Source organism: Kribbella sp. NPDC006257, assembly GCF_040613535.1.
Classification (GTDB): Bacteria; Actinomycetota; Actinomycetes; order Propionibacteriales; family Kribbellaceae; genus Kribbella.
In genome coordinates this window covers 1-107,371 of sequence record NZ_JBEXSJ010000025.1, presented here as the reverse complement: position 1 = coordinate 107,371, position 107,371 = coordinate 1, and the positions used below count along the sequence as shown (strand labels likewise).

General features: G+C 67.7%; 110 protein-coding genes and 1 pseudogene. 60 read left to right on the top strand and 51 right to left on the bottom strand.

Annotated features, from left to right (window positions below; genetic code table 11):
- Both ABZ004_RS27375 and ABZ004_RS27370 read right to left on the bottom strand, forming a co-directional pair.
- On the bottom strand, positions 1-466 hold a 466-nt coding region (locus ABZ004_RS27375; RefSeq protein ID WP_355683924.1), incomplete at its 3' end, for a PfkB family carbohydrate kinase.
- Between the two features lie 120 nt (positions 467-586).
- Positions 587-1,225, bottom strand: a complete 639-nt coding sequence (locus ABZ004_RS27370; protein WP_355683923.1) for an SIS domain-containing protein — start codon at positions 1,223-1,225, stop codon at positions 587-589.
- A gap of 228 nt (positions 1,226-1,453) precedes the next feature.
- On the opposite strand from ABZ004_RS27370, the gene ABZ004_RS27365 reads away from it, so the two are divergent.
- The 4 genes from ABZ004_RS27365 to ABZ004_RS27350 are packed head-to-tail and all read left to right on the top strand — an operon-like array spanning position 1,454 to position 6,684.
- A complete protein-coding gene (locus ABZ004_RS27365) occupies positions 1,454-2,815 on the top strand; it encodes a sugar ABC transporter substrate-binding protein (RefSeq protein WP_355683922.1) in 1,362 nt (453 codons plus the stop codon).
- Entirely contained in the window at positions 2,815-3,771 is a 957-nt protein-coding gene (locus tag ABZ004_RS27360) for a sugar ABC transporter permease (RefSeq protein WP_355683921.1), read from the top strand. Before ABZ004_RS27365 ends, ABZ004_RS27360 begins: the two co-directional genes overlap by 1 nt.
- Positions 3,772-3,793: 22 nt before the next feature.
- Positions 3,794-4,558 carry a carbohydrate ABC transporter permease gene (locus ABZ004_RS27355; protein ID WP_355683939.1) on the top strand — a complete coding sequence of 255 codons (765 nt, stop codon included), beginning with the start codon at positions 3,794-3,796 and terminating at the stop codon, positions 4,556-4,558.
- 11 nt (positions 4,559-4,569) lie between these two features.
- The gene (locus ABZ004_RS27350; protein WP_355683920.1) at positions 4,570-6,684 is read left to right on the top strand and encodes a DUF4185 domain-containing protein; all 2,115 of its coding nucleotides are present in this window, start codon (positions 4,570-4,572) and stop codon (positions 6,682-6,684) included.
- Here ABZ004_RS27350 and ABZ004_RS27345 read toward each other — a convergent pair.
- Positions 6,657-7,127, bottom strand: coding sequence for a carboxymuconolactone decarboxylase family protein (locus ABZ004_RS27345; protein ID WP_355683919.1), 471 nt, complete (start codon positions 7,125-7,127; stop codon positions 6,657-6,659). The two genes, ABZ004_RS27350 and ABZ004_RS27345, sit on opposite strands and share 28 nt — an antisense overlap.
- A gap of 160 nt (positions 7,128-7,287) precedes the next feature.
- Here ABZ004_RS27345 and ABZ004_RS27340 point away from each other — a divergent pair, with 160 nt between their 5' ends.
- Positions 7,288-8,151 carry an RNA polymerase sigma-70 factor gene (locus ABZ004_RS27340; protein WP_355683918.1) on the top strand — a complete coding sequence of 288 codons (864 nt, stop codon included), beginning with the start codon at positions 7,288-7,290 and terminating at the stop codon, positions 8,149-8,151.
- A gap of 130 nt (positions 8,152-8,281) precedes the next feature.
- Here the strand turns inward: ABZ004_RS27340 and ABZ004_RS27335 are convergent, their stop codons facing one another.
- Positions 8,282-8,938, bottom strand: coding sequence for a maleylpyruvate isomerase family mycothiol-dependent enzyme (locus ABZ004_RS27335; RefSeq protein ID WP_355683917.1), 657 nt, complete (start codon positions 8,936-8,938; stop codon positions 8,282-8,284).
- 62 nt (positions 8,939-9,000) lie between these two features.
- On the opposite strand from ABZ004_RS27335, the gene ABZ004_RS27330 reads away from it, so the two are divergent.
- The 11 genes and pseudogenes from ABZ004_RS27330 (at position 9,001) to ABZ004_RS27280 (ending at position 20,283) form a co-directional block, all read left to right on the top strand.
- Positions 9,001-9,594: an ABATE domain-containing protein gene (locus ABZ004_RS27330; RefSeq protein WP_355683916.1), complete on the top strand. Its 594-nt coding sequence runs from the start codon at positions 9,001-9,003 to the stop codon at positions 9,592-9,594.
- Between the two features lie 126 nt (positions 9,595-9,720).
- Positions 9,721-11,007, top strand: a complete 1,287-nt coding sequence (locus tag ABZ004_RS27325) for a glycerophosphodiester phosphodiesterase family protein (RefSeq protein WP_355683915.1) — start codon at positions 9,721-9,723, stop codon at positions 11,005-11,007.
- A gap of 148 nt (positions 11,008-11,155) precedes the next feature.
- Positions 11,156-12,913: a DUF222 domain-containing protein gene (locus tag ABZ004_RS27320; protein WP_355683914.1), complete on the top strand. Its 1,758-nt coding sequence runs from the start codon at positions 11,156-11,158 to the stop codon at positions 12,911-12,913.
- A gap of 401 nt (positions 12,914-13,314) precedes the next feature.
- A pseudogene (locus tag ABZ004_RS27315) lies at positions 13,315-13,547 on the top strand (LLM class flavin-dependent oxidoreductase); the annotation flags it as partial.
- On the top strand, positions 13,524-14,264 hold the full coding sequence (locus tag ABZ004_RS27310; RefSeq protein WP_355683940.1) for a hypothetical protein: 741 nt from the start codon (positions 13,524-13,526) through the stop codon (positions 14,262-14,264). The pseudogene ABZ004_RS27315 and the gene ABZ004_RS27310, both read left to right, overlap by 24 nt.
- Before the next feature lie 254 nt (positions 14,265-14,518).
- A complete protein-coding gene (locus ABZ004_RS27305; protein ID WP_355683913.1) occupies positions 14,519-15,223 on the top strand; it encodes a VOC family protein in 705 nt (234 codons plus the stop codon).
- Complete coding sequence (gene dapE, locus ABZ004_RS27300; protein ID WP_355683912.1) at positions 15,210-16,274, top strand: succinyl-diaminopimelate desuccinylase; 1,065 nt, start codon at positions 15,210-15,212, stop codon at positions 16,272-16,274. The genes ABZ004_RS27305 and dapE overlap by 14 nt, the downstream gene beginning before the upstream one ends.
- 72 nt (positions 16,275-16,346) lie before the next feature.
- Complete coding sequence (locus tag ABZ004_RS27295) at positions 16,347-17,213, top strand: TIGR00730 family Rossman fold protein (protein ID WP_355683911.1); 867 nt, start codon at positions 16,347-16,349, stop codon at positions 17,211-17,213.
- Between the two features lie 99 nt (positions 17,214-17,312).
- On the top strand, positions 17,313-19,274 hold the full coding sequence (locus ABZ004_RS27290) for a DivIVA domain-containing protein (RefSeq protein ID WP_355683938.1): 1,962 nt from the start codon (positions 17,313-17,315) through the stop codon (positions 19,272-19,274).
- Complete coding sequence (locus ABZ004_RS27285; protein WP_355683910.1) at positions 19,274-19,726, top strand: SRPBCC family protein; 453 nt, start codon at positions 19,274-19,276, stop codon at positions 19,724-19,726. The genes ABZ004_RS27290 and ABZ004_RS27285 overlap by 1 nt, the downstream gene beginning before the upstream one ends.
- On the top strand, positions 19,723-20,283 hold the full coding sequence (locus ABZ004_RS27280; RefSeq protein WP_355683909.1) for a DNA-3-methyladenine glycosylase I: 561 nt from the start codon (positions 19,723-19,725) through the stop codon (positions 20,281-20,283). The genes ABZ004_RS27285 and ABZ004_RS27280 overlap by 4 nt, the downstream gene beginning before the upstream one ends.
- Before the next feature lie 185 nt (positions 20,284-20,468).
- On the opposite strand, the gene ABZ004_RS27275 is transcribed toward ABZ004_RS27280, so the two are convergent.
- Both ABZ004_RS27275 and ABZ004_RS27270 read right to left on the bottom strand, forming a co-directional pair.
- On the bottom strand, positions 20,469-21,260 hold the full coding sequence (locus ABZ004_RS27275) for an enoyl-CoA hydratase-related protein (RefSeq protein ID WP_355683908.1): 792 nt from the start codon (positions 21,258-21,260) through the stop codon (positions 20,469-20,471).
- Positions 21,261-21,291: 31 nt separating this feature from the next.
- Positions 21,292-22,089, bottom strand: coding sequence for a PaaX family transcriptional regulator C-terminal domain-containing protein (locus ABZ004_RS27270; protein WP_355683907.1), 798 nt, complete (start codon positions 22,087-22,089; stop codon positions 21,292-21,294).
- A gap of 179 nt (positions 22,090-22,268) precedes the next feature.
- On the opposite strand from ABZ004_RS27270, the gene ABZ004_RS27265 reads away from it, so the two are divergent.
- Both ABZ004_RS27265 and ABZ004_RS27260 read left to right on the top strand, forming a co-directional pair.
- Positions 22,269-22,436, top strand: a complete 168-nt coding sequence (locus tag ABZ004_RS27265; RefSeq protein ID WP_012923066.1) for a DUF3117 domain-containing protein — start codon at positions 22,269-22,271, stop codon at positions 22,434-22,436.
- Positions 22,437-22,592: 156 nt separating this feature from the next.
- Entirely contained in the window at positions 22,593-24,110 is a 1,518-nt protein-coding gene (locus ABZ004_RS27260) for a leucyl aminopeptidase family protein (RefSeq protein ID WP_355683906.1), read from the top strand.
- A 1-nt stretch (position 24,111) separates the two neighbouring features.
- Here ABZ004_RS27260 and glgA read toward each other — a convergent pair whose 3' ends face one another.
- The gene (glgA, locus tag ABZ004_RS27255; protein ID WP_355683905.1) at positions 24,112-25,266 is read right to left on the bottom strand and encodes a glycogen synthase; all 1,155 of its coding nucleotides are present in this window, start codon (positions 25,264-25,266) and stop codon (positions 24,112-24,114) included.
- An 89-nt stretch (positions 25,267-25,355) separates the two neighbouring features.
- Positions 25,356-25,892, bottom strand: a complete 537-nt coding sequence (locus ABZ004_RS27250) for a GNAT family N-acetyltransferase (protein WP_355683904.1) — start codon at positions 25,890-25,892, stop codon at positions 25,356-25,358.
- A gap of 64 nt (positions 25,893-25,956) precedes the next feature.
- On the opposite strand from ABZ004_RS27250, the gene glgC reads away from it, so the two are divergent.
- The 10 genes from glgC (at position 25,957) to ABZ004_RS27200 (ending at position 35,952) form a co-directional block, all read left to right on the top strand.
- Positions 25,957-27,183, top strand: a complete 1,227-nt coding sequence (gene glgC, locus ABZ004_RS27245) for a glucose-1-phosphate adenylyltransferase (RefSeq protein ID WP_355683903.1) — start codon at positions 25,957-25,959, stop codon at positions 27,181-27,183.
- Entirely contained in the window at positions 27,180-28,508 is a 1,329-nt protein-coding gene (gene kynU / locus ABZ004_RS27240; protein WP_355683902.1) for a kynureninase, read from the top strand. The genes glgC and kynU overlap by 4 nt, the downstream gene beginning before the upstream one ends.
- Positions 28,509-28,518: 10 nt before the next feature.
- Positions 28,519-29,829 carry an NAD(P)/FAD-dependent oxidoreductase gene (locus tag ABZ004_RS27235; RefSeq protein WP_355683901.1) on the top strand — a complete coding sequence of 437 codons (1,311 nt, stop codon included), beginning with the start codon at positions 28,519-28,521 and terminating at the stop codon, positions 29,827-29,829.
- A gap of 53 nt (positions 29,830-29,882) precedes the next feature.
- Complete coding sequence (locus tag ABZ004_RS27230; RefSeq protein WP_355683900.1) at positions 29,883-31,331, top strand: 2-hydroxymuconic semialdehyde dehydrogenase; 1,449 nt, start codon at positions 29,883-29,885, stop codon at positions 31,329-31,331.
- Positions 31,332-31,961: 630 nt separating this feature from the next.
- Positions 31,962-32,393: a RidA family protein gene (locus ABZ004_RS27225; protein ID WP_355683899.1), complete on the top strand. Its 432-nt coding sequence runs from the start codon at positions 31,962-31,964 to the stop codon at positions 32,391-32,393.
- Complete coding sequence (locus ABZ004_RS27220; RefSeq protein ID WP_355683898.1) at positions 32,393-32,914, top strand: 3-hydroxyanthranilate 3,4-dioxygenase; 522 nt, start codon at positions 32,393-32,395, stop codon at positions 32,912-32,914. The genes ABZ004_RS27225 and ABZ004_RS27220 overlap by 1 nt, the downstream gene beginning before the upstream one ends.
- A complete protein-coding gene (locus ABZ004_RS27215) occupies positions 32,911-33,060 on the top strand; it encodes a hypothetical protein (protein ID WP_355683897.1) in 150 nt (49 codons plus the stop codon). The genes ABZ004_RS27220 and ABZ004_RS27215 overlap by 4 nt, the downstream gene beginning before the upstream one ends.
- Positions 33,045-34,061, top strand: coding sequence for an amidohydrolase family protein (locus ABZ004_RS27210; RefSeq protein WP_355683896.1), 1,017 nt, complete (start codon positions 33,045-33,047; stop codon positions 34,059-34,061). Before ABZ004_RS27215 ends, ABZ004_RS27210 begins: the two co-directional genes overlap by 16 nt.
- Positions 34,062-34,072: 11 nt before the next feature.
- Positions 34,073-34,795, top strand: coding sequence for an alpha/beta hydrolase (locus ABZ004_RS27205; RefSeq protein ID WP_355683895.1), 723 nt, complete (start codon positions 34,073-34,075; stop codon positions 34,793-34,795).
- Complete coding sequence (locus tag ABZ004_RS27200) at positions 34,792-35,952, top strand: aminotransferase class I/II-fold pyridoxal phosphate-dependent enzyme (RefSeq protein WP_355683894.1); 1,161 nt, start codon at positions 34,792-34,794, stop codon at positions 35,950-35,952. The genes ABZ004_RS27205 and ABZ004_RS27200 overlap by 4 nt, the downstream gene beginning before the upstream one ends.
- On the opposite strand, the gene ABZ004_RS27195 is transcribed toward ABZ004_RS27200, so the two are convergent.
- The 3 genes from ABZ004_RS27195 to ABZ004_RS27185 all read right to left on the bottom strand — a co-directional run bounded on the left by ABZ004_RS27195 (position 35,936) and on the right by ABZ004_RS27185 (position 38,254).
- Positions 35,936-36,595: a hypothetical protein gene (locus ABZ004_RS27195; RefSeq protein WP_355683893.1), complete on the bottom strand. Its 660-nt coding sequence runs from the start codon at positions 36,593-36,595 to the stop codon at positions 35,936-35,938. The two genes, ABZ004_RS27200 and ABZ004_RS27195, sit on opposite strands and share 17 nt — an antisense overlap.
- A 61-nt stretch (positions 36,596-36,656) precedes the next feature.
- On the bottom strand, positions 36,657-37,379 hold the full coding sequence (locus tag ABZ004_RS27190) for an O-methyltransferase (RefSeq protein WP_355683892.1): 723 nt from the start codon (positions 37,377-37,379) through the stop codon (positions 36,657-36,659).
- A 92-nt stretch (positions 37,380-37,471) separates the two neighbouring features.
- A complete protein-coding gene (locus ABZ004_RS27185; protein ID WP_355683891.1) occupies positions 37,472-38,254 on the bottom strand; it encodes a DeoR/GlpR family DNA-binding transcription regulator in 783 nt (260 codons plus the stop codon).
- A 107-nt stretch (positions 38,255-38,361) separates the two neighbouring features.
- Between ABZ004_RS27185 and ABZ004_RS27180 the strand changes: the two genes are divergently transcribed.
- A complete protein-coding gene (locus tag ABZ004_RS27180) occupies positions 38,362-39,261 on the top strand; it encodes an SIS domain-containing protein (RefSeq protein ID WP_355683890.1) in 900 nt (299 codons plus the stop codon).
- Here the strand turns inward: ABZ004_RS27180 and ABZ004_RS27175 are convergent.
- Positions 39,258-40,460, bottom strand: coding sequence for an MFS transporter (locus ABZ004_RS27175; RefSeq protein WP_355683889.1), 1,203 nt, complete (start codon positions 40,458-40,460; stop codon positions 39,258-39,260). The two genes, ABZ004_RS27180 and ABZ004_RS27175, sit on opposite strands and share 4 nt — an antisense overlap.
- A gap of 67 nt (positions 40,461-40,527) precedes the next feature.
- Between ABZ004_RS27175 and ABZ004_RS27170 the strand changes: the two genes are divergently transcribed.
- From ABZ004_RS27170 to ABZ004_RS27140, 7 genes are all read left to right on the top strand, one after another.
- Entirely contained in the window at positions 40,528-41,094 is a 567-nt protein-coding gene (locus tag ABZ004_RS27170) for a CGNR zinc finger domain-containing protein (protein WP_355683888.1), read from the top strand.
- A 45-nt stretch (positions 41,095-41,139) separates the two neighbouring features.
- Positions 41,140-41,361 carry a biotin/lipoyl-binding carrier protein gene (locus ABZ004_RS27165; protein ID WP_355683887.1) on the top strand — a complete coding sequence of 74 codons (222 nt, stop codon included), beginning with the start codon at positions 41,140-41,142 and terminating at the stop codon, positions 41,359-41,361.
- A gap of 322 nt (positions 41,362-41,683) precedes the next feature.
- Positions 41,684-42,358 carry an RNA polymerase sigma factor SigE gene (gene sigE, locus ABZ004_RS27160; RefSeq protein ID WP_355683886.1) on the top strand — a complete coding sequence of 225 codons (675 nt, stop codon included), beginning with the start codon at positions 41,684-41,686 and terminating at the stop codon, positions 42,356-42,358.
- A complete protein-coding gene (locus ABZ004_RS27155) occupies positions 42,355-42,963 on the top strand; it encodes a zf-HC2 domain-containing protein (RefSeq protein ID WP_355683885.1) in 609 nt (202 codons plus the stop codon). Before sigE ends, ABZ004_RS27155 begins: the two co-directional genes overlap by 4 nt.
- A 3-nt stretch (positions 42,964-42,966) precedes the next feature.
- A complete protein-coding gene (locus ABZ004_RS27150) occupies positions 42,967-44,028 on the top strand; it encodes a transcriptional regulator (protein ID WP_355683884.1) in 1,062 nt (353 codons plus the stop codon).
- 61 nt (positions 44,029-44,089) lie between these two features.
- On the top strand, positions 44,090-45,532 hold the full coding sequence (locus ABZ004_RS27145) for a trypsin-like peptidase domain-containing protein (RefSeq protein WP_355683883.1): 1,443 nt from the start codon (positions 44,090-44,092) through the stop codon (positions 45,530-45,532).
- 97 nt (positions 45,533-45,629) lie between these two features.
- A complete protein-coding gene (locus ABZ004_RS27140) occupies positions 45,630-45,971 on the top strand; it encodes a sec-independent translocase (protein WP_355683882.1) in 342 nt (113 codons plus the stop codon).
- Here the strand turns inward: ABZ004_RS27140 and ABZ004_RS27135 are convergent.
- The 9 genes from ABZ004_RS27135 to ABZ004_RS27095 form a co-directional block, all read right to left on the bottom strand.
- The gene (locus tag ABZ004_RS27135) at positions 45,968-46,732 is read right to left on the bottom strand and encodes an SRPBCC domain-containing protein (RefSeq protein ID WP_355683881.1); all 765 of its coding nucleotides are present in this window, start codon (positions 46,730-46,732) and stop codon (positions 45,968-45,970) included. The two genes, ABZ004_RS27140 and ABZ004_RS27135, sit on opposite strands and share 4 nt — an antisense overlap.
- 22 nt (positions 46,733-46,754) lie before the next feature.
- Positions 46,755-47,087 carry a metalloregulator ArsR/SmtB family transcription factor gene (locus ABZ004_RS27130; protein WP_355683880.1) on the bottom strand — a complete coding sequence of 111 codons (333 nt, stop codon included), beginning with the start codon at positions 47,085-47,087 and terminating at the stop codon, positions 46,755-46,757.
- A 37-nt stretch (positions 47,088-47,124) separates the two neighbouring features.
- On the bottom strand, positions 47,125-48,213 hold the full coding sequence (locus tag ABZ004_RS27125) for a GNAT family protein (RefSeq protein WP_355683879.1): 1,089 nt from the start codon (positions 48,211-48,213) through the stop codon (positions 47,125-47,127).
- Positions 48,214-48,240: 27 nt separating this feature from the next.
- Positions 48,241-49,386, bottom strand: coding sequence for an Mrp/NBP35 family ATP-binding protein (locus ABZ004_RS27120; RefSeq protein ID WP_355683878.1), 1,146 nt, complete (start codon positions 49,384-49,386; stop codon positions 48,241-48,243).
- A 633-nt stretch (positions 49,387-50,019) separates the two neighbouring features.
- Positions 50,020-50,583 (bottom strand): hypothetical protein, encoded by a 564-nt coding sequence (locus ABZ004_RS27115; protein WP_355683877.1) that lies wholly within the window; start codon positions 50,581-50,583, stop codon positions 50,020-50,022.
- Between the two features lie 4 nt (positions 50,584-50,587).
- A complete protein-coding gene (gene htpX, locus ABZ004_RS27110) occupies positions 50,588-51,490 on the bottom strand; it encodes a zinc metalloprotease HtpX (protein WP_355683876.1) in 903 nt (300 codons plus the stop codon).
- A 45-nt stretch (positions 51,491-51,535) separates the two neighbouring features.
- Positions 51,536-52,069: a DUF1003 domain-containing protein gene (locus ABZ004_RS27105; RefSeq protein WP_355683875.1), complete on the bottom strand. Its 534-nt coding sequence runs from the start codon at positions 52,067-52,069 to the stop codon at positions 51,536-51,538.
- Entirely contained in the window at positions 52,059-53,321 is a 1,263-nt protein-coding gene (locus ABZ004_RS27100) for a CBS domain-containing protein (protein ID WP_355683874.1), read from the bottom strand. The genes ABZ004_RS27105 and ABZ004_RS27100 overlap by 11 nt, the downstream gene beginning before the upstream one ends.
- Positions 53,322-53,472: 151 nt before the next feature.
- Positions 53,473-54,000 (bottom strand): hypothetical protein, encoded by a 528-nt coding sequence (locus ABZ004_RS27095; RefSeq protein WP_355683873.1) that lies wholly within the window; start codon positions 53,998-54,000, stop codon positions 53,473-53,475.
- Between the two features lie 128 nt (positions 54,001-54,128).
- Here ABZ004_RS27095 and ABZ004_RS27090 point away from each other — a divergent pair, with 128 nt between their 5' ends.
- Positions 54,129-55,106, top strand: a complete 978-nt coding sequence (locus ABZ004_RS27090) for a CoA ester lyase (RefSeq protein ID WP_355683872.1) — start codon at positions 54,129-54,131, stop codon at positions 55,104-55,106.
- Positions 55,107-55,130: 24 nt separating this feature from the next.
- On the opposite strand, the gene ABZ004_RS27085 is transcribed toward ABZ004_RS27090, so the two are convergent.
- The 4 genes from ABZ004_RS27085 to ABZ004_RS27070 form a co-directional block, all read right to left on the bottom strand.
- Positions 55,131-55,367: a VOC family protein gene (locus tag ABZ004_RS27085; RefSeq protein WP_355683871.1), complete on the bottom strand. Its 237-nt coding sequence runs from the start codon at positions 55,365-55,367 to the stop codon at positions 55,131-55,133.
- Positions 55,368-55,426: 59 nt separating this feature from the next.
- Entirely contained in the window at positions 55,427-56,098 is a 672-nt protein-coding gene (locus ABZ004_RS27080; protein WP_355683870.1) for a peptidylprolyl isomerase, read from the bottom strand.
- A 55-nt stretch (positions 56,099-56,153) separates the two neighbouring features.
- Entirely contained in the window at positions 56,154-56,546 is a 393-nt protein-coding gene (locus tag ABZ004_RS27075) for a hypothetical protein (RefSeq protein ID WP_355683869.1), read from the bottom strand.
- A gap of 96 nt (positions 56,547-56,642) precedes the next feature.
- Positions 56,643-57,617, bottom strand: a complete 975-nt coding sequence (locus tag ABZ004_RS27070) for a winged helix-turn-helix domain-containing protein (RefSeq protein WP_355683868.1) — start codon at positions 57,615-57,617, stop codon at positions 56,643-56,645.
- Positions 57,618-57,833: 216 nt separating this feature from the next.
- On the opposite strand from ABZ004_RS27070, the gene ABZ004_RS27065 reads away from it, so the two are divergent.
- Positions 57,834-59,291: a serine/threonine-protein kinase gene (locus ABZ004_RS27065; protein WP_355683867.1), complete on the top strand. Its 1,458-nt coding sequence runs from the start codon at positions 57,834-57,836 to the stop codon at positions 59,289-59,291.
- Between the two features lie 111 nt (positions 59,292-59,402).
- On the top strand, positions 59,403-60,623 hold the full coding sequence (locus tag ABZ004_RS27060; protein ID WP_355683866.1) for an acyl-CoA dehydrogenase family protein: 1,221 nt from the start codon (positions 59,403-59,405) through the stop codon (positions 60,621-60,623).
- A 6-nt stretch (positions 60,624-60,629) separates the two neighbouring features.
- Here ABZ004_RS27060 and ABZ004_RS27055 read toward each other — a convergent pair whose 3' ends face one another.
- The 3 genes from ABZ004_RS27055 to ABZ004_RS27045 all read right to left on the bottom strand — a co-directional run bounded on the left by ABZ004_RS27055 (position 60,630) and on the right by ABZ004_RS27045 (position 64,049).
- Positions 60,630-61,613 (bottom strand): winged helix-turn-helix domain-containing protein, encoded by a 984-nt coding sequence (locus tag ABZ004_RS27055; protein WP_355683865.1) that lies wholly within the window; start codon positions 61,611-61,613, stop codon positions 60,630-60,632.
- Positions 61,614-61,721: 108 nt separating this feature from the next.
- Positions 61,722-62,735, bottom strand: coding sequence for a helix-turn-helix domain-containing protein (locus ABZ004_RS27050; RefSeq protein ID WP_355683864.1), 1,014 nt, complete (start codon positions 62,733-62,735; stop codon positions 61,722-61,724).
- A gap of 207 nt (positions 62,736-62,942) precedes the next feature.
- On the bottom strand, positions 62,943-64,049 hold the full coding sequence (locus ABZ004_RS27045) for a magnesium and cobalt transport protein CorA (RefSeq protein ID WP_355683863.1): 1,107 nt from the start codon (positions 64,047-64,049) through the stop codon (positions 62,943-62,945).
- Between the two features lie 75 nt (positions 64,050-64,124).
- Here ABZ004_RS27045 and ABZ004_RS27040 point away from each other — a divergent pair, with 75 nt between their 5' ends.
- Positions 64,125-64,640 (top strand): phage holin family protein, encoded by a 516-nt coding sequence (locus tag ABZ004_RS27040; RefSeq protein ID WP_355683862.1) that lies wholly within the window; start codon positions 64,125-64,127, stop codon positions 64,638-64,640.
- A 14-nt stretch (positions 64,641-64,654) separates the two neighbouring features.
- Here the strand turns inward: ABZ004_RS27040 and ABZ004_RS27035 are convergent, their stop codons facing one another.
- Complete coding sequence (locus ABZ004_RS27035) at positions 64,655-66,010, bottom strand: BTAD domain-containing putative transcriptional regulator (RefSeq protein WP_355683861.1); 1,356 nt, start codon at positions 66,008-66,010, stop codon at positions 64,655-64,657.
- A complete protein-coding gene (locus tag ABZ004_RS27030; protein WP_355683860.1) occupies positions 65,967-67,013 on the bottom strand; it encodes a helix-turn-helix domain-containing protein in 1,047 nt (348 codons plus the stop codon). Before ABZ004_RS27030 ends, ABZ004_RS27035 begins: the two co-directional genes overlap by 44 nt.
- A 197-nt stretch (positions 67,014-67,210) precedes the next feature.
- Between ABZ004_RS27030 and ABZ004_RS27025 the strand changes: the two genes are divergently transcribed.
- Complete coding sequence (locus ABZ004_RS27025) at positions 67,211-67,729, top strand: MaoC family dehydratase (protein WP_355683859.1); 519 nt, start codon at positions 67,211-67,213, stop codon at positions 67,727-67,729.
- Between the two features lie 50 nt (positions 67,730-67,779).
- Here ABZ004_RS27025 and ABZ004_RS27020 read toward each other — a convergent pair whose 3' ends face one another.
- From ABZ004_RS27020 to ABZ004_RS27005, 4 genes are read right to left on the bottom strand one after another with little or no spacing between them, the layout of a single operon-like run.
- Positions 67,780-69,060, bottom strand: a complete 1,281-nt coding sequence (locus tag ABZ004_RS27020) for an alpha-L-fucosidase (protein WP_355683858.1) — start codon at positions 69,058-69,060, stop codon at positions 67,780-67,782.
- A 30-nt stretch (positions 69,061-69,090) separates the two neighbouring features.
- Positions 69,091-69,939 carry a carbohydrate ABC transporter permease gene (locus tag ABZ004_RS27015; protein ID WP_355683857.1) on the bottom strand — a complete coding sequence of 283 codons (849 nt, stop codon included), beginning with the start codon at positions 69,937-69,939 and terminating at the stop codon, positions 69,091-69,093.
- Complete coding sequence (locus ABZ004_RS27010) at positions 69,929-70,864, bottom strand: sugar ABC transporter permease (protein ID WP_355683856.1); 936 nt, start codon at positions 70,862-70,864, stop codon at positions 69,929-69,931. The genes ABZ004_RS27015 and ABZ004_RS27010 overlap by 11 nt, the downstream gene beginning before the upstream one ends.
- Entirely contained in the window at positions 70,864-72,123 is a 1,260-nt protein-coding gene (locus ABZ004_RS27005) for a sugar ABC transporter substrate-binding protein (protein ID WP_355683855.1), read from the bottom strand. Before ABZ004_RS27005 ends, ABZ004_RS27010 begins: the two co-directional genes overlap by 1 nt.
- Before the next feature lie 140 nt (positions 72,124-72,263).
- Here ABZ004_RS27005 and ABZ004_RS27000 point away from each other — a divergent pair, with 140 nt between their 5' ends.
- Positions 72,264-73,025 (top strand): FadR/GntR family transcriptional regulator, encoded by a 762-nt coding sequence (locus tag ABZ004_RS27000; protein ID WP_355683854.1) that lies wholly within the window; start codon positions 72,264-72,266, stop codon positions 73,023-73,025.
- Here ABZ004_RS27000 and ABZ004_RS26995 read toward each other — a convergent pair.
- The 6 genes from ABZ004_RS26995 to ABZ004_RS26970 all read right to left on the bottom strand — a co-directional run bounded on the left by ABZ004_RS26995 (position 72,931) and on the right by ABZ004_RS26970 (position 80,721).
- Positions 72,931-74,892, bottom strand: coding sequence for a xylan 1,4-beta-xylosidase (locus ABZ004_RS26995; RefSeq protein ID WP_355683853.1), 1,962 nt, complete (start codon positions 74,890-74,892; stop codon positions 72,931-72,933). The two genes, ABZ004_RS27000 and ABZ004_RS26995, sit on opposite strands and share 95 nt — an antisense overlap.
- Positions 74,893-74,980: 88 nt before the next feature.
- Positions 74,981-76,588, bottom strand: coding sequence for a glucoamylase family protein (locus tag ABZ004_RS26990; protein WP_355683852.1), 1,608 nt, complete (start codon positions 76,586-76,588; stop codon positions 74,981-74,983).
- A gap of 22 nt (positions 76,589-76,610) precedes the next feature.
- Entirely contained in the window at positions 76,611-77,420 is an 810-nt protein-coding gene (locus ABZ004_RS26985; RefSeq protein WP_355683851.1) for a carbohydrate ABC transporter permease, read from the bottom strand.
- Positions 77,420-78,376 carry a sugar ABC transporter permease gene (locus tag ABZ004_RS26980; protein ID WP_355683850.1) on the bottom strand — a complete coding sequence of 319 codons (957 nt, stop codon included), beginning with the start codon at positions 78,374-78,376 and terminating at the stop codon, positions 77,420-77,422. Before ABZ004_RS26980 ends, ABZ004_RS26985 begins: the two co-directional genes overlap by 1 nt.
- A 6-nt stretch (positions 78,377-78,382) precedes the next feature.
- Positions 78,383-79,675 (bottom strand): sugar ABC transporter substrate-binding protein, encoded by a 1,293-nt coding sequence (locus ABZ004_RS26975; protein ID WP_355683849.1) that lies wholly within the window; start codon positions 79,673-79,675, stop codon positions 78,383-78,385.
- Between the two features lie 11 nt (positions 79,676-79,686).
- Positions 79,687-80,721: a LacI family DNA-binding transcriptional regulator gene (locus ABZ004_RS26970; protein ID WP_355683848.1), complete on the bottom strand. Its 1,035-nt coding sequence runs from the start codon at positions 80,719-80,721 to the stop codon at positions 79,687-79,689.
- A 267-nt stretch (positions 80,722-80,988) separates the two neighbouring features.
- Between ABZ004_RS26970 and ABZ004_RS26965 the strand changes: the two genes are divergently transcribed.
- Positions 80,989-81,576, top strand: a complete 588-nt coding sequence (locus ABZ004_RS26965) for a histidine phosphatase family protein (protein WP_355683847.1) — start codon at positions 80,989-80,991, stop codon at positions 81,574-81,576.
- A gap of 178 nt (positions 81,577-81,754) precedes the next feature.
- Here the strand turns inward: ABZ004_RS26965 and ABZ004_RS26960 are convergent, their stop codons facing one another.
- Complete coding sequence (locus ABZ004_RS26960) at positions 81,755-82,321, bottom strand: TetR/AcrR family transcriptional regulator (protein ID WP_355683846.1); 567 nt, start codon at positions 82,319-82,321, stop codon at positions 81,755-81,757.
- Between the two features lie 88 nt (positions 82,322-82,409).
- Between ABZ004_RS26960 and ABZ004_RS26955 the strand changes: the two genes are divergently transcribed.
- On the top strand, positions 82,410-82,850 hold the full coding sequence (locus ABZ004_RS26955; protein ID WP_355683845.1) for a DUF4267 domain-containing protein: 441 nt from the start codon (positions 82,410-82,412) through the stop codon (positions 82,848-82,850).
- Positions 82,851-83,037: 187 nt separating this feature from the next.
- Here the strand turns inward: ABZ004_RS26955 and ABZ004_RS26950 are convergent, their stop codons facing one another.
- The gene (locus ABZ004_RS26950; RefSeq protein ID WP_355683844.1) at positions 83,038-83,442 is read right to left on the bottom strand and encodes an NUDIX domain-containing protein; all 405 of its coding nucleotides are present in this window, start codon (positions 83,440-83,442) and stop codon (positions 83,038-83,040) included.
- Positions 83,443-83,522: 80 nt separating this feature from the next.
- On the opposite strand from ABZ004_RS26950, the gene ABZ004_RS26945 reads away from it, so the two are divergent.
- The 10 genes from ABZ004_RS26945 (at position 83,523) to ABZ004_RS26900 (ending at position 92,201) form a co-directional block, all read left to right on the top strand.
- Entirely contained in the window at positions 83,523-84,404 is an 882-nt protein-coding gene (locus ABZ004_RS26945) for a PHP domain-containing protein (protein ID WP_355683843.1), read from the top strand.
- Positions 84,401-85,018: a MarC family protein gene (locus tag ABZ004_RS26940; RefSeq protein WP_355683842.1), complete on the top strand. Its 618-nt coding sequence runs from the start codon at positions 84,401-84,403 to the stop codon at positions 85,016-85,018. The genes ABZ004_RS26945 and ABZ004_RS26940 overlap by 4 nt, the downstream gene beginning before the upstream one ends.
- Complete coding sequence (locus ABZ004_RS26935) at positions 85,008-85,967, top strand: PD-(D/E)XK nuclease family protein (protein WP_355683841.1); 960 nt, start codon at positions 85,008-85,010, stop codon at positions 85,965-85,967. The genes ABZ004_RS26940 and ABZ004_RS26935 overlap by 11 nt, the downstream gene beginning before the upstream one ends.
- 152 nt (positions 85,968-86,119) lie before the next feature.
- The gene (locus ABZ004_RS26930) at positions 86,120-86,962 is read left to right on the top strand and encodes an alpha/beta hydrolase (RefSeq protein ID WP_355683840.1); all 843 of its coding nucleotides are present in this window, start codon (positions 86,120-86,122) and stop codon (positions 86,960-86,962) included.
- The gene (locus ABZ004_RS26925) at positions 86,962-87,801 is read left to right on the top strand and encodes an alpha/beta hydrolase (RefSeq protein ID WP_355683839.1); all 840 of its coding nucleotides are present in this window, start codon (positions 86,962-86,964) and stop codon (positions 87,799-87,801) included. The genes ABZ004_RS26930 and ABZ004_RS26925 overlap by 1 nt, the downstream gene beginning before the upstream one ends.
- A 174-nt stretch (positions 87,802-87,975) precedes the next feature.
- Positions 87,976-88,773, top strand: coding sequence for an ABC-2 family transporter protein (locus ABZ004_RS26920; protein ID WP_355683838.1), 798 nt, complete (start codon positions 87,976-87,978; stop codon positions 88,771-88,773).
- Positions 88,766-89,581 (top strand): ABC transporter permease, encoded by an 816-nt coding sequence (locus ABZ004_RS26915; protein ID WP_355683837.1) that lies wholly within the window; start codon positions 88,766-88,768, stop codon positions 89,579-89,581. The genes ABZ004_RS26920 and ABZ004_RS26915 overlap by 8 nt, the downstream gene beginning before the upstream one ends.
- A 2-nt stretch (positions 89,582-89,583) precedes the next feature.
- Entirely contained in the window at positions 89,584-90,549 is a 966-nt protein-coding gene (locus ABZ004_RS26910) for an ATP-binding cassette domain-containing protein (protein WP_355683836.1), read from the top strand.
- A gap of 81 nt (positions 90,550-90,630) precedes the next feature.
- Positions 90,631-91,137 carry an RNA polymerase sigma factor gene (locus ABZ004_RS26905; RefSeq protein WP_355683835.1) on the top strand — a complete coding sequence of 169 codons (507 nt, stop codon included), beginning with the start codon at positions 90,631-90,633 and terminating at the stop codon, positions 91,135-91,137.
- Positions 91,134-92,201, top strand: coding sequence for a hypothetical protein (locus ABZ004_RS26900; protein ID WP_355683834.1), 1,068 nt, complete (start codon positions 91,134-91,136; stop codon positions 92,199-92,201). The genes ABZ004_RS26905 and ABZ004_RS26900 overlap by 4 nt, the downstream gene beginning before the upstream one ends.
- 12 nt (positions 92,202-92,213) lie before the next feature.
- Here the strand turns inward: ABZ004_RS26900 and ABZ004_RS26895 are convergent, their stop codons facing one another.
- Entirely contained in the window at positions 92,214-93,233 is a 1,020-nt protein-coding gene (locus ABZ004_RS26895) for a helix-turn-helix domain-containing protein (protein WP_355683833.1), read from the bottom strand.
- Positions 93,234-93,393: 160 nt separating this feature from the next.
- Positions 93,394-94,251, bottom strand: coding sequence for an alpha/beta hydrolase (locus tag ABZ004_RS26890; RefSeq protein WP_355683832.1), 858 nt, complete (start codon positions 94,249-94,251; stop codon positions 93,394-93,396).
- 118 nt (positions 94,252-94,369) lie between these two features.
- On the opposite strand from ABZ004_RS26890, the gene ABZ004_RS26885 reads away from it, so the two are divergent.
- Positions 94,370-95,128 (top strand): AAA family ATPase, encoded by a 759-nt coding sequence (locus tag ABZ004_RS26885; protein ID WP_355683831.1) that lies wholly within the window; start codon positions 94,370-94,372, stop codon positions 95,126-95,128.
- A gap of 89 nt (positions 95,129-95,217) precedes the next feature.
- Here ABZ004_RS26885 and ABZ004_RS26880 read toward each other — a convergent pair whose 3' ends face one another.
- Both ABZ004_RS26880 and ABZ004_RS26875 read right to left on the bottom strand, forming a co-directional pair.
- The gene (locus ABZ004_RS26880) at positions 95,218-96,168 is read right to left on the bottom strand and encodes a DUF4349 domain-containing protein (protein WP_355683830.1); all 951 of its coding nucleotides are present in this window, start codon (positions 96,166-96,168) and stop codon (positions 95,218-95,220) included.
- A gap of 116 nt (positions 96,169-96,284) precedes the next feature.
- Positions 96,285-98,264 carry a DEAD/DEAH box helicase gene (locus tag ABZ004_RS26875; protein WP_355683829.1) on the bottom strand — a complete coding sequence of 660 codons (1,980 nt, stop codon included), beginning with the start codon at positions 98,262-98,264 and terminating at the stop codon, positions 96,285-96,287.
- A 325-nt stretch (positions 98,265-98,589) separates the two neighbouring features.
- On the opposite strand from ABZ004_RS26875, the gene ABZ004_RS26870 reads away from it, so the two are divergent.
- From ABZ004_RS26870 to ABZ004_RS26860, 3 genes are all read left to right on the top strand, one after another.
- Positions 98,590-99,273 carry a ferritin-like fold-containing protein gene (locus ABZ004_RS26870; RefSeq protein ID WP_355683828.1) on the top strand — a complete coding sequence of 228 codons (684 nt, stop codon included), beginning with the start codon at positions 98,590-98,592 and terminating at the stop codon, positions 99,271-99,273.
- Between the two features lie 127 nt (positions 99,274-99,400).
- On the top strand, positions 99,401-100,039 hold the full coding sequence (locus ABZ004_RS26865) for a nucleotidyltransferase domain-containing protein (RefSeq protein ID WP_355683827.1): 639 nt from the start codon (positions 99,401-99,403) through the stop codon (positions 100,037-100,039).
- Positions 100,039-100,449 (top strand): hypothetical protein, encoded by a 411-nt coding sequence (locus ABZ004_RS26860; protein WP_355683826.1) that lies wholly within the window; start codon positions 100,039-100,041, stop codon positions 100,447-100,449. The genes ABZ004_RS26865 and ABZ004_RS26860 overlap by 1 nt, the downstream gene beginning before the upstream one ends.
- 67 nt (positions 100,450-100,516) lie before the next feature.
- Here the strand turns inward: ABZ004_RS26860 and ABZ004_RS26855 are convergent, their stop codons facing one another.
- From ABZ004_RS26855 to ligD, 5 genes are all read right to left on the bottom strand, one after another.
- A complete protein-coding gene (locus tag ABZ004_RS26855; protein WP_355683825.1) occupies positions 100,517-100,795 on the bottom strand; it encodes a GlsB/YeaQ/YmgE family stress response membrane protein in 279 nt (92 codons plus the stop codon).
- A gap of 227 nt (positions 100,796-101,022) precedes the next feature.
- On the bottom strand, positions 101,023-101,250 hold the full coding sequence (locus ABZ004_RS26850) for a DUF3107 domain-containing protein (protein ID WP_112244045.1): 228 nt from the start codon (positions 101,248-101,250) through the stop codon (positions 101,023-101,025).
- Between the two features lie 147 nt (positions 101,251-101,397).
- A complete protein-coding gene (locus ABZ004_RS26845) occupies positions 101,398-102,027 on the bottom strand; it encodes a TetR/AcrR family transcriptional regulator (RefSeq protein ID WP_355683824.1) in 630 nt (209 codons plus the stop codon).
- A gap of 64 nt (positions 102,028-102,091) precedes the next feature.
- Positions 102,092-102,298 (bottom strand): hypothetical protein, encoded by a 207-nt coding sequence (locus tag ABZ004_RS26840; RefSeq protein WP_355683823.1) that lies wholly within the window; start codon positions 102,296-102,298, stop codon positions 102,092-102,094.
- Positions 102,299-102,349: 51 nt separating this feature from the next.
- Positions 102,350-103,270 (bottom strand): non-homologous end-joining DNA ligase, encoded by a 921-nt coding sequence (gene ligD / locus ABZ004_RS26835; protein ID WP_355683822.1) that lies wholly within the window; start codon positions 103,268-103,270, stop codon positions 102,350-102,352.
- Between the two features lie 41 nt (positions 103,271-103,311).
- Here ligD and ABZ004_RS26830 point away from each other — a divergent pair, with 41 nt between their 5' ends.
- Both ABZ004_RS26830 and ABZ004_RS26825 read left to right on the top strand, forming a co-directional pair.
- Positions 103,312-104,259, top strand: coding sequence for an alpha/beta hydrolase (locus tag ABZ004_RS26830; RefSeq protein ID WP_355683821.1), 948 nt, complete (start codon positions 103,312-103,314; stop codon positions 104,257-104,259).
- Between the two features lie 241 nt (positions 104,260-104,500).
- Positions 104,501-107,263, top strand: coding sequence for a Calx-beta domain-containing protein (locus ABZ004_RS26825; protein ID WP_355683820.1), 2,763 nt, complete (start codon positions 104,501-104,503; stop codon positions 107,261-107,263).
- Positions 107,264-107,371: the final 108 nt, after the last annotated feature.

Here is a 107,371-nt window from a genome sequence, read left to right as displayed (position 1 = left end):
CCAGCGGGAGGGCAGCCCGGCTCGCCTCGACCGGGAGTTCGAGCTGCACACTCAGTACTGCGCTCGCCGCGAGCACCTCGCCCGCCGCCTCGACGTCAGCCGGTGTGATCGCCGCGTTCGCCCGCGACACGATGATGATCGAGTTCCCACCGTCGGGCAGCACCAGCGGCAACCCCACCCCGGTACCAAGCTCCGGATGCCGCATCACCCACGCGGTGTCGACCCCGTCGCCCTTCAACAGCTCCAGAAACTCATCGCCGTACCGGTCGTCCCCGATCGTCCCCACGATCGCCGTCCGAGCCCCCATCCGAGCCGCCGCGACCGCCTGATTGACGCCCTTACCGCCAAGAAACTCCGCAAACCCAGTCCCGTGCAAAGTCTCCCCAGGCAACGGCCGCCGCTCAGCCGACGCCACCAGATCCTTCATGAACGACCCCAGAACACACACGTCGTATCGCAAGGTCATGGGGCCCCCGGTCCTGGACTGAGGAGTGGAGGGAGCGAAGCGACCGGAGGGAGGAGGGAAGGGCGGGAGCTTAGCCCCATGACCCGCCGAGCCGGAGGCGAGGCAGAAAGCACGTCGTACCTATTCATGGGTGTCCCCGCGGAGTTTGCGGCCTAGGGATCCGGAGGGGTGGAACTGGGCGAAGTCGTGATGGGTGAACTCGCGCAGTACGACGAGGGCGCAGGCGAGCGCGTCGCCCATCACCAGGGCCGCGGTCGTCGAGGCGGTAGGGGCCAGGTTCAACGGATCCGCCTCGCGCAACACCATCGTGTCGAGCGTGTACGTCGCCAGCTTGGCCAGCGTGGAGTCCTCGGCGCCGGTCATCGCGATCACCGGGATGTCCCGATCGGCGAGCATCCGGGCGAACGCGCAGACCTCGGCCGTCTCGCCCGATGCGGACAAGGCGAGCACCAGATCGCGTGCGGTGACCGCACCCGAGTCGCCGTGCAAGGCATCACCGGCATGGATGAAGGTCGCCGGCGTACCGGTGCTCGCCAAGGTCGCCGCGATCTTCCGCCCGACCAGACCCGACTTGCCGAGCCCGGTGACGACCAGGTGCCCTTCACAGGCGGCGACCGCAGTCAGGACGTCGAGGAACACGCCGTCGAGGCGACCCGCGAGCGCCGACACCGCGGCCGCCTCGGTCTCGATCGCAGTCCGCGCCGCCGCCAGCCCGCGGGTGACCAGATCCCGCGGCAGCTCGCCCGCCCGGTTCGGCATCCTCGCCCCGCTTCCGCTGAAGGAGTCAGAAATCGATTTCCAGAGAGTAGGCAACCGCGCGACACAGTGTCAACGCCTGCAGCCCCGCTCGAAGACCGCAAAACAAGGCGATCTACCAAAGCCAGGCAAAGTCAGGCGGTCGGACCTCTTGACCGATCCGGACCGTGATCGTAATTTGTGAGAAATCGATTGCCCAACCTGGACGCTCGAATTCCCCTGGAGTCTGCGATGCCCGCATCATCCTTCCCTGCAAGGCCGCTCAGCCGGCGTACTGTCCTGCGCGGCGGCCTCGGCGCACTCGCTGCCTCTGCGGTCGGGGGGCCGCTGCTGACCGCGTGCGGCGGTGACGACACCGGCGGCGGTGGCAAGGAGCTGTCGTTCTGGAACTTCTACGGACCGGCCGACGACGCCAACCCGCAGAGCAAGTGGTTCGTGTCGCTGGTCGAGCAGTGGAACGCCAACAACGACGCCAAGGTGAAGCTGCGCTACATCGCGGGCAAGGACTACCTCAGCGGGACGACCTTGCAGACCGCGTTCCAGTCCGGCCAGGGTCCGGACATCTTCTTGATCAGCCCCGGCGACTTCCTGCGCTACTACAACGGCGGGGTGCTGCAGGACCTCTCGTCGGCCCTCACCGCGGAGTCCAAGGCGGATTACCTCCCCGGACTGCTCGAGGCCCGAAGCGTCGACGGCAAGGTGTACGGGCTGCCGATGGAGATCGAGCCACTCGCCTTGTACTACAGCGAAACCGCGTTCGAGAAGGCCGGCCTCTCGGAGGCCGACCTGCCGAAGACCTGGGACCAGACGCTGGCCGTGGCCGACAAGCTCACCGGCAAGGACCGGTACGGCGTGATGTTCGAGACGCTGCCCGGTTACTACCAGAACTTCACCTGGTACCCGTTCCTCTGGCAGGGCGACGGTACGCCGATCAAGGACGGCAAGGTCGCCTTCGATTCACCGGCCGCCGTTCAGGCGCTCAAGTTCTGGCAGGACACGGTGAAGAACAAGCTCGCTCCCCGCAAGGCGCTCGGCGACGGCGGTGGCGACGTCGTGTCCAACCTCGGTTCGGGCGCGGCCGCGATGCAGCAGAGCGGGATCTGGGCTGTCTCCGATATGCGCACCAAGGCGAAGAACTTCAAGTACGGGATCATCCCGCACCCGACACCCGACGGCGGAAAACCGGCGACCGACCTCGGTGGCTGGGCCTTCGTCGCCAATGCCAAGGGCAAGAATCCGGAGGCCGCGGCGAAGTTCATCACCTGGGCGCTCGGCTCGACCGATGCCGAAGGGATCGAGCGGCAGCGGCAATGGAACACGGTCGTCAAGACGAACGTGCCGCCGCGGAAGTCGGTGCAGCAGGCCGCGGATGCCAAGGGCGCCTTCGCTGCCGGCGTACTGAAGAAGTTCGTCAGTGAGATCGCGCCGACCGGCAAGCCGGAGCCGCGGTTCCCACCCGAGGTGTATCAGCCGATCTCCGACGCGATCCAGGCCTGCCAGTTGAACGCCGCCGATCCCGGCAAGGCGGCGGCCGATGCGGCGGCCCGGATCGACACCTTCCTGAAGACCTACCAGGGCGCGCCCATCAGCTGATGGTGACCACGACAGCGCCCCCGAGTCCGCCCGCCGCGGTCACCAGGCCGCGGCGGGTCAAGACCTCGATGACCAAGAAGCGCCGCGAGGCTCTGGCGGCGTACGCGTTCCTGGCTCCCGACGTGCTCGGCTTACTGATCTTTGTCGCGGTGCCGATGGTGCTCGCCTTCGGCGTCGCGTTCTTCAAGGTCGACGGGTTCGGCAATTACCAGTACGTCGGGTTGGCCAATTACAAGCTGATGGGCAACGACGACCAGCTCTGGGCGTCGTTGCGAATCACCGGGATCTATGTGATCTCCTTCGTGCCGCTGGCCTTCGTGGTCAGCTTCGCGCTGGCGATGCTGGTCCGGAACCATTTCAAGGGCATCGCCTGGGTCCGGGCCGCGTTCTTCCTCCCGAACGTGGTCAGCCTGGTCGTTGTCGGCCTGATCTGGCAGTTCCTCCTGGTGGACAAGCGTGGCGCGCTGTCGAAGCTGCTCGCGCCACTCGGGCTCGGCGACGTGTCCTTCCTCGGTACGCCGTCACTTGCCCTGGGCACCTATGTGGTGATCAGCGTCTGGTTCCTGATGGGCTACCAGATGCTGGTCTTCCTGGCCGGCCTGAAGGACGTGCCGAAGGAACTCGAGGACGCGGCCGAGATCGACGGCGCGAGCGCGTGGCAGCGGTTCCGGTACGTGATCTGGCCGCTACTCCGGCCGACCAGCTTCTTCGTGGTGATCAACTCGACGATCGGCGCGGTCACCGGCCTGCAGGCCTTCGACTTGGTTTATGTGCTGACGAAAGGGGGTCCGGCGCGCGCGACCAGCACGGTCGTGCTCTACATCTACGAACAGGCCTTCACCTTCAACAACATGGGGTACGCCGCGGCGCTCACCACCGTCGTCGTCGCGATCCTCGTCGTCTGCACCGGGCTGATGTTCGCCTTCACCCGAGGGGGTCGTTTCGATGCGGACTAGGTTTTTTCCGGTCTTGGCTCATGTGTTGGCGATCGTCGCGGTCGCGCCACTGGTGTGGATCCTGATCAGTGCGCTGAAGCCGGCCGAGGACGTGTTCTCCTTCGGCTGGCCGTCGACCTGGACGTTCGACAACCTGCAGTACGTGCTGCTGAAGATCCCGATGCCGCGGTTCCTGTTGAACAGCGCACTGGTGTCGGTGGTGGTTACTGTGCTGGCGCTGTTCTTCCACTCGATGGCTGCCTATGCGTTGGCGCGGCTGCGATTCCCGGGCCGTGGGATTCTCTTCTCCGGCATCATGTCGACGCTGCTCGTCTCGCTGCCGGTGATCCTGGTGCCGTTGTTCTTGGTGGCGAAGCAACTCGGTCTGCTGGACAGCTACGCGGGTCTGATCGTGCCGAGCATCTTCAACGCCTTCGGCATCTTCCTGCTCCGGCAGTACTACCTGAACATCCCACGCGAACTCGAAGAGGCCGCCGACCTGGACGGCTGCGGCTACTGGCGCCGGTACTGGAGCGTCATCCTTCCGCTCAGCCGGCCGATGCTCGCTGCCCTGTCCGTGCTGTTCTTCCTGGCGAACTGGAACGCGTTCCTCTGGCCGCTGACCATCACCCGGAACCCGGACCTGCGGGTGATCCAGCTCGGCATCTCCGGCATGCAGGGGCAGTACGCCTCGGCCTGGAACCTCATTCTCGCCGCCGCGGTGATCGCGGCGATCCCCACCGTCGTGGTCTTCGTGGCCGGCCAGAAGCGCCTGGTCGATGCGATGAAGACCACCGGCCTGAAGTGAAGGACGCGCTCGTGAAGCATGGAGCACTGCTCGCAGTACTGCCGCTCGTCTTCGGCTCAGCCGCTCTGCTCACCTCGTCGTCGGGGTCAGCTGTGAATGGGCTCGCCGCCCCACTCTCGTCCTCGGGATCTGGCGCAGGCGGGTTCGCGGCCCCAGCCTCGTCCTCGGCCTCCTCCTCGGCGAGCACCTTCGTCGGCACCACGACGGTCGAGACCAAGGGGATACCGAGCGCGAGTGACGGCGACCTCTGGCCGTCCTGCTGGGCAGGCAACGGCAACCTCTACACGGCCAACGGCGACGGCAAGGGCTTCAGTCTGGACGGCGACTTCGCCGATGTCGCCGTCAGCGAGGTCCGCGGCGACGTCGGCAACCTCTCCGGTACGACGGTCGCCCGCGGCGAGCAGGTGGGCCCGGTCTGGAGCGGCGCCGGGTACAACCGCAAGCCGACCGGGATGGTCTGCGTCGGCGACACCTTGTACTTAGCCGTGCAGGATCTCGCGCTCGACTTCAACGACGTACCGGCGGCCACGATCGTGAAATCGACCGATCACGGCCGCACCTGGACCTGGGACCGGCGCAAGCCGATGTTCGCCGATCACATCTTCACCACGATCTGGTTCGCCGACTTCGGCAAAGGTGGCCCGGACGGCTACGTCTATGCCTATGGGCTGGACGGAAACTGGCGGGACTCCTTCGACGACACGGTCGCGGATCCGCAGAGTGTCTTCCTGGCGCGGGTGCCGAAGACGAAGGTTCAGGATCGCGGCGCCTGGGAATTCTTTGCCGGCGACGGTGGTAAACCGTCCTGGTCGCACAAGCTGAAGGACCGGCGACCGGTGCTGACGGATCAGCGCCGTCTCTACCCGCAGACCTACGGCACGAACGCGAGCAACCTGAGCGTGATCAGCCAAGGCGGCGTCACCTATCTGCCCCAGCAGAAGCGCTATGTCTACACGTCATGGACCGAGTACACCTTCGAGTTCTACGAGTCGCCGACGCCGTGGGGACCGTGGAAGCATTTCCTGAGCAAGGACTTCAGCGGGTACCCATGGACGACTTCGAAGTACGGCGGGTACGGCGTGACGATCCCGTCCAAGTTCCTCGAGCCCGACGGTCGCACGATGTATCTCCAGGCGAACGTCTGTCCCTGCGGCGGCGGTGGCATCGGTACCTCGGTCTACAACTTCAACCTGCGGAAGATGGTGCTCACTCCTTCGTCGAACGCGCCGGCCACGGACGTCCCGGGTGATACGAACCTCGCCGCCCCGTCGACCGGTGTGGTCGCGATCTCGAAATCCTCGCACTCGGGCAGCCTCGCGTTGCTGAACGACGGGGCGACTACGGGGAGCGAGAACGACTTCGACGACGAGGTGAAGGGGGCTTCGTGGTGGGGGTACACCTGGCCGGCGAAACACAAAGTGAACCGGGTCGACTTCACGTCCGGCGCGGTCTCCGCCCAGGGCGGGTACTTCACCGGCCGGCCGCGAGTGCAGGTGAAGCAGGACGGTGCCTGGGTCGAGGTCGGATCCCAGTCGGTGGAGCCCGCTTACCCGGGCGAGGCGACGGCGGGTGCCAACACGACGTACCGGCTGACTTTTCCTGCTGTCGAGACTGATGGCGTCCGGGTGATCGGGCTGCCGGGTGGGACGCGCAGCTTCACGTCGATCGCCGAACTGGCCGTCCGGTACGCCGTGCAGCTGGCCGACGGTGGCTTCGAGGCGACCGGGAGCGGGAAGCCTGCCTGGGTCTTCGAAGGAACCGCCGCGAACGGGGTCGATCGCGGACTCGGATTCGCCCACTCCGGAGCGAACAACGGCTGGATCCGGACTTCGGGCACTGGTTGGAGCGCGCTGACTCAACTGATCCCGGTGGAGCCCGGCACCACTTACAAATTCACGTCTTGGATCAACGCTTCAGCGGCGCTTCCGGCCGGTGCCGGCCGCTTCGGCGTACGGGCTGGTTCCCAGGTGTTGGGTGAGGAGAGTTACGGCGCTTCGAGTGGGTATGTCCGGCACGAGGTGACGGTCACCGTGCCTCCCGGCGTACAGGCGATCACTCTGTACGCCGGGTTCACAGCTCCTGGTGCGGACACCTTTATTCAGGTCGATGACTTTGCCGTGGCCTGATACGAGCCGCCCTGGGTGCGGGTGATCACGCCGAGCCGGTTGGCGGCGTTGATCATCGCGACCAGGTAGACCAGGGCGGCGCTCTGCTCTTCGTCGTAGTGCTTGCGGACGTGGGCCCAGGTCTCGTCGGAGACACCGGTGGCGAGCCGGGTGCCTTCCTCGGCGAGGGTGAGCGCGGCACGCTCCGCGTCGGTGAACACGGTCGTCTCGCGCCAGGCGGCGACCAGGTTGATCCGGAGCGGAGTCTCGCCCGCGGCCGCGGCGTCCTTGGTGTGGAAGTCGAGACAGTAGCCGCAGCCGTTGAGCTGGCTGGCGCGGATCATCACCAGGTCCTGGACGGATTGCGGAAGTGACGACTGCTGGATCACTTGGCTGACACCGGCGAACCGTTTGCCGGCCTTGGCGGAGAACTCGTTGGTCTGCAGGTTCAAACGGGGTTCCATGGTCTGGTCCTCACTCGTGGCGTCAATGGTGACCAGGGGATGCTGGCGGGCCGCTGCGTGTGACGGGACTGCTGGTGTGACGTGCGCCACCGGGCGGTGATGTCACACGGTGGCGCTGGGCGGCGTCCTGTGGGGTGATTTGATCGAGCCAGGAGGTCCCGTGTCTGCCACTGAGATATTCGTTGCCCACCGCAACCTGCTGTTCACCGTCGCGTACGAGATGCTCGGGTCGGCGGCGGACGCGGAGGACGTGCTGCAGGAGACGTGGCTGCGCTGGGCGGCCGTGGACCTCGGCGAGGTGGAACATCAGCGGGCCTACCTGGTCCGGATCACCACCCGGCTGGCGCTGACCCGATTGCGGACGCTGCGCCGGCGCAAGGAGTCGTACGTCGGGCCGTGGTTGCCCGAGCCGTTGCTGACTACTCCTGACGTCGCCGAGAACGTCGAACTGGCCGAGAGCGTCTCGATGGCGATGCTGCTGGTGCTGGAGACGCTCGGTCCGACCGAACGAGCGGTCTTCGTACTGCGGGATGTCTTCGGACTCGAGTACGACGAGATCGCGGCCGCCGTCGACCGGAATCCGGCGGCGGTCCGCCAGATCGCGCATCGGGCCCGCGGTCATGTCGCCGCCCGCCGGCCACGCCAGGTCGTTTCGCCGGCCGAGACCCGGGACGCGTTGGGCGCCTTCCAGCGAGCCGTCGAAACCGGAGACCTGCAAGGCCTGCTGGACATCCTCGCCCCGGACGTCATCCTGCTGACCGACGGCGGAGGTGTCGTCCAGGCTGCTCTTGAACCGGTCGAGGGTGCCGAACGCGTGGCCGGCATTCTGAGCCGGATCACCGCCGCCGTCTCCCTGCGTCCGGCCGAGATCAACGGCTACCCGGCGCTCCTGGTCCATTTCGACGACGAACTCAGCGCCGTGCTGGCGATCCAGCTCGAGAACGGCCGCATCACCGGCCTGTACGCCGTACGCAACCCCGAGAAACTGTCCCGGATCACCCAGCAAACACCGGTCACCCGCTGAGCCGCGCTCGGAGCCAGTCGGTGAGCCGCGTTGAGAGCTGGTGGGTAGGCCGCCTTCAGGTCAGTCGGTGAGCCGGGTCCGGGCCCGGAGTTGGTGAGCCGGGTCCGAGCCCGGGAGGTCGTGAGCCGGGTCAGGGCCAGGGGTTGAGGTTTGGGAGGGCGCCGGTGATCGGGCCCTGCGGTTCGCGGCCTGCCATCCAGGCGGTCAGGTCCGTCAGGGCACCGGTGAGGATGCGCGGTTCGCCGGCGCCTGCCTCCCACTCGGCGTCGGGTGCGCGCAGGATCAGCCGCAGGTTCTCCGGTGTCCTCGGTCGCAGGAACTCCAGCAGATGCAGGCAGAACTCCTTCGACCAGTCGTCGCTCGTCGGCTCCAGGCCGAGATCTATGGTGTGGATCTCCAGTTCCCGCCAGCCGGTGTAGACCGAGGCGGCGAGATTGCTGTCCCGATGCCGGATCGGCCGATCCCAGTCGTCGACCTCGCTCCACGCGGCGAGCAGCCCGGCGGTCGCTGTCCGGACGTGCTGCTTGAGTTCGCCGGCCGGGCGGCCGGCTCCGCTCTCGATGGCGGCGTTCCGGGCCGGCGGGCCGCCGTCGTACATGTCGACCAGCCGCCCGGCGAGTGCTTCGTCGACCTGCCGGGTCATCGCTTCGCTGAAGTTCGCGATGTGGGTGAGTACGTGACCGCGGGACCAGCCCGGTAACCGCGACGGTGCTCGAACGGTTGCCTCGTCGACTTCTTCCAGGACTTGGTTCAGCCGCTGGACCGATGACGTCACGTCAGGGTTCACGGCAGCACCCTAGAGCGCCGGCTCACATGGGATCAACCTGGTTTGCCATTAGACTCAGCAGCATGCTGGCCTTCAATCTCGCGGCGACGATCCGCCATGACGGGCAGGGTGGGGTTGCGGATCTGCTGGCGACGGATGCCGGACTGGGCTCCTGGCTGGAAGAGAACGGCCCGTTGGCGTCCGTAGTACTGGGGCATTCTTTGGATGCTTCCGCGTTAGCTGTGAACGAGATTTTGCGGCAGGCGCTGACCGGCGTGCGGCGGGCGGTGCGTTCGCTGTTTGCTCGGGCGGTCAGCCCGGCGCCACCAAGTCGCGCGGATGCCAATCAGTTGCTGGAAGTCGAGGCTGCGTTGGCCGTGCTGAACAAGGCGGCCGACAAATTGGGGACGGCTCACCTCGTCTGGCCGTCGGATGGGGCGCCAGCGAGTCGTTGGTCGGGGCGATCGACGGATCCGGCGGCGCTGCTGGTCGGTGCTGTCGGGAGGTCGGGGATCGACTTTCTGCTCGGGCCGGATCGAGTGCGGCTGCGGGCGTGTCCGGCGGCTCGGTGTGTGAAGTACTTCCTGCAGGACGATCCGCGGCAGACCTGGTGCTCGCCGTCGTGCGGAAATCGCGAGCGGGTGAACAGGCACTATCAACGCAAACACAGCACGTAACCTGCCCGGCGCGAAGGGTTAGGGCAACAGTCACAAGCGGGTCCCCCGGCCGATGCCGGGGCGCTACCGGTCCGAGGAAACGTCGATCGTGAGCCTTTCTCGAACCGCCTAGAGGTAGGACCCGCCATGACATTTCGCCGTTCGTGGACCGGTCTGACCGGTCTGATCCTGCTCACTGCCTCCTTGGTTGCCATCGGCAACCTTGCTCGCGCCGAGGCCGTGCCGCCTTGTCCCACTGGCATCGCCCATCGGGGCAACGCTGCCGGTGCTCCCGAGAACAGCCTTAATGCCTTCAGAGCAAGCTTTGCCGCGGGGGCGACCTGGGTCGAGTCCGACGTCCAGTTCACCTCCGACTCGGTGCCGGTCATCATGCACGACGTGACCGTCGACCGGATGACGAACGGGACCGGCTCGATCGCCGGTATGACGGCCGCCCGGTTCTCCGCGCTGACCTTCGCCGACGGTCAGCACCCGCCGACCCTCGATCAGTTGCTCGCCGTCGTCACCGCCGCCTCGAACCGACACCTCCTGCTGGAGATCAAGCCGACCGGGCTGGGTGCGGCGCGAGAGCAGATCCTGCTCAACAAACTGCGTGGACTCGAATCGCGAGTGCACCTGATGGCTTTCGCGGCACCGTTCCCCGCCGTACAGCACCTCAAGACCGCAGACCCAGCGCTGACCACCAACATCCTCGGCTACGACCCGATCCTCCCGCCCCCGACCGGGATCGTCAGCGAGAACCTCGAGTACACCTACCTGACCGCGGCCCGGGTCAGCGACCTGCACTACCGGGGCCAGCAGGTGAAGGCGTGGACCGTCAACGACGCCACCAACTGGGCCCGCCTGCGCCAGTGGGGCGTCGATGCGATCATCACCAACAAAATCACCGAATACCTCCAATGGGCAGCGACCACTTGCCCATCCTCGACACCACCGGTCAGCCACGAATACGTAACCAACAAGAGCATCGAGGCAGACCTCACCGGCTGGACTGGACTCTGGTCGGCGAACTCGGCGACCACACGAGTCTCCGGCGGGTACGACGGCAGCTATGCGATCCGATCGGTCAACAACTCGTCCTCCGCTGCCCAGCACGGATTCACCAGTAGCCCGGAGACATTGGACGGTACGGCGAACGCCACCGCCGCCGGAAAGACCTACACCGCTAGCGTCTGGGTCAAACCCGACGTCCCCGGCCAGAAGCTGAACCTCTACGTCCGCGAACGAAACGCCAGCGGAACGACGGTCGGCTCCAAGACTGCAGTCCTCACCACAGTCGCCGGCTGGCAACAGCTCATCACCACGTACGCCGCTGTTGCCTCTAGCAATCGAATCAGCCTGACCGTCTGGTCCAGCAGCTCTGCCGCCACCAAGGGCTTCACCGCCGACTCGCTGAGCTTCACCACACCCTGATAGTCGCTCTTCTCGAAGGCGCTGCCGTTGTCCACAATCTGTACGTTGTTGTGGACAACTTGGCTGGATCTTGATGCACGTCAATCCCCTTAAAAATAAGGGAATTCTCATTGGAAAACTGTCGGTGGCGGGGTCTACTGTTGTCGGCATGGACCTCTTGGAGGCGCCGCGTCCGGCGTACATGTTGAGTGGCGAGGAAGCACTCGCCACTCTCGACGCGCTGCACGCCGAGATGTCGGTCCTGCAGACCTACCGCCTGGAAGTCCTGGCCCGTCTGGACGAAACGGGTCACACCAAGGAAATCAGCGGCCAAACCACCGCCGGGTTCGTCGCGTCGAGACACCGCCTCAACCCACCCGAAACCCAACGCGACCTCAAACTAGCCTTGGCGCTGCCCAAGTACCCGGCCGTGTCTGCCGCCCTGCCCGACGTCTACGCCCCACCCGGCCCCGACCCGGCGGTCCAGTACGCCGACCCTTCCGCCGACGTCACCGACGACACCGGCGAACCCCTGCCCGCTGACACCTTGCCGGCTGAAGTCGTGGCGGGGGATGAGTTGCCGGTGTTGCTGCACCCGAGTCAGGCCGAAGCGATCGTGGCTGCGTTGGAGGCGGTCCCGGCCGCGGCGATGGTGCCTGTGGAGGACTTGCAGGCCGCCGAGGACCAGATGGTGAAAGCGGCCCGGAACCTGTCCCCGTGGGACCTGAAGAAACTCGGCAAACGAGTCCGTGACGTTCTGGACACCGACGGCTCGGAGCCGGCCGAGGACGCCGCCCGGCAGCGTGAAGCGCTGCGGATCACGAACGCGGATCATGGCGTGAAGTTCTCCGGGTTCTTGGCTGCGGAGAATGCTGCACTGTTCAAGACGTCGATCGAGGCAGGCGCGAAGCCCCGCCCGGCCCTCGACGGTGAACGCGACCCCCGCACCCTCGAGAAGCGCCAAGCCGACGCCCTGTCCGATGTTCTGTCGGTCGCTGCGGCGGCGGGTGAGCTCCCCGGCCACGGCGGGATCAAGCCCCACATCACCATCACCATCGACTACGACGAGTTGAAGAACAAAGGTCGTGACGCCACCGGCGACCTTCACTTCGGTGACCGCCTGTCGGCCGCCGCGGTGCGCCGGCTGGCCTGCGACGCCGAAGTCATCCCGGTCGTCCTCGGGTCGGAATCCGAACCATTGGATGTCGGCCGTGGCCAGCGGTACGTCACCAAAGCGATGTGGCGTGTCCTGGCCCGCCGCGACAAAGGCTGCGTCGTGTGCGGCATGCCACCCCGGTACTCCCACGCCCACCACATCATCCACTGGATCGACGGCGGCCCGACGTCGGTCGAGAATCTCGTGTTCCTGTGCGGTGTTCATCACACCGCCGTTCACCACGGCCACTACACAATCACCATCACCAAGGGCAAGGTCCACGTCACCAGACCGTCTTGGGCCGACCCACCCCGCAGTACCGGCCGCCGGGCCTGGTTCACCACCTTCCGCCCGCCGGGAACCGGCGCCTCCCGTCTCGCCCGGACCACCGCCACCGCCACCGCCACCGGCCCTGCCGCCACCGCCACCGGCCCTGCGGGGGTCGGCAGCTCCTTGCCCGCCTGGGCCGCAACTCCCGGGTCGGTCACGACCACAGCCCGCCCTGCCGGGGCCCGAGCCTCCGTCCCCGCGTGGGCAGCAGCACCCGGAACGAGCGGCGCATCGCCTGCCAGACCAGGCGAAACCTCGCGCGGCGAACCGGGAGCGAATAGTTTCGGACCCCATGATGATGCGTTCTGGGGCGAAGGTGCTCCCGACCACACACTCCGCCCGGTCCGCGCCTTCCCGCTGGTCACCGACCCACCACCGCTGACAACGCTCAAGCCTGCCGACTTCAACCCTTGGGGCCCCGAAACCCACGACACCGGCTAACGGCCCCGGCAGGCCCGGCCGCCCCGGCCCGGGAGCAGCAGATCGCGTTCACCAGGCCCCGCATCACCGACCGCGAACTCGGTGTCGCGCTCTCCGCGCGCCCTTCAAGGGCGGGGGATTCGGTGTCGCGTTCGCTGTGCCCGGCTTCGTGGAAGTGGGGACCTCGGTGCCGCGTTCAGTACGCCTGGCTTCGTGGAAGTGAGGGATTCGGTGTCGCGTTCGCTGTGCCCGGCTTCGTGGAAGTGAGGGATTCGGTGTCGCGTTCAGTACGCCTGGCTTCGTGGAAGTGAGGGATTCGGTGTCGCGTTCAGTACGCCTGGCTTCGTGGAAGTGAGGGATTCGGTGTCGCGTTCAGTACGCCCGGCTCCATGCATGCGGGGAATCGGTGTCGCGTTCACCACGGTGTACCCCCGTTCGTCTGGCACGGTTCGATCCGCAGCCCGGAGATCGCCGAGTAGGCCGCGTACTACGGTGACGGGTTCTTCCACAACAACATCTTCTGGCCGGCCGATCACACGGCCCGGCTGGTGAACTACTACCGCCAGCGCTTCGAGCACTACGGGCACGGCGCGGCGGACCAGGCGATCGTCGGGCGCGGCGGTCCGTTTTCATGCGGAAAGCGGCGTGGGATGCGCACACGCTGACGGATGGGCGGTTCGACTTGGGAATCGGGACCGGGCGTCCGACGGCGGCGAAGTTTGCGGCTGAGCTGGGGTTGCCTTGGGGAACGGCACAGGAGCGTCGCGAGCAGCTCATCGAGACGCTGGATCAGCTGGCCAAGCTGGATGGCGAACGGCGTACGCCGATCATGCTCGCCGCCGCGGGACACAAGGCGCTGGCGGCGGCGCGCGCGAACATCGTGTCGATCGCGAAGCCGGCGACGGCGCCGCGCGAGGAGGTCGCCACGCTCGCTCGGGAGCAGCGGGAGCAGCGGGAGCAGCGGGAGCAGCGGGAGCTGGCGGCGTCGCGGGCGGACGACATCGAGTTGGCGATGAACCTGTTCGCGGCCGGCAACGGCGAGCTGCAGGTCTGGACGAAGCAGGCAACCGGGATCGACGCGGAGGAGCTGGCGAAGAGCGATTCGCTGATGTTGCTGCCGGTGTCGTGGTTCCCGACGCTGCGGGAGGTACTGCAGCCGACGGGGTCGGTCCGGTTGTCTTGGATGGACCGTTGCCGCCTTCCCCTCAAGGGGCGCATCGCCTACCGCCGCTGTCCTGCCCATTCACTCGCTCGCGTCCGGCGGCGGCTGCCTACGGCTCATGACATTCCCATGACCCATGCCCCTGGCGTGGGTGATGGGCGCACTGGGGGGCATTCGCGGGTGAGTGGGGGCGTGGTGGGTGAGCGGTAACACCCGTCGACACTCTGCTGCCGGGTTCACTGAAGAATTCCGTCCCATCACGTCGAATCTTGCCTGCCCCGGCGTGTGCCTCGACGGAGCTGTGTGACGGCTACCAGACCCGCCCGGCATGCGATGGCTGGGGCAGCTTCTTCAGTCCCTGGCGAGTGTCCAGATCAACCGGCCCGAAGATGAGTAGGTAGGTCGGATGGGGACTGTGGGGCTGGAATGGGTGGGTGGGGGATTGGGCGCACTAGCCTTGGGGGATGGGTGTTGCGAGGTTCAAGGACCTGTGTGTGGATGTGACGTGTCCTAGTGCGATGACGTCTTTCTGGGGACGAGTGCTCGGGTTGACGTCGCCGGCGGACAATCCGGCGGTGCTGGTGGGGGACCGGCCGGAGAAGACGGTGTGGATCAATCAGGTTCCGGAGCCGCGGACGGTGAAGCAGCGGGTGCATCTGGACGTGCACACCGGGTCGATCGGGGAACTGGAGAAGCTCGGCGCGGTGGTGCGGAGTCCGATCAGCGACGAGCAGCCGTGGACCGTCCTGGAGGATCCCGAGGGTGGTGAGTTCTGCGGGTTCGAGCGGGACAGCGTACCGGCGTACCGGCTGATGGAGTTGGTCGTCGACTCGGTTGACCCGGAGGCGCAGGCGCGGTGGTGGGCGGGGCTGGTGGGTGGTGAGGCCAAGCATCGGCCCGGCGAGCCGTATTACTGGCTGGAGGAGGTTCCCGGGCTGCCGTTCCCGTACTGGGTCTTCGTTCCCGTGCCCGAGCCTAAGACGGTCAAGAACCGGATCCACTGGGACGTCACCGCGGACGAGCTGCAGCCCGTGCTGGACGCGGGTGCGACACTGCTGCGGCCCAAGGATGACGAGATCGGCTGGTGGGTCTGCGCCGATCCCGAGGGCAACGAGTTCTGTGTGTTCCTGCCACCCGCTGCCGCCGAGGAGACCGATGACCAAGCTTGATCTCACCCAGTCCGGACCGGACCTGACCGAGTCGCTGGTCGACATCTCGTCGGTCAGCGGGTCCGAACAGGAACTGGCCGACGCGGTCGAGGTCGCCCTCTCGGCGTACCCGCAGCTGACCGTCAGCCGGCACGGGAACACGGTCGTCGCCCGGACCGGACTCGGGCGCGCCGAGCGGATCGTGATCGCCGGGCACCTCGACACCGTGCCGCTGAACGACAACCTGCCGGCGCGGCGCGCGGACGGGCTGATCCACGGGCTCGGTGCGTGCGACATGAAGGGTGGGGTCGCGGTCGGGCTCCGGCTCGCGGCGACCCTGACTGAGCCGATCCGCGATGTCACCTATGTGTTTTACGACTGCGAGGAGATCGAGGCCGAGCGGAACGGGCTGTTCAAGCTCTCCCAGTCTTCGCCGGAGTTGCTGCAGGGCGTGTTCGCGGTGGTGATGGAGCCGTCGAACGCCGTCGTCGAGGCCGGCTGCCAGGGGACGATGCGGGCGGAGATCACGACTCGCGGTGAGCGGGCGCACTCGGCCCGCTCGTGGATGGGGCAGAACGCGATCCATGCGGCCGGTGAGGTGCTGGCGCGGCTGGCGGCGTACGAGCCACGGCGGGTGCTGATCGACGGGCTCGAGTACCGCGAGGGGCTGAACGCGGTCGGGATCAGCGGTGGGGTCGCGGGCAACGTCGTACCGGATCTGTGCACGGTCGTGGTCAACTACCGGTTCGCGCCGAGCCGGTCGGAGGCGGAGGCCGAGGCGCATGTCCGGGAGGTGTTCGCAGGGTTCGAGGTGGTGGTGACGGACTCGGCGCCGGGTGGGTTGCCTGGGCTGGAGCGTCCGGCGGCGGCTGCTTTCTTGAAGGTTGTCGGTGGTGAGCCGCAGCCGAAGTTCGGGTGGACCGACGTCGCCCGGTTCACGCTGCTCGGCGTACCGGCGGTGAATTACGGGCCTGGCGACCCGCTGCTGGCGCACAAGCAGGAGGAGTACGTGCCGGAGGCGGAGATCGAGCAGTGTGAACAGCGGTTGAGAAGCTGGTTGACAGCGGAATAGTTATGGCTTGCCGCTCGGCGTGACCTGCCCGTACTGCGGGTCTGTGGTGGCCCTCCGCACTAATCTTGGGGTATGGCAGAACCATCGATCCACCCGGACCGCCCGCAGTCGCAGCAGCGCGGGCCCGTGGTGATGCGGCGTAACCAGGTGCAGCACTCGACGTCGGAGCAGCGCCTGCTGGACAGCCGCGGACCGTCCGACTGGGTGCACACCGACCCCTGGCGGGTGCTGCGGATCCAGTCGGAATTCATCGAGGGCTTCGGCATGCTCGCCGAGCTCGGGGCTGCCATCAGTGTCTTCGGGTCGGCGCGGACCAGTCCGGACGACCCGATGTACGCGGCCGCCGAGCGGTTCGGGCGGAAGCTGGTCGAGGCCGGGTACGCGGTGATCACCGGCGGTGGGCCGGGCGTGATGGAGGCGGCGAACAAGGGCGCCTCCGAGGCCGGCGGCGTGTCGGTCGGGCTCGGCATCGAGCTGCCGTTCGAGAGTGGGCTGAACGAGTGGGTCGACATCGGGATGAACTTCCGGTACTTCTTCACCCGCAAGACGATGTTCGTGAAGTACGCCCAGGGGTTCGTGGTGATGCCGGGCGGGTTCGGCACGCTGGACGAGCTGTTCGAGGCGTTGACGCTGGCGCAGACGCGCAAGGTGACGTCGTTCCCGGTGGTGCTGTTCGGTACGTCGTACTGGAGCGGGCTGGTCGACTGGCTGCGCGAGACGATGCTTGCCGACGGCAAGATCTCCACGGCCGACCTGGAGATGTTCATCGTCACCGACGACGAGGACGAGGCGATCAGCTACATCGTCAAGTCGGGTGAGCTGGCCGATGCCGCCGCGGCCGCGGCGGCATCGGCGGCGGCGCGCGACGTCGCCGAAGTGGACAGCCCCGAGGCGCGCGAGCGGCGCGAGGCGCACCGGCTGGGTTCGGACGGGCAGTGAAACCCCGCAGCGTCGGACGGACCGGTGAGGTTCGGACGGCCGGGAAACCCGGAGCGATTGTGCGGTGAGGTACCGCGGCATGGCACGATCGGTCCCGTGATGTGGTTCTTTGCGCTGATTGTCGTGGTCCTCATCGGGGCCGTCGCCGTGGTCGCCTCCGGGCGCTGGGGCGCTATGAGTACGGCGTACGACGATCGGCCGGACATGTCGGTACCGGCCCGGCAAGCGCTCACCTCGGACGACATCGAGACGGCGCGCTTCGGCGTCGGCCTGCGCGGCTACCGGATGGACGAGGTCGACACGCTGCTCGAACGGGTCGCCCGCGAGGTCGCCGAGCGCGACCGCCGGATCGCCGACCTCGAGCGAGCCGTCACCCCCATCATGCACGGCCCCGAGGGCGCCGGCTTCGCCTCCCGGCACACCTACGACCCCGCCGACTTCGACGACACCGGCTACCAACTCCCCATCCTCGTCGGCGGCGACTTCCCACCAGACACCACGACCCCCGAAGCACCTGTGGCCGATCCTTCCGCGACCCACCACCCTGTCGCCGAGGCACCCGAAGCAGAGCCGACCGCCGACCCTTCCGCGGCACACCCTGTCGCCGAGGCACCCGCAGCAGAGCCACTCGCCGAGGATTTCGCGACCCACCCTGTCGCCGAGGCACCCGAAGCAGAGCCACTCGCCGAGGATTTCGCGACCCAGCCTGCCGCTGAGGCACCCGGGACAGAGCCGCTCGCCGAGGCATCCGCGGGACAGCCCGTCACCGAGGCACCTGTGGTCCAGCCTGTCGCAGAGCCCGAGACTCAGGTGGTCGCTGAGGCACCCGGGGACGAGCCGGTCGCCGAGGGTTTCTGGGCACAGCCTGTCGCCGAGGCGCCCGCGACCCAGCCTGTCGCCGACGGGTCCGCGGTACAGCCGGGTTCCGCGGCATCTGGGGGACTGTCTGTCGCGGAGTCTGAAGCCCAGCAGGGCGCCCAGCCCGAGCCTTCAGCCGATTCCGAAGCGCAGCAGGCAGCCCCGCCCGACGCCCCACAGGCAGCCCATGGTGAAGCGACGCAGCCGTTCCAGCCGGAGGCGCAGCAGCCGTTCCAGTCGGAGGCGCAGCAGGCGTTCCCGCCGGCAGCAGTGCAGCCGGCTCAGACTGGCCCGCAGGTAGCAGCCGACACCCCGATTCAGCAGAGCGTCACGCCCGAGCCAGCCCGCCCTGCCCAGCCTTCAGCCGAGTCCCAGCCTCCAGTCGAGTCTCCAGCGGAGCAGGCCGCCCAACCGCAAGTAGCAGAGCCCGCTTCGCCAATCGCAGGCGCCCAGGGTCTGGCAGGAGGAGGGTCCTCCGCACTGGAGGTGCCACTTCCGCCGGTGCCGCCGGAGCCCACGCTGCACCCACAGAGTTCAGCCGAATCGCAGTCCTGGTTCGAGGAGACACCACCCACCGCACCCGCAGAGCAGCCGCCGGCCGCGCAGCAAGAGCAGCCGGCAGCACAGCAGCCCGACGCGCCGCAGGTCGGCGAGCAGTCGGGGTGGACCACCTGGCAGCGCCCTGAGGGGCAGGAGCAAGCAGCTGCGGAGCAAGGTGGGACGGGGCAAGGCGGGGCGGCGCAGTCTGCGGCCGGTCAGCCTGAGTCGGGTTTGGGTACGTGGCAGCGCCCCGAGCCGGAGCAGCAGTCAGGTGCGGAGCAAGCTGCGGTAGAGCAGTCCGGGGCGGAGCACGCTGGCGTGGAGCAAGCCGCGGGACTTCCTGGCGTCGAGGAAACCCAGGGGCAGCCTAGGGGCGGGCAACCCGCGGGGGAGACCCAGGCGGGGCAGCCCGGGGTGGGCGAAGCTGCGGGGCAGGCTCAGGCGGGGCAGGGCGTCGTACGGGGGCAGGTGCAGGGGCAGTTGTGGGCTGATCCGGGCGCGGCGGGGGTGCAGTCGGCCAACGGGTGGCAGGACTTGCCTGGGGAGCGGGAGAACGGGGTGGTGGGCGAGCAGAGTGGGCTGGGCGAGGAGCTGACTGATCAGGCTCCTCGGGGGCGGCATAGTGCGGCTCCCGATACGGGTGCCTTTCAGCGTCCGAGCTGATGACTGACAGCGGGTCTTGTCATGCGGAGGCCTCGGTGCGGTTGCCGATGGCGCCGGAGGACGCTTGGGATCTGGTGATGGACTGGGAGCGGCAGTCGCGGTGGATGCTGTTCACCCGCGTCTGGGCGACCGGGAACGACGGCCGGGGCGTCGGCGGCGGAGTCGCGGCGCGAACTTCTGTCGGTGGCTTGGGGTTCACTGACGACATGGTCATCACGCACTGGGATCCGCCGCGCGAATGCACGGTGAAACACCTCGGCAAGATCGTGCGGGGAACGGGGACGTTCGCCGTCCGGCCCGCGCCCGGCGGCGCCAGCACCTTCGTCTGGTCCGAGGACGTCACGCCACCGTTCGGCCGGCTGGGGCGACTCGCCTGGCCGGTGGTGCGGCCCGGGTTCGAGTTGATGATGCGGATCTCGTTCAACCGGCTGACGAAGGAACTCGCACGATGACGGTCACAGGTCCGGATGGTCAGCCCCGCTGCGGCTGGGCGACCTCGGCTCCGGAGTACGTCGAATATCACGACACCGAGTGGGGCAAGGAGATCCGCGACGACCACGGGTTGTTCGAGCGGATGACGCTGGAAGGGTTCCAGTCCGGGTTGTCCTGGATCACGATCCTGCGCAAACGGGAGAACTTCCGGAAGGCGTTCGACCAGTTCGATCCGCAGAAGATCGCGGCGTACGGGACGGACGACTTCGACCGGTTGATGGCCGATGCCGGGATCGTCCGCAATCGCCTGAAGATCAACGCGACGATCGCCAACGCCCGCGCCCTGCTGGAGCTTCAGGAGGGCGAGCTCACCGACCTCCTCTGGTCGTTCCAGCCCGAGAACCGCCCGGCCCCCAAAACCTTCGACGAGGTCCCCGCCACCACGCCCGAATCCGTCGCGATGTCCAAAGCCCTTAAAAAGAAGGGCTTCGTCTTCGTAGGCCCCACCACCGCCTACGCCCTCATGCAGGCCACCGGAATCGTCAACGACCACCTAGCCGACTGCATCGCCCGCTGAAGCCCCCGCCAGCACCCGGCGATCGACGTGAAGAGGCGGCCCAGCCCTCCGTGTGCCGCTTAACCCCCTGCTATAGCAGGGGGTGAAGCACGCAAAGGGGAGTGAACCCCACGCAACGAGATGCAGGTCAGCGAGAGCGGCGTCGCGAGTGCGGCGTCGGGGGGCGGGGGCAGCGGAGTCGGGGGTTATTTGCCGTGGAAGGTGGGGCGCTCTTTCGCGACGAAGGAGGCTACGGCGTTTTTGTGGTCTTCGGTGTCGCCGGTGAGGCGCATCTTGGTGGCTTCGAAGGCGAGGGATTCGGCCAGGGTGTGGGTGGCTGAGTAGGCGATCGACTGGCGGACCGAGGCGTAGGCGACGGTGGGGCCGTTGGCGAGTTTGGTGGCCAGCTCGCCCACGACACTCGCGAGCTCGTGGGCAGGGACGACCTTGGTGGCCAGGCCGAGGTCCAGGGCCTCCGCGGCCGGGATGGTGCGCGGGAAGTAGAGGAGTTCGGTCGCGCGCGCCTGGCCGATCAGCCGGGGGAGGGTCCACGAGATCCCGGTGTCGCAGGACAGCGCGATGCCGGTGAACGCCAGGTTGAAGCCGGCCGTGTCGGCGACGATCCGGAAGTCCGCGGCGAACGCCATCGACGCGCCGGCGCCCGCGGCGACGCCGTTCAGGGCGGCGATCACCGGCTTCGGCATCTCGGCGATGGCCAGCGCGATCGGCGTGTAGTGGTCCGGCACCGTGCTCCAGAGCGCGGCCGTGTCGTTGGCCTCCAGCAGCGTGATGTGCTCCTTCAGGTCCTGCCCGACGCAGAACGCGCGACCGGTCCCGGTCAGGACGACAGCCCGTACGCCGGTGTCCTCGGCCGCGGCCTGCAGGGTGTCCCGGAGGGCGACCTTGGTGGCGATGTCGAGCGAGTTCATCGCTTCCGGCCGGTTCAGGGTGATCGTGGCGATGCCCTCGGACACGTCGTACAGGACGGAGTCACTCATCGTGCCTAGCTCCCAACAGTCGGTGAGATTTTCAGTGAACGGTCAGGCAGTTGTCCACGAAACGCCCGGCCGCGTGGCCCAGCCGATTCGCGTGGAAATCGAAGAATGCGGCCGCCCGGGCACCGGCCCAGTCGTCCGGCAGGAGCTCGGCCGGCAGGCCCGGATCGAGGAACAGGAACTTGCGCCACTCGTGCACCAGGTGGGAGCGGACCGCGAACGCCTGCTCGTCGGTCGCGTCCGGCCCGGCGCTCTCGGCCAGCGCCTTCGCCTCGTTCAGCCAGTTGTCGTACGACGCGCCGAGCTCGTCGAGTTTCCAGACCCGCCGGGCGAACTCGACCGCGTCGTCCTCGACCGGTGCCCGGAAGCGGTCCGCCGGGATTCCCTCGACGCCGAGAATCTGGTCCACCTCGCTGTCGTTGCGCAGTCCGACCCAGGCCGCATCGGACAGCGGAGCCCAACCCAGGAAGGCGAGTTGGCTCGCCAGCTGTTCGCGGCGGCGGGCGTTCGGGACCTCGTGCAAGATGCTCAGATGCCACGTGCGGTCCCACTCGCTACGGCCGTCGCCACCGGCCTCGGTGCGGTAGATCCGGGCCGCGGCGTCGTCGAGGCGGCGACGCGCCCGGGTGGTCAATGCGTAACCGGGCTGACCGTCGATCCGGACCGGCTCCAGCCAGCCCTGCCGGACCATCCGGGAGACGGCGGTCCGGACGGCCGGTGGATGGACTCCCAGCGGCGCGAGCAGCCGGACCAGGGCGGCCACCGGGGCGCGCGCACCACGCGCGCGCAGGTGGTCGCCGTACAGGTCGAAGAGCGCTGAACGGGCGTGCACGAGACCTGAGTCTGCCGTATGGTGCACGGCTCTGGCCTGACTTCGGGGATAATGGGTCGCGATACACACTGCGATACGCGCCGACGGCGCATCACCGCACGGCGCCGGCGACGGTCCACCGTGTGGTGTCGTCGCTCAAGACCGAAGAGGGCAAGATCCATGAGGGAAGGGGTGCGCGCATGGCGGCGATGAAGCCGCGGACGGGCGATGGTCCGCTCGAGGTCACCAAGGAGGGCCGCGGGATCGTGATGCGGGTCCCGCTCGAGGGCGGCGGTCGTTTGGTCGTCGAACTGAACGCCGATGAGGCGACCGAGCTCGGGAACGCGCTGAAGGCCGTTGTCGGCTGAGCCGACTCTCCGGGGTGCATCTGCACGAGCGCACCCGCGACAACTCCAACGACCCCGGTGGGTGCTTTCCGGCACCGGCCGGGGTCGTTACGGTTGGCCCAGAATCAGCCCAGCGTGAATCAGTCCGTTCTGTGATCGAACAGTGAGGTCGTCGAAGTGGCTCGCCGAAGTGCACGCACCGTGTTCCCGACCCTGCCGGCCGTCGTCTGGCAGCCCGGGCTCCCCGTCCATGGAGCCCGCAGTTGGGTGATCCTGGTCGGTGAAGCGGGCCTGCCCGCCGCCGCGAAGGAGGCCGGGGAGCGTCTCGGCGTCGACCTCGACCGGCTGCTGGAGGTCCAGGAGGAGTCCGGTTTCAGCCGCTCCGCCGGTACGACGGCCGCGTACCCGCTGCTCACCGGTGAGGTGGCCGAGGTGCTGCTGGTCGGTGCCGGCGCGGGCACCCCGAGAGACCTGCGACACGCCGGAGCCGCGATCGCACGCTTCGGCCGCGGCAAGGACGAGCTCACCACGGTCGTTGCCGAGGGCATCGAGGACGCGGGGCTGCAGGCGTTCGCCGAAGGTGTCGTGCTCGGGTCGTTCACGTTCAGCCGCAAGACCGTCGACACCGGTAAACCGGTGGCCGGCCGGATCGAGGTGACCGACGGCACCGAGGAGGACCGCGACATCGCGGTCGAACGCGGCCTGGTGATCGGCCGCACCGGCTGGCTGGCGCGCGAGTTCGCCACCACCCCCTCGAACGAGAAGGACCCGGCCTGGATGGCCGCCCGCGCGACGGAGCTGGCCGCCGAGACCGGCCTGGACGTGACTGTCTGGGACGAGAAGAAGCTGGCGGCCGACGGCTTCGGCGGAATCCTTGCGGTCGGCAAGGGCTCCACCCGGCCGCCGCGGTTCATCCGGCTCGACTACACCCCGGCCGGCGCGACCGACGACACGCCGTACGTCGTCCTGGTCGGCAAGGGCATCACCTACGACACCGGCGGCCTGTCGCTGAAGCCACGCGAGGGCATGGTGTCGATGAAGCGGGACATGACCGGCGGTGGTTCGGTGATCGCGACCATGTCGGCGCTGAAGGAGCTCGGCGCGAAGGTCCGCGTCACCGGGCTGATCTGCTCGGCCGAGAACATGCCGTCCGGTACGGCGTACCGGCCGGACGACGTGATCCGGCACTACGGCGGCCGGACGACCGAGGTGAAGAACACCGATGCCGAAGGGCGTCTGGTGCTTGCCGACGGACTCGCGTACGCCGTCCAGGAGCTCGCGCCGGACGTCATCGTCGACATCGCGACGCTGACCGGCGCGATCAAGGTGTCGCTCGGCTCGATGCTGTACGGCGGGTTGTTCGCCACCGACGACGCGCTCGCGGACAACCTCGCCGATGCGGGTGAGGCGTCCGGCGAGCGACTCTGGCGGATGCCGCTGCCGGCCGAGTACACCGAGCTGATCTCGACCCCGATCGCGGATTCGGTGAACTCCTCGAAGGGACCGGGGTCGATCACGGCCGCGCTGTTCCTCAAGGCGTTCGCGGGCGACGTGCCGTGGGCGCACCTGGACCTGTCCAGCATCGCCGAGTCCCCGGCCGACGCCCTCGAATACACCACCGGCGCCACCGGAGCCGGCGCCCGCCTGCTCACCACCTGGCTCACCAGCGACACCCCCACCGCCGGCATCGGCTGACCTACAGCAGCGACTGGTAAAGCTCTACGGTTTTGTTGGCGACGGCGTCCCAGCCGAAGTCGGCGATGGCGCGGGCGCGGCCGGCCTTGCCCATGGCTTCGGCCTTCGCGGGGTCGGCGACCAGGGCGTTGATGCCTTCGGCGAGCTCGCGTTCGAAGGTCGCGATGTCGTTCTCGTCATAGCCGACCAGCGTGCCGGTCACGCCGTCGACGACGACGTCAGGAATGCCGCCGACCGCGCTGGCGACGACGGCCGTCTCGCACGCCATCGCTTCCAGGTTGACGATGCCCAGCGGCTCGTAGACCGACGGGCAGCAGAACGCGAGCGCGTGCGTGAGAACCTGCCGGACCTCTTCACGCGGCAGCATCTCCGAGACGATGAACACACCGTCGCGGCTGGTCCGCAGCTCGTCGACCAGCGCGTCGGTCTCGGCCTTCAGCTCGGGAGTGTCGGCGGCGCCGGCGAGTAGCACGAGCTGCACCGACGGGTCCAGCTGCAGTCCGGCGCGGAGCAGGTGCGGGACGCCCTTCTGCCGGGTGATCCGGCCGACGAACGTCACGTACGGCCGGTTCAGATCGACGCCGAGCCGCTCGAGCACGTTCGTCGAGTGGTCCGGGTGGTAGAAGTCCGAGTCGATCCCGTTCGTGATGATGTGCACCTTGGCCGGGTCGATCGCCGGGTAGCTGGCGAGGATGTCATCGCGGGTAGCGTGGCTCACCGCGACAACCGCATCAGCAGCCTCGTACGCCGTACGCTCGGCCCAGCTCGACAAGCGGTAGCCGCCGCCGAGCTGCTCCGCCTTCCACGGCCGCAGCGGCTCCAATGAGTGCGCGGTGACCACGTGCGGTACGCCGTACAGGAGCTTCGCCCAGTGGCCGGCCATGTTCGCGTACCAGGTGTGGGAGTGCACGACCTCGGCCGACTCGACGCCGGCGGTCATCGTCAGGTCGGTGGAGAGGATCCGCAGGGCCGCGTTCGCGTGCGGCATCCGCGGGTCGTCCTCGGAGTGCGCGATCGCGCCCAGCCGTGGTTCGCCCATGCAGTGCACTTCGACGTCGAGCAGCCGGCGCAGCTCGCGCACCAGAAAGTCCACGTGCACCCCCGCCCCGCCGTACACGTCGGGTGGGAACTCACGTGTCAGTATCGCGACCTTCATGCTGCTGACCATAAAGCATTGGCAAAGCGAGGGCTGGCCGCCGCGGGGCGGCTGAGATCAGGGAAGGCGGAAGGTGTGGGGCGCCGTCCTCAGCTGACGTGGGTGGGGACCCAGAAGCGGAGTTTGCCGTGGCGTTCGTCTTCGAGTTCACCGCCGGCGGACTCGATGACGCGGCGGGAGGCATAGTTGTCGACGTCGCAGGTGACCAGGGCGGTGTCGATGCCGAGCCGGGCCGCCCAGGGGAGTGACTCGGTCAGCATCCGGGTCGCGTAGCCCTTGCGCTGGGCCGAGGGGCGGACGACGTAGCCGATGTGTCCGCCGAGTTCGTACAGCGCCGGAGTGAGGCTGTGCCGGATCGCGAGGCGGCCGAGCCACTCGTCGGCTTCGACGTACCAGAGCATCGTCTGGTGCACCAGATCCGGCGGCATCTCGGTCTCCGGCAGCGCCTCGGACCGGGCCGCCTCGACGAAGGCGGCGAACTCGCCCGGATCCTCCAGCTCCTCGCGGCTCCACTCCCGCCACGGCCCGCGCGCGCCCATCCACCGCTCTTCCGCCGGCCCCAACTCGTCCCATGCGTCGAGGAAGGAACGGTGAACGGCAGTAGTCGGTACGACGAGTTCGGGCATGGTCACAGTGTCCGACACTCGCAAGCGTCTTATGCAAAGCCCCGACCGAAGCTAAGGTGCGGACATGGCGAAGGCACCGAAGATCCTGGGAATCGTGCTGGCCGGCGGCGAGGGGAAGCGGCTGATGCCGCTGACGGCGGACCGGGCCAAACCGGCAGTGCCGTTCGGCGGGAGTTATCGCCTGATCGACTTCGTGCTGTCCAACCTGGTCAACGCGGGCATCCGCAGCTTGTGCGTACTCACGCAGTACAAGTCGCACTCGCTCGACCGGCACGTCACGATCACCTGGCGGATGTCGACGTTCCTGGGCAACTACGTCACCTGTGTGCCGGCCCAGCAGCGACTCGGCCCGCAGTGGTACCAGGGCAGTGCCGACGCGATCTACCAGTCGATGAATCTCATCAACGACGCAAAGCCCGACATCATCGTTGTGTTCGGCGCGGACCACGTGTACCGGATGGACGCCTCCCAGATGGTGCAGGCGCACATCGAGCGCGGCAACGGGGTGACCGTGGCCGGCATCCGGGTGCCGCGCGCCGAGGCGTCGGAGTTCGGCGTGATCAAGACCGCCGACGACGGGCACGCGATCGCGGAGTTCCTGGAGAAGCCGGCCGATCCACCGGGCCTGCCGGACTCCCCGGACGAGACGTTCGCCTCGATGGGTAACTACGTGTTCAGCGCCGACGTCCTGGTCGAGGCGCTCAAGAAGGACGCGGCCAACCCCGCCTCCCGGCACGACATGGGCGGCGACATCGTCCCGATGCTGGTTGCCGAGGGCAAGGCCGGCGTCTACGACTTCAAGGACAACGACGTACCGGGGGCGCTCGACCGGGACCGCTCGTACTGGCGCGACGTCGGTTCACTCGACTCGTACCACGAGGCGCACATGGACCTGGTCTCGATCCAGCCGGTCTTCAACCTCTACAACTCCGACTGGCCGATCTTCACCTCGCACCCGCAGCTGCCGGGCGCGAAGTTCACCGACAACGCGACCGTCGGTGAGTCGATCGTCTGCGCAGGCTCCATCATCAGCGGCGCGACCGTGGACCACTCGGTGATCGGCGCGAACGTGATCGTGCTGGCCGGCGCGAAGATCGAACGCGCGGTGATCATGGACAACTGCAAGATCGGCGCGAACGTCGTGCTCAAGAACGTGATCCTGGACAAGAACATCGAGCTCCCGGACAACACCGAGATCGGTGTCGATCCGGATCACGACCGCGAGCGCGGGTTCACCGTGTCCAAGGGCGGTGTCACGGTGCTCGGCAAGGGCCAGGTCATCAAGCCGTGACCGAGCTAGGGCCGCAACCGGCTGTCGAAGGCGTGGAGATCGGCTCCGAGGCCGAGTCGTACACGCTGGACAAGGCCGACCCCGGTCACCGGGACCTGTTCGACATCCCGCCGGTCGACGACGGGTACTACCCGGACGTCGCCTACTTCGCGGGCAACTCCCTCGGGCTTCGACCCAAGGCGACGCGCAGCGAGCTTCTCGAGGACCTCGACTCGTGGGCGGCGCTGGGTGTCGAGGGGCATCTCGAAGCGACGCGTCCCTGGCTCCCGTACCACGAGCTGCTCACCGGGCCGGCCGCTCGCCTCGTCGGCGCCTTGCCCAGCGAGACCGTGATCATGAATTCCCTCACGGTCAACCTGCATCTGCTGATGGTGTCGTTCTACCGCCCGACCGTGGACCGCTTCCGGATCGTGATCGAGGACTCGGCCTTCCCGTCCGACAGCTACGCCGTCCGGTCGCAGGCCCGCTTCCACGGCTTCGATCCCGACGACGCCGTCGTACGACTGAAGCCACGGGACGGTGAAGACTGCCTCCGTACGACGGATGTCCTCGCGCGCCTGACTCCGGATGTGGCCCTGGTCCTGCTCGGTGGGGTCAACTACCTGACCGGCCAGCTGATGGACATTCCGGCGATCACCGCAGCCGGTCACGAAGCTGGAGCGGTCGTCGGCTGGGATCTCGCGCACGCGGCCGGGAACGTGCCGTTGTCGCTGCACGAGTGGGACGTGGATTTCGCGGCCTGGTGTTCGTACAAGTACCTCAACTCCGGGCCGGGTGCGCTCGCCGGTGCCTTCGTGCACGAGCGGCATCTCGGCTCGACGGAGCTGCAGCGGTTCGAAGGTTGGTGGAGCACGGATGCGGCGACCCGGTTCGAGATGACGCCGGAGTCGAGGCCGCCCGCGTCGGCCGATGCCTGGCAGGTGTCGAACCCGCCGATCTTCTCGATGAGCCCGGTGCGGACGTCGCTGGAGCTGTTCGACAAGGTCGGCATCGGCGTACTCCGGGAACGCAGCATCCGGCTCACGGCGTACCTGGAACGCCTGCTCGCCGAATTCCTTCCCGGTCGCCCGTTGCAGCTGATCACGCCGAGCGATCCGGCTGAACGCGGTGCGCAACTCTCATTGCGCATCGGCGGAGACCGTACGGCGGGGGAGCTCGCCAAGGTGCTCCGATTCGAGTTCGGGGTGATCGCCGACGCGCGGGAGCCCGACGTACTGCGGCTTGCCCCTGTTCCGCTGTACTCGCTGTATCACGACTGCTGGCGGGCCGCTCGAGCGCTGGCCGAAGCCGTTCCGGAGGTCTCAGGATCTCCGGAGACCTCATGACGGAGTGTGGATGACTGAGCGTGTCGCCATTGTCGGAGCTGGGCTGACCGGGTCGCTGCTGGCCTGCTTCCTGGCGCGGCGGGGGTTGCCGGTGGCCCTGTACGAACGGCGCCCGGATCCGCGGGTGGCGCAGGTGGAGCGCGGGCGGTCGATCAACCTGGCGATCTCCGAGCGCGGGCTGGATGCGTTACGGCGGATCGGGCTGGTCGACGAGGTGATGCGCGACGCGTTGCCGATGAAGGGCCGGATGATCCACCCGGTTGAGGGTCCGCTGGACTTTCATCAGTACAGCGCTTCCGGTGAACGCGCGATCAACTCGATCAGTCGGGGTGTGCTCAACAACGCGTTGCTGGATGCGGCTGCGGCGGCGCCTGGGGTGGAGGTGTTCTTCGAGCATCGGCTGGTGGAGCTCGATTCGCAGGCCGGGTCGATGATCTTCGCGACTCCTACCGGCAAGGTGGAGGCGCGGGCGGACGTCGTACTGGGTGCTGATGGCGCTGGGTCCGCAGTACGGGGGCAGTTGCTGGCCGAGGGTGCCGTGGGGGAGGACGTCGACTTCTTGGATTACGGGTACAAGGAGTTGAGCATCCCTGCTGTGGACGGGGAGTTCGCGCTGGATCCGGGGGCGCTGCATATCTGGCCGCGGGGGACGTCGATGATGATCGCGTTGCCTAATCCGGATCGGTCGTTCACCTGCACGTTGTTCCGGCCGACCGGGTCGTTCGACGCGTTGTCGGATGCCGGGGCGATCGAGGCGCACTTCCGGTCGGAGTACCCGGATCTGTTGCCGTTGGCCCCTTCGTTGGTGGACGACTATCAGCACAATCCTGTCGGGGTGCTGGGGACCGTGCATACGTCGCCGTGGCAGGCGCATGGGCGGACTGCGCTGATCGGCGATGCGGCGCACGCGATCGTGCCGTTCTACGGGCAGGGCGCGAACTGTGCGTTCGAGGATGTGGTCGAGTTGGATCGCTGCCTGGACGACACCGCGGGGACGTGGGCGCGCGCGTTGCCACTCTTCGAGCACCGGCGGCGGGAGAACACCGAGGCGATCGCCGAGATGGCGCTGGCCAACTTCGTCGAGATGCGCGACAAGGTCGCCTCGCCGGTCTTCCGCCTCGGCAAACGCATCGAGCACGCACTCGAACGAGCCCTCCCCGGCCGCTACGTCTCCCGTTACGAACTAGTCTCCTTCTCCACCACCCCGTACGCCGAGGTTAGAGCCCGAGTCCACCGCCAACACCAGGCGCTGGCTGCCGGAGTGTTGTTAGGTGCGGCGGTCCTCGGAATCGCGGGCCGAATTGCCAGGAGAAGAAGATGACCTCGCTTTGGCGACCTGAACTGTTGACCGGGCAACCCAGTGAAGCAGGGCTGTTGCGGAACTTTGTGGGTGGGGAGTTCGTCAGCGGCGGCTCGACGTTTGCCAAGCTCTCGCCGGTGACGGGGGAGAAGATTTTTGATGTGTGTGAAGCCGATGAGGCGATTGTGGATGCGGCAGTGGGGGCTGCTCGGGCTGCGTTGACGGGGCCTTGGGGGCGGATGGGGGAGCAGGAGCGGGCGGGGGTGTTGCGGCGGGTTGCCGATGAGTTGGAGCGGCGGTTCGACGACCTGATCGCGGCAGAGGTCGGCGACACCGGCAAGTCGATCAGCCAGGCGCGGACGCTCGACATCCCGCGAGGAGCGGCCAACTTCCGGGCGTTTGCCGACTTCGCGACCACCACGCCGACCGAGTCGTATCCGATGGTGTTGCCCGACGGACGGCGCGCGTTGAATTACGCCGTACGGAAGCCTGCTGGTGTGGTGGCGATCATCGTGCCCTGGAATCTTCCGCTGCTGCTGCTCACCTGGAAGGTCGCCCCGGCGCTTGCCTGCGGCAACGCGGTCGTCGTCAAACCCTCCGAGGAGACGCCGTCCTCGGCGACCGTACTCGCCGAGGTGATGGCCGCGGCCGGCGTACCGGACGGTGTCTTCAACCTCGTGCACGGCTTCGGCCCGTCGTCGGCGGGGGAGTTCCTGACCAAGCATCCCGGCGTCGACGCGATCACGTTCACCGGCGAATCGTCCACCGGCAGCGCGATCGCGAAGGCCGCGGCCGACGGCGTAAAGGCCGTCTCCTTCGAACTCGGCGGCAAGAACGCGGGCCTCGTCTTCGCCGACGCCGACCTGGACGCAGCCGTCGAGGGATCGATCCGCTCGACCTTCACCAACGGCGGCCAGGTCTGCCTGTGCACCGAACGCCTCTACGTGCAACGGCCCGTCTTCGAAGAGTTCTCCGAGCGACTGGCCAAGCGCGCTAGCGAACTCACCTTCGGCTGGCCCGCCGACGAAGCAACGATGAACATGCCGCTGATCTCCAAACAGCACCGCGACAAGGTCCTCGGGTACTACGAGCTCGCGCGCTCCGAAGGTGGCACGGTGCTCGCGGGTGGCGGCGTACCGTCGTTCGGCGATGCCCGCGACGGTGGTTGCTATGTGCAGCCGACCGTCGTCACCGGCCTGCCCGCGGACGCCCGCACCAACACCGAGGAGATCTTCGGCCCGATCTGCCACATCGCCCCCTTCGACACCGAAGAGGAGGCGTTCGCCCTGGCCAACAACAGCCGCTACGGTCTCGCCGCGACCGTCTGGACCCGCGACGTCGGCCGCGCCCACCGGGCCGGCATCGCCCTCGACGTCGGCATCGTCTGGGTCAACACCTGGTTCCTCCGCGACCTCCGCACCCCCTTCGGCGGCATGAAGCTCTCCGGCCTCGGCCGCGAAGGCGGCACCCACTCCTTCCACTTCTACTCAGAGTTGACGAACGTCTGCGTTGAACTCTCATGAACCCAACCCGACAGGTTCCTGCGTCAGTGAGATTGGCGTCTAGGTGGCTGGTGTGAGACGAGGTGCTGCTCGGCAAGGCCCGCCCAGCCGATCCGCCCGACCTCGGCTCCGTCCGGAACCACTCACACTCACGCCCAGGCCCACCGACCGTATCGACCTGCCGTCGGAGGTCACACTTACCGGCTCGACTCGCTGTGCTCTTTCGACCTACCGGCCCGACTCACCGTCACCCCTCGACATACCGGCCCGACTCACCGTATTTCGACGAAAAAGTCGGCGAGTCGAACCGGGTGGTTGACTCGAACCGGCGAGTCGATCCGGCAAGTCGCGCGGGGTTCGGCGAGTCGAGCCGGGAGGTGTGGTGAGGAGCGCGAATCGAGCCGGTCGGCGCACAGAGACCGCCGAGGGCGGGATGTGGAAATCGGCCGGATTCACCGTGCAGCACGTTGCTGGACGCAGAGCGGCAGATTGCGCCCCAAAGCAGCGGCAAGGTGCACAAGACGGCTGGAGCGCTGCACCATCTCCTGGTCGTCTGAGGCGACGCGCCGGAGACTTGGCCGTGACGGCTGCAGGGTCTGAGTGCGTGGCGACGGGTGGTGGGCTGACCGGGCCTGATGGAGGATGTTGAGCATGAGTGGCGCGAAGGTGGTGGCGGGGAAGGCTGTGCCGCGGGGGAAGTTTCCGCATGTGAAGGTCGCGAACGGGTTCGCGTATGTCTCGGGGACCTCGTCGCGGCGGGCCGACAACACGATCGCGGGGGCTTCGGTCGACGAGTTCGGCACCACCACGCTGGACATCCGGGAGCAGACGCGGGCGGTGATCGAGAACATCCGGGACATCCTCGCCTCCGTCGGCGCCGGGCTGGAGGATGTGGTCAACCTGACGTCGTACCTGGTCAGCATGAACGACTTCGGCGGCTACAACGAGGTGTACGCGGAGTACTTCGACGAGACCGGACCGGCCCGTACGACGGTCGCCGTGCACCAGCTTCCGCATCCACAACTACTCATCGAGATTCAGGCTGTCGCGGCGATCCCGCAAGACACTGGAGAGGTGAAGTGATGGTCAACTTGAAGTCGACGAACTTTCCCGGCTGGATCGAGGAGAACAAGCACCTGCTGAAGCCGCCGGTCGGCAACAAGCAGATGTTCCCGACCGGCGACGACTTCATCACGATGGTGGTCGGCGGGCCGAACTCGCGCAACGACTTCCACGTCGATCCGTACGAGGAGTTCTTCTACCAGATCAAGGGCACCATGCACGTCGACGTGATGACCGACGACGGGCCGGCCCGGGTCGACATCAACGAGGGCGAGATGTGGGTGCTGCCACGGAACATGCCGCACTCGCCGCAGCGCGACGCGGACTCGATCGGCCTGGTGATCGAGCGGGTCCGCGAACAGGGCACGCTGGAGAAGTTCCGTTGGTACTGCGCGAACTGCAACGGCATCGTGCACGAGGTCGAGCTGCAGGTGAACGACATCGTCGAAGACCTGCCGCCGGTCTTCAAGGCCTTCTACGACAGCGAAGAAGCCCGCACCTGCCCCACCTGCGGCACCCTCCACCCAGGCAAGGCCGGATGATCCCGTACTACGGGGTGGGCGGCACGTACTGCGCGATGGCGGGCCGCCTGCGCGAGGTGCTGAGCAGCTCGCCGTACTGCGCGGTGGCCGGTCGCCTGCGCGGGGTGCCGAGCCTCTCGCCGTACGCCGGATGGCCGGTCACGTGACGAACCCGGTCGTCGACGTCCACACTCACCTTGTCCCCAAGGGATGGCCCGATCTCGCCGTCGCCTGTGGTGGGGGTGATTGGCCGTGGTTGCGGATCGACTCCGAGCGGGCGGCGATGATCATGGTCGGGGAGACGGAGTTCCGGCCGATCGGTCCGCAGACCTGGGATCCGGCGATCCGGCGTACAGATATGGATGCCGACGGCATCGATCTCCAAGTGGTCTCGCCGACCCCGGTCTTCTTCGCCTACGAGCGGCCCGCCGACCAGGCGATCAAGGTCTCCAGGATCTTCAACGACCTGACCCTGGAGACGCTTGCCGGGGACAACAGGTTGATCCCGTTCTGCCAGGTGCCGCTGCAGGACCCGGACGCCGCCTGCGCCGAACTCGACCGCTGTCTCGCGGCCGGTCACCAAGGCGTCGAGATCGGTAACCACGTCGGCGATCGCGACCTCGACGACGCCGGGATCGTTGCCTTCCTCAAGCATTGTGCCGAGGTCGGCGCGCCGGTTCTCGTGCATCCGTGGGACATGCCCGGCGGTCCGCGGCTGAACCGCTGGATGGCGCGCTGGCTGACCGGAATGCCCGGCGAGACGCATTTGTCGCTGCTGGCAATGATCCTGGGCGGCGCGTTCGACCAACTGCCCGAGTCGCTGCGGATCTGCTTCGCCCACGGTGGTGGGAGTTTCGCGTTCTGGCTCGGGCGCGTCGAGAACGCCTGGCAGCGCCGCGGCGACGTCGTCCGCGGCAAGTCCGAACACTCGCCGAGCCACTACCTGAACAGGTTTTTCGTCGATACGGTGGTGTTCGAAGAGCCTGCCTTGCGGCTGCTGGTCGATACTCTGGGAGAAGACCAACTGATTCTCGGCAGTGATTACCCTTATCCGCTGGGCGAACGGCCGGTCGGTGAAGTGGTTCGGAAGGCCGGCTTCCTGTCCGACGGACAGCAACAGAAACTGCTGTCCACAAACGCACACCGTTACCTGGGCAGACCTCACTAAGGAGGTCCGAAGTGAGCGAGAACCGTTCCGTGCTGTCCCGCGAGGCGCGGGAGCCCGACAAACTGCTCCGGTACGGCGATCATCCGGACCAGGTGATGGACGTCTGGGAGGCCAAGTCGTACCGGCCGCTGGTGGTGTTCATCCATGGCGGGTTCTGGCGCCCGGAATACGACCGGACGCACGCCCGGCCGCTCGGTGAAGCGCTTGCCGACGAGGGGTGGCCGGTGGCTTCGCTGGAGTACAGGAGGGAGCCGGGGCAGCCTGATCTGACAACCAGCGACGTGCGGACGGCGCTGGATCGGTTGCCGGATCTGCTGGATGTGCACGCCGGATTCGTGTTGATCGGGCATTCGGCGGGCGGGCACCTGGCGTTGTGGGCCGCGGCGACGTTGAACCCGGTGCGGTTGCGGGGGACGGTCGCGCTGGCTCCGGTGGCGGATCTGTTGCTGGCGGATCGGCTGGGGCTGGACGACGGCGCAGTACAGGATTTCGTCGGGAGCGGCGTACGCAACGATCTCGATCCGGTGCATCTGCCGGCGCCGATCATGCCGGTGTCGATGGTGCATGGGACGGCCGATCTGCGAGTGCCGATCACAGTCGCTGAGTCTTATTTGAACGCGCATCCGACTGCTCGGTTGGTGCGCATCGAAGGAGCTGGGCACTACGAGGTGATCGATCCGCTGACCGAGGCGTGGCATCTGGTGACGGCGGAGCTGACGAGGTTTTCCGGGTGACCTTCGACCCGTACGCCGTGATGGCGGGCGATCCGTGGTCTGCGGGCAACCCCGACGGGTATATCGACCTCGGTACGGCGGAGAACCGGCTCGTCTTCGATCTCCTCGAACCGAAGCTCACCGCGCCTCGCCGGGTGACGGCCGAGGACACCTGGTACCAGGATCGGGCGGGCTCTCTCTCATTGCGCGTGGAGCTGGCGCGGTTCCTGACCGGGTTGCAGAAGTCCGAGGTGGACCCGGCTGACCTCGTGGTTCTGGCGGGCGCCGGTCCTGCTCTGGAAATCCTTGCGTTCGCGCTCTGCGACCCGGGTGACGGCATCGTCGTACCGGCTCCGTATTTCGCCGGTGTGGACTTCGCCTTCTCGGCCCGGGCCGGAGCGGAGATCGTCCCGGCCTGGCCTGAACTAAGCCTTGAACTAACCGCTGACAGCGTAGAGCGGGCGATCGTCGAGGCGGACCGCCCGGTGCGGGCCGTCGCGTTGGTGTCGCCGAACAACCCGCTCGGACAGACCTACGACGAGACGACGCTGCGGGCGGTGGGTGAGGTGACGGCGAGACACGGGCTGCACCTCATCGCGGACGAGATCTACGCAGGATCCGTGTATTCCGGGGACTTCGTGAGCACCACCCGGCTGGTCTCGTCGGTGCTTCCGGCGGACCGGCTGCACGTGGTCTGGGGATTCGCGAAGGACTTCGGGCTGAGCGGGTTCCGGGTCGGCGTACTCCAGACCCGCAATCCCGAGATCCGGGCGATCGCCGAACGCCTCGGTCGCCTGGCGAACCCCTCGAGCGACACCCAGGCCGTACTCCGTGATCTGCTCGCCGACACGGAGTGGACCGAAGCGTTCCTGGCCGAATCCCGGATTCGCCTGGCGACGGCGTACCGGCGTACGACGGAAGCTCTCGACGCGGCCGGCATCCCCTACCTCCCAGCCACCGCCGGCCTGTTCCTCTACCTCGACCTCCGCGGCTTCCTCCCAGAACCAACCTTCGAAGCCGAACGCACCCTAGCCACCCGCATCTTCACCGAAGCCCGCCTCCACCTCGCCCCAGGCGCCGCCTTCCACACCCCCCTCCCCGGCTACTACCGCCTCTGCTTCGCCACGGACCCGGCCGCGGTGAGCACAGCCATCGCGCGACTCAGCGCACGGTTGTGAGCACCATCCACCGCAGCCGCGCCTCGATCGTCTTGAAGTCGTAGTCCTGAGCAACGTCCGGCGCCCCTTCGTCGATCGGGACCTGGACACCACCCTGCGGGCACGAAAAGTCGTCGGTGATGTCACCGGCGACTGTGAACGTGCTCAGCAGCCGACCGGTTCTGGTCTCGTACACGCGGAACAGATGGGTCGCCGGATAGACCTTGCTGGTGCCGAAGTCCCAACGGCAGGTGGCGATCGGTTTGGTACCGGTCTGGCGCAGGCCGGTCTTGCAGACGGACAGCTGGGATCCCGTGGAGTTGTCTTCACCCGGCTTACCCACCGGCGCCCGCCAGGCCGCCGGAAGGTAGTAGCTCTTGAAAGGCTCGGTGTAGAGCTTGCGGTCGAACTTCGCAAACCCAGCGGCAACAAGATGCGGCCCCTTGCCCTTGTACGGCGGTGCGTCGGGATTCGGCATCGGCGGATCCACCGTGCATGGATGACCGCCCATCGCACTGGGGCTGACAGACGGAGCCGAGCTGGGCCCCGACGATGCCGTAGTGCCCGCACTCGGCGACTCGGATGCCTCCGGCTTGTCCCCCGAGCACCCGGCCATCCCAGCTAGCAACCCGATCAGCAGCACCCCAACGGCCCGGCTACCCATACTGCGACCTTACCGACGCCGGCCGGTCGACCACCCAGGCATGGCCGGATGCTGTCAGGGCTCAGGGGAAGCGTTTGGCGGCGGTCAGGAGGCCGTCGGAGACGGGGAGGAGGGCGGAGACGAGGTTGTCGTCGTCCCGGATGGCGCGGATGACGTCGCGGATGGCGGTGGTGTCGGGGTCGCGGTGGGCGGGGTCGGCGACCCGGCCGTGGCCGAGGGCGCTGGCGAAGGCGACGACGCCGCCGGGGCGGAGCAGGCGCAGGGCCTCGTGCAGGTACGCCGTGTACTCGCGCTTGTCGGCGTCGCAGAAGACCAGGTCGTAGTGGCCGTCGGTGAGCCGGGTGACGACGTCGAGCGCGGAGCCCGCGATCAGCCGGAACCGGTTGGACGGTACGCCGGCGTCCAGGAAGGTCTTGCGGGCCAGCCGCTGGTTCTCGGCGTCGATGTCGACCGTCGTCAGGGTGCCGTCCGGGCGCATCCCGCGGAGCAGTGCCAGGCCGGAGACGCCGGTCCCGGTGCCGATCTCCACCACTGCTTTGGCACCCACCGCGGCCGCGAGCAGGCTCAGCGCGGAGGCGGCGCCGGGACCGATCGGGAACACGCCGCTGTCCGCGGCGCTCGCCCGTGCACCGGTGACGACCTCGTTCTCACCGGTGTAGTCCTCGGCGTAGGCCCAGGACGTGGGGTCGATGCCCGTGGCGATGATGCCCTCCCTGATCGGTGTCGCTGCTGACCCGAAGCCTAGCGTCCCCGGGTCCCGGTTCAGCGTCTCCCGCGCAGGCATTGCGCACTCTTGCTCGTAACTTCGGCGGTTGAGCAGATATGATCTTCCTCGACAGGCAAAGTTGACCCGTCAGGAGAGGGAGGTGCGGGGTGTCAGGACCGGATGACGTCGATCCCGGCTTCCTTGAAGACGGCCAGCTGGGACTCGTCGGCCTGCGCGTCGGTGACGAGCGTGTCGATCTCGGTCAGCTCGCAGATCCGGGCGAACGCGCGCTGGCCGAGCTTGGACGAGTCGGCCACCACGACCACCTTGGCGGCCCGGCTGACGATCAGCTGGTTGATGTTCGCCTCGCCCTCGTGGTGGGCGGTGGCACCGGTCTCGTCGATCCCGTCGACGCCGATGAAGGCGATGTCCAGCGACAGGTCGGCCAGGATCCGGTGCGACAGCGGGCCGATCATCTCGTACGACTGCGGCCGGGCCACGCCGCCGGTCAGCACCATCTTGACGTGCGGCCGGACGATCAGCTCGTTGGCGATGTTCAGTGCGTTGGTGACGAGCGTGAAGGCCGGCTCGCCGTGCTCGGCGGACAGCTCCGGCCGGGTCGCCAGCGTGCGCGCCACCTCGGAGATGGTGGTGCCGCCGTTCATCCCGATCACCATGCCGCGCCGGACCAGAGTGGCCGCGGCCTGCGCAATGCGCTGCTTCTCCGACGCGAAACGCGCAGTCTTGTAGCGCAGCGGAAGGTCGTAGGAGACCGCGTTGGCGACGGCGCCGCCGCGGGTCCGGGTGAGCAGCTGCTGCTTGCCGAGGTGGTCGAGATCGCGCCGGATCGTCGCCGCCGAGACGTGCAACTGCTCGGCGAGCTCGTCGACATCGATGGCGCCCTTTTCCGCGAGCGACTCGAGCAACGTGTTCAGCCGTTCATAACGCTTCACCCGGGGGTCCTCCTCAAACAGCACACAATCGGTCAGCCGGACGGCTGCCGGTTGGCACCATTCGATCACGTTCGAGCAGTTTCGACCATTACAAGTCCGGAGAAGACATGACAGATACGTCATTTGTGCGCGATACGCCGTATGTGAGTACCGAAATCGCCACCCAGCCGGTTCTCTGGCGGCAGGTCGCGGACGGTTACGCGCAGTACGGTGACGCGTTGCCCAAGCCCGGACAGCGGGTTGCCGCCGTCGGCTGCGGCACCTCGTGGTTCATGGCGATGGCGTACGCAGCATTGCGCGAAGACCTCGGCCTGGGCGAGACCGACGCGTTCGCCGGCTCGGAGTTCCCGGCCGGGCGCTCGTACGACGCGGTGGTGGTGATCAGCCGCTCGGGGACGACCACCGAGATCCTCGACCTGGTCCGTACCACCGATCTGCCGACGATCGCGATCACCGCGACCCAGGGCTCGCCGATCGTGGAGCTGGCCGACCACACGATCATGCTCGACTTCGCCGACGAGCAGTCCGTCGTACAGACCCGGTTCGCCACCACGACGCTGGCGCTGCTGCGCGCGTCGCTCGGCGAGGACCTGTCGAAGGCGGCCGCCGATGCCGAGAAGGCGCTGACGTACGACGTGGACGACCTGGCGAAACTGGAGCAGGTCACGTACGTCGGGACGCGGTGGACCGTCGGACTCGCGCACGAGGCCGGTCTGAAGCAGCGCGAGGCGGCGTCGGCGTGGACCGAGGCGTACCCGGCGATGGACTACCGGCACGGCCCGATCGCGATCGCCCAGCCCGGCCGCGGCGTGTGGATCTTCGGCGAGGCCCCGGCCGGTCTGCTCGACGACGTGGCGGCCACCGGCGCCACGATCGTGCACCACCCGGACCTCGACCCGATGGCGTCCCTGGTGGTCGCCCAGCGGGTCGCCGTCGCCAAGTCCCTCGCGCTCGGCCTCAACCCGGACCAGCCGCGCAGCCTCAGCCGCTCGGTCATCCTTGACTAGGAGCTGGCAACTGCTGCGGGATGACTGCGGCTGAGCAGACCGAGCCCCGAAGCAGCGATCAAGCCAGCTGCTACGAGTAGGAGGGCGGCGTGGGTGCCGACGACAGGCACCAGTACGCCGCCCGCTGCTTGACCAATGGCGGCAGTGCCTACCCGGAGGCTGGCTGCTGTGGTGCTGACGCGGCCCTGCAGCTCTAGTGGGCTGTACTGCTGACGCGCGGCGAACATGGCCGGAAGCATCGGACCTTCGACGAGGCCGGTGGCTAGCGCGAGCACCAAGAGGACCACGAGACTGCCGGCGAGCGTCCACGACGCCATGGCCAGGCCGTACGCGGCCACGGCGGCGATCACGACCAACTCAGGACGCCAACGGCTCTGCCAGCGCCCGAGCAGTACGGCGGTCGTGACGCTGCCGATCTCGAGTGCTGTCCACAGGTACCCGGCTGCAGCTCGCGATGCGCCCAGGGACTGCATGTGCAGCGGCAGTGTGATCAGGAGGAAGCCTGTCGCTCCCATGACGGCTGTGGAGGTCAGGGTCGATGCGCGGAGCCGAGGACTGCGGGCCAGATGCGACAGGCCGCCGAGGACCGAGGCAAGCAACGGCTGACGGTCCTTCGGTGCGACAGCCGGTGGCAGTGCGGGCAGCCGGCTGATGACGAGAATGCTGGTGATCGCAGTGACCACGATGACAGCACCTGCCGCTTCGACGGACACTGCTGCCGCGATGGTGGCCGCAGCTGCCGGGCCTGCGATGGTCGCCGCGCCGAAGCTGGCCGCCTCCAACGAGTTGGCGCCCGCCAGGAGCGGTTGCGGTACGAGACTCGGGAGCATGCTGGTGAAACCGCCGCTCACCAGCGGCAGCGTCGTACCGGCTACGGCGGCCAGTGCCGGGGTGATCCAGTGCGGTCCGTGTCCGGTGACGGCTAGCAGGCCTAGCATCACCGCGGCGACGAGGACTTGGTTCAGTGCGATCGCCGCACGGCGGTGATGGGTGCGGTCGAGCCATGCACCGAGCAGGGGACCTGTCGCGATCGCCGGAAGCGCGTAGGCCGCTCCGGTCAGCCCCGCGAGTCCAGGGCTGTCTGTGCGCTCCAGGACGAGCAGGACGATCGTGAACACGACCATCTCGGCGCCGAGGCGCGCGAGCGTCGCGGCTCCGTAGTACGCGGCCATACCTTTGGTGGAGAGCAGCTCGTGCATCGAGATTCTCCGTAACGCATAGATGGTTGTTACGCGTTACGCTAGCAAAGGCGTTACGATCGGTCGAGTGGAAAGCTTGCAGACCCCGGACCGGCTGATCCAGCTGGCCGTCGACCTGGTCAACACCCGCACGATGGACCCGGAGCAACTGACCTCGACTACAGCGCTGAGCCGGTTCCTGCTGGAGCACGGTGAGCCCACCGCCGAGGTCGACGAAGCGGATCTCGCAGCGGTCAAGGCTGTTCGCGAGCGATTGCGGCCGGTCTTCCATGCCGAGCCGGGCGAAGCGGCCCGGATCCTCAACGCACTGCTCGCCGAGTACGCCGTACGGCCGTATCTGTCGGATCATGACGGCGCGTCCTGGCATCTGCATGTCGCGAAGCCCGGGGCGAGCTGGGCCGAATGGCTCGCCGCCGGTACTGCGCTCGGCCTGGCCGGATTCGCCGCCGGGCACGGGTTCCAGGCGATCGATACCTGCGCTGCGCCCGACTGCGAGCGGGTCTTCGTCAACCCGGCCGAACGCCGGCCGCGCCGGTTCTGCACCCCGACGTGCTCCAGCCGGACCCGCGTCGCGTCGTACCGCGCTCGGCAATCTCACCCGAACGCTAGGCAATCTCTCAGGAAACAGTTCTAGGATCCTCGGAGATCCGGAGTTCTCCGGGCGGAGGAGGAGCGGCGCGTGAGTCACACCGTGGTGGCAGAGCTGGTGGCGAACGTCCAGACGATCATCGCCAAGGCCGGGGACACGGTGGGTCCGGAGGACACCCTCGTCATCCTCGAGTCGATGAAGATGGAGATCCCGGTGCTGGCCGAAGTGGCCGGCACCATCCTCGAGCTGAAGGTCTCCGAGGGCGAAGTCGTCCGCGACGGCGACCCGATCGCCGTGATCGAAGAGAACTAGCGGTGTGTCTCGTGGACAGCTTGGCACCGGCGGCGCCCAGGCGGGCACCTCGCGGCGGCGGAGGAAAGGGCACGATGGAAAAGCATCGAGCCCTGTCCTCCGCCTTGCGATGCACCCACCTGGACACCGCCGGCACTCAAGCTCTCCACGAGACACACCGCTGGCGTTCAACCGAAATGGCCGCTCATACGTCTTGTACTACGAGGAACACCGCGGGGCCGGGGAACTTCCCGGTTGCGGGGGCCGTTGACTCGTCGTACTGGCATCCCAGGGTCCGACCAGGGTGTACCCGACGTGCGAAGAGGACGGTGAACGCGGCACCATGGTGTTCTCACTCGTTGCCGAGCGGACCCAGGGAGGTGTTGTCGTGAAGCCGATCGACACCTCCGTGGCGCCGGCTCCCCAGCCCCAGCCCGTGGTCGAGACGCTGCCCTCCTGGGACGAGATCGTCCGGACGCACTCCGCCCGCGTGTACCGGCTGGCCTACCGGCTGACCGGTAACAAGCACGACGCCGAGGACCTGACCCAGGAAGTGTTCGTCCGGGTCTTCCGCTCGCTGTCGTCGTACACACCGGGCACGTTCGAGGGCTGGCTCTACCGGATCACCACCAACCTCTTCCTGGACGGCGCCCGCCGCCGGCAGCGGATCCGTTTCGACGGGCTGCCGGACGACGCGCACGACCGGCTGCCGTCCAAGGGCTCGGGCCCGGCCGAGAAGCTGGACTCCGACCTGTTCGACCACGATGTGCAGGGCGCACTGGACGCGCTGCCGGAGGACTTCCGGGCAGCCGTCGTGCTCTGCGACATCGAGGGCATGACGTACGACGAGATCGCCGATGTGCTGGACGTGAAGCTGGGGACCGTCCGGAGCCGGATCCACCGAGGCCGTTCGATGCTGCGCAAACACCTCGAGCACCGCGCGCCTCGCGAAGGTCAGACCCGTGTCAGTGGCCCGTCCGCCGACGGACCGTCACTCGCCGGAGGTGACGACCGGTGACGCTGCAACATCCCCTGGACAAGCTGAGCGCCGTCGTGGACGGCGAGCTGGACCACGACTCGCGGGACAAGGTCCTGAGTCACCTGGTCAGCTGTGAGACCTGCCGTAGTGAGGTCGACGCCCAGCGTCGGCTCAAGGGGCGCCTGGCCGCAGCCGCTCCGATGGAGCCGTCCAGCGACCTGATGCAGCGACTGCTGGGTGTGCCGTCGTTCTCGACCGAGCCGCGCGAAGAGGTGCGGCCGGTGGTGACGCCGGTGGTCTCCCTGTTCCCGCAGCGCTCGGCGTTCCCGGCTGCCCGCACCGGTGCGACCCGGCCGGGCTCCCGAGTCAGCCGCGCCCGCCGGCGTACCGGCGTACTGGGTGCGGCCGGTTCTGCTGCCGCAGTGGCTTCACTGCTCGGTACTGCGTTCGTGCTCGGCGACCCGGCGCGCACCGAGCGGCCGCCGGTGCTGCAGCCGCCAGTGGCGAGCTTCTCGGCCGACCATGCCGCTGCGACCAACGGCACGCCGTTCACCGACCCGGTCGCCATGCTGAACTCCTTCAACGGGACGGGGTACGCAGGGCTGAGCCCGACGCTCCAGCCGGTGGCCCTCGCGGGACGCTGAGCAGTGAGCCTCTCCCGGCTCGCCGTCCTGGTCAGCACCGCACTGATCGGCTTCGGCCTGCCTATGCCCGCAGCCGTCGCCGCACCGCGTGAAGACTCACCGACCGCGGTCAACTGGCTGGAACGCGCTGCCGCTGCACCCGACAACGTGTCGTACCACGGCACGCAGATCATCACCTCCTGGGGACCGGCCGGGGCGAGCTCGGCGATGCTCGACATCGTCCATGCGGCCTCGCAGGGGTCGGAGATCTCAGTAGTCGGCTCTGGTTCCTCACCAGGCGCGAAGGCGTTCGTGCAGCGAGCCAGTCACACAGTGGGGCCCACTGTGGATGGTGGGCCGCTAGCGCTGCTCAAAGCGACGTACGAGCTGACCTACAAGTGCTGCACGGACACCATCGGGCGGTCCGCAGTACTGGTTGAAGCGCTGCGTGGTGACAAGACACTGGCGGCGCGCTTCTGGATCGACAAGGCGACCGGCTTGCTCCTGCAGCGGCAGTTGTTCAGCCCGGACGGCAAGACGATGGTCCGGGCGACTGTGTTCACCGATCTGGAGATCGAGGACTCCGAGTTCCTCGGGCACCTGCCGCCGATGGCTCCAAGTGGGGTTGAGGCGATTGGGATGAGCAAAGTCGACAGCCTTCGGTCCGAGGGGTGGACGTGCGCCGCGTCGCTTCCGTCCGACCTGCAGTTGTACGACGTACATCAGGACACCTCGTCGAAGTCGCTGCAGTTCTCGTACTCCGACGGGTTGTTCAACGTCTCGCTGTTCGAGCAGCGCGGAGAGCTGGATCCTGCTGCACTGGTTGGCTACACAGCGATCAAGACGGACGAGGGGGCACAGGTCTACCAGCGCTACGGGATGCCGTCGTACGCGATGTGGTCGTCCAACGGGATCGTGTACACGCTGGTCGGGGATCTGCCGTACGACCAGTTGACTCGGGTGGTCGCGGCCTTCCCGCATCAGCCGCCACCTACTGTGACGGCGGTCGAACGGATGGGTACCGGACTGGCCAAAATGGCGAAGTGGCTCACGCCGATGGGTGCGCTCTCCTGGAAGCTGGGATAATCAATTCTGGGAGTACCTACCGGAACCCCGACCGAACCAACCACGACGTGAGGCGGCCACCGTGAACTGGGATGACGCCGAACCGACAGTCCGTACGCCGATCGACCCGGCCGACCCGGAACCCACCCGCGTCCTGCCCCCCGAACGGCCGACCGCGGGCCCTGTCGTACCCCCCACCCCACCCACCAGTACGCCGGCGCCCGCTTCTTCTGGTGCTCCTCTGCCGAGTCCGGGAGGCAGTGCGCCGTATCGGCAGGCGCCGGCTCGGTCGGTGACTCAGCGGAGCTTCGGGCGGCCGGAGCCGCTGGAGAGTGGCGGGTTCCGCCCGGCGTACCAGGGACAGGCCTGGCCGACCCGGCAACCGACGTACACCCCGCCTCCGCCGCTCGACTGGCACCAGCAGCAGGCCCGGGCGTACACCCCGGCGCCGCCGCCGAAGGGCAACCGCACCATCCTGATCGCCGCCATCGTCGCGCTGATCGTCGGCCTGATCGCCGGCACCGGCGCCGCGGTGACCGTCGTCGCGCTGGACAACAACGGCCCGATCGACGACCCGAGTGGCCCCGCGATCGGCGTCGGCACCGACCCGAAGATCCGCACCGGCTCCGTCTCGGCGGTCGCGGCGACGCTGCTGCCGAGCGTCGTCCAGCTGAATGTCGAGGGCGAGGACAACTCGGCCGCCACCGGCTCCGGGTTCGCGATCGACACCGCCGGACACATTCTCACCAACAACCACGTCGTCGCGGCCGCCGCGAAGGGCGGCTCGATCCAGGTGGTGACGCAGAGCGGCAAGACGGCGACCGCCCGGCTCGTCGGCCGCTCCCCGGCGTACGACCTGGCCGTGGTCCAGGTGAACGGGCTGGACGCGCCGTCGGTGCAGTTCGGCCAGTCGGAGCAGGCGATCGTCGGGCAGGACGTCGTCGCGATCGGTTCGCCGCTCGGGCTCGCCGGGACGGTCACTTCCGGGATCGTCTCGGCGAAGAACCGTCCGGTCACGGCCGGCGGCGAGGGCGAGATCTCGTACATCAGCGCGTTGCAGACCGACGCGGCGATCAACCCGGGCAACTCGGGCGGGCCGCTGGTCGACATGAACGCGAAGGTGATCGGGATCAACTCGGCGATCGCGACCGTTCGTGGTGCCGAGGAAGGCCAAAGCGGGAGTATCGGGCTGGGCTTCGCGATCCCGATCGACCAGGCACGGCGTACTGCGCAGCAGCTGATCGAGTCCGGGAAGGCGTTCTACCCGGTGATCGGCGCGAACGTGGACATGAACTTCGAGGGCGGCGCGCGGGTCACCGACGTGACCGCCGCCTCGCCCGCGTCCCGGGTCGGGCTGCGGACCGGCGATGTGATCACCAAGATCAACAGCCAGGCGGTGGACAGCGCGGAAGCCCTGATCGTGGCGATCCGCACCCATCGCCCCGGCGAGACCGTCCGGCTGGAGTTCGAACGCGGCGGCAAACCCCGCCAGGTCACCGTCACCCTGGGCCAGCAGACGGGCTGACCTGGGAGCGGCGTACGGGCTGGGCCGGGGGACGGGCTGACCGGGTGCGGGCTACGCTGTCCGCGGTGCATCTGTCGGTAGTGGGAGAGGTGGGGACATGTTCGGCGTGGGGCCACTCGAGCTCGTCGTGATCGCGATCGTCGCCGTGCTCGTCTTCGGCCCTGACCGGCTGCCGGAGTTCGCCCGGACGGCGGGCCGGCTGCTGCGGCAGGTCCGGCAGATGGTCAACAACGCGCAGAACGATCTCCGCAACGAGCTCGGCCCGGAGTTCGCCGACCTGGATGTCCGCGATCTCAACCCGCGCAGCTTCGTCCGCAAGCACCTGCTCGAGGGCATGGACGACGACGACTTCGACAAGCCCGTCTCGTCCATGGACCTGGCCACCCCCGAGCGCCTCCCGGCCGGCCAACGAGCCCCCTACGACCCCGAGTCGACCTAACCTCCGGCCAGCTGCACGTGCCAGGGCTGTACTCGCACCTGCAGTAGACCCCGTACTACGGATTGGTCGTCCTCGTGCGCCATCCGCACGTACGTCGCCGCGTCGGCAGGCTCCGGGACCTGGATGACCGTCATGCCAGTAGCCATCCCCGGCAGATCGATCGGACCTGCGGCGACCAGCACCCCTTCCTTCTCCAGCCGCTGCAGGAACGCGACATGCTCGGCGAAGTCAGGCTGGGCAAAGATCGATTCACCATCAGGCAACGCCGGCCCCTCGGTGTGGAGCAGCGCTAGCCAGAGGGGACCTTCGCCTCGTAGTACGGGAGTTTCGCCTGAGGCGAGATCCGCGTAACCCGCCAGCACGTGCGGCCAGCCGCGGTTGTACTCCGCGCGCGCAGCAACCGGATCGGTGAAGCGCTCCCAGCCCCGATGTTCGAGCGTGACGAGCACCTGATCGCCAGGCAGTTCGGCGAACGTCACCTCGACCTCGCTCGCCTTCGCCGGATCCGACCCGGGATGCCAGGTGATCCTGAGCCGGCTCGGCGGATCCCAGTCGAGCACCTCGCCCCACACCGCCTCGTCGCCCTCCGGCCCGCGTTCGACCAGCCGCTCCCCGGCGAAGGCAACGGTGGCGTCTTTGCCGTACACGCTGTGCACCCCCATCGGCCACCAAGCCCCGACCTCGGCGGTAAACACCTCGAACGCCGAAGCAGCCGCACCCCGAACCACCACCTGCCGCCGAATCGGCACCAACTCACCCATCAGCAGACTCCTTCTCCTGGTCCTACTCCTCGCCGACCTGACCTTCTTTTTCCGCAACCCGGTCGGCGAACGCAGCCAGAGTTTGATCCCAGGCCCCGACCAGCCACTGCTGCAGAGTGGTAAAACCCTCGGGCGCCAGCGCGTACAAATTGCGCGTCCCGACACTCTGATGCACGACCAGCCCAGCGCCCTCCAGCACCCGCAGATGCTTGCTCACCCCCGGCCGCCCCACCGGCAGCTCCTCTGCCAACTCACCGACCGGCATCGCCCCACGCCGCAACCGCTCGACGATCTGCCGCCGGGTCCGATCACCCAACGCGTCGAGCACCTCATCAACCGCCACTTGGTTACTCATCAGCAACCGTTACTCTAGAGCAACCATTCCGCGAACGCTAGAGGTCACTCGCGAGAAGGTCGTAGGTCACTCGATCGTCCTGGTGGGTCGCGAGACGGAAGGCTTCGCGCTCGCTGCCGACGTACCGGAAGCCGGCCGACTCCGCGACCTTGCGGGCAGCCTTGTTGGTCGCTGCCGTCCGGATCACCAGCCGAGTACCGCCAAAACCACCTTCGCTCGACGCCCCGAAGTACCAGCTAGTCATGCACCGGAGGGCTTCGTTCATCACACCGCGGCCCTGGGCGTCGGGGTGCATCCAGTAGCCGAGTTCGCCGTCACCGTCGCCGCCAAGGTTGAACAGCGTCAGATTGCCGAGCCCGAGATCGGTCGACACGTCCGCGACGCACCAGTTGAGTCGCCGGCCCGCGGCGGCCTGCTCGTCCATGTCCGTCAACCACCAGCGAGCGTCGTCGGCGGTGAACGGTTGCGGGATGAACGGCAGGAAGTGCGCGGTCGCGTGGTTGGTCCGCGCGGCGCTGATCCGGTCGGCCTCGTCGTCCCGCCACATCCGCAACCTGACCCGCGCCGTCTCAAGCACCGGAACCTCCAACCACCGTTGCCGCGCTTCACGCCGATCGCCAGGCAGGATCCATCCGGTCCAGGCATCCGTACGCCGCCCAGCCACCTCCGCCAACCCAGGAATCATCGGCCCCGACCGGAACCCGCAAGCCCAAGCAACCCGCCGAGACGGCCAGTTCCCCACGGCAGCCCACCAATGGATGACGCGGAACCCGCACTCCTCGAATCCGAACGCCAACGCCAACCGCACCGCCCGCGCGGCAACTCCTGCACCACGAGCCCACCGGGCCAATCCGTAGTGCACACTCGCGTTGCCCATCGCATCAGGAACCAGCCCGACCGACCCGGCGTACCGGCCTTGGTACTCGATCACGAACACGAGTTGCGTGCCCGCTGCCCAAGCCTCGGCGATGCCGAAGCCCATCCAGTTCCGCGCATCATCGGCACCGAACGAACCCCCCGGCTCCTCGGTATACCGCTCAACAGCACCAGGCAGATCGGTGTCGAGAGGCGCCCGCAGGCTCACCACACCATCGCTCAGAACGGGAGTTTCGGCGGGAAAGGTCACCCGCCGAAGTCAACACCAAGGAACCGGTCAGCGGCCGACGGGGGAGAGGCCTAGTTGGCGGCCGAGGAGGCCTCGGGGTTTGCCGCCTAGGCGGGTGGCGATCTGGTCGAGGACCTGGGCGGCCGGGGTTTCGGGGTTGGCCATCGCGAGCGGCTGGCCGTTGTCGCCGCCGCTGCGGAGGCGTTCGTCGAGCGGGACCTCGCCAAGCAGCGGGATCTCGTAGCCGAGCCGCTTCGACAGCGTCTCCGCGACCCGGGCGCCGCCGCCGGAACCGAAGATCTCGATCCGGTGCTCGGGACCACAGTGCGGGCAGGGCAGGAACGACATGTTCTCGATCACGCCGGCCACCCGCTGGTGCACCATCTGCGCCATCGTCCCGGCGCGTTCGGCGACCTCGGCCGCGGCCTCCTGCGGCGTCGTCACCACGATCACCTCGGCCGACGTGAGCCGCTGGCCGACCGAGATCGCGATGTCACCGGTGCCGGGCGGCAGGTCGAGGAGCAGTACGTCGAGGTCGCCCCAGTACACGTCGGCGAGCATCTGCACCAGCGCGCGGTCCAGGATCGGCCCGCGCCAGGCGACCACCTGGTCGCGCTTGGGCTTCAGCATGCCGATCGAGATCACCTTCACGCCGTGCGCGGGCACCGGCATGATCATGTCGTCGACCGCGGTCGGCCGCTCGTCCGCGACGCCGAACATCGCCGGGATCGAGTGCCCGTAGATGTCGGCATCCAGTACGCCGACCGACAACCCCTTGGCCGCCATCGCGACCGCCAGGTTCACCGTCACCGACGACTTGCCGACGCCACCCTTGCCGGACGCGATCGCGAACACCTTGGTCAGGGAGTCGGCCCGCGCGAACGGGATCTCCTTCTCGGCCACCCCGCCGCGCAGTTGCGTCTGCAGCGCGGCGCGTTGCTCGGTCGACATCACCCCGAGGTCGATCTCCACCCCGGTGACACCGGCCAGGGCGCTCACCGCGGCGGTCGTGTCCCGCCGCAAGGTGTCCTTCATCGGGCAGCCCGCGACGGTCAGCAGGATCCGCACCGCGACCACGCCGTCCTCGCGGACGACGACCGACTCGACCATTCCGAGCTCGGTGATCGGTTTCTTGATCTCCGGATCCATCACGGAACCGAGCGCAACCGTCACCTGATCAGCAGTAAGACCCATACACCCAGGCTACGTGCTCCCCGTCTACCCCCGAACCGCAGTCCACTGTGAGCTACGCCCGGCAAGGCAACCCTTAGCAACGCCCGTACTGCGAGTGCCGGGCCGACTGGCTCCTGAGCCTGGCAATAGTTCCTCCGAGGTCTCCGCGCACCTCAAGCGTCGCGATCGGAACCATCCGGCCTCGATCGGCAGAAGCCCAGTCGTCTCCTCCGACGGCAACTCTCCTCTCCGCCCCCGGCAGGTGCCTGGTGATTGGGGAGTGGAACCCGCCCGGAATGGGCAGCAGTGCTCCCCATGACGCCCTGGAGATAGGGAGGTGCAGCCCGGTTGCTGGCGATTCGCGGGCGGAAGGAGAAGGAGGCCCGATGATCGGCCGGGTCGTTTGGATGCCCAGAGCGGGGTCCTGTCCGCCTTGACCAGCAGGCTGCTGCCGATCCACCCGAGACGCTATCGCGCTCGCGATATCTGAACCCGTTGTCCGTTGGTGGCTTAGGTTCGAGAGGCCTACACGCACAACATTTTGTCGCAATTTGTTACCTACCAGCCAATGTTTATCCACGAAATGTTGGCTGGAGGCCTGGATTTATCCATGAATGTTGCCTGCGAGGAGACTTGTCCAGGGCGTCTGACGTCCTAGAGTCCGGGGGCTCCGTAGATGGGGAACCAGCGGGAGAGGTCTGGTTCGAAGTTGAGGTCGGGGCCGATGACGGACTTGATCTGGAGTTCGGTGGCGTTGTCGCGGCGGTCGGTGCCGACGGGGACGAACGGGTACCAGGAGCCGCGTTTGTAGAGGTAGACCAGGCCGAGCGACTGGGTGCCGTTGGTGAAGGAGACCAGCGTGCAGAGCAGGGCGTTGCCGAAGCCGGCGTCGACGAGGGACGTGTTGACCGCGTGCAGGTCGGTCACCAGGCCTTCGAGGTCGTCGGGGGAGGTTTCGCGGACCAACCAGGTGAAGCCGTACGAGTCCGTCGTACTGGTGAATTTGCCGTTGTCGAGCGCGAGGAGTTTGTCGACCTCTTCGCGCATCGTCGAGAAGCCGCCGCCTTCGGCTGCTTTGAAGCAGACCGAACCACTCCCGGTCGCGCGGTAGCCTGCCGCCGTCTGCAAGGTGATCGCGGCCGAGGGTAGCGAGAACAGCTGATCGAGATTCGGCGGGACGGCTTTGCTCCGGCCGAGGAGGATATCGAGGAGACCCATAGACCTAAGCTTGCTCGCCCAGTTCGCGGGACAGCACACCGAGCCGGTCGAGGCGTGTCTCGAGCGGCGGGTGGGTGGAGAACAGCGACGAGAGGCTCACGCCCTTGCCGGAGATGGCGGGGGCGAAGAAGAACGCGTTGAAGGCCTCCGCCTGGCGCAGGTCGCGCGACGGTATCCGGGCGATCTCCCCGCTGATCTTGGTGAGCGCCGAAGCCAGCGCCGACGGTCGGCCGGTGAGCATTGCACCGGCCCGGTCCGCGGCGAGTTCCCGATAGCGGGACAGCGCTCGCGTGAGCAGGAACGAGATCGCGTAGACAACGGCCGAGACCGCCACGATGGTCAGCACGATCACCGCGGTGTTCTGATCCCGCCCCCGGCCGCCCATGCCGCTGTACAGCCCGAAGCGCGTGATCAACCCGGCCAGCACACCGAGGAACGAAGCGATCGTCATCACGGCCACGTCGCGGTGTGCCACGTGCGACAGCTCATGCGCGAGCACACCTTCGAGCTCGTCGGCGTCCAGCCGCCGCATGATCCCGGTCGTCACGCAGACGACAGCCTTGTTGGGATTGCGCCCGGTCGCGAACGCGTTCGGCAGGTCCACATCGGCGATCGCAACGCGCGGCTTCGGCATGTCGGCCAGCGCGCACAGCCGGTCGATCGCGCCGTGCAGTTGCGGCGCTTCCTCCGGCGTGACGATCCGCCCGCGCATCGCATACAGCGCGATCCGGTCGGAGAACCAGTACTGCGCGAACAGCATCCCAGCCGCGATCACGACGGCCAGTACGGCGCTGCTCGTCAACGCGATCAGTGCCGCGACGAACGCTACGTACAGCAGCCCCAGCAGAAAGCTGGTCACCACCATCCGGCTGGTCAGCCCACGATCGGGCCTGAAACGAGTCTTCATCCGCCGCCCTCCTTGCTAGCAACCGTAGCGCGGCGGCAAAGACGCTCAGACCCGGTCGTCCTCGCGGTCCTTGTGGTCCAGTTCGGCTAGCAGGGTGCGGAGTTCGGAGCGGAGGAAGTCCCGGGTCGCGACCTCGCCGATGGACATCCGGAGCGCTGCCATCTCGCGCGCCAGGAACTCCATGTCGGCGCGGCTGCGGGCGTCGACGTCGCGGTCGCGTTCGTACTGGACCCGGTCGCGGGCCTCCTGGCGGTTCTGGGCGAGCAGGATCAGCGGAGCGGCGTACGACGCCTGCAGGCTGAGCGCCAGGGTCAGGAAGATGAATGGGTACTGGTCCCAGCGCAGATGCTCCGGCGCGAAGATGTTCCAGCCGACCCAGAGCAGGATCGTCGCGGTCATGTAGACCAGGAACTGGCCGGTGCCGAGGAACCGGGCGATCCGTTCCGACATCCGGCCGAACGCGTCCGCGTCGTACGCGCGCCGCCGGACGATCGTGCGCCGGAGTTCGCGCGGGATGTCCAGCCGGTCGGCGGTCCGGATCAGCCGGCGGTCGTCGGAACTACGGTCGTCACGCGCCATGGTGATCCACCTCCTGCGGTGAGGATTCGCGCCAGTCTTCGGGGAGCAGATGGTCGAGGACGTCGTCAACGGTGACCGCGCCGAGCAGCCGGCCCTCGTCGTCGAGGACGGGCGCCGCGACCAGGTTGTAGGTCGCCAGGTACTTGCTCACGGCATGCAAACTGTCGTCCGCCCGGAGCCCGTCGAGATCGGTGTCGAGGGCAACGGATACCAGCGCCGACGGGGGTTCGCGGAGCAGTCGCTGGATGTGCGCGATCCCGATGAACCGGCCGGTCGGGGTCTCCAGCGGCGGCCTGCAGACATAGATCATCGCGGCCAGCGCCGGGCTCAACTCGGCATTACGAACGTGTGCCAACGCGTCGGCGATCGTCGCGTCGGCGGGCAGAATCACCGGCTCCGACGTCATCAAGCCGCCCGCCGTCCGCTCCTCGTACGTCAGCAGCCGCCGGACATCCTCAGCCTCATCGGGTTCCATCAACGTCAGCAACCGCTCGGCCGTCTCGGTCGGCAACTCCGCGATCAGGTCGGCCGCATCATCCGGTGACATCTCCTCCAGCACGTCCGCCGCCCGCTCGGTATCCAGGCCGGCCAGGATCTCCACCTGGTCATCCTCGGGCAGTTCCTCCAGTACGTCGGCCAACCGCTCGTCATCCAATGCCGAAGCGATCTCCTTGCGCCGCTTGGGCGACAGGTCATGCAGGATCCCCGCCAGGTCGGCCGGTTTCATCGACTCGAACGCCGCCAGGATGTGGGTCGCGCCCTGCCCTTCCTCGGCCTGCCCGAGATCGCTGACGTCCGCCCAGTCCAGCACGTGCGACTGTCCACGCCGCCGGAATCGCTTCGCGCCCTCGGTGACAGCGACCTTGGTCAGCACCCAGTCGCGGGTCCGCCACTGCTCCATCGCCAGGTCGAACACGACCGCCGATGCGCCGGTCTCGCGGATGACGACGGTCCGGTCGAGGAGCTCACCGAGCACCAGTACTTCGGTCGCCCGCTGCTCGAAGCGCCGCATGTTCACCAGACCGGTGGTGATCACGTGACCGGCATCGACCGAGGTGACCCGGGTCATCGGCAGGAAGATCCGCCGCCGGGTGAACACCTCGACCACCAGCCCGAGCACCCGCGGCGGCTGGTGACCCTGTCTGAGCATCACGACGACATCGCGAACCTTGCCGACCTGGTCCCCGTTCGGGTCGTACACCGGGAGACCGGCCAGCCGGGCGATGTAGACGCGCGAAGGAGAGCCGCTCATCCGCGTCCTCGCTTCGCTGCGGGCGCGGCTGAGCGGACCGCCGCACTGTGCCGATTGATGAACTCGCTCCGCTCGTCCATGCTCGAAGGCTAACCGCCCGTACGACGCTCACCCGCACGCCGCAGCGGGATCCGGGTAAATCGCGCTCCGGTCAGGTCAATTTGGGGCGCCGCTTCGAGCGCCGGTGGAACGTGATCGGGCGCTTGCCTCGGGTCGTCGCCGGGCTGCCCGCGGGAGTCTCCAGCCTCGACCGGTCGTCCCATTGCCCTGCCGACTCACTGACCGGGCCCGTCGGCTCCAGGACGAGCAGGTCGGCCTCGGTCTTCCACCGATCGAGCTGCGTCTCCAGCCCGGCCGCATTGAGCCGCTCGGTCCGGAGCACCTGGGCAGCGGCCGTCCACTCGTCACTGCCCGGCTCCAACCGGCGTACGGACGCCTTCCACGCAGCCAACCGGTTCGTCGCGGGCTTCGCCGGTACGACGACGTCGGCCGTCCCCGCCTCGGCCAGGCCCGGCAGGGGTTGCTCGGCACTCCCGGAGCGGTCCGCGAGTACGACGTACGAGCCGTCGACCGTGGCGAACCAGGCCGGCATCGGCCGCCCGCCGCCCCAGGACAGCCAGACGAGCCCGGCCTTCTTCATCACCCCAGCGATCTCCGCCACAGCCTCGTCACTCGTCACAAACCTCAGCCTGTCACAACCAGGTGAGGCGGGACACGGACGGCGCGTGAGGGAGGTCACCGCATGGGCGCGACGATTCGCCGTACGCTGCGGGTGACCGACGGGTAACCGAGGCAAGGGATGCGGCGATGGCTGACGAGACGAGTACCGGCAAGGCCTTCCGGAGCAGGCGGTCCTGCCTGGCGACACCCGGGTCCAACCCGCGGTTCCTGGAGAAGGCGAAGGGGCTGGACGCCGACCAGGTGTTCCTCGACCTGGAGGACTCGGTCGCGCCGATCGCCAAGGTGGACGCCCGGAAGAACATCGTCGCGGCGCTGAACGAAGGCGGCTGGGGTACGAAGACGCGGGTGGTCCGGGTAAACGACTGGACCACCGAGTGGACCTATGCCGACGTGATCGAGGTCGTCTCCGGCGCCGGCGCGAATCTCGACTGCATCATGCTGCCGAAGGTGCAGACCGCCGAGCAGGTGGTCGCGCTCGACCTCCTGTTGACCCAGCTGGAGAAGGTGCACGGGCTCGAGGTCGGCCGGCTCGGGATCGAGGCGCAGATCGAGAACGCGCTCGGGCTGACCAACGTCAACGCGATCGCCGCCGCCTCGCCGCGGGTCGAGACGATCATCTTCGGCCCGGCCGATTTCATGGCTTCGATCAACATGAAGTCTTTGGTGGTAGGGGAGCAGCCGCCCGGGTACGACGTGGGCGACGCTTACCACTACATCCTGATGCAGATCCTGATGGCGGCGCGCGCCTACGGCAAGCAGGCGATCGACGGCCCCTACCTGCAGATCAAGGAACTCGACGGGTTCCGGCGGGTCGCGGGTCGCTCCGCAGCGCTCGGCTTCGACGGCAAGTGGGTCCTGCACCCGGACCAGATCGCGGCCGCCAACGAGGTGTACTCGCCGCGCCAGGAGGACTACGACCACTCCGAGAACATCCTCGACGCCTACGACCACTACACCTCGGCCGCCGGCGGCGCCCGCGGCGCAGTCATGCTCGGGGACGAGATGATCGACGAGGCCTCCCGCAAGATGGCACTCGTCATCTCCGCCAAGGGCCGGGCCGCCGGCATGACCCGCACCGACGTCTGGCAACCGCCCGCCGACTGACGTCGCCCGGACCCCGGGCCTCGCTCAGCCCGCGGGTGGCACCTGGGACATCAGGGCGAGCAGGTGGCCGTCGGGGTCGGGAAAGAAGGCCATCCATTCTTCGACACCTGAATCATGCTTGTGAATAAGCTGTGGAGCCGCCTCGAAGCTGACGCCGCGGGCGGTGAGCTCGTCGTACGCCGTCCGGATGTCGTCGACGCGGAAGTAGAGGATCGACGGTTTTCCCGGCTCGCTTCTGGCGCTGAGGAACAGCTGCCACATCCTCACGCTAGCCCTGTGGCGCCGGAATTACCCTTCCCCGGCACAAGACGAGGAGCCGGTCAGCCGAGGGTGAAGACCTTGAGGAGGCGGATCGGGCGGACCGGCGGGCCGTCCTGGTCGGGGTCGGCGATGCCTGCCTTGACCATCCGGTCGAAGGCGGACATGCCGAAGATGACATGGCCGAGGACGGTGTAGTCCGGCGGGATGTTCGCGAACGAGTGCACGACGAAGAACTCGCTCCCGTTGGTGCCCGGACCTTGGTTGCCCATAGCAACGGTGCCGCGCGGGTAGGTCTCCTTGCCGGTCACCTCGTCGGGGAACTTGTACCCCGGCCCGCCTTCCTCCTGGCGGTAGATGTCACCGCATTGCAGGACGCCGAGCCGCGCCGAGTTCGTCAACCGGAAGCACTGGGTGAAGTCGTAGAACTTGCTCGTCGTCAGATGCACGAAATTGGAGACGCCGCACGGCGCGTTCGCCCGGTCCATCCGGACCACGAACGGCCCGTAGTTCGTCACGAAGTACACGTCGACGGTGCCCTTCGCCAGCGCCGTCGCCGGCGGCACGGTGACCGGCTTGGCAGCTGGATTCTCCGGCGTCGGCGTGAACTGGCACTGAACGGTCGGCGGCTGGTGTCCATCCCGTACTGCGGGCGCCGCCGCCGCGGTGGTCGTGGTCAGCGTCGCGGCGACCAGGGTGGCCGCGATCAGGGCAGGGATCGTTGGTCGCTTCATGCCAGGACATTAGCGGCGCGTGACACCGTTGTCACCGGATTCTCGACCACGGATGTCAGCAGTCCTCGAGGCCGTCGATGCGGTTCGTCGCGTTCTCGACGTAGTAGCTGGCCATCCAGCCGTAGATGCCGTTCGGGGTCGAGACCCAGAGCCAGTAGGGGTTACCGCCGACAACGGTTCCGGTGCCGTTCTGGCAGAAGACCTTGACGACGCTCCAGGAGTTGACATGGTCGATCACTCGCGGACAGTTGCCCGGACCTGGGTACAGATCGCATTCTTCGCTGGAGTCCGCGCGGACCGACACATTGTCCGCCCAGACGCCGTAGAAGCCGGCGCCATGACCTGCTGCGGCAGCCTGCGGCGCACCGGCGGTGACGAAGGTGATTCCGGCGATCAGCAGTCCGGTGGCTGCGGCGGAGGCTCGGCGGACGAACCGGGACATGGTCATGTGAGATTCCCCCTTGGTGATGACCGTCGCACGGTGCGACGGCGCAGGACGAAGATGCCAAGGGGTTGCGACAGCGCCAAGCTTTTCAATGGTGCCTTAAGTCCCGGTTCCGTTGAGCAGGTCCTCGCCGAGGGTGGTCAGTTCGTGGAGGACCGCGGTGCCGGTCCTGCGCGTGGTGATCAGCCCGGCGCCACGGAGTACGGCGGTCTGCTGGCTGGCTGCGGGCAGCGAGACCTTGCAGAGCTGGGCGACCTCGCTGGTGGTCTTGCCGTTGCCGATCACAGCCAGCGCCTCTGCTCTGGTGCGGCCCAGCAGCGCGGCCAGTGAGCCGGCCGTGCGGGTCTCGCCCTGGTGGAGCTCACCGGGTGCCGGACGAGTCGGGAACACCAGCACCGGCGGCAGGTTGCCGTCACGGAGCTTCGTCGGCGCCTGCCAGCAGAAGAACGACGGCTGGAGCCGCAGGCCGCGGCCGTCGAGGTACACATCGGTATCGACGAAGTCGAGGATCTGCAGCACCGGCGCCTGCCAGCGGACCCGCGGATGCAGGTTCGCCAGCAGGTGCTCGACGCCGTGGTGAACCATCGACTCGACCCGGATCGCCCGGTCGGCGTTGACCTGCCGCCGGATCGACGGCCAGTACGGCGCGATCGCGGTGTCGTGGTACGCCCGGACGTCGGCACCCAACTGCTTCATCGCCCCCGATTCCCCGGTGGCCAGGGCCTTCGTCCAGGCGGTCGCGGGTCGCCGGGTCATCAAGTAGTCGACCTGGTTCAGCACTGTCGTCCGCTCGGTCGAGACCAGCGTGTCCAGGGCCTCGTCGAGGTTGTCATGCGCCTTCGCCGGCGTCAGGAAGTCCGGCGAGTAGCCCCTGGCCGGAGCCAGCTCCACCAGGCGTCGCAGGTGCTGGCGGGGCGCCGGCTGGGTCACCTGGCGGCGCCACTTGCCGTAGACCAGCTCTGCTCCGCTGTCCTGCAGCAGGTGCAGGCTGAGCAGCACCTCCCAGAGCGGATCCGGCTCGGTCGCGAGCGTCGTACGGATCAGGTCCTGGGCAGTGAAGTGGATGCGAAGCATCGGTGAGCCTCCGAATGCGGCCGGTGGGCGTTCCTGAGCGCAGACGTGTCCCCATGGATGTCATGGGGTCATTGCAGACGGTAGCCGCTGACAGGGCCACCAGCGGCCCGGACCTCAGAGAGAGCTGAAGGAATCGGCTGTGAACTCGCTCTCGGCGGTGGTGACGCCTAAGGTGATGCGGTCCGGCCGAGGTTGATGCGTTGTGGGGTGTTGGTTGTGAACGGCGAGGTACTCGCAGGGCGGTACCGACTGCTGACGTTGCTGGGGCACGGTGGCGCAGGCGAGGTCTGGCAGGCCGAGGACGAGGTACTGGCCCGGCCGGTCGCAGTGAAGCTGTTGCGGCGGCTGGACGGCGACCTGATGGATGCCACTGAGCGGTTCCGCACAGAAGCACAGTCCGCTGCGCGCCTGCTTCACCCGAACGTGGTCGCCACCTACGACGTCGGTACTGCGGACGGCCAGGTGTTCCTGGTGATGGAGCTGGTCAACGGGCCCGACCTGGCAAAACTCCTGCGCAGCGGCGGTCTCCCACCGGTTCAGCAGGTCGCCGACATCGCAGTACAGGGTGCACGGGCTCTGGACGCGGCGCATGCCGCCGGGATCGTGCACCGGGACGTCAAGCCGGGCAACCTGCTGCTGGCGCCGAACGGCACGCTCAAGATCACCGACTTCGGCATCGCGCAGGCAGTAGGCCTCGACGGGGCCACTGGACCCGTGCTGCTCGGCACCGCCGCGTATGTCTCGCCAGAGCAGGTCCGTGGCGAGCGTGCGACACCCGCAAGCGACTGGTACTCCCTCGGCTGCGTGCTCTACGAACTGCTCGCCGGAGAGCCGCCGTTTGTCGGTGAGAACTTCGAGGCGGTACTCCGCCAGCACCTCGAAGCGACACCGGTGCCGATCGTCGTACGCCGGCCGGAGGTGAGTGCCGGCCTTGGTGAGCTCGTGACGAGACTGCTCGCCAAGGCACCTGGAGCTCGGCCGGCCTCCGCCGCCGAGGTGATCCGCTACCTCAACCAGCCCACCGCAGAAGCCGGGACGCGGGTACTGACGATCCTCCCGCTCGCCGAAGCACAACCCGCCTCTATCGAACCGGATGCAGGCGAACTGGTGCCTGGACTCCGCCCGGACGCCGAGGAGGACCAGCCGCGTCACAAGCGTGGTTTCCCGTTCGCCAAGGCGATCCTGGCGGTCGCGGTGGTGCTGGCCGGTGTGGTGATCGCCGCGCTGCTCAAGGAGGGCGTCGGCGACTCGACGGCGCAGGCCCACGACGTACCGACTCCATCCGTCGCGAGCAAGGCCACGGCGACGGTGAAACCGAAGCCCACGCCGACGCCGACCCCGACGCCCACGCCTACTCCGAAGCCCACCAAGAAGCCGAAGACCACGCCGGCGCCTTCGGCACGGATCAGTCAGCTGCGGACGCTCGCCGCTCTGCTCCGAGCCCAGGACGGGCGCGGTGCGAAGGTGGCACGGGCGGCGGCGAAGGATGTCGACGACGCGGCGGTAGCGCTGGACGAGGGGGACGAGGAGGAGGCGGGCAACAAGTTCGCCGACGCCAAGCGGCGGCTGATCGACGCCCAGCGCGAGCACCGCTGGCAGGCGACCCCGCAGATCGTCGTCCTCTTCAACACGCTCAGCCGCACGATGCCGCACTCGAACGACAACGACGAGTAAGTGAGCCACCTGACGGCCTCGGGGTGGCTCGTGTCACAGCGGGTGTCGGGGGCTGACCGCGATGCTGGGTACCGCGATACTCGCGAGTAAGCGCGCGACAAGGAGCCCAGCATGAGCAGGTTGCAGCAGACCGAAGGACTGACCGACATCCAGGAGGAGATCCTGAAGACGGTCCGGGCCTTCGTCGAGTCCGAGATCATCCCGGTCGCGACCGAGCTGGAGCACAAGGACGAGTACCCGACGAAGATCGTCGAAGGGCTCAAGGAGCTCGGCCTGTTCGGGCTGATGATCCCGGAGGAGTACGGCGGGCTCGGCGAGTCGCTGCTCACCTACGCGCTCTGCGTCGAGGAGATCGCCCGCGGCTGGATGAGCGTGTCGGGCATCATCAACACGCACTTCATCGTGGCCTACATGCTGTTGCAGCACGGCACCGACGAGCAGAAGCAGAAGTACCTGCCGCGGATGGCGACCGGCGACGTCCGCGGCGCGTTCTCGATGTCCGAGCCGGGGTGCGGCTCCGATGTCGCCGCGATCAAGACCAAGGCCACCAAGAACAAACAAGGGAAGGAAAGCGAGGGGGGTGGTGGCGATTCGTACACGATCAACGGCCAGAAGATGTGGCTGACCAACGGCGGGTCGGCCAACCTGGTCGCCGTACTGGTCAAGACCGACGAGGGCAACGACTCGGTCTACAAGAACATGACCACCTTCCTGGTCGAGAAGGAGCCGGGGTTCGGTGAGGTCGACAAGGGACTGACCGTGCCGGGCAAGATCGAGAAGATGGGCTACAAGGGCGTCGACACCACCGAGCTGATCTTCGACGGGTACGAGATCGACGCCGGGCAGATCCTCGGCGGCGTACCGGGCAAGGGTTTCTACCAGATGATGGACGGCGTCGAGGTCGGCCGGGTGAATGTCGCCGCCCGCGGCTGCGGGGTGGCCCGGCGCGCGTTCGAACTCGGTATCTCCTACGCCCAGCAGCGGGAGACCTTCGGCAAGAAGATCGCCGAGCACCAGGCCGTGCTGTTCCGGCTGGCCGACATGGCGGTCAAGGTCGAGGCGGCGCACGAGCTGATGGTGAAGGCGGCCCGGAAGAAGGACTCGGGCTCGCGGAACGACTTCGAGGCCGGCGTCGCGAAGTACCTGGCCAGCGAGTACTGCTCGCAGGTGGTCGAGGACTCCTTCCGGATCCACGGCGGGTACGGGTTCTCGAAGGAGTACGAGATCGAGCGGCTCTACCGCGAGGCCCCGATGCTGCTGATCGGGGAGGGCACGGCCGACATCCAGCGGATGATCATCGGCCGCCGCCTCCTCGAGGACTACAAGCTCTGATCCGTACTACGACAGGCTGTTCATCGAGCCGTCCAGGACGGCCCGGCCGAGTGCGGTCAGGTCATGCTGGACGGCTTGACCGGCCCGGCTGGTAGTGATCAGGCCCGCTTCGCGCAGGATGCCTGCCTGTCGGCTGGCTCCAGCAAGTGAGATCTGGCAGCGCCGGGCGAGCTGGGTCGTAGTACAGCCGTCTGCGATGGCCTCCAGGGCCGCAGCACGCGTGCTGCCGAGCAATGCGGACAGCGATAAGGAGCGCGCGTCGCCGCTGACCCGGTGGAGTGAACCAGGCGCGTACTGCACCGGGTAGACCAGCACCGGCGGAAGCAGTGGATCGTGCAGCTTCGTCGGCTTCTTCCAGCAGAACACTGACGGCTGCAGCTTGATACCGCGGCCGTCCAGGTGCAGGTCGTCGTCAGGGAAGCCGTCAATGTGCAGCACCGGCGACTCCCAGCGCACTGACGGATGCAGCTTGCCGAGCAGCTTGTCGACGCCACCTCCCGACATGTTGCTGACCTGGCGCTGCAGGTCGACCCGGACGACGGACCGGATGGAGTCCCAGTACGGCGCGATCGCGTACCGGTGGTAAGCGTGCAGTGCGTGGCCCAGATCCTTCACTGCCTCGCTGCGGCCGTCGGCAAGTTGGCGGGTCCACTGCGAAGCCGGACGGCGCTGGGCGAGGATGTCCAGCTCGTGCTGGAACCGGCGGCGCGGGATGGTGAGGACCTTCTCGACGCCTTCCTCGAAGCTGTCCGCGCTCTCCGCCGGGGTGAGGAAGTCCGGCGAGTAGCCACGCGGTGGTGCCAGCTGAACCAGGTGGCCGGCCGGCCGGGGCAGCTGCCGCCGCGTCCGCTCACGCCAGGTGCCGTAGTGACCGGTGCCGTCCCGGCCCTGCAGTTGGTGCACGCTGAGCAGCACTTCCCACAGCGGGTCGGGCTCGTCAGCCAGCGTGGTCCGGATCAGGTCGTCCCGGGTGAAATGGATGCGAAGCAAGAGGAGCGCCCCCTTCGGATTCTCTGCCTCGATCCTCCCCGACGCAGCCTGTCAGCGCCCTGTCACGGCAGGCGGCGCTGCCTGCGACGGGCGTTCCCAGCAGGATCGTCAGCCGGCCACGGTCGCGTTCTGGCGGATACCACCGGAGCCGTGGCCGGCCAGGAGCCAGATGCCGAGCTGGGTGACCTCATGGCGAACGGACGAACCCTCCCTGCGAGTGGTGATCAGCCCGGCCTCCCGCAGGACGCTTGCTTGATGGCTGGCTGCCGCAGCGGAGATGTTGCAGCGCTTGGCCAGCTCGGTCGTCGTACAGCCGGACACTGCGGCTTCCAGAGCAGCGGCGCGAGTAGACCCGAGCAGTGAGCCGAGAGCGTCGTCCGGGACAGGGTCCGTTGAGGCCTGCCGCAGGATGCCGGGCGCGTGCTGGATCGGGTAGACCAGGATCGGCTTGAGGTCCGGGTCCCGCAGCTTGGTCGGCACCTGCCAGCAGAACGCGGACGGCTGCAGCTCGATCCCACGGCCGTCCAGGTAGAGGTCGCGGTCGTTCATGTCGAGCACCTGGAGCACCGGCGCCACCCAGCGGACCCGAGGGTGCAGCGTCGACAGCAGCCGGTCGACGCCGTACCGGGCGACCGCGTCACCGCGATAGGCGTGGTCGGCGGTCACATGTGTGCCGATCGACTTCCAGTACGGCGCGATGGCGGCGTCATGGTACGTCTTGATCGCCCCACCGAGTTTGCGCAGCGAGGTGCGGCTGCCCTCGGCCAGCTCCCTGGTCCACGGCGAGACCGGGCGCCACTTGCTCAGCAGGTCCAGCTCACTGCGGATCTGCTGCCGCGGGGTCGACAGCGTCATGTCCAGCGCACTCTCGAAGTCAGGCGCAGACTCGGCCGGGGTGAGGAAGTCGGGGGAGTAGCCCCGCACGGGTGTGAGTTCCAGGAGCAGCCGCATCTGGTCCGGAGCCACCTTGGTCCGCACGTGGCGGCGCCAGTCGTCGAACACCAGCCGGCCGTCGGAGTGCTGCAGCATGTGCAGGCTGAGCAGGATCTCCCAGAGCGGAGCGGGCTGGGTGGACACGGTCGTGCGGGCGAGATCGCGAGGTGTGAAGTGGATGCGAAGCACGGAGCCCTCCCAGGGTGCGGATCATCGCGACATCCCCCGATGCCGTCGGTAGCAGACCGTGCTGGAGTGCTGACCGAACGCGATGCCGGAATTGAAGCAGGTGCTTGAGAGCGGGCACAACCTCATCGTCCGTCCCCGGACGCGGCAGTGGCGGCCATGGCAAGAGGTTGCCAACTCACGGCTACAGGTGTAATGGCGGGAAAGGGTTCACAGCCACCGGTTGCGCTTGAACAGCCAGTAAAGACCCGCACAAGCCACGCCCATCGCGGCCAGACAGACGAAGTACCCGTACCGCGAGGTCAGTCCCGGGATGTAGTCGAAGTTCATCCCGTAGATGCCGGCGATCATCGTCGGCACGGCCAAAATCGCGACCCAGGCCGAGATCCGGCGCATGTCGTCGTTCTCGGCCACCTGAACCTGGGCCAGCCCGGCCTGCAGGATCGAGCTGAGCAGTTCGTCGAAGGAGATCACCTGCTCCTTCACCCGGAGCAGGTGATCGTCCACGTCGCGGAAGTAGTTCCTGGTCTCGTCCGGGATCAGCGGGTGCCGCCCGGTGGAGAGCATCCGCATCGGACCGGTCAATGGCGCCACTGCCCGCTTCAGCTCGAGCACCTCGCGCTTGAGCTGGTAGACCCGCTCGATACTGCGCCAGCCGCGCGGGCTGAACATCTCGGTCTCGATCACGTCGATGTCGGCCTGGACGGCGTCGGCGACCTCCAGGTAGCTGTCCACCACGTGGTCGGTGATCGCATGCAGTACGCCGCCCGGCCCGGCGGCCAGCCGCTTGGGCTCCTTCTCCAGCTCCTGCCGCAGCCCGGTCAGCTCCCCGTGGTCGCCATGCCGCACGGTGATCACGAAGCCGGGTCCGCAGAAGATCATCACCTCACCGGTCTCGACCACCTCGCTGGTCGCCGTCAGCGTCCCGTGCGGCACGTACCGAACGGTCTTCAGTACGGCGAACAGCGTGTCGTCGTACCGCTCCAGCTTCGGCCGCTGGTGAGCCTCGGTCGCGTCCTCCAGCGCCAGCGCGTGCAGCCGGAACTCCGAGCCGATCACGGCGAGCTGCTGCTCGTTCGGCTCGAACAGGCCGATCCAGACGAATCCGTCACCGCGCCGGGCGCGGGTGAGCGCATCGACGTACGAACCGATCTTCCGGTCGCGGTACCCGTCGCGGTAGAACGCCCAGTCGACCAGGGCACCGTCCAGCGTGCCGCTGCCGACCAGATCGATCGGGCCAGCACCAGTGCCGGCGCGGCGCGCGAACACGCGTCCCACCCGGCGTGTCGCGCCCATGTCCCACCGTCGCCCGGTCATCGACGCGAGGCTATCAATGTGCCGTCACCAGCCGTCGGCCATGATGGACATGCACGCAAGAGGAGAGGAACGACGATGAGCACCCAGGGCATGCCCTCGCTGGACCCCCGGCCGACCGGAATGACGATCGGGACCTACGACACGTACCGGGAGGCGCAGCGCGCGGTCGACTACCTCTCGGACGAGAAGTTCCCCGTCGAGCACACCACCATCGTCGGCAACAACCTGCGCCAGGTGGAGAAGATCACCGGCCGGCTGACCTGGGGCCGCGCGCTCACCGGCGGCCTGGCCAGCGGCGCCTGGTTCGGCCTCTTCGTCGGCATCCTGCTCGGCCTGTTCACCAGCAACGGTGGCTGGCTGGCCGCGCTGCTCACCGGCGTGGTGCTGGGCGCGATCTTCGGGATGGCGTTCGGCGCGATCGGCTACGCGCAGCTGGGCGGGCGCCGCGACTTCACCTCACGCACCGCGGTGGTGGCGACGACGTACGACGTACTGTGCGACCACAAGTTCGCCGAGGAGGCCCGGAACCACCTGGCCAAGCTGGCGCTCAAGGGCGAGGTCGCACCGCGGCTGCCGGAGCAGTCCAGCTAGGGGGCATGTCCCAGTCACCAGGGTGTCCAGGCTGCTTCGACAGCGGCGTCGTGGTCACCCCGTCGAGCGAGGTCGAGCAACCGGTTGTTGCCGCGGAGATGGTCCGCGTAGGCAGCGATCGGTTCGCCCGGCCTGAGCGCCAGATGGCCGGCAGCGATTCGCAGGGCCAGCGGTAGATAGCCGCAGAGTTCAGCGAGATCTGCTGTCGCCTGCGGATCATGCTCGACCCGCTCTGCACCAAGCACCGCTCGCAGGAGCTCGATTGCTTCACCAGGAGCCAGTACTGCGAGCGTCGTACCGAATGCGCCTTCCAGAGCCAATTCGCTTCGGCTGGTGACCAGTACTGCGCTGTTCCGTGCATCCAGCAGTCGGCGTACCTGCTCCGCGTCCTTGGCGTCGTCCAGCAGGATCAGCACTCGCTTGTCGGCCGGTGGGACTGCATCTACCTCTCCGAGGAACCACTGGCCATCCGGGTAGCGGTCCTTCAACAAGTGCGCCGCCCGCACCGCAAGAGCAGTCTTGCCGACGCCCGGCGGTCCACTGATCGTGATCACCGGTACTGCGGCCTCGGTCAGATGCTCCACGATGGCAGCGACCTCGTCCTGTCGCCCAACGAAGTCCCCGATGTCGGCCGGCAGCTGCCGATGCACCTGCCACGGCGTCTCGTCCGGACCGTTCAGTACTGCGGAGTGCAGCCGGCGGATCTCCTCGCCAGGGTCGATACCGAGCTCTTCCCGCAGTAGAGCGGCCAGCTCCTCGTACGCCGCCAGGGCCTCCGCCTGCCGCGAGGACTTGTGCAACGCGAGCATCAGCTGCGCCCAGAACCTCTCCCGCAACGGGTACCGCTTCGTGAGTGAGGTCAGCTCGGGGATGAGGTCTGCATACTCCCGTAGAGCCAGTCGGGCATCGACGAGCTGCTCGGCGGCCCGCAGCCACTCCTCCTGCAGCACCGCCCGCTTGTCCCGTACTACGGCGGAGTCATGCGCCCCTGTCAGTGGCTCGCCCTGCCAGAGGCGCAGTGCCTCGGTCAGTGCATCCGCGGTCCCGGCAGCGGTCAGCTCCCGGAACTGGCAGAGGTCCAGGTCGCCCGGATCCACCTCTAGCCGGTAGCCACCCGCCTGGTGCCGCAGACCGAGCTCGGGACCTATGAGCCCGCGCAGCCGCGAGACGGCCGAGTGCAGCGCGCGCTGCGGCTGCGCGGGCGGCTCACCATCCCACAGCCACTGGACTAGTTCCGCGGCACTGGTCGTCTGGTTGGCGTTCACCAGCAGGGCGGCGAGCAGAGTTCGCAGTCTGGGCGCACCGATCGGGATCTCCCGTCCCTCTTCAAGGACCGTGACCGGGCCCAGGATGCGGAAGACGGGACTCATGCAGCTCAGTGTCCCCCGGACCCGGGTAGGTGCCCTCCAGCAGTGCGTGTCCGAGCCGGGTCGCCAGGTGGATCACCGATTTGCCGCGCCGGTGGGACTCGATCAGCCCGGCTTCCCGCAGTACGGCGGTCTGGTGGCTCGCAGTGGCGAGGGTGATGTCGCAGGCGGCCGCCAGCTGGGTTGTGGTGGTGCCGTCGACCGTGAGGCCGAGCACGGTCGCCCGGGTCTTGCCGACCAGAGCAGCCAGGCGCTCCTGGGTGTGGTCGCCCGCCTTGTCGCCGTGCAGGAGGCCGCCGGCGGTCTTGATCGGGAAGACCAGTACCGGGGGCAGTTCGGGGTCGGCCAGCTTGGTGGGCTGCTGCCAGCAGAAGTAAGACGGCTGCAGGCGCAGGCCCCGGCCGTTCAGTCGCAGGTCGCTGTCCGTCGAGAAGGTGGGGATCTCCAGCACGCTGTCCTTGAACTTCGCCTGCGGGTAGATGCCTTCCAGTACTGCGGCGATGCCGCCGGAGGTCAGCTGGTCCAGCCGCTGCCGGTGGTCGCTCCGGACGGCACCCTTGAGCGACGGCCAGTACGGGGCCAGTGCGGACTTGTGGTAGACGCGGATGGCATGTCCGAGGCGGTGCAGGGACTCGGGCCGGCCCTCGGAGAGCTGCCGGACCCAAGTGACGGCGCTGGGCCGCGGGGTGAGCATGGACAGGTCGGTGCGGAGTCGCCCACGCGGTACGGCCAGCAGCCGGTCGACTACGTGGTCGAGCTCGCCGGCGCGGGTCTGCGGCGTCAGGAAGTCGGGGGAGTACCCGACCGGCGGTGCCAGCGCGGCCAGCGGTCCGACGGCTTCCCTTGGGAGCTGACGGCGCATCCGCTGCCGCCAGCCGCTGTACTCAAGCGGCCCGTCCTCGACCTGCAGCATGTGCAGGCTCAGCAGCATCTCCCACATCGGGTCCGGCCCCGGCGCCAGAGTGGTCCTCGCGTAGTCGTCAGCGGTGAAGTGAATTCGCAGCATCGGTCCCGTCCTCCATCCCCAGAACCTCAAGCCAAACAGGCGCCGCTTACCGATCACTCACGGCCCGATCACGCCCGCTGGGTGACGTATCTCTCGGGAGCTGTCACCTGTTTGAGAGGTAGGCCACGCTCTGGGGTACTGCCGGGACCGGGTCTGATTGGGCAGCATGGGCGGGACAGAGCAGAAGGGGTTCGCTGATGCAGTTCGGGCGTAGCTACGAGGAGTTCGAGGTCGGTGCCGTCTACAAGCACTGGCCCGGCAAGACAGTGACCGAGTACGACGACCACCTGTTCTGCCTGCTCACCATGAACCACCACCCGCTGCACCTGGACACGCACTACGCCGAGGAGACCACCCAGTTCGGCAAGAACGTTGTGGTCGGCAACTACATCTACTCGATCCTGCTCGGCATGTCGGTGCCGGACGTCAGCGGCAAGGCGATCGCCAACCTGGAGATCGAGTCGCTGCGGCACATCGCGCCGACCTTCCACGGCGACACCATCTACGGCGAGACGACCGTGCTGGACAAGTGGGAGTCCAAGTCCAAGGACGACCGCGGTGTGGTCTACGTGGAGACCAAGGGCTACAAGCAGGACGGCACCGTCGTCTGCCTGTTCAAGCGCAAGGTGATGGTCCCGAAGAACTCCTACCTGGAAGCCCGCGGCGGCGAACAGCCCGGCCGGCCGGTGCCCATCGACCCACCCACCAAGTCGTAGCGGCCGAAGAACCGAGGGTCCAGGGCCCTCGATCCTTCGGACGCAAGGGGTCAGAGGAACAGTTCGATCACCGGGACCAGGACGTCGGGGCGCTGGGTGGGGAGCTCCAGCGTGAGGGTGCCCGGCGCGAGTCCGCCCATCGTCGTGTTCTGGGCCGTCTGGTCCGGATCGGTGACCGTACGGCGTACCTCGGACGCGTCGTGCAGGAACTGCGCGTAGCGGACCTTCCCGGCCATCCCCGGCAGATGCAGGTGATGCAGCGGCCACGCGAACACGTGCAGGTAGAGCCGGTCCCCGCGCTGCGTGAACCGGCAGTCCGGTGGGGGAGTCAGCTCGCTCGGACCCGCGCCGTGGATCGACCGGCTGTGCTGCCTGGTCCACCGCCCGAGCTGGCTCAACGTGTCCAGCGCCCGCGGATCGAACTCGCCTCGCCCGGTCGGCCCCACGTTGAGCAGCAGGTTGCCGTCCTTGGAGACCGAGTCGACGAGCATCCGGACGAGCAGGTCCGGTGACTTCCAGTCCAGGTTGTCGCGGTCGTATCCCCAGCTCCCGTTGAGCGTCTGGCAGGCCTCCCAGACCACCGGTACGCCGTCACGCACCATCGGGCTGCTCGGCTGGTACTGCTCGGGCGTGACGAAGTCGCCGGGGATGTCGAGCCGGTCGTTGATCAGGATGCCCGGCTGGAGCTCCCGGACCATCGCCATCAGCTCCTCCGAGCGCCAGTCGTCCTTGCCCTTCCCGGCGTTCGGCGTCCCGTCCTCGTACGGGCGGTTCGGATAGGAGAAGTCGAACCACATGATGTCGATCGGCCCGTACGCCGTGAGCAGCTCGCGGACCTGCGCGTGCAGGTAGTCGGCGTACACCTGGATGTTCCGGCCGGCCGACTTCGCCCGGGCCTCCTGGTCGTCGCGTTGCGGATGGTGTGTGTCGACCGGGAACTCGGGATGGTGCCAGTCGATCAGCGAGTGGTAGAAGCCGACCCCGAGCCCCTCGGCCCGGCAGGCTTCGACGAACGGCCCGACGAGGTCCTTGCCCCACGGCGTACCGGCGACCGTGTAGTCGGACACGTCGGAGTCCCAGAGACAGAAACCCTCGTGATGCTTGGTCGTCAGTACGGCGTACCGCATGCCGGCCTCGCGCGCCGCCCGGGCCCACTCCCGCGGGTCGTACAGATCGGGCTCGAAATGGTCGAAGTAGGGCTGGTAGTCCTCGTCGGTCAGGCGCTCGCGATTCTTCACCCACTCGTGCCGGGCCGGCAGCGAATACAGGCCCCAGTGGACGAACAGGCCGAAACGCCATTCCTTAAACTTAGTGATGGATTCAGAGGTCATAGCAGGAGATTCCCTTGTTTTCTCGAGGTTTCAGCGGCCGCCGAGGCCGGTGACGAGCAGGCCGCGGACGAGGTGCTTCTGCAGCAGGATGACGAGCAGCACGGTCGGCAGCATCGCGAGCACGGACGCCGCCATCATCAGGTTCCACTGGGTGCCCTGCTGGCCGATGAACTGCGCCAGCCCGAGTGGCACCGTGCCCTTGCTCTCCACGCTGTTGGTGATGATCAAGGGCCACAGGAAGCTGCCCCAGAAGGAGATGAAGGTGAAGACGGTCAGTACTGCGAGGGCCGGCCTCGCCAGCGGCAGCATGATCCGGAAGAACGACCCGAACGGACCGCACCCGTCCACCCGGGCGGCCTCCTCGAGCTCCGCCGGGACGGTCAGGAAGAACTGCCGGAGCAGGAACGTACCGAACGCGGTGAAGGCCCACGGGAAGATCAAAGCCCAGTAGCTGTCGACCCACCCGAGGGTCTGCATCAGCCAGTACATCGGGACGATCAGCACCTCCTGCGGCACCATCAGGGTGCCGAGGAAGACCACGAACAGCTGATCGCGGCCCCAGAACCGCAACCGTGCGAACGCGTACGCCGACAGGCTCGAGGCAGCCAGTACCACCAGTGTTCCGACCACGGAGATGAACAAGCTGTTCAGGAAGTACCGGCCGAACGGGGCGAAGCTGAACGCATCCGCGTAGTTCTGCCAGCGGATCTCCGAGCCGAACAGGTGCGGCGTCGGGGTGAACACCTCGTCGGCCGGCTTGAGCGACGTCGATACGGCGTACAGCAAGGGACCGAGGAAGACGATCGCGATGATGATCAGCAGCGTGTGGGAGATCCCGCTGCGGACCTTGCGGGTCGTGCTGTTGGCATCAGACGTCATAGTGCACCCACTTCCGCTGGCCGAAGAACTGGACGGCGGTGATGGCCATGATGATGACGAACAGCACCCACCCGGCCGCTGCCGCGAGGCCCATGTTGAGGAACTGCCAGCCCTGGTTGTAGACGAACATGACGATCGTCTGGGTGGAAACGCCCGGACCGCCCTGGGTCAGGATGAACGGTTGCGCGAAGACCTGGAACGAGGTGATCAGGGTCATCGTGGTGGCGAAGAAGAGCGACGGGGTGATCATCGGCCAGACGATGTACCGGAACCGCTGGAAGGCACTGGCGCCGTCGATCTGCGCGGACTCCAGTTGCGACTGCGGCACCTGGTCGAGGGCGGCGGAGAAGACCAGGAAGTTGTAGCCGAAGCCCTGCCAGATCGACATCGCCACAACGGCCGGCATCGCCCAGCTGGAGGAGCCGAGGAAGTTCGGCGCGTCGATGCCGAACCAGCTCTGCAGCCCGCCGTCGATCAGCCCGCCCGGCTGGAACAGCAGCCGCCAGACCATCACGTTGGCCACCATCGGCGTCATCACCGGGATGAAGAACAGCACCCGGAACGCCTGCCGGCCCTTGATCTTCGGCCCGAGCCAGGTCGCCAGCCCGAGCGACACCACCACGTTGAGCGGCACGTAGAGCACCACGAACAGGGCCGTGTTGAGCACCACCCGGCGGAACACCGGGTCGTGCAGCAGATGGGAGTAGTTGCCGAGTCCGAGGAACTTGCGTTCACCGAACACGGGCCAGTCGGACAGGCTGATCCCCAGCGCCATCGCGGTCGGGAACAGCGTGAACACGGCCAGCCCGATCACACTCGGGGCGAGGAAGATTCCGGCGTACCGGCCGTCGCGGCGCAGCGCGGGCCGCCGCCCGGCCCGGAGGGTGCCGGGCGGAGCGACGGTCGTGACGTCCGCGGCGCCCATCAGGATCCCGCGCCTGCCTGGTCCTGGATGGTCTTCAGTGCCTGGTCGGGCGGGACCTCACCGTTCAGCGCCTGGGTCCCGAACCGGCCGAGCAGGTCGGCCACCTGGACCCAGTTCTTGGAGGTGACGAGCGGGACCGAGTTCTGCGACGCGTAGTCCAGCGTCTCTTTGGCGCCGTCGATCCCGGCAGCGGTGAACCAGGCGGGATGAGCGGCCGTGCGGGCCGGGTAGGCGCGACCGGCGGCAGCCAGCGTGCTCAACGGCTTCTCGCTCGTCATCGACATGATCGCCTGGAAGGCGGCGTCCGGGGTCTTGCAGGACCGGGAGATGCCGAAGCCCGAGCCGGCCGTGAAGGTCTTCGAGCCGTCCGGACCGGCCGGGATCGGCGCGATTCCGACCTTGAACTTAGCCTTGCCCTTGGTGTCGATCAGCGACCACGGCCCGTTCAGCTGCATCGCCGCCTTGCCGGAGACGAACTGGGTGGTCTCGAAATCGCCGTTGCCCGACGGCACCGGCGGGGCGATCTTGTCGGTGTGCACGAAGTCGGCGTAGGTCGCGAACCCCTGCTCGAACTTCGGGTCGGTGAGATTGAGCTTGCCGTCGGCAACAGGTTCCGCGCCGGTCAGGGTGCGCACCCACGACGTCACGCCCAGGTCGCCGGGAGTCGTCACCAGTCCGGTCTTGCCTGCTGCGGTGAGTTTCTTCGCGGCCGCCTTGAAGTCGTCCATCGTCCAGCCCGGCTTCGGCTCGGCCACGCCGGCCGCCGCGAACGCGTCGCGGTTGTAGAAGATCACCATCGGGCCCGAGTCGTAGGGGATCGCGATCTGCTTCCCGTCCACCTTCAGGCCGTCCATGATCGGCTTGTCGAAGTCCTCGGCCTTCAGCCCGTACTTCGTCATCAGGTCGTCCAGCGGGAGCATCGCGCTCGCGTACGACGCGGTCCGCAGGCTCTGCATGCCGATGATGCAGGGCGCCTTCCCGCCGGCCAGCAGGGTACCGATCTTCGACCAGTAGCTGTTCCAGTCGGCGCCCTGCAGTTTGACGGTGATCCCGGCGTGATCGGTGTGCGCCTGGTCGGCGACCTTCTGCCAGGCAGCCTGGTCCTCGGTCCCACCGACCCAGAACTGCCAGACCAGATCAGCCTTGTCCGCTGATCCCGATCCACCTCCTGAGTTCCCACCTCCGCAAGCGGAGAGGACTCCCAGCGCTAGTACGGCGGCGGCTGCGACGAGCCGTCGTCCTGCCCGTGTTCTGTTCATGATGACCTCCGCGGCGGCGTGTAGTCATCCGATCTTTAGATGCCTGCTGTGGAGGCGTCAAGGGCTCGCTGTTGTCGACATTGGCTTTGGTGTTGGGTTTACTGGATGAAGACATCCGATGTTTGCTCGGAGGTGAGGACATGCGGGTGACCGATGAGGCGATCAGCCGGATCAAGCAGATGATCGTCGCCGGTGAGCTGCGGCCGGGGGACCGGCTGCCGCGCGAACCCGACCTGGCGGCGCGTCTCGGGCTGTCCCGCAGTTCGCTCCGGGAGGCGGTCAAGGCGCTCGCGCTGATCCGGGTGCTGGACGTCCGGCAGGGCGACGGGACCTATGTGACGAGCCTCGATCCGACCCTGCTGCTGGAGACGATGGGCTTCGTTCTGGACTTACATCAAGACGCGTCGGTCCTGGAGTTCTTCGAGGTACGACGGATCCTCGAGCCGGCCGCCGCGGCCCGCGCGGCGATCCGGATGACCGACGACGAGATCGCCGTACTCCGGACGTTGCTCGACGAGCTCGGGCCGGAGCCGTCGGTGGAGGACCTGCTCGCCAACGACGTGGAGTTCCACCGGCTGATCGCGGTCGGCAGCGGCAACCGGGCGCTCGCCTCGATCGTCGACGGGCTACGCCAACAGACCTATCGGGCCCGGATCTGGCGTGGTCTGACCCAGTCCGACGCGGTCGCCCGGACGGTCGCCGAACATCGCGCGATCCTGGACGCGATCGCCGGCCGCGAACCCGACGTCGCCAAGTCCTGGGCGACCGTCCACATCGCCGGCGTCGAACGCTGGATCCAGGAAACCCTCACCCCCGAGGCGGCTGAAGCTCTACCAGCACCGCCCCCGGCATCGGCACCCGCACCGCCAGCCCCACCCCATCCCACTCCAACCCCTCACTAACCATCCCACTCCGCCGCCGCAATTCCTCCCACTCCTCCTCACCCGGCCAATCCCCAATCCCCATCCCCCGAACAACAGCTACCAGATCACCGGAGCCCAGGGCTCTCCCCGCCGCGGCTTCGGTCGCCACCGGATCGCCCGACTTCGGCGCTCCCGCGCCACCCTGGGTCGCCGCCGTGTCGGCGGGGCGCAGAGCGCCCTCAGCACCCGCCCCGCCAGCGGCCGGAGCTCCGCCCGCCCCCGTCCCGCCAGGGGCTCCGGGGGTCAGGTAGGTGGCGGTGGGTTGCCAGGTGGGGTTGATGTCGGGGAGTTCAAGGCGGATGGTGCGGGTGAGTTCGGGGGCGCCTTCGTACTTGGTTTGGTCCAAGGTGAGGTTCCAGAGGAGGACTGCGATGCGGTCGCGGTCGCGGGAGGCCCAGGCTTCGACCAAGCTGCCGGCTCCGTCACCGGTCAGTTGAACCGGAAGCTCGACCGGGCCGAGGCGATGCAACAGGGACAGGGCATGGAAGCGTGGTTTGGGGAGTCCGCCGACTGTTTGCAGGCCGAAGCCGCCATGGAGAAGGCGTGGCGGGCGACCGAGTTCCTCGAAGTGGTCGGAGGCAACCCAGTAGGACAGCGCGTCGACGCGACCAGCCGCCGACCGCATGCCCCGTAGTACGAACACCCCGGCGAAGACCGAGTCGTTGATCGGATTGAAGTGCGTCGGCGTCACACCCCACTCCGTCCACAGAATCCGCGCATCCCCGAATCCATGCCGCTCCAACGACGCCCGTACGTCGAGCGGCGCACTCCCATAGAGATGTGTCGACACGAAATCCACCGGTGACCCATTCGCCGCGGCATGCGCCAGCAGATCGTCGACCCAGCCGGCCGCCGCCGACGAAGGCCCACCTACCTTCAGCCGCTGATCGACCGCCTTCACCGCGGCAGTCGTCACGTCGTACAGGCGCATCCATTCGGCCTTGGTGCCGGACCAGAAGACCGCGAGGTTGGCCTCGTTCCACACCTCGAAGTCCCAGTTCACGACTTCGTCCAAGCCATACCGCAAGACCAGATGCTCCACCAGCGCCCGAACCAGGTCACCCCACGCCTCATAAGACCGAGGCGGCGAGATGATCGCGCCGTACTCGAAGACGGTCCTCGACGGATCGGCCGCCAACTCGCGCGGCATGAAACCGAGCTCGACCACCGGCCGCAACCCGATCTCCAACAACTTGTCGTAGATCGCGTCGACCACAGTGAAGTCGTAGCCCGTCTCGCCGAAGACACGGGTGTCGTCGTGGAAGATCGCGTGCGCCCGCACAGTCCGTACGCCGAGCTCGTCGTGCATCCGGCGCAGCGCTTGCTCCAACTCCATCCCGATCTCACGCCCGCCGCTAAGATCCTTGCAGAGCAGCTGACTGAGGCGCTCGCTCCCGACCATCGGCACCCACGGCCGTTGCAATTCGATGCCTTCAGCAACGGCATCGACAGTCACGGTGACCACCGGATCGATGCCATCAGCAACGAGCGGCACAGCTCCGACCATCTCACTCGCCCGGCCGGCTGCCGTCACCTCCGGCACACTCGCAACCGCATACCGGTACGCCGTACCGGGGGTGCCCGTGGTGTCGACGTACGGCGGGCCCGCTACCGCCAGGATGTCGCCACTGTGGTGGTCGACCGGCTCCAGCGGACCGTCCTCCGTCGCACGCAGGACCAGATAGCCGACCGCGCCCTCGACCGGCGACCAGTCGATCGTCACCTGCCCGATCCCGCCGACCGCCCGGACCTCCTTCGGTGGGTCGAGATCGGGGAAGGCGAACTCGCGCTGCTCGTCGCTGCGGATCGAGATCCGCGCGTCCCAGTCGGCTTTCGCGTCACGCATCAAGTTCTCCCAGATCGGTTGCTGACGTCCGAAGAAGCGGACAACACGTCCCTCCACTTCTTCGGACGCAACGGGTAGTCGGTGCTGGTCACTCGAGGCCGGCTGAGAATTCCTCCTGGGCGATCAGCGGCCGGATCCGGCGGGCCACCTCGGCGGTGCCGAAACTGCGCCGGATCAGGTCGTTGCCGAAAACGTTGCCGATAGCACCCATCACCATCGCCTGGTCCAGCGACAGGTAGCGTCTGGCGATCAGCCCCGACCGCACCGCGACCGAGTCGTAGAACCCGCCGGCGCCGTACGCGTGCAGGGTCTTCTCGATCCGGCTCAGGTTGTCGATCGCCTGCCTGGGCGCGTAGGACATCGCAAGGAACGCGGCGTGCGGGGTGACCACGCCGTCGCCGTACGCCGGGTTCGGGTTGGTGCCTTCGCGGCAGCCTTCGAAGCCGGCGTCGAAGTTCGTCCCCTCCAGGTCGGAAGGGTAGCCGCCCGGGTCCATCCCGATCGCCTCGACGCCGTAGACGGAGTACCCGCCCTTGGGGTTCGAGGCGGGGGAGAAGCCCCAGTAGCCGTACTTCGCGTCGTCCAGGCCGTGCTCGATCTGCGCGCGGACGGTGAGTGGGTGGTTGATGCCCCAACTGCGCGGTGCCCAGGTCGCCTCCGGGACGAACAGGTCCGGCATCAGCGACTCGAACATGTCGCCGCCCCACGAGGGGACCAGTCGCATGCCGCGGTACGAGTAGGAGCCCTCGAAGACGTCGATTCCGAGATATGTCCGGTGCACGCCCTTGGGCTTCTGCTCGACCCAGGACCAGTCGCAGCTGTCCGGGAAGGTCCGGTACGTCGCGAAGTACTGCGTGTGCGGGACCTGTCCGAGGGCGAAGCCGATGTACCCAGCGATCCGGGCTTCGGTGTTGCAGGTGTCGTAGTGGAACTTGCGGTAGTACACGTCGGGACCGGTGCCGGCGTGGTTGCCTTTGTCGGTCTCTTCGTCCGGTGGCGGAGTCTCGAAGAACCCGCCGCGCATCAGGCCGCCGGGCCGCGCCGCGGGGTTGTAGTAGTAGGCGAAGTTCATCTTGCCGAGCAAGGAATCCGCGAGTGCACGGGCCCGAGGCTCGGCGTTGCGGACCACCATCAGTGCGCAGGCGAACCAGGCGTTGTCGACGCTCGACACGAACGGCGTGATCGGCTTCGTCCCGTCCGGGTCGACGTACCGGACCTCGCCGGTGGCTTCGTCGTACCAGTTGAAGTACATGCCGCTCGGCTCGTGATGGTCGACGTTCTTCATGGTCGTGAGCGTCTGGGTGATCCGGCGGTACGACTCCTGCGGCGAGATGATGCCGAGGTGCTTGGCGACGACGGTGCTCCACAGGTAGCCGCCGATGTTGGTGGGGGAGGTGTAGCTGCTGCGCACCGGTGTGGTCACCGAGTCGCCGATGTTGTCGGCGGGCAGACCGGTGTGCTCGTCGGTCATCGCAACCAGGCTGCGCCAGGTGTCGCGAGCCCATCGGCCGACCAGCGCGCGATCCTGGCGACTCGGGCGCCAGTCGCCTTTGAGCAGCCGGCCGGGGTCGGCGTACTGGGTGGCCGGCGTACCGGCGTACGGGCGAGTGGCGTGGGCGGTGCTTGCGGCCGCGGTGCCGAGCAGTGCGGTGCCGGAAGCGGCTAGCAGGGTGCGTCGGCTGATGTTGGCGGTCATCTGAGCCTCCTTCTTTCAGGTCTTATTTCAGGCCGGTGATAGCGATGCCCTTGGTGACGTGGCGCTGGAAGACCAGGAAGATCACCAGCACCGGTACGACGACGACCACCGCGCCGGCCATCAACAGGCCGTAGTGCTGCGCGTTCTGTCCGGTCGAGTACAGGGCCAGGGCGACGGGCAGGGTGTATTTGTCCTCGGTCTGGGCAATCACCAGTGGCCACAAGAAGTTGTTCCAAGAGCCGAGGAAAGTCAGGATGCCGAGCGTGGCGAGGGCAGGCCGGGTCAGCGGCAGCATGATCCGGCCGAAGATGCCGAGCTCGCTGGTCCCGTCCACCCGGGCTGCATCCATCAGGTCGTCGGGCAGGCCGGCGAAGAACTGCCGCATCAGGAAGACCCCGAACGGCGACACCAGGAACGGCAGGATCAGGCCGGGATAGCTGTTGGCGAGGCCGGCGTTGGTGACGAGCACGAACAGCGGCACGAAGGTCACCATGCCGGGCACCATCAGCGTGCCCATCACCAGGATGAACAGCGGTGTCTTGCCCTTGAAGTTCAGTTTCGCCAGGGCATAGCCCAACATCGAGCAGAAGGTCAGGTTGCCCGCCGTGACGACGAGCGCGACCAGCGTGGAGTTGAGGAAGTAGCGCGGGAAGTTCGCCTTGCCGAACAGCTCGCTGTAGTTGCCCGACGTAGGTGCCTCAGGCAACCAGGTCGGCGGCACGCGGAGGAGTTCGCCATCGGTCTTGAAGGACCCGAGCAGCATCCAGACGAACGGTGCCGCGACCGCGACCAGCCCGAGCGCGGCGATCAGGTAGATCCACCAGCGACGCATCATTTCTCCCTCAGCAGCCGGAACTGGAGGAACGTCAGTACGGCGATGACGACGAACAGGATGTAGCTCATCGACGCGGCGAGCGAGTAGTTGCCGAAGCCGAACTGCTGGTAGGTGTACATCGACACCGAGAGCGTGCTGTTCAGCGGACCGCCCTGGGTCATCACGAACGGCTCCTCGAAGAACTGCAGGTAGCCGATCCCGGTGACCACGCTGGTGAACAGGATCGTTGGCCTGAGCAACGGAACGATCAGGTAGCGGAACCGCTTCCAGGCCGACGCTCCGTCGAGCTGACCCGCCTCCTCGACGGTCTGCGGGATGCCCTGCAGACCGGCGAGGAAGATGATCATCGCCGAGCCGAAGTTGCGCCAGACGGCCATCATGATCAGCGACGGCATCGCCCAGGTCTTCGACGCCAGCCAGTTGGGCCCGTCGATACCGACCCAGCCCAGCGCCGTGTTCAGCAGCCCCGAGTCAGGTGCCAGCACGAACCGCCAGATCACCGCGACCGCGACGATCGAGGTCACCACAGGCAGGTAGTAGCCGACCCGGAACAGGCTCTGGAACTTCTTCACACCCTTGTCCAGCAGCACCGCCGCGGCCAGCGCGACGACGAGCGTCAGCGGTACGCCGATCACCACGAAATAAGCCGTGTTGAAAGCCGCCTTGCGGAACGTCTCGTCGGACAGCGCCTTCACGTAGTTGTCGAAGCCGACCCCGTTCACGGCGAACGGCGTACGGAGGTCGCGTTGTTTCATGTCGGTGAAGCTCATCCCGAGCGACCCCAGCACCGGCCCGGCCGTGAAAGCCAGGAAAAGTACTGCGAACGGCAGCGCGAGGATCCACGCCGCAGCGGTCTGCCGGCCGACCGCTCCGGATCGCTTCGGGCTCGGACCGAGCTTGGGGTCGGGCCCGACCGCTTGCGCGGCCGGTCCCTTCAGCGTCGCTGAAGTCATCGCCGATCAGCCGCCAGTACCGATCGACGACGCCTTGGCCTGGATCGCCTTCGCCGTGTCGGCGGGGGACTGGCCGGTCTTGGCCATCTTCTCCACCTCGGTGTCGAAGGCGGTGGCGACCTGCTCCCAGTTCACGATCGCGGGCGGCGCCTTGGCGTCGTCCAGTTGCTTGCCGAACACCGGCAGCAGCGGGTCGCTGGAGATACTCGGGTCGTCCCAGGCGGCCTTCACGGCCGGCAGGTCGGCGGACAGCTTGAACCACTCGGTCTGCGTCTTCGCGTCGGACAGCCACTTCACCAGCTTCCAGGCGCTGTCCTTGTTCTTGCCGTTCTTGAAGACGACGAAGTTGCTGCCGCCGACGAACGAAGTGGCGGTCTTGTTCTTGGGCAGCATGAAGACGCCGATGTTCGGCTTGATCTTGTCGCCGCCGACCTTGGCGATCGACCCGGCCATCCACGGGCCGGAGATGAACATCGGCACCTGGCCGCTGACGAACTGCGCCTCGGTCTGGTTCGGCGGCAGGTCCGTACCGGCCAGCTTGTCGGTGAAGAAGCTCTGGTAGTACTTCAGCCCCTCCTGCATCTCAGGAGTGTCGAAGGTGAACTGCTTGTCGTCGTCGGTGGTGATACTCGCACCGGCCGACCACGCGAACGGCATCACCGTCTGCCAGGACCCGGTACCGCCCGGCTGCAGGTTGATCCCGTACTTCGCGCCCGCCTTCTCCTGCATCGCCTTGGCCATCGCCTTCAGCCCGTCCCAGTCGGTCGGCGGAGTGGTGATGCCGGCCTTCGCGGCCAGATCCTTGCGGTAGAAGACCAGCCGCGTCTCGACGTACCAGGGCACGCCGTACGACGTACCGCCCACCTTCGTGGTGTCCATCGCGCCGGGGAAGAAGCCGGTCGTGTCGATGCCGGCCGGCGTCGGGTCCAGCGCGCCGAGGTCGGCGAACTCGCCCATCCAGGTGGTGCCGACCATCGCGGCGTCCGGCAGCGACTGCGCCGTGATCGCGGTGGTGAACTTGTTGTGCGCGGCGTCCCACGGGATCGGCGTGACGGTCACCTTGACGCCTGGGTTGGCCTGCTCGAACTCCTTGGTCAGCTTGGGCAGGTTCTCGCCTTCGGTCCCCATCGCCCAGACGGTGAGGTTGCCTTTGGCCGGATCGCTGCCGACGCTACTCGTTGCCTGCGGCGCCGAATCCGTCTTGTCGGACGACCTGCCGCATCCGGTCAACGCGAGGGCCGTCGCCGTGAGGGCTGCACCGCCGATCACCAGACGTCGGTGGAGGGTCTTGCTGATCATCGTCTGTCTCCTCACTCGGTTACTGCTGTCTTCGCTTCCCCCGGTCCGGTACCGCAGCTGTCCCGCAGTACAAGTTCTGTCGCCAGTACGTCGTTCCGCGCCCGGCTCCGCTCCCCGGTCACCCGCTCGTGCAGCCGCTGCGCAGCCAACCGCCCCAACTCCGCCATCGGCTGCCGCACCGTCGTCAACCCCGGCGACACATACCGAGCCGCCATCACGTCATCCCACCCCGTCACAACAACCTCCCCCGGCACCCCAACCCCACCCACGCGCAACGTCTTGAGCGCCGCCAACGCCAACTCGTCATTCGCACAAACCAACCCATCCGGCTTTGTGGTTGCTCTTAGCAACTGCGTGGCGAAGGAGGTACCGGCTTCTTCTGTGAGGGGGACTCTTTCGGGTTGGTTGACGGGGAGGTTGTGGGCGCGGAGGGCGGCTGAATAGCCGGCGTACCGCTCGGATACGTCGTACGAGCTGGCTGGGTCTCCGACGAACAGCAGGTTGCGCCGTCCGTGGTCGAGCAACCTGCTCGTCAACCGTTCAGCGCTGGTCGCACTCTCGCTGCGTACCGAGTCGCACCCCTTGACCGGCGGATGCGCGACAAGCACGATCGGTACTCCGGCCCGGCGCAGCTCCTGCACCGCCGGCAGGTCGAGCGCGTTGCCATGGACAACAATCCCGTCCACCCTGCTCGCCAGGTCGCGCAGGCTGCGCTGTGGATCCGGGTTGCCGTGCGTGACCGTCAGGATCACGCTCTGACCGTGCTCAGCAGCCCACCGCTCGTAGCCCATCAGCAGATCGGAGTAGAACGGACCGGCCAGGTCGGGCAACACGAGCCCGTGCGCCTCATGCCGCTGCACCGCGAGACTCCGGGCGGCTCGCAGCGGCACGTAGTTCAGCTCGCGCGCTGCCTGGTCCACCCGTGCCTTCGCCTTCGCCGACACCGGCCCCGTCCCTTGCAGGACACGCGAAACCGTCGCGATCGACAGCTTCGCGAGCGCCGCGACATCGTAGATCGTCGCCGGCCTGCTGGTTCCGGATGCCATCGGGCGAGTACCTCCTGAGCGGCTGCTGATCTTGCTCCTGACCGGCGTCGGTCCGGCTGCTGACCGGCTTCGGTCCGGCTGTGGAGCGGCTTCGGTTCGGCTGCGGTTCGGCTCCTCGAGCGAAAGTGGAAGCGCTTACACTTTTCGACCCTGCCCTGTCCGCACCCCATCGGTCAAGGCCTCGGCCACCTTCATCACGCTCAGTGGTCCGCGCTGATCGCCAACCGCTGCGGGCCTCCGGCTCCCTCGATCTGCAACGATGACCCGGTGAGCACACACGGGTTGTCAGCGGAACGGGAGGACCGGCTCTGGCTGGTCCGGCACGGCGAGACCGAGTGGAGCAAGTCGGGACGGCATACGTCGACCACCGACCTGCCGCTGACCGCGGAAGGTGAGCGAATCGCCGCCTCGCTGAAGGAACGGCTCGCGGCCGAACAGTTCGACCTGGTACTGACCAGCCCGCGCCAACGCGCCCGGCGTACGGCGGAACTCGCAGGCTTCCCGGATGCCGAGGTCGACAACGATCTGGTCGAATGGGACTACGGGGACTACGAAGGCATCACCACCGCGGAGATCCGCAAGACCGTGCCTGGCTGGACAGTCTGGGCGAACCCCGTACCCAACGGCGAAACGCCCGCCCAGGTAGCCGCCCGCCTGGACCGCGTCAACGCCCGCATCGCCGCGGTCGACGGCGACGTCCTGGTCTTCGGGCACTCCCACGCCCTCCGCGCCCTCACCGCCCGCTGGCTAGAACTGGACGTCACCGAAGGCCGCCACTTCGTCCTCAACACAGCCACCATCTCAGTCCTAGGCTGGGAACGAGGCTCCCCCGTAATCCACCACTGGAACAGCTGAACCCACCCCGCCCTGCCTTCGCCCGGCGCCCCAGCTGCGGCGCTCCTCCATCGCACCGCACGCTGCCTCGCCCGGGAAACGGTTGCCTTCGGACCGGCTTTGCCATCTTGGTGCACAACCTGAGCGATTGGCTGAGCTGAAAGTACTCAAGTCGTGCACAAAGCCGTGTTCAGGGCGCCTACTGGGTGATGAGGTCGATCAGGATGTCGATTCTGTCTTCGTGGTAGGCGGGGCGGAGGCGGTGGCCTTGGGTGAGGGTGGCTAGGCCGTGCAGGGAGCTCCAGAAGAGTTCGGTGAGGGCTTCGTGTTCGGCGCCGGCGAAGGGTTCGGTGGCTTGGTGGAAGGCTTCGAAGGCGGCGCGTAGGGGAGCGGGGGTTTCGTTGGTGCCGAAGGTGAGGTCGGTACGGCGGACGAACATCGCGTCGTACAGGGCCGGGTGCTCGGCGGCGAACCCGAGGTAGGTGCGGGCGATTCGCCGGAGTGCGTCGGGCGGAGAGGCTGCGCCCGAGAGGGCTTCTCGTAGTACGGCGGCTAGTTCCTCGAAACCTTCCAGGGCGACCGTGGCTGCGATGGCGTCCATGTTCTTGAAGTGGCTGTAGAGGACGGGCTGGCTGTACTCCACCTTCTCGGCCAGCTTGCGCGTGGTGACCGCGTCCCAGCCCTCCGCCTCGGCCAGCTCTCGCGCTGCGCCGACGATCAGCCGGCCGCGCTCGGCCCGTTCCCGCTCTTTCCGTGACTCCACCATGGTCCGAATCTAGCAGCGCTAGACAATCTAGCGCTAGTTGGGCTAGCGTTGATCGAAATACTAGCAACGCTAGAAATTGGAGCTGATGATGTCCCTGCGTCGTTTCACCACTGTCCTGACCGTCGCCCTCGCGCTCTTCCCGATGTCGTTCGGTCTGCAATACATCTTCGACGGGGCCGGTGCCGCGAGGAATTTCGGGATCGACCCCTGGCCGACCGGCATTGCAGCGGGCTACTTCCCCGTCAAGGGGGTTCGTGACCTGGCCCTCGGCGTAGTCCTGCTGGTGCTGTTCGTCGCCGGCGAGCGACGCGCGACCGGCATCGCGATGGCGATCGTCACCCTCATCCCGATCGTCGACATGATCACCGTTCTCACGCACGACGGCTCGATCGCGGCCGCCCTCGGCATCCACGGCCTCACAGCACTCGTCGTCGCTGCCGACGCTTTCCTACTCCTCCGCCTGTACGGCGCGCGCAAGCAGCCGCTGAACTCGGCCGACTCGACTCAGTTGGTTGGCGACCCCTCCTAGAGAGCGGGTCGAGCGGCAGCGGCTGCTGGAGACCGCGAGGGGCGGGCGTCCGTCGATCGCGCAGTACTCGCGGAACCCGAGCCTGGCGTACACGGATCGCCCAGCAGGCGAAGACCCCAGCTCCCCATCACCAACTGCCAACCACCGACTAGCCAGCTGGCCAGGCAGCCCCGACCGCTAGAGATCGTCAGCCGGGTAGGGCGTTCCATTGGGCGAGGGTGGAGGCGAGGAGGGTGGCGGTGGGGAGGTTTTCGAACTCCTCGCGGTTGACGAACTTGGCGTCCGTGGCGTCGTCGCCTGCTGTCAGGAGGCCGCCGACGGGGACCGCCTGGTAGTCGCGGATCACGTAGAGCTTGCCGTTCGGGGCCTCGCGTTCGACCTCGCCGACGAAGGAGCCGACCTCGACCTCGAGGCCCGTTTCCTCGGCGACTTCGCGGGTCAGCGCCGTCGGATCGTCCTCGCCCGGTTCGATCCGGCCGCCGGGGAGCGACCAGAGCCCGCGACCCGGCTCGTTGGCTCGCTGGACGACCAGCAACCGATGCTGTTCGTCGTACACGAGAGCCCCGACACACTCGACGCGCTGCTCTGCCATGTGGAGAACCATAAGAGCAGAGAGCGGACACGGATAGCATCACTGCTGACAGTTGTCCAGAGAAGGGATCCCGATCGCTCGTGCGTATCGACCTGCACACCCATTCGAACCGCTCGGACGGCACCGACCCGGTCGACGTCCTGATCGCGCGCGCGAAGCGGGACGGCCTGGACGTGATCGCGCTCACCGATCACGACACGGCCGACGGCTGGGCCGAGGGTCGCCGGGCTGCCGAGGACCTCGCGGTCGGTTTCGTCCCCGGGATCGAGATCTCCTGCAAGCTGAACGGGATCAGCGTCCACCTGCTGGGGTACCTGCTCGACCCGTCGTACGAGCCGCTCGCCCAGGAGCTGTCCACGGTCCGCAACGGCCGCACCGACCGGATCCCCTCGATCGTGGCCCGGATCAACGCGCTCGGCGTGGACCTCACCGTCGACGAGGTGCTGGCCCAAGCCACCGGTACGCCGTCCGTCGGCCGGCCGCATGTCGCCGACGCACTCGTCGCCAGGGGCACGGTCGCCGACCGCGGCGAGGCGTTCGACCGGTTCCTCGCCGACGGCCGGCCGGGCCACGTCTCGCATTACGCGATCGACCCCGGCCGCGCGATCGACCTGGTGCGCGAGGCCGGCGGGGTCCCGATCATCGCGCATCCGTGGGGCCGCTCCAGCCACAAGGTGATCACCGAGGAGACGATCGCGCAGTTCGTCGCCGAGCACGGCCTGGCCGGGATCGAGGTCGACCACCAGGACCACTCACCCGCATCCCGTACGGCGCTGCGCCGGATCGCCGAGAACCTCGGCATCATCTACACCGGCTCCAGCGATCACCACGGCGCCGGCAAGATCGACCACGAACTGGGTGTGAACAGCACCGAGCCGGAGCAGTTCGAGAAGCTGCTCGACGTCGCCAAGGCGAATGCTGCAGCGAGTAGCGCGACGGTTCCCGAGGCCTACCTACCGTGAACAGCGTCGTCAACCTCTCCTTGCTCAGCTCGGTCTTCGTCACGCTGTTCGTGATCATGGACCCGCCGGGCACCGTGCCGGTCTTCATCTCGCTCACGGCCGGCCAGTCCCGCGCGGTCCGGAAGAAGGCCGCCTGGCAGGCCGTGCTGGTCGCGTTCGGCGTGATCGTCGTGTTCGCGGCCTTCGGCCAGCAGATCCTGAGCCACCTCGGCATCACCCTCCCGGCCCTGCAGTGCGCGGGCGGCCTGCTGCTCCTACTGATCGCGTTGCAGCTGCTGACCGATACCGCCGAGGACCCGGTCCAGACGAAGAACGTGAACATCGCCTTCGTCCCACTCGGTACGCCGTTGCTCGCCGGCCCGGGTGCGATCGTCGCCACCATGGTGTTCGTGCAGCGGGCGGACGGGAAGTTCGCCGATGTGGTCGCGATCGCGGTCGGCATCGTGCTGATCCACCTGGTGATGTGGCTGACGCTGCGCTTCTCCGGCGTGATCATGCGGATCCTCGGCGAGAACGGCGTCCTGCTGGTCACCCGGATCGCCGGTCTGCTGCTGAGCGCGATCGCCGTCCAGCTGGTCGCCGACGCCGTCACCGACTTCATCCATGCCAGTTGACGGCGGGCTGACCGGACCGATCAATGCCGACACGCCGGGGAACAACGGACCGATGAACGACATGCTGCCGGGGATGCCGACCAGGTTGTTTGTGGCGACGCCTACCAAGTTGCTGAACTTCGCCGACTGCAAGCGGAAGTATCGCTATACGTACCTGGAGACGCCGCGGCCGCCGAAAGGGCCGCCGTGGGCGCACAACACGGTCGGCGCGATCGTCCACGAAGTACTGGCCGAGTTCTGGCGCTGGCCGGCCTCCCGGCGTACGGGCGTGGAGGCGGTGAACAAGGTCAGGTCGAGCTGGCGGAACGAAGGGTTCCGCGATCTGGACCAGTCGGCGGTCTGGCGGGAGCGCTCCGCGGACATGGTCGCCACCTACCTGCACAACGCCGATCCGTACTTCGAGCCGCGCGGCGTCGAGCGCACGGTGGCGTTCACCACCGAGCGGGCCAGCTTGCGCGGCCGGGTGGACCGGATCGACGAGCGGCCGGCCCGGGACGGCAGCGGCGGGACCGAGCTGGCGATCGTCGACTACAAGACCGGGCGCCGGCCGTTGACCAGCACGGATGCGCGGTCGTCGCTGGCGATGGCGCTGTACGTGCTCGGCGCGCGGCGGGTGCTGCACCGGCCGTGTACGCGGGTCGAGCTGCATCATCTGCCGACGAACACGATCGCGGTCGCCGATCACGACGACCAGTCGCTCGCCCGGCACCAGCGGCGGGCGGAGTCGATCGCCGACGACGCTGCCGCGGCCGAGGCGAAATGGCATGCCGGTCTGACTCCCGCCGAGGCCGACGAGATCTTCCCGCCCGAGCCGTCACCGCTCTGCGGCTGGTGCGACTTCGCCAGAATCTGTCCGCAAGGCCGCCGGGTCGCCCCGCCCCGCGACCCCTGGGCCGCCCTCGACGAAACCGACGCCATCCCCGCCCCGGAAGTCGCCGAAGCCGGCTGAAGAAGTCCTCAACCAGCACCCCCTGCCGGCGCTGCGCCCGCGCGCTCGCTGGGCTCGTGTCCGTCGGCTGAGATTCGCGTGTCAGCGGGATGTGCGCGGCGTGCCAGCGGGGGAGGTGAAGCTGAGGTCACCGAAGCAGAAAGGTGACCTGGATGACCACGAAGACACTCCACCAGGTGTCCGTCCCCGGTGCGACCCTGCACTGCGAGGTCAGCGGCAGGGGGCCTGTTCTGCTGCTCATCTCAGGTGGTGGCACCGACGCCGCCGCGTACGACGGTGTCCGCCCGCAACTGGCCGAGCACTACACCGTCATCAGCTACGACCCGCGCGGCTGTTCGCGCAGCCCGTACGCCGGTACGCCGACCGACGAATGCGTGGACCAATCGGCTGAGGACGCGCTGGCCATCCTCGATGCGCTCGGTGCCGTCGAACCGGCGTACGTGTTCGGTAGTAGCTCCGGCGCGATCACCGGCATGGAGCTCCTCGTCCGGCACCCGGACCGGGTCCGGCTGCTGATCGCGCACGAACCGCCGGCGGTCGAACTGTTGCCCGATGCAACCTCTGCGCGGGAGTTCTTCCTGCAGGTCTACGAGACCTATCGCGAGGGTGGCCGGGCCGCCGCGGACCAGCTGTTCTTCGGCGGGATCGGGATCGGCACGGCGGACGCGTTGCCGGCGCTGGAGGACCTACCGCCGGAGTACCGCGAAGTGGTGGAACGGATGATCGCCAACAGCGACGTGTTTTACGAGCACAAGCTGCTGCCCTTCACCAGCTACCGTCCGGACGTCGCAGCCCTGGCCGAGCTCGAGGACAAGATCGTCGCCGCGGTCGGCAGCGAGTCCTCGAAGGTTTTGCCGGCCGAACCGATCATCGCGCTGGCCGACCGGCTCGGCTGGGACGTCGTCGCGTTCCCCGGTGGGCACGGCGGCTACAGCAGTGACCCGTACGAGTTCGCCACCCTGCTGCTGCGGGTCCTGGCGGGAAAGGTGGCGTGATGTCCGCCAAGACCCTGAACAAACTGGCCGTGCCCGGCGCGACCCTGCACTACGAGGTGACCGGCTCCGGCCCGGTCCTGCTGCTGATCGCCGACGGCGGCTCGGACGCGGGCGCGTTCGACTCGATCGTCGGCCCGCTCGCCGCGGAGTACACGGTGGTCGCCTACGATCCGCGCGGCAACTCCCGCAGCCCGTACGCCGGGCAGCCGGTCGACGAGCAGGTGGAGACCTCGTCGGCCGATGCCCTGGCCCTGATCGACCTGCTCTCCCCGGACCGGCCCGCGTTCGTCTTCGGCACCGGCACCGGCGCGATCACCGGGCTGGACCTGATCACCCGGTACCCGGAGCGGGTCCGGATGCTCGTCACGCACGAGCCGCCCGCGGTCGAGTTGCTCGCCGAGGCGAAGGACTCGCGCGCGTTCTTCGAGGAGGTCTTCGAGACCTTCCGGCACGACGGGGTGCCGATGGCGCAACTGCTGTACGCCGGTGGGACCGGGCTCGACGAGGACGACCTGCCCGCGCCGGAGGACCTCCGCCCGGAGTACCGGGAACTGCTCGACCGGACGGAGGCGAACGCCGCCAACTTCTTCGCGCACAAGATGTTGCCGTTCACCCGCTACCGCCCGGACCTGATCGCGCTCAAGGCGGTCGCGGACAACGTCGTACCGGCCGCCGGGGTGGACGCTGCCCGGCATCTGCCCGCGCAACCGGTGGTGGTGCTGTCCGATGTGATCGGCTGGCCGGTGGTCGCCTTTCCTGGTGGGCACAACGGCTATGCCAGCCACCCGGCTCAGTTCGCCGACCTGCTCGCCCGGGTGCTGGAGGCGGAGATCAGTTAACCGAGTTGACGCCCGGCCGGGCCGCGAAGTAGCGTCTCATCTCTTCCCTTGACAACGGCATGTTCAGCATGCTGACACAGTGGTGTCCGAACCCCCGGGTCCTGACGGATCCGGGGCAGTTCTGTGTGCCGCTGGGCTGCCGGACACCACCTCGGAGTAGAGAGGAGGTACGGCGTGGGGGTCTATTGGGCGATCGCGGTGCGGTCGTTCAGGCGGTTCTCGACCTACCGGATCGCCACCGTGTCCGGTGCGTTCACCAATACCGTGTTCGGTTTCATCTTCTGTGGGGTCTATCTGACCCTGTGGCACACCTCCCCGGGACTCGGCGGGTACGACGTGTCGGACGCGCTCACCTTCGTCTGGCTGCAGCAGGGGCTGCTGGCGCCGATCGGGATCTTCGGCGCCACCACCACGATGGAACTCGGCGAGCGGGTCCGGACCGGCGAGATCGCGGTCGACCTGTACCGGCCGACCCACCTGATGATCTGGTGGCTGTCGGTCGACGCGGGCCGGGCCTGGTTCCAGCTGCTGACCCGTGGTGGCGCGCCGTTGCTGGTCGGAGCGCTGGTGTTCGACCTGAACTTCCCGTCGTCGGCGATCCAATGGCTGGCGGTCTTCGTCACGCTGGCGTTCGGCATCCTGGTGAGTTTCGGCGTCCGGTACCTGGTCGCGCTGTCGGGTTTCTGGATCACCGACTCCCGCGGGCTGGAGGGCCTGGCGATGGTGCTGTCGCTGTTCTTCTCCGGCACGATCCTGCCGCTGGTGGTGTTCCCGGGCTGGATCGGTGAGGTCGCCCGGGCGACTCCGTGGGCGGCGACGCTGCAGGTGCCGATCGACGTCTGGCTGGACCGCAACCCGGGCGGCATCACGTCCGCGCTGCTGTTCCAGCTGTTCTGGATCGTGGTGCTGTTCCTGGTCGGTCGCCTGGTGACCGTGCTGGCGACCCGGAAGGTGGTGATCGCCGGTGGTTGAGTTGCTGCGACGCGCGCCCGCGCAGTACTGGATGCTGGTGACGATGTGGATCCGGTCGTCGCTGGCGTACCCGGCGTCGTTCGTGTTGATGCTGGTGAGCCAGGCGCTGATCACCGGGACCGACTTCATCGCCGTGCTGCTGATGTTCAGTCACATCAAGTCCTTCGGCGGATTCAGCCTGGCCGAGATGGCGTTGCTCTACGGCACGGCGTCGATGACACTCGGCCTGGCCGACCTGTTCACCGGTTCGATCGAGCGGATCGGGCAGCGGATCCGCGGTGGCGATCTCGACGTCTGGCTGATCCGCCCGGTGCCGGCCTTCCTGCAGGCCGTCACGGACAACTTCGCCCTGCGCCGGCTCGGCCGTCCGCTGCAGGCGCTGCTGGTGATGGTGGTTGCCCTCGGCAATCTTCAGATCGGCTGGACGGTGCCGAAGGTGGGGCTGCTGGCGATCTCGCTGATCAGCGGGTCGATCATCTTCGCGGCGATCTTCGTGCTCGGTGCCGCCTTCCAGTTCGTCTCGATCGACTCGGCCGAGCTGGCCAATTCCTTCACCTACGGCGGTCAGCAGCTCACCCAGTACCCGCTGTCGATCTTCGGCAGGAACATCGTCCGGGCGGTCACCTTCGTGGTCCCGCTGGCCTTCGTCAACTACTACCCGGTGCTGTACGTGCTGGGCAAGCCGGCGCCGCTCGGGCTGCCGGCCTGGATCGGCCTGCTCGCGCCGGCCGTCGCCGTCGTCATGATCGCGCTGGCGGCGCTCGCCTGGCGCGGTGGCCTGCGTCGCTATCGAAGTACTGGGAGCTGAATGTGAGCGTCATCGAACTCCAGAACGTGTCCCGCGCCTTCACGGTGTCGAGCCGGACCGGGCTGCGGCGGACCCGGCGTGAGGTCCGTGCGGTGGACGGACTGTCGTTCACCGTCGAACCCGGCGAGGTGATGGGCTACATCGGCCCGAACGGGGCCGGCAAGTCCACCACGATCAAGATGCTGACCGGCATCCTGGTGCCGACCGGCGGCTCGATCCGGGTGGCCGGCGTGGACCCGTCGCGGAACCGGATGAAGCTGGCCAAGCGGATCGGCGTCGTCTTCGGCCAGCGGACCACGCTGTGGTGGGACCTGCCGCTGAAGGACTCGTTCGCGGTGCTGCAGAAGATGTACGGCGTACCGAAGGACCGGCATGCGCAGAACCTGGCCACCTTCGTCGAACTGCTCGACCTCGGCGACCTGCTCGACGTACCGGTCCGGCAGTTGTCGCTCGGGCAGCGGATGCGCGGCGACATCGCGGCCGCGCTGCTGCACGACCCGGAGATCGTCTACCTGGACGAACCGACGATCGGGCTCGACATCATCAGCAAGGCCCGGTTGCGCGAATTCCTTGCCCAGGTCAACAAGGACCGCGGTACGACGATCATCCTGACCACCCACGACCTCGACGACATCGAGGCGCTCTGCTCGCGGGTGATGGTGATCGACCACGGGCGCCAGGTGTACGACGGCACCCTGTCCGGTCTCCGCGCGAGCCAGTCGGCGCCGCGCACGCTGGTGGTCGACCTCGCCTCGTCGCTGCCACCCATCACGGTCGACGGCGCCACCGTCACCAAGGTCGACGGGCCCCGCCAGTACCTTTCCTTCCCCACCACCAGCTCGGCCGCACCCCTGGTCGCCCAGATCGCCGCCGCCTACCCCCTGGTCGACCTCTCGGTCGCCGAACCCGACATCGAGTCCATCATCGCCCGCCTCTACCTGGCTCCGAGTCCCTCGGCAGGCGCATGACCTGCTGGTCGTGTTCTCGTTGATGTGGTGGTGGGACCCAACCGGTCCGGTCGGTCTGGGGGTAGACAGGGTGTGTCGACGATGACGGATCAGCGGACAGGTGCGACGGCTCCCCCCGCGGACGGGCCGGCCTTCGTCGACTGGGTGCGACCGCACCTGGCCGCGATGGCCAGGGTCGCCGCGCGGCTCGCGGTGGGCGCGGACCGCGACGACATCGTGCAGGAGTCACTGGCCCGGGCGTGGCTGAAACGCGACCAGTTCGACGACTCCCGCGGTACGGCGTCGTCGTGGTTGCTGGCGATCACCGCGGACCAGGCACGCAAGGCGGCCCGCAAGCTGCGCCCGGTCGCCGAGCTCGACGACCACGACGAACCCGAGGATCGCCAGGACGTGGAAGGGCGGGTGGACGTGGCCGAAGCGCTCACCACGTTGTCGGCCCGCCAGCGGCTCGCCGTGGACTGTTACTACTTCGCTGACCTGTCGATCACTGACACGGCAGCCGTGATGGGTTGCTCCGAAGGCACCGTCAAATCAACTCTTTCCGATGCGCGGGCCCGCCTGCGCTCCTTGCTGGAGGTCAGCGAATGAGCCCGACCGACGAGGTCGACGACCTGCTGACGGAGGCCGGCGCCCGCTGGCGGTCCGGTCAGCCGTCCCCGCCCGAACCCGACCTGGACCGGATCCTCCGGCCGAAGAAGCCGCGCCGCTGGCTGGTCCCGGCGCTCGCCGCCGCCAGCGTCGCCGTGATCGCCACGGCCGCGCTCGTCGTCCTGCCGGACAGGGACGACCACGCCCCGACGGTTGCCCAGGGCAAGCAGTCCCAGGGTTTCGGGGCGTTGAGCTCCCCGGCCACAGCCAAGAAGCATCCGTTGCAGGTGCGCAACGGCGACCGGGTCCAGGTCGACGGCCAGGTCATCGCAGCCCCTGGCAAGCCCGTCGTCTACTGCATCCCCGTCGCCACGGATCTCCCGGCGATCGTCGGCGAAGGTCCGAAGGCGCCGAAGTGTGCGCAGGGTGCCGAAATCACCGTGACCGGCGTGGTCGTCGACAAGTTGCCCCAGCTGACCACGGTCCAGGGCGTGCAGTCCGGATTCGCCCACCTGGAAGGGATCTGGACCGACGGGAAGATCGCCGTCGACAAGCAGGGCCCGGTCGTGAACAAGCCGATCGACCTCGGCAAGGTGCCGTGCGCCCCGCCGGCCGGCGGCTGGAAGCCGGGCGAGACCAACGACCTGGTCACCGCGGCGGTCGCGGCCTTCGTCGACGCGCGTCCCAGCCAGCTGCAGGAGATCTCGATCGGCTGGCCGAACGGGATCCCGGCCGGCAACGGCACCCCGACCGGCCCGAGCGTGCTGATGATCGGCGTGGCCCACGGTGATCTCGCCCAGATCCGGCAGTTGGTCGCGCCGCTGGTCAAGGGCAACCTGTGCGTGCGGCAGGTCAAGCTCAGCAAGTCGGAGATCGAGAAGCTCCGCAATCAGCTCGCCGCTATCCCGGCCTCCGTCCTGAAGCCGCTCAGCTACGGCGGCGGCGTCGGCGACCACCCGGTCAACGTCGACCTGGTCGTCCTCGACGACAAGGCGGTCACCGCCCTCGAACCGCTGGGCCTGGACAACCTGAACATCGAACCGGTCATCCGTCCGGCAACCTGAGCACCGAATCGGTCAGCTGAGTAGGTCGACCAAGGCATCGCCGCGGGGTGTGCGCTGGATGCGCACCTCGCGGCCGACGCGTCGCCGGACCACCAGACCGGCTGACGCCAGCTGAGTGCAGTGGTACGTCGCGGTGCTCGGCCCCGCATCCAGTTGCTCGGCCACCCCGCCCATGCTGCTCGGCCGATCCAGTGCCCGCAGGATCGCGGCCCGGATCGGCCCGAGCAACAGGCTCAGGCTGTCGGCGGCCGCCGCGACCGGTCCTGCCCCGAGCCGGTCCAGCCCCGGCACCGGGTACCCGAGCCAGGCCCGATCCGGCTCGTCGAGGTTGAACACGGACGCGGCCGACCCGGACACCAGCGGCACCAGGACCAGCGGGCGATCGGAGAGTTCGACGCGATACGGGTGCCGGTCGGAGAGGTAGAGCGTCTGGTCGGCGTACCGGACTCTGCTGCTCAGGTTGGACAGCAGCACGTCCAGGCCGCCGGTGACCACGGCTGCGCCGATCCGCTCGGCCTCGCGGGTCCGGAGGGCGGTGGACTGCTGCCAGATCGGGCTGTACGCCTTCCAGGCAGCGGTCAGCACCTTCACATACAGGTTGGTCCATTGCCTCGGCCGGCGCAGCGCGCCTCGCCACGGCGCCGGCGGCTCGCCCGGTGCCAGCATCTCGACGCCTTCGCTCAGCTCGTCCGGAGACAGGTCGGCGACCCGGGTGAGCTGGTCCTCGACGGGGGAGCCGTCGATTCCCAGCGGCGTCAGGCAGGCGGGCAGCAGGGCCCGGGTGCGGTCGAACATCGGGGTCACGGCCTGGGCGGCGTCGGCCGGCAGCGCCCGGCGTACGGTCCGGATCCAGTCCGGCGCGATGCCCTGCCGGGGACCGCCGAGCGCATCGACGACGATCGAGATCAGGCTGGCTGTCGGCGCCGGGGCGACCGCGATCCGGACCCGGTCGAGATCACCCAGGACGAGCTCGGTGTGCCGGGGACTGTGGGTCTGCGGTGCGACGCCGTCCGCCGCGGATTGCACCGTCATCGGGGTGGCCACCCTCCGCTCGGGGAATTCTTGTCTAGACCAAAATAGGTCACCCCGGGGGTCGGTACAGACCACAATAGAGCGGCGGACAGGCCCTTTTGGTGCCCGCCGAAAGGGTTGACGGCAGCCGGACGGCAGGCCGCGGCAGCCAGACGGCAGGTCAGCGTTGGTGGAAGAAGTCGACCAGTACGCGGGCGGTCGCGGCCGGCTGGTCGATCGCGGGGGAGTGGCCGGCGTCCGCGATCACCTGCGCGTGGACACCGAGGGCCTCGGCCATCGCGTCCTGGACTTCCTGCGGCCAGCCGTCGTCGGTTTCGCCGTAGACGACCTGGGCGCGGACGCCGGACTTCGCCAGCTGGTCGGTCCGGTCGTCGGTGTCCAGCAGCCGCTTGGTGATCTCCGCGAGGCTGATCGGTGTGTTGCCGGTGAACCGCTTCCGCAGGAATGCGGCGACCTCTTCGGCCGGCGCGACGTACGCCGGGTCGTTGCTGTCGTGCTCCAGCTTCAGGTCGTAGACCTGCTCGATCGGCAGGTTCTCCAGACCGAACGCGAGCATCTGCAGCCCCTGCCGCTTCACCTCGTCGCTGAAGGCGGCCGGGCCCGAGCACAGCAGCGTGATGGTGGAGAAGACGCTCGGGTCGGTCAGCACCGCCTCGCGTGCGACCAGGCCGCCGAACGAGTGCCCGACCAGCTGGCTGTACCCACCGAGCGCCCGGCTCATCGCGACCACGTCCGCGCCGAACTCGGCCAGCCCGTACGCCGAAGCGTCGGCCGGCCCGGGTGTTTCGTACTGCCCGCGTTGGTCCACTGCCACGGTGATCCACCCGTACCGCGCGAGGTGGTGCACCAGGGGGGTGAAATCTTCCTTGCTGCCGGTCCAGCCCGGGACCAGCAGGACCGTGCCGAGCGGCGTACCGACATCCGGCTTGGCCTGCAGCGTGGCGAAGCTGCCACGGTCGGTCTCGAGGGTCGCGGGGTGCACCCCGTCGGGCAACGTCAGCGTGCGCGGAGTACTCACGAACCCAACCGTATCCGGTCCCGCGTTGCGTCCGAAGAAGTGGACGGGACGTCCCTCCGCTTCTTCGGACGCAAGCAATCGCCGGGGTGCGGTACGGGGCGTTCCGTGGTGCGGCACAATGACGGGCGTGCCTCGCACACTCGCGGTTGCCAACCAGAAGGGCGGCGTGGCCAAGACGACCACGGTTGCCTCACTCGGAGCTGCCCTGGTGGAACTCGGTCAGCGCGTGCTGCTGGTCGACCTCGATCCCCAGGCCTGCCTGACGTTCTCGCTCGGCATCGATCCCGAAGACCTGGACAAATCCATCCATCACGTGTTGCTCGGTGGGGTGAAAGCACGCGACGTATTGGTCGGCACCGACGAGGGTCCGGACCTCTTACCGGCCACGATCGAGCTGGCGACGGCCGACGTCCGGCTGGCGGCCGAGAGCGGACCGGAGCAGATGGTCCGTACGGCGCTACGGCCGCTGCGTACGGCGTACGACTGGATCCTGATCGACTGCCCGCCGACCCTCGGGCTGCTCACCGTGAACGGGTTGTCGGCGGCGTCCGACGTACTGATTCCCTTGCAGTGCGAGACTCTGGCGCATCGCGGGGTCGGCCAGTTGCTCGACACGATCCACGATGTCCAGCAGCTGACCAACCCCGGTCTGGAGATCCTCGGCGTACTGCCAACGCTGTACGACGGCCGTACGACGCACGCTCGGGCCGTCCTCGACACGATCGCCGAGACGTACTCGCTGATCGTGCTGGGGCCGCCGATCCCGAAGTCGATCCGCTTCGCCGAGGCGCCGGCGATCGGCCGGACGATCCTCTCGACCGCCTCCCGCACCGCCGGCGCCGACGCCTACCGCAAGGTCGCCGCCAACCTGCTCTAGTGTCCTGAGTCGGAAGTTCGTGCACATCTCCGGCGCCCAGGCACGCACCTCACCACCGGAGCTGAAGCACGACCCTCCGACTCAGGACACTAGCTGTTCTTGTCCGGGTACGGCGGCAATGAGGTGGATCCACCAGCTGGAGCCGCGGCCGGCGTCCTGCGGAGGCGGTGGCGGAAGCGCCAGAGCGGGATGCCGATCAGGGCGAAGGCGATCAGGAACGGTAGCAGCGCGCCGAGCATCGTCAGCAGGACGGTGACGGTTGCCGCGAACGCCTTCCAGCCGTCCTTCAGGCCGCCGACGAAGCCGGTCTCGTCCTTCTTCGGTGCCGGTGGGGCCTTGCCGGGTTCGGTCATGGTGAGGTTGAGCGTCGCGAGTTCGGTCTGGCCGGCGAGCGCCTTCTGCTTGGCCAGCAAGGATTCGAGGTCGGCCTCGCGCCGGGTCAGCTCGGACTCGACCGAGACGATCTCGCCGATCGTGGTCGCCTTCGCGAGCAGCGCGCGCATCCGGTCCAGGCTGGCCTTCTGCGAGGAGATCCGGCTGGCGACATCGACCACGGACTCGGTCGCGTCGGTGGACTCCTGCTGGATCGCGGTCCGCTTCCCCAGTCCGGACAGCCGCTGGATCGCGATCTCGTACTGCGCGGTCGGTACCTTCAGCGTCAGACTCGACCGGGTGATCCGGCCGTCGCTGTCGCTGCCGGAATTCTCGTTCGTGACCAGGCCGTCCAGCGCCGTGACGATGCCGATCGCCTTCTGCCGTTGGGCATCCACGTCCGCCGTCTCGACGCTGAGCGAACCGGTCTTGATGATCGCCCGGGTCACCGTCGGCTGGTTGTTCGCCGTACCGCCCGCTTTCGAGTCGGTCGGCGCCTTGCCGTCCGTTGCCGCGGCACCTTGTTTTTGTTCGGGTGCCACCGCGGCATCGCCCGTGCCGCTGCCGCCGGAGCTGCTGCTGTCGCCGCCGGCGCTGCAGCCGGACAGCACTACGGCCGCGGCCAGGATCACTCCTGCTACCGCGGCCGTCCAACGAGTCCTCGTCATCGCCCCACCCTTTCCCGCCATGGATCAATGTCTGACCTAGGACGGGTGGGAAGGCGGCGTTCGTTGCGCGAGACCGGTCACCGTTCAGCCACGAACCGGTCTCGCTTTCGTACTGCTTACTCCGGTGCGGTGAACGTGGGGAGGACCGCCGAGGCCTTCTTGGCCCGCTTCGGCTTCTCCTCGGCGACAGGCACCTCAGCCGCCTTCTTCACAGCCCGCTTCCGAGTCGCCTTCTTGACCGGCACCTCATCAGCCGCCTTCTCAGCAGCCACCTCAACCTGCGGCTTACCCTCAGCACTAGCCTTAGCCGCCCGCTTCCGAGGCGCCTTCACCGGAGCATCTTCGCTGACCTCAGCGACGGCCTTGGTGGCGCGCTTCCGGGTCCGGGGAGCCTTCGGGGCCTCCTCGGCTACTGCTGGCACTTCACTGACCTGCGGCGTTGTTTCGGTCGACTCCGCAGCTGGGCTCGCTGTGGCGCGCTTGCGGGTCCGCTTCCGTGCCGGTGCTTGTTCCTCGACCGGAGCTTCGACGGACTCGACCTTGGGCTCAGCGATCTTCGCCTCGGCGACCTCGGAGGCGGGGGCCTCGGTGGTGGCTGCCTCGGACGCGTTCGTCGTACGGCGGCGGGTGCGTTGGCGGGATTTGCGGGCGACCTCGGCGGCCTGGGTCGAGGACTCGACGGTCGGCGGCACCTCGGTCTTCGCGGTGACGTCGTCCTCGGACTTCGGCTGCGTCGCCGCGGCCTCGCCCTCGACGACCCGCCCACTGCGCGTCCGCCGACGGTTGCGGCTGTTGCGCTTGCGGGTCGACCGCTGGCCGGACTCACCGTCGCTCTTGTGCTCACCGCGGGACGGCTCGCTCCGCACGTGCTCACCGCGCCCACCACGGGCGTCCTCGCCGCGCGAACCACGGCCGTCACCTTCGTGCCGGCGGGCCGGGCGTTCCCGGGGAGCGCGTTCCTCGGCCGGGCGGGCCGGCTTGATCCGGCCCTTCGCCTCGGTCGGGATGCCGAGGTCGTGGTACAGCTCCGGTGACGTGGAGTAGATCTCCTGCGGTTCGTCGTACGGAAGGTCGAGTGCCTTGTTGATCGTCTTCCAGCGGACGATGTCCGGCCAGTCGACGAACGTGACGGCGATCCCGCTCGCGCCGGCCCGGCCGGTGCGGCCGATCCGGTGCACGTACGCCTTCTCGTCCTCCGGGCAGGTGTTGTTGATGACGTGCGTGACGCCCTCGACATCGATGCCGCGGGCAGCGACATCGGTGCAGACGAGGACGTCGACCTTGTCCCCACGGAACCTGGTCAGCGCGCGCTCACGGGCCTGCTGGTTCAGGTCGCCGTGGATCGCCGCCGCCTTGAAGCCGCGGTCGATCAGGTCGTCGGTCAGCCGGGACGCCTCGCGCTTGGTCCGGCAGAAGATCATCACCCGGCCGCGGTCGTCGGCCTGCAGGATGCGGGCGACCACCTCGGGCTTGTCCAGGTCGTGCGCGCGGTAGACGAACTGCGCGGTGGCCGGCACCATCTGCGAGTCGTCGTGCGACTCGGCCCGGATGTTCAGCGGGTGCCGCATGTGCGTCCGGGCCAAGGTGATGACCGCGGACGGCATGGTTGCCGAGAACAACATCGTCTGGCGCAGCTCGGGGGTCTTGCGCAGGATGCGTTCGACGTCGGGCAGGAAGCCGAGGTCGAGCATCTCGTCGGCCTCGTCCAGGACGAGCACCTTGATGTGCGACAGGTCGAGCACGCCGCGGTTGGCGAGGTCGAGCAGGCGCCCCGGCGTACCGACGACGACGTCGACACCGGCCTTGAGCGCGTCCAGTTGCGGGTCGTAGGCGACACCGCCGTAGATGGTGAGAACCCGGACGGTCCGCACGGTCGATGCGGTGACGAGGTCCTTGGCGACCTGGATGGTCAGCTCGCGGGTCGGGGTGACGACCAGCGCTTGCGGCTTGCCGGGCGCGGCCAGCTCCTCGTAGTCGGCTTCGCCGGGGGAGATGGTGCGCTGCAGCAGCGGGATACCGAACCCGAGGGTCTTACCGGTACCGGTTCGGGCCTGGCCGATCAGGTCGGTCCCCATCAGTGCGATGGGAAGCGTCATCTCCTGGATCGGAAAGGGCTCCACGATGTTGACGCGATCGAGCGCGTCGCAGATCTCGGGCAGGACGCCGAGCTCTCGGAAGGTGGTCAGGCTGATCGCCTCTCACATGCTTGTACGGACAGTTGCAGCAGGGCCGGGCGCCAGGGGCGGATCGACTCGATCCACCCTCGAATTTCACGGCGCGGGACACTGTGCAAGCGGCTCGCACCAGCTGCCCATCTGGGCGCGTCACCGGCGAAACACCCCCCAGTGTAGCGGGAATACCCGCCACGGCCGCCCGCGCACATTCCGCCTCCGGCGCCGCTGTCCCGATATGGTGCGGGTCATGACCGAACTGACGGCCTTTGATGATCCCGCCTACCGGGCCGCGGCGGTGGATCTGCTGGGCGTGCTGGCGTACGGCGAACTGACGGCGTTCGAGCGGATCGCCGAGGACGCGAAGCTCGCGCCGACGCTCGACGACAAGGCCCAGCTGGCCCAGCTGGCGACCACCGAGTTCGGGCACTTCGTCCAGCTCCGGGACCGGCTGGTCGCGCTCGGCGTGGACCCGATGGACGCGATGCAGCCGTTCGTCACCCCGCTGGACGCGTTCCACGACCACACCGCGCCGTCGGACTGGCTCGAGGGCCTGGTCAAGGCGTACGTCGGCGACGGTCTCGCGAACGACTTCTACCGCGAGGTCGCGGCGTACGTCGACGCCGAGACCCGCGCCCTGGTGCTGGAGGTCTTCGCCGACTCCGGCCAGGCCGAGTTCGTCGTCGACCGGGTCCGCGCCGCCATCGAGGAAGACCCCAAACTAGGCGGCCGCCTGGCCCTCTGGGGCCGCCGCCTGGTCGGCGAGGCCCTGAGCCAGGCCCAACGAATAGCCGCCGACCGAGACCCCCTAGCAGCCCTCCTGGCCGGCTCCGTAGACCGCCCCGGCCTCGACCTGGCCGCCATCGGCCGGATGTTCACCCGCCTCACCGAAGCCCACACCGCCCGAATGACAGCCCTAGGCCTCCAAGCCTGACCCCACCTTCGGGATCTCGTACGTCGCGGCTCCCCGTACCCGTCTTGGGAATTTCCGGGTACTCGCCATCCGCACTATAGTGCTGACATGGGTACTATAGTGCGGATATCGGCACTATAGTGTTGGGATGGATCTGTCGCGACCGGTGAGCACAGTGGTTCCCAGCCTGGATGGGCCGGTGCTCGCGGTTCTGGCTCGCACAACGCGACCGTTGACTGGTCGGCAGATCCAGCAATTGGCGTCCTCCGGTAGTGAGAGCGGCACGCGCAAGGTGCTGCGCAGACTTTCGTCCACAGGGCTGGTAAATGCCACCGAGGTTGGCGCCAGTACGCAGTACCTTCTCAATCGAGAGCATCTAGCTGCTGATGCCGTGATCGAGCTGCTGAATCTTCGCGGCAAGTTGATCGAACACATGCGAGATGCGATCGACGTTGAGTGGATCGGGAAGCCACTGACGGCAAGCTTGTTCGGCTCGGTGGCGCGAGGAGACGGCGGGCTGGACAGCGACATCGATCTTCTTGTCGTGCGCCAGGTCGATGAAATCCATCCGCAGTGGGAGCAGCAACTCAGCTCGCTAGCTGAGCGGGTTCATCGATGGACAGGAAACCACCTCCAGGTCTATGACGTCAGCCGGACCGAGCTTCTTGCTCATTTCGCGGCCAACGAGTCAATCGTCAATGACTGGCTCCGCGACTGCGTCACCGTCTACGGACAGGACTTCCGACAGCTCCGAAACCGACTCATGCATGGGGGACCTGACGATTGATGCGGCCAAGTGGACGGACTGAGGATTGTGGCGCGGGCCAGGCCCGCATCCGGCTGAGCCAGGCCAGGGCATTCCTGGACGCTGCTGACCTGATCGGCCTCGAGGAAGATGAACTCGCGAGCGACAACGTGGTCGCTGCCCTGGCTGTACTTGCCGGCATCGCTGCTGCAGATGCGGCCTGCGGTGCCACCCTGGGTCGCAGGTCGAGAGGGCAGGATCATCGCCAGGCGATCCAGCTGGTCGAGCAAGCCGGTCCCGATGGAAAATCTCTCGCGCGTGCCCTGGGTCGCCTGCTCGACGTCAAAGATGGAGCGCACTACGGCATGGTGTTTGTGAGCGCTGCACAGGCGAAGGCGGCGTTCCGCAATGCAAGCACGCTCGTCGATGGAGCCACGAAGTTGTTGACCTAGCGTACGGCGTACATGCAGAGCGGCCGCCTGCCCCGGGGAGGGGTGGCGGCCGCTGGGGTGAGGTTGGTTAGACGGTTGATCTTGAGCGGCTCTGGTAGCCGGCGATGACGGCGACCACGATGACGGCGCAGATGACCTGGATCAGGTACTGCGTCCAGTCCGGTCCGCTGGTGTCTTTGACGCCGAGCGCCTTGGCGATCAGGCCGCCGATGAAGGCACCGATGCCGCCACCGAGGATGGTCCAGCCGAGGCTGATGTTCTGCTTGCCGGGCAGAATGAGCCGGGCAAGCGGCCCGAAGATGATGCCTGCGATCAGGCTGACGATGAGCATCCAGACCCAGTACACGGTTCCTCCTAGAGGGATGACTGACCTGCAGCCATCCTGGTGCCCTGCCTTAAACGGTCAGTCCACCAGACCCGCAGGTCTACTCCTCATCGTCCTCGGATCGTCGCCCTCTGCAACCGGGACACGCGGCTGAGCCTCAACCGTTGCGAACCCGACCCCGAAGCCGGCCGTCGTGGCCGGCTCTGGGACGGGGCTGAGACTGCGTCCGTACTGCGTGGTGCAGGCGCTCAGATGGCGCCGAAGCCGACCTTGCGGCTGGAGACCTCACCGATCTCGACATAGGCGAGCCGGTCCGCCGGGACCAGCAGTTTGCGGCCCTTCTCGTCGGTCAGGGACAACAGGTTGCTCTTACCGCTGAACGCGTCCGCCACGACCTGCTCGACCTCGGCCGGGCTCAGTTCGCTTTCCAGTACCAATTCGCGATTGGCGTGCTGGACGCCGATCTTGACCTCCACGAAACCCTCCCGGGCGCGTTCCGACCGGCGGCTCTCGCCGGTACCCGATTCGAGCCTATCCGTTGCCGGACCCCAGCTCTCACCAGTCCGCCCAGAGCAGAACCACCAACAGCTCCCAAGGGAGCAGGCGGCAGCCTGCAGTACGGGTCAGGACTCGGTACGGGGGAAGCCTCGGATGCCTCGCCAGGCCAGGCTGGCCACCAGGTCGGCGGCTTGTTCCTGCGCCAGCGTCGGGTTGTCGGCGGCCAGCCAGTAGCGGGCGCTGACCTGTGCCATCCCGACCAGGCTGACGGCGAGCACCATCGACTGTTCCTTGTTCAGCCCCGCGTCCGCGCTGATCACCTCGGAACACGCCTCGGCGCACGCGTGCGTCACCCGGTCGACCCGCTCCCGCACAGCCGGCTCGTTGGTCAGATCCGACTCGAACACCAGCCGGAACGCGCCCTGGGCGTTCGCGACGTACTCGTAGAAGGCGTGGATCGTCGCGCCGACCCGCTCCTTGTTGTCCTCGGTCGACCGCAGCGCCTCGCGGACGGACGCGACGATCGCCTCGCAGGAGCTGTCCAGCAACGCCAGATACAGATCCAGTTTGCCGGGGAAGTGCTGGTACAGGACGGGCTTCGAGACGCCGGCGCGGTCGGCGATGTCGTCCATCGCGGCGGCGTGGTAGCCGTTCGCGACGAAGACTTCCTGGGCCGCCTCGAGCAGTTGCGCGCGGCGGGCCAGCCGCGGCAGGCGGCTGCCGCGTTTGGGCGCAGTCTCCGGTGTCGTCGACACGTCGGCTCCTTCGGTGTTGCGGTCCGGAAGCCGGTGGCCCCCGGGTAGTTGAAGCGAATCCTACCTAGCGGTAGTCGTCCTCGCCCGCTTCGCCGATCGTTCGGTGCTGTTCGTCGACGTCGGCCGGGTCCGCCTCGTCCGGCAGATCGGCCTCGCTGTCGATCAGTTCCTCCAGACCAGCGGCCGGCTGGTATTGCTCCAGGACATCCGCCTCGGGTGCCTCGTCCGGCACCTCGACGATGCTGTCCGGTACGTCGGGATCGCTGCTCATCCAGGACTCTCCTCTCACGGAATGCGTGGACCGGTACCCAGGTCGTGAAGGTTAAGACGGCAACGGCCGCGGATCGTCGTACAGGCCGTCCAGCACGTCGCCGTACTCCTCGATCCGGGCCAGCACGTCGGCAGGCAGGAAGGTGAGTTCTTCCACTGTGGTCGCCGCGGCCACTTCGTCCCAGTCGATGGGTGTCGAGACCCGCGGTTCGTCGGCGCCGCGCAGCGAGTACGGCGCGAGCGTGGTCTTCGCGCCGGCGTTCTGGCTCCAATCGATGAACACCTTGCCCGGCCGGAGTGCCTTCGTCATCGTCGCCGTCACGTTCTCCGGCAACGCCTCGGCGAGCTGCTCCGCCAACAGCTTGGCAAATGCGCTTGTACTACGGGACGTCGCCGGCTCGATCGGTACGTAGAGGTGCATCCCCTTGTTTCCGGACGTTTTCGGCCACCCTTCGAGGCCGAAGTGGTTCAGCAGTTCGCGCAATGCCAGGGCGACGTCGCAGCACTCGACGATGGTCGCGCCGGGGCCCGGGTCGAGGTCGAACACGATCAGGTCGGCGGTGGGAGTCTTCCCGTCATCGGACAACCCGATCCGCCACTGCGGAACGTGCAGCTCGAGCGCGGCCAGGTTGGCGAGCCAGACGATCGTCGGTACGTCGTCCGCGACCACGAACTCCGCCTCGTCCCGCCCCGTGGAACTACCAGGGGTAGGCAGTGTCACCCTGCGGACCCAGTCCGGCGTACCGCGGGGTGCGTTCTTCTCGAAGAAGTACGCCGCGCCGGTCCCGTCGGGCCAGCGCTTGCGGGTCAGCGGGCGGTCGGACAGGTGTGGCAGGAGCAGCGGCGCCACCTGGTGGTAATAGTCGATCACCTCGGCCTTGGTGAACCCGGTCTGCGGATAGAGCACCTTGCCGAGGTTGGTGAGCTTCATCGTCTGACCGTCGACCTCGGTCGTCACCTGCGTCTCTGCCATGTTTCCCAGTGTCCATTCTCAACCGGTTCTACTATGGTTTCGTGGAAGGTTACGGGGCAGTAACTGGCACGACCCCCAACCCCGAGCCAAGCGAGGGCGCTTCGGTGCCGTTGGGGACGCAGGAATGGCCGGCCCGCAGGGTGTCGGTCGCGGGCGTTGAGCTGCTGGTCAGGGACACGCCGGGGGCGGCGAAGGACCTGCCGCCGGCTTTGTACGTCCACGGACTCGGTGGCTCGTCGCTGAACTGGACCGCACTCGGGCTGTTGCTCAACGACACGGTGCGCGGTCTCGCGCCGGACCTGCCCGGTTTCGGGCAGACGCCGCGGCTGCAGGGAATCGGTGGGATCCGGCAGCAGGCGGCCTTGCTCGCGCAGCTGATGGACCAGGAGTTCGACCAGCCGGCCCACGTGTTCGGTAACTCGATGGGTGGCGCGGCGGCGGTCGCATTGGCGGCGCTCCGACCGGATCGGGTCGCTTCGCTGACCTTGGTCTCACCGGCGTTGCCGCATCCGCGGCCGTCGGCGATCGCGGTCTGGTTCACCGCACTGGCCACTCCACGGCTGGGCAGGGCGGTGCTGGACCGGACCAAGAGGATCCCGTTCGACCGGCGGCTGGAGGCCGGGCTGTCGATGGTTTTCGGCGATCCTCGTGCGCTCCCGCCGGAGATCCGGACCATCTACGAGAATGAGCTGCACCGGCGCGACGAGCAGCCGTGGGGAGCCCAGGCGACCCTCGACGGCGCCCGCAGCATCCTGCTCTCGTACCTCGCTCCGCCGCGCCGCTCGCTCTGGGCCGACGCGGCCAAGATCCAAGTCCCGGTGCAGCTGATCTACGGCGGCAAGGACCGCCTGGTCGACGCACGGATCCGGACCAAGGCCCAGCGGGCGTTCCCGAACGCACGACTTCTCTACCTGCCGCAGTCCGGCCATGTCGCCCAGATGGAGCATCCGGAACTGGTCGAGAAAGCGTTCCGCCAGCTGGTCGCGTGATCAGTTGGCAACGAACCTGCGATCCAATCGCGCGCAAGCGCGGCGGCAGACAAGGCAGCATCGTCGGCAGCGACTGACCTGTTAACAGTTCGGTGGGGGAGTTGGCACCTACCCAGGTAGCCACTTGTGAGGCCCAGGTCATCCGGGGGGATGATCTTGTGCCGGGTTCCGTGAATCCGACAACCCGCTAGCTGTGCCAGGAGTCAGTGGCTTTGATCTGTCTGCTGACGAAAGGATCGTTGTGCGGGTATTCGGAAGACTGGGGCTTGCAGTCGTGCTGCTCGGCGGCGCACTGCTCGGACCCGCCACCCAGGCTCACGCCGAGAACACTCCACCCCCGGGCCGGAACTGGTCGGTGAAGCCAGTTGCCGGGGGCTACGAACTGAAACTGCGGCTGGACGCGCCCGCGCCGCTGCGCGACGCGTTGCCGATGATCGCCATCGACGGGAAGCCGGTGGGCGTCGCGACGACGTCACCGGATCAGCGAACCGCCACCGTGGTGAGTTCCGACCCGGCGCTGGCGAATGCCAAGGACGTCCAGCTCATCTGGTCGACCGACGGTATTACTGATGCCAAGGACACCAAGCGCAGCCGGGCCAAGGCCGGCCCGACCGACGCCGATTGGCTGAAGGCGCCGAAGGGTCCGCTACTGTCCGCGGATCCCGGTGCCGCCGGCAAATATGCGGTCGAGACCTCGGAGTACAACCTCGGTGACGAGGCTGTCTATCTGCCCGGCCTGAAGCACAAGTCCGAAGTACGGGGCAAGGTCTATGCGCCGAAGGGCGCGCCGGGTGCGCGGCCGCTGGTGATCTTCCTGCACGGCCGGCACTCGGTCTGTTACGGCGAGGCGACCGAGCCGTCGGACAAGCCGTGGCCGTGCGCGCCCGGCGAGAAGCCGATCCCGAGCTATCAGGGGTACGACGGTCCGGCCAAGGCGCTCGCGAGCAACGGCTACCAGGTCGTCTCGATCAGTGCCAACGCGATCAATGGCTGGGACAGCGATGTCGTCGACACCGGTGCGCAGGCGCGGGCCGAGCTGATCCTGGACCATCTGGACCTGTGGAAGAAGTGGTCCACGCTCGGTGGTGGCCCGTTCGGATCGAAGTTCGTCGGCAAGGTCGACCTGACCACTGTCGGCCTGATGGGTCACTCCCGGGGCGGCGAAGGCGTCGCGCGTGCCGCAGTACTGAATGCCGATCGGGGCGGGAAGTACGGGATCCGCGCGGTGCTGCCGCTGGCGCCGACCGACTTCGCCCGGGCCACGCTGCCCGGCGTCGCGATGAGCGTCATCCTGCCGTACTGCGACGGCGACGTCTCCGACCTGCAGGGGCAGAAGTTCTACGACGACACCCGGTACTCCGTGAACGGCGACACCGCACCGCGGTCGACCGTGACGGTGCTCGGCGCGAACCACAACTTCTTCAACACCGAGTGGACCCCGGGCCAGTCCGTGGCGCCATCGGACGACGACTGGTACGGCGACGCGAACGACAAGACGTCACCGTGCGGCGCGAAGTACGCGGGCCGGTTGACGCCGAAGCAGCAGCAGGCCGTCGGTACGGCGTACGTGGCAGGCTTCTTCCGGTTGCAGCTCGGGCACGAGAAGCAGTTCTTCGGGCTGCTCGACGGATCGAACAGCAGGGCGGCCTCGGCGGGCAACTCCGTCGTACGGGTTGTTGCTCAGGCTCCTGCCGGTAGCCGGCGGGATCTGAACCACTTCGACAAGGCGCTGCCCTATGGAGCTGTCAGTGGAAGCGCCAAGGCAGTTGTTTGTGCGGGTGTCGATGCGCCGGCCGGTCGCGCGGCGGCTGCCACGCCCAAGTGTGTGAAGAGCGAGGACGGTTCGCAGTCGCCGCATTGGGTCGAGGCCTACCTCGCGGCGAAGACGCCGACCACCGCGGTCACCAAGCTGACCTGGACCGGCAAGAACGGCGTCGTGCGGGTGCCGCTGACCGCGGCCCAGCGCGACGTACGCCGGTACGCCGCCCTCTCGTTCCGCGCGGCGCCGGACCCGGCGGGTGCGCCTCGTACGGACCTGAGCATCCGGGTCGTGGACGGTAAGGGGCACGCGGTCTCGATCCCGGCATCGACACTGGGCGACGCGCTGGTGCGCATGCCCGGATCGAACGACAGCGGGCTGCCGAAGAACCTGCTGCGCACGGTGCGGATCCCGGTCTCCTCGCTGAAGGGGATCGACCTACGCGACGTACGGGCGGTCGAGCTGCGGACCGACCGGACTGCTACCGGATCCGTGTTCGTGAGCGATCTGGCGTTCTCGAAGCCGGATCTGGGGAGGTCGGCGCCGTCGCGGCTGCCGCAGTTGTCGGCGTCGAGCATCGGGAAGATCCCCGAGGGCGACAGTGGCAGCAAGACGGTGAACTTCTGGGTGACGCTGTCTCGGCCTTCGCCGCGTCCGGTGAGCGTGTACGCCGAGACGAACGGCAACCTGAGCAGTTCGGTGAGTGAGATCGCCGAGCACCTGGTGTTCAAGCCGGGGGAGACGCGGAAGAAGGTCCCGGTGACGATCACCGGCAACAAGCGGGACAGCGACGATGCCGAGTTCAGCCTGGTGCTGTCCGCGCCGACGGAAGGGCTGCTGGCGCGGTCGTTCGGCGACGGCATTGTGGTCGACGACGATCCGACGCCGACGATGACGGTCGGGCCGGGGACTGCTGCCGAGAACGCCGGCACGATCAAGTTCCCGATCAAGCTGTCGTCGCCGAGTGACAACTACGTCTTCGTCTCCGGCACGCTGAAGAGCGGGACCGCAGTACTCGGCAAGGACTTCCGCAGCCCGTACGACGACGGCAGCGAGCCGCAACCGGTCGACTACATCGACGGCTCGGTCGAACCCGGCCAGACCAGCGGCACACTCGAGGTCACCCTCCTCGACGACAAGCTCAAAGAGTCGCCGGAAACCTTCACCGTCAATCTCACCGAGGCCGGCGGCGGCGAAATCAACCTCCCCCTCAACCTCACCGGCACCATCACCGACAACGACTGACCACCCCCAACCCAGCAGCCCCGAAGACTCCCACTCCGGGGCTGCTGCATTTCCGCACCGCACCGCACGCACGCGCGCACCGCGCCGCACGCGCGCCGCGCGGTGCCC

Excerpts from the sequence above, each read along its gene's own strand:
- ABZ004_RS27370 (WP_355683923.1), bottom strand. The coding sequence starts at position 1,225 with ATGCCGAACCGGGCGGGCGAGCTGCCGCGGGATCTGGTCACCCGCGGG.
- ABZ004_RS27365 (WP_355683922.1), top strand. The coding sequence starts at position 1,454 with ATGCCCGCATCATCCTTCCCTGCAAGGCCGCTCAGCCGGCGTACTGTC.
- ABZ004_RS27360 (WP_355683921.1), top strand. The coding sequence starts at position 2,815 with ATGGTGACCACGACAGCGCCCCCGAGTCCGCCCGCCGCGGTCACCAGG.
- ABZ004_RS27345 (WP_355683919.1), bottom strand. The coding sequence starts at position 7,127 with ATGGAACCCCGTTTGAACCTGCAGACCAACGAGTTCTCCGCCAAGGCC.
- ABZ004_RS27330 (WP_355683916.1), top strand. The coding sequence starts at position 9,001 with ATGCTGGCCTTCAATCTCGCGGCGACGATCCGCCATGACGGGCAGGGT.
- ABZ004_RS27325 (WP_355683915.1), top strand. The coding sequence starts at position 9,721 with ATGACATTTCGCCGTTCGTGGACCGGTCTGACCGGTCTGATCCTGCTC.
- ABZ004_RS27320 (WP_355683914.1), top strand. The coding sequence starts at position 11,156 with ATGGACCTCTTGGAGGCGCCGCGTCCGGCGTACATGTTGAGTGGCGAG.
- ABZ004_RS27310 (WP_355683940.1), top strand. The coding sequence starts at position 13,524 with ATGCGGAAAGCGGCGTGGGATGCGCACACGCTGACGGATGGGCGGTTC.
- ABZ004_RS27305 (WP_355683913.1), top strand. The coding sequence starts at position 14,519 with ATGGGTGTTGCGAGGTTCAAGGACCTGTGTGTGGATGTGACGTGTCCT.
- dapE (WP_355683912.1), top strand. The coding sequence starts at position 15,210 with ATGACCAAGCTTGATCTCACCCAGTCCGGACCGGACCTGACCGAGTCG.
- ABZ004_RS27295 (WP_355683911.1), top strand. The coding sequence starts at position 16,347 with ATGGCAGAACCATCGATCCACCCGGACCGCCCGCAGTCGCAGCAGCGC.
- ABZ004_RS27290 (WP_355683938.1), top strand. The coding sequence starts at position 17,313 with ATGTGGTTCTTTGCGCTGATTGTCGTGGTCCTCATCGGGGCCGTCGCC.
- ABZ004_RS27285 (WP_355683910.1), top strand. The coding sequence starts at position 19,274 with ATGACTGACAGCGGGTCTTGTCATGCGGAGGCCTCGGTGCGGTTGCCG.
- ABZ004_RS27280 (WP_355683909.1), top strand. The coding sequence starts at position 19,723 with ATGACGGTCACAGGTCCGGATGGTCAGCCCCGCTGCGGCTGGGCGACC.
- ABZ004_RS27275 (WP_355683908.1), bottom strand. The coding sequence starts at position 21,260 with ATGAGTGACTCCGTCCTGTACGACGTGTCCGAGGGCATCGCCACGATC.
- ABZ004_RS27265 (WP_012923066.1), top strand. The coding sequence starts at position 22,269 with ATGGCGGCGATGAAGCCGCGGACGGGCGATGGTCCGCTCGAGGTCACC.
- glgA (WP_355683905.1), bottom strand. The coding sequence starts at position 25,266 with ATGAAGGTCGCGATACTGACACGTGAGTTCCCACCCGACGTGTACGGC.
- ABZ004_RS27250 (WP_355683904.1), bottom strand. The coding sequence starts at position 25,892 with ATGCCCGAACTCGTCGTACCGACTACTGCCGTTCACCGTTCCTTCCTC.
- glgC (WP_355683903.1), top strand. The coding sequence starts at position 25,957 with ATGGCGAAGGCACCGAAGATCCTGGGAATCGTGCTGGCCGGCGGCGAG.
- ABZ004_RS27235 (WP_355683901.1), top strand. The coding sequence starts at position 28,519 with ATGACTGAGCGTGTCGCCATTGTCGGAGCTGGGCTGACCGGGTCGCTG.
- ABZ004_RS27225 (WP_355683899.1), top strand. The coding sequence starts at position 31,962 with ATGAGTGGCGCGAAGGTGGTGGCGGGGAAGGCTGTGCCGCGGGGGAAG.
- ABZ004_RS27220 (WP_355683898.1), top strand. The coding sequence starts at position 32,393 with ATGGTCAACTTGAAGTCGACGAACTTTCCCGGCTGGATCGAGGAGAAC.
- ABZ004_RS27215 (WP_355683897.1), top strand. The coding sequence starts at position 32,911 with ATGATCCCGTACTACGGGGTGGGCGGCACGTACTGCGCGATGGCGGGC.
- ABZ004_RS27210 (WP_355683896.1), top strand. The coding sequence starts at position 33,045 with ATGGCCGGTCACGTGACGAACCCGGTCGTCGACGTCCACACTCACCTT.
- ABZ004_RS27195 (WP_355683893.1), bottom strand. The coding sequence starts at position 36,595 with ATGGGTAGCCGGGCCGTTGGGGTGCTGCTGATCGGGTTGCTAGCTGGG.
- ABZ004_RS27190 (WP_355683892.1), bottom strand. The coding sequence starts at position 37,379 with ATGCCTGCGCGGGAGACGCTGAACCGGGACCCGGGGACGCTAGGCTTC.
- ABZ004_RS27180 (WP_355683890.1), top strand. The coding sequence starts at position 38,362 with ATGACAGATACGTCATTTGTGCGCGATACGCCGTATGTGAGTACCGAA.
- ABZ004_RS27175 (WP_355683889.1), bottom strand. The coding sequence starts at position 40,460 with ATGCACGAGCTGCTCTCCACCAAAGGTATGGCCGCGTACTACGGAGCC.
- sigE (WP_355683886.1), top strand. The coding sequence starts at position 41,684 with ATGGTGTTCTCACTCGTTGCCGAGCGGACCCAGGGAGGTGTTGTCGTG.
- ABZ004_RS27140 (WP_355683882.1), top strand. The coding sequence starts at position 45,630 with ATGTTCGGCGTGGGGCCACTCGAGCTCGTCGTGATCGCGATCGTCGCC.
- ABZ004_RS27135 (WP_355683881.1), bottom strand. The coding sequence starts at position 46,732 with ATGGGTGAGTTGGTGCCGATTCGGCGGCAGGTGGTGGTTCGGGGTGCG.
- ABZ004_RS27130 (WP_355683880.1), bottom strand. The coding sequence starts at position 47,087 with ATGAGTAACCAAGTGGCGGTTGATGAGGTGCTCGACGCGTTGGGTGAT.
- ABZ004_RS27120 (WP_355683878.1), bottom strand. The coding sequence starts at position 49,386 with ATGGGTCTTACTGCTGATCAGGTGACGGTTGCGCTCGGTTCCGTGATG.
- ABZ004_RS27115 (WP_355683877.1), bottom strand. The coding sequence starts at position 50,583 with ATGGGTCTCCTCGATATCCTCCTCGGCCGGAGCAAAGCCGTCCCGCCG.
- htpX (WP_355683876.1), bottom strand. The coding sequence starts at position 51,490 with ATGAAGACTCGTTTCAGGCCCGATCGTGGGCTGACCAGCCGGATGGTG.
- ABZ004_RS27105 (WP_355683875.1), bottom strand. The coding sequence starts at position 52,069 with ATGGCGCGTGACGACCGTAGTTCCGACGACCGCCGGCTGATCCGGACC.
- ABZ004_RS27100 (WP_355683874.1), bottom strand. The coding sequence starts at position 53,321 with ATGAGCGGCTCTCCTTCGCGCGTCTACATCGCCCGGCTGGCCGGTCTC.
- ABZ004_RS27090 (WP_355683872.1), top strand. The coding sequence starts at position 54,129 with ATGGCTGACGAGACGAGTACCGGCAAGGCCTTCCGGAGCAGGCGGTCC.
- ABZ004_RS27085 (WP_355683871.1), bottom strand. The coding sequence starts at position 55,367 with ATGTGGCAGCTGTTCCTCAGCGCCAGAAGCGAGCCGGGAAAACCGTCG.
- ABZ004_RS27080 (WP_355683870.1), bottom strand. The coding sequence starts at position 56,098 with ATGAAGCGACCAACGATCCCTGCCCTGATCGCGGCCACCCTGGTCGCC.
- ABZ004_RS27075 (WP_355683869.1), bottom strand. The coding sequence starts at position 56,546 with ATGACCATGTCCCGGTTCGTCCGCCGAGCCTCCGCCGCAGCCACCGGA.
- ABZ004_RS27070 (WP_355683868.1), bottom strand. The coding sequence starts at position 57,617 with ATGCTTCGCATCCACTTCACTGCCCAGGACCTGATCCGTACGACGCTC.
- ABZ004_RS27060 (WP_355683866.1), top strand. The coding sequence starts at position 59,403 with ATGAGCAGGTTGCAGCAGACCGAAGGACTGACCGACATCCAGGAGGAG.
- ABZ004_RS27045 (WP_355683863.1), bottom strand. The coding sequence starts at position 64,049 with ATGACCGGGCGACGGTGGGACATGGGCGCGACACGCCGGGTGGGACGC.
- ABZ004_RS27040 (WP_355683862.1), top strand. The coding sequence starts at position 64,125 with ATGAGCACCCAGGGCATGCCCTCGCTGGACCCCCGGCCGACCGGAATG.
- ABZ004_RS27035 (WP_355683861.1), bottom strand. The coding sequence starts at position 66,010 with ATGAGTCCCGTCTTCCGCATCCTGGGCCCGGTCACGGTCCTTGAAGAG.
- ABZ004_RS27030 (WP_355683860.1), bottom strand. The coding sequence starts at position 67,013 with ATGCTGCGAATTCACTTCACCGCTGACGACTACGCGAGGACCACTCTG.
- ABZ004_RS27025 (WP_355683859.1), top strand. The coding sequence starts at position 67,211 with ATGCAGTTCGGGCGTAGCTACGAGGAGTTCGAGGTCGGTGCCGTCTAC.
- ABZ004_RS27020 (WP_355683858.1), bottom strand. The coding sequence starts at position 69,060 with ATGACCTCTGAATCCATCACTAAGTTTAAGGAATGGCGTTTCGGCCTG.
- ABZ004_RS27015 (WP_355683857.1), bottom strand. The coding sequence starts at position 69,939 with ATGACGTCTGATGCCAACAGCACGACCCGCAAGGTCCGCAGCGGGATC.
- ABZ004_RS27010 (WP_355683856.1), bottom strand. The coding sequence starts at position 70,864 with ATGGGCGCCGCGGACGTCACGACCGTCGCTCCGCCCGGCACCCTCCGG.
- ABZ004_RS27005 (WP_355683855.1), bottom strand. The coding sequence starts at position 72,123 with ATGAACAGAACACGGGCAGGACGACGGCTCGTCGCAGCCGCCGCCGTA.
- ABZ004_RS27000 (WP_355683854.1), top strand. The coding sequence starts at position 72,264 with ATGCGGGTGACCGATGAGGCGATCAGCCGGATCAAGCAGATGATCGTC.
- ABZ004_RS26995 (WP_355683853.1), bottom strand. The coding sequence starts at position 74,892 with ATGCGTGACGCGAAAGCCGACTGGGACGCGCGGATCTCGATCCGCAGC.
- ABZ004_RS26990 (WP_355683852.1), bottom strand. The coding sequence starts at position 76,588 with ATGACCGCCAACATCAGCCGACGCACCCTGCTAGCCGCTTCCGGCACC.
- ABZ004_RS26985 (WP_355683851.1), bottom strand. The coding sequence starts at position 77,420 with ATGCGTCGCTGGTGGATCTACCTGATCGCCGCGCTCGGGCTGGTCGCG.
- ABZ004_RS26980 (WP_355683850.1), bottom strand. The coding sequence starts at position 78,376 with ATGACTTCAGCGACGCTGAAGGGACCGGCCGCGCAAGCGGTCGGGCCC.
- ABZ004_RS26975 (WP_355683849.1), bottom strand. The coding sequence starts at position 79,675 with ATGATCAGCAAGACCCTCCACCGACGTCTGGTGATCGGCGGTGCAGCC.
- ABZ004_RS26970 (WP_355683848.1), bottom strand. The coding sequence starts at position 80,721 with ATGGCATCCGGAACCAGCAGGCCGGCGACGATCTACGATGTCGCGGCG.
- ABZ004_RS26960 (WP_355683846.1), bottom strand. The coding sequence starts at position 82,321 with ATGGTGGAGTCACGGAAAGAGCGGGAACGGGCCGAGCGCGGCCGGCTG.
- ABZ004_RS26955 (WP_355683845.1), top strand. The coding sequence starts at position 82,410 with ATGTCCCTGCGTCGTTTCACCACTGTCCTGACCGTCGCCCTCGCGCTC.
- ABZ004_RS26950 (WP_355683844.1), bottom strand. The coding sequence starts at position 83,442 with ATGGCAGAGCAGCGCGTCGAGTGTGTCGGGGCTCTCGTGTACGACGAA.
- ABZ004_RS26935 (WP_355683841.1), top strand. The coding sequence starts at position 85,008 with ATGCCAGTTGACGGCGGGCTGACCGGACCGATCAATGCCGACACGCCG.
- ABZ004_RS26930 (WP_355683840.1), top strand. The coding sequence starts at position 86,120 with ATGACCACGAAGACACTCCACCAGGTGTCCGTCCCCGGTGCGACCCTG.
- ABZ004_RS26925 (WP_355683839.1), top strand. The coding sequence starts at position 86,962 with ATGTCCGCCAAGACCCTGAACAAACTGGCCGTGCCCGGCGCGACCCTG.
- ABZ004_RS26905 (WP_355683835.1), top strand. The coding sequence starts at position 90,631 with ATGACGGATCAGCGGACAGGTGCGACGGCTCCCCCCGCGGACGGGCCG.
- ABZ004_RS26900 (WP_355683834.1), top strand. The coding sequence starts at position 91,134 with ATGAGCCCGACCGACGAGGTCGACGACCTGCTGACGGAGGCCGGCGCC.
- ABZ004_RS26895 (WP_355683833.1), bottom strand. The coding sequence starts at position 93,233 with ATGACGGTGCAATCCGCGGCGGACGGCGTCGCACCGCAGACCCACAGT.
- ABZ004_RS26885 (WP_355683831.1), top strand. The coding sequence starts at position 94,370 with ATGACGGGCGTGCCTCGCACACTCGCGGTTGCCAACCAGAAGGGCGGC.
- ABZ004_RS26880 (WP_355683830.1), bottom strand. The coding sequence starts at position 96,168 with ATGACGAGGACTCGTTGGACGGCCGCGGTAGCAGGAGTGATCCTGGCC.
- ABZ004_RS26875 (WP_355683829.1), bottom strand. The coding sequence starts at position 98,264 with ATGACGCTTCCCATCGCACTGATGGGGACCGACCTGATCGGCCAGGCC.
- ABZ004_RS26870 (WP_355683828.1), top strand. The coding sequence starts at position 98,590 with ATGACCGAACTGACGGCCTTTGATGATCCCGCCTACCGGGCCGCGGCG.
- ABZ004_RS26865 (WP_355683827.1), top strand. The coding sequence starts at position 99,401 with ATGGATCTGTCGCGACCGGTGAGCACAGTGGTTCCCAGCCTGGATGGG.
- ABZ004_RS26860 (WP_355683826.1), top strand. The coding sequence starts at position 100,039 with ATGCGGCCAAGTGGACGGACTGAGGATTGTGGCGCGGGCCAGGCCCGC.
- ABZ004_RS26840 (WP_355683823.1), bottom strand. The coding sequence starts at position 102,298 with ATGAGCAGCGATCCCGACGTACCGGACAGCATCGTCGAGGTGCCGGAC.
- ligD (WP_355683822.1), bottom strand. The coding sequence starts at position 103,270 with ATGGCAGAGACGCAGGTGACGACCGAGGTCGACGGTCAGACGATGAAG.